The 109,861-nt window shown below is 65.7% G+C and carries 116 protein-coding genes and 1 tRNA gene (2 of these 117 only partly in view); 56 read left to right on the forward strand and 61 right to left on the reverse strand.

Annotation, left to right across the window (positions count from 1 at the left end; genetic code table 11):
* Positions 1-47, forward strand: partial view of a sensor domain-containing diguanylate cyclase gene (locus tag MA07_RS18180; protein ID WP_160195457.1) — the end only. The gene continues 1,639 nt to the left of window position 1, outside the view; 47 of the gene's 1,686 nt are visible here — the last part of the coding sequence; the start codon falls outside the window, past its left edge; the stop codon is at positions 45-47.
* A 107-nt stretch (positions 48-154) separates the two neighbouring features.
* Here the strand turns inward: MA07_RS18180 and MA07_RS18185 are convergent, their stop codons facing one another.
* The 3 genes from MA07_RS18185 to MA07_RS18195 all read right to left on the reverse strand — a co-directional run bounded on the left by MA07_RS18185 (position 155) and on the right by MA07_RS18195 (position 1,531).
* Positions 155-574, reverse strand: a complete 420-nt coding sequence (locus MA07_RS18185; protein WP_244445281.1) for a DoxX family protein — start codon at positions 572-574, stop codon at positions 155-157.
* Positions 575-609: 35 nt separating this feature from the next.
* The gene (locus MA07_RS18190) at positions 610-1,032 is read right to left on the reverse strand and encodes a YciI family protein (RefSeq protein ID WP_036354272.1); all 423 of its coding nucleotides are present in this window, start codon (positions 1,030-1,032) and stop codon (positions 610-612) included.
* Positions 1,033-1,099: 67 nt separating this feature from the next.
* Positions 1,100-1,531: a VOC family protein gene (locus tag MA07_RS18195; RefSeq protein ID WP_036354275.1), complete on the reverse strand. Its 432-nt coding sequence runs from the start codon at positions 1,529-1,531 to the stop codon at positions 1,100-1,102.
* A gap of 60 nt (positions 1,532-1,591) precedes the next feature.
* Between MA07_RS18195 and MA07_RS18200 the strand changes: the two genes are divergently transcribed.
* Positions 1,592-2,293, forward strand: coding sequence for a winged helix-turn-helix transcriptional regulator (locus MA07_RS18200; RefSeq protein ID WP_036354278.1), 702 nt, complete (start codon positions 1,592-1,594; stop codon positions 2,291-2,293).
* Between the two features lie 87 nt (positions 2,294-2,380).
* On the opposite strand, the gene MA07_RS18205 is transcribed toward MA07_RS18200, so the two are convergent.
* The gene (locus MA07_RS18205) at positions 2,381-3,121 is read right to left on the reverse strand and encodes a dienelactone hydrolase family protein (protein WP_036354281.1); all 741 of its coding nucleotides are present in this window, start codon (positions 3,119-3,121) and stop codon (positions 2,381-2,383) included.
* A 121-nt stretch (positions 3,122-3,242) separates the two neighbouring features.
* Between MA07_RS18205 and MA07_RS18210 the strand changes: the two genes are divergently transcribed.
* Positions 3,243-4,328 carry a patatin-like phospholipase family protein gene (locus MA07_RS18210; protein ID WP_036354284.1) on the forward strand — a complete coding sequence of 362 codons (1,086 nt, stop codon included), beginning with the start codon at positions 3,243-3,245 and terminating at the stop codon, positions 4,326-4,328.
* A gap of 4 nt (positions 4,329-4,332) precedes the next feature.
* On the opposite strand, the gene MA07_RS18215 is transcribed toward MA07_RS18210, so the two are convergent.
* Entirely contained in the window at positions 4,333-4,512 is a 180-nt protein-coding gene (locus MA07_RS18215; RefSeq protein ID WP_036354286.1) for a hypothetical protein, read from the reverse strand.
* A 75-nt stretch (positions 4,513-4,587) separates the two neighbouring features.
* Positions 4,588-4,860: an HNH endonuclease signature motif containing protein gene (locus MA07_RS18220; protein ID WP_036354289.1), complete on the reverse strand. Its 273-nt coding sequence runs from the start codon at positions 4,858-4,860 to the stop codon at positions 4,588-4,590.
* A gap of 90 nt (positions 4,861-4,950) precedes the next feature.
* Between MA07_RS18220 and MA07_RS27950 the strand changes: the two genes are divergently transcribed.
* Complete coding sequence (locus tag MA07_RS27950) at positions 4,951-5,496, forward strand: BON domain-containing protein (protein WP_052003294.1); 546 nt, start codon at positions 4,951-4,953, stop codon at positions 5,494-5,496.
* Between the two features lie 42 nt (positions 5,497-5,538).
* Here the strand turns inward: MA07_RS27950 and MA07_RS18230 are convergent, their stop codons facing one another.
* Both MA07_RS18230 and MA07_RS18235 read right to left on the reverse strand, forming a co-directional pair.
* Positions 5,539-6,204 (reverse strand): HAD family hydrolase, encoded by a 666-nt coding sequence (locus MA07_RS18230; protein ID WP_200879391.1) that lies wholly within the window; start codon positions 6,202-6,204, stop codon positions 5,539-5,541.
* Positions 6,205-6,231: 27 nt separating this feature from the next.
* Entirely contained in the window at positions 6,232-6,477 is a 246-nt protein-coding gene (locus MA07_RS18235; RefSeq protein WP_200879394.1) for a SemiSWEET transporter, read from the reverse strand.
* A gap of 173 nt (positions 6,478-6,650) precedes the next feature.
* Between MA07_RS18235 and MA07_RS18240 the strand changes: the two genes are divergently transcribed.
* Positions 6,651-7,337: a hypothetical protein gene (locus tag MA07_RS18240; protein ID WP_036354609.1), complete on the forward strand. Its 687-nt coding sequence runs from the start codon at positions 6,651-6,653 to the stop codon at positions 7,335-7,337.
* The gene (locus MA07_RS18245; protein WP_036354294.1) at positions 7,330-8,169 is read left to right on the forward strand and encodes a Clp1/GlmU family protein; all 840 of its coding nucleotides are present in this window, start codon (positions 7,330-7,332) and stop codon (positions 8,167-8,169) included. The genes MA07_RS18240 and MA07_RS18245 overlap by 8 nt, the downstream gene beginning before the upstream one ends.
* Here MA07_RS18245 and MA07_RS29720 read toward each other — a convergent pair.
* Entirely contained in the window at positions 8,151-8,357 is a 207-nt protein-coding gene (locus MA07_RS29720; protein WP_152568915.1) for a hypothetical protein, read from the reverse strand. The two genes, MA07_RS18245 and MA07_RS29720, sit on opposite strands and share 19 nt — an antisense overlap.
* Before the next feature lie 178 nt (positions 8,358-8,535).
* On the opposite strand from MA07_RS29720, the gene MA07_RS18250 reads away from it, so the two are divergent.
* Positions 8,536-9,354: a MipA/OmpV family protein gene (locus MA07_RS18250; RefSeq protein WP_052003295.1), complete on the forward strand. Its 819-nt coding sequence runs from the start codon at positions 8,536-8,538 to the stop codon at positions 9,352-9,354.
* A 72-nt stretch (positions 9,355-9,426) separates the two neighbouring features.
* Here MA07_RS18250 and MA07_RS18255 read toward each other — a convergent pair whose 3' ends face one another.
* The 6 genes from MA07_RS18255 to MA07_RS18280 form a co-directional block, all read right to left on the reverse strand.
* The gene (locus tag MA07_RS18255) at positions 9,427-9,816 is read right to left on the reverse strand and encodes a 6-carboxytetrahydropterin synthase (protein WP_036354301.1); all 390 of its coding nucleotides are present in this window, start codon (positions 9,814-9,816) and stop codon (positions 9,427-9,429) included.
* Positions 9,817-9,941: 125 nt separating this feature from the next.
* Entirely contained in the window at positions 9,942-11,876 is a 1,935-nt protein-coding gene (locus MA07_RS18260) for an EAL domain-containing protein (protein WP_052003296.1), read from the reverse strand.
* Positions 11,877-11,907: 31 nt separating this feature from the next.
* Positions 11,908-12,381, reverse strand: coding sequence for a molybdopterin-dependent oxidoreductase (locus MA07_RS18265; RefSeq protein ID WP_244445286.1), 474 nt, complete (start codon positions 12,379-12,381; stop codon positions 11,908-11,910).
* A 449-nt stretch (positions 12,382-12,830) separates the two neighbouring features.
* Positions 12,831-13,769 (reverse strand): ring-cleaving dioxygenase, encoded by a 939-nt coding sequence (locus MA07_RS18270; protein WP_036354307.1) that lies wholly within the window; start codon positions 13,767-13,769, stop codon positions 12,831-12,833.
* 139 nt (positions 13,770-13,908) lie between these two features.
* Complete coding sequence (locus MA07_RS18275; protein ID WP_036354310.1) at positions 13,909-15,345, reverse strand: M20 family metallopeptidase; 1,437 nt, start codon at positions 15,343-15,345, stop codon at positions 13,909-13,911.
* A 242-nt stretch (positions 15,346-15,587) separates the two neighbouring features.
* Positions 15,588-17,441, reverse strand: a complete 1,854-nt coding sequence (locus MA07_RS18280) for an ABC transporter ATP-binding protein (protein WP_036354313.1) — start codon at positions 17,439-17,441, stop codon at positions 15,588-15,590.
* Positions 17,442-17,663: 222 nt separating this feature from the next.
* Between MA07_RS18280 and MA07_RS27955 the strand changes: the two genes are divergently transcribed.
* The gene (locus tag MA07_RS27955) at positions 17,664-18,428 is read left to right on the forward strand and encodes a class I SAM-dependent methyltransferase (RefSeq protein ID WP_052003297.1); all 765 of its coding nucleotides are present in this window, start codon (positions 17,664-17,666) and stop codon (positions 18,426-18,428) included.
* A gap of 6 nt (positions 18,429-18,434) precedes the next feature.
* Here the strand turns inward: MA07_RS27955 and MA07_RS18290 are convergent, their stop codons facing one another.
* Entirely contained in the window at positions 18,435-19,979 is a 1,545-nt protein-coding gene (locus MA07_RS18290; protein WP_036354316.1) for an ATP-binding protein, read from the reverse strand.
* A 186-nt stretch (positions 19,980-20,165) separates the two neighbouring features.
* Between MA07_RS18290 and MA07_RS18295 the strand changes: the two genes are divergently transcribed.
* Positions 20,166-20,378, forward strand: coding sequence for a hypothetical protein (locus MA07_RS18295; RefSeq protein ID WP_036354319.1), 213 nt, complete (start codon positions 20,166-20,168; stop codon positions 20,376-20,378).
* On the opposite strand, the gene MA07_RS18300 is transcribed toward MA07_RS18295, so the two are convergent.
* Positions 20,379-21,881 (reverse strand): MDR family MFS transporter, encoded by a 1,503-nt coding sequence (locus MA07_RS18300; RefSeq protein ID WP_052003321.1) that lies wholly within the window; start codon positions 21,879-21,881, stop codon positions 20,379-20,381.
* A 198-nt stretch (positions 21,882-22,079) separates the two neighbouring features.
* Here MA07_RS18300 and MA07_RS18305 point away from each other — a divergent pair, with 198 nt between their 5' ends.
* The 4 genes from MA07_RS18305 to MA07_RS18320 all read left to right on the forward strand — a co-directional run bounded on the left by MA07_RS18305 (position 22,080) and on the right by MA07_RS18320 (position 25,462).
* On the forward strand, positions 22,080-23,273 hold the full coding sequence (locus MA07_RS18305) for a winged helix-turn-helix domain-containing protein (RefSeq protein ID WP_036354322.1): 1,194 nt from the start codon (positions 22,080-22,082) through the stop codon (positions 23,271-23,273).
* A 214-nt stretch (positions 23,274-23,487) separates the two neighbouring features.
* On the forward strand, positions 23,488-24,240 hold the full coding sequence (locus MA07_RS18310; RefSeq protein ID WP_036354620.1) for a phosphatase PAP2 family protein: 753 nt from the start codon (positions 23,488-23,490) through the stop codon (positions 24,238-24,240).
* On the forward strand, positions 24,237-24,788 hold the full coding sequence (locus tag MA07_RS18315) for a regulatory protein RecX (protein ID WP_036354325.1): 552 nt from the start codon (positions 24,237-24,239) through the stop codon (positions 24,786-24,788). The genes MA07_RS18310 and MA07_RS18315 overlap by 4 nt, the downstream gene beginning before the upstream one ends.
* A gap of 86 nt (positions 24,789-24,874) precedes the next feature.
* Complete coding sequence (locus MA07_RS18320; RefSeq protein ID WP_036354622.1) at positions 24,875-25,462, forward strand: DUF2239 family protein; 588 nt, start codon at positions 24,875-24,877, stop codon at positions 25,460-25,462.
* Between the two features lie 8 nt (positions 25,463-25,470).
* Here the strand turns inward: MA07_RS18320 and MA07_RS18325 are convergent, their stop codons facing one another.
* Together MA07_RS18325 and MA07_RS18330 are read right to left on the reverse strand one after the other, a co-directional pair.
* Positions 25,471-26,010, reverse strand: a complete 540-nt coding sequence (locus MA07_RS18325) for a GNAT family N-acetyltransferase (protein WP_036354328.1) — start codon at positions 26,008-26,010, stop codon at positions 25,471-25,473.
* Between the two features lie 37 nt (positions 26,011-26,047).
* Positions 26,048-26,692, reverse strand: coding sequence for a DUF1345 domain-containing protein (locus MA07_RS18330; RefSeq protein ID WP_036354332.1), 645 nt, complete (start codon positions 26,690-26,692; stop codon positions 26,048-26,050).
* 92 nt (positions 26,693-26,784) lie between these two features.
* On the opposite strand from MA07_RS18330, the gene MA07_RS18335 reads away from it, so the two are divergent.
* Positions 26,785-27,207 carry an OsmC family protein gene (locus MA07_RS18335; protein WP_036354336.1) on the forward strand — a complete coding sequence of 141 codons (423 nt, stop codon included), beginning with the start codon at positions 26,785-26,787 and terminating at the stop codon, positions 27,205-27,207.
* Between the two features lie 122 nt (positions 27,208-27,329).
* Here the strand turns inward: MA07_RS18335 and MA07_RS18340 are convergent, their stop codons facing one another.
* From MA07_RS18340 to MA07_RS18350, 3 genes are read right to left on the reverse strand one after another with little or no spacing between them, the layout of a single operon-like run.
* The gene (locus MA07_RS18340) at positions 27,330-28,313 is read right to left on the reverse strand and encodes a TRAP transporter substrate-binding protein (protein WP_036354339.1); all 984 of its coding nucleotides are present in this window, start codon (positions 28,311-28,313) and stop codon (positions 27,330-27,332) included.
* 30 nt (positions 28,314-28,343) lie between these two features.
* Positions 28,344-29,660, reverse strand: a complete 1,317-nt coding sequence (locus tag MA07_RS18345; RefSeq protein WP_036354342.1) for a TRAP transporter large permease subunit — start codon at positions 29,658-29,660, stop codon at positions 28,344-28,346.
* A 3-nt stretch (positions 29,661-29,663) separates the two neighbouring features.
* Entirely contained in the window at positions 29,664-30,209 is a 546-nt protein-coding gene (locus MA07_RS18350; RefSeq protein ID WP_036354345.1) for a TRAP transporter small permease, read from the reverse strand.
* A gap of 280 nt (positions 30,210-30,489) precedes the next feature.
* On the opposite strand from MA07_RS18350, the gene MA07_RS18355 reads away from it, so the two are divergent.
* The 3 genes from MA07_RS18355 to MA07_RS18365 all read left to right on the forward strand — a co-directional run bounded on the left by MA07_RS18355 (position 30,490) and on the right by MA07_RS18365 (position 33,659).
* Positions 30,490-31,704: a putative DNA modification/repair radical SAM protein gene (locus MA07_RS18355; RefSeq protein WP_036354348.1), complete on the forward strand. Its 1,215-nt coding sequence runs from the start codon at positions 30,490-30,492 to the stop codon at positions 31,702-31,704.
* Between the two features lie 122 nt (positions 31,705-31,826).
* Positions 31,827-33,266, forward strand: coding sequence for a UdgX family uracil-DNA binding protein (locus MA07_RS18360; protein WP_036354349.1), 1,440 nt, complete (start codon positions 31,827-31,829; stop codon positions 33,264-33,266).
* Positions 33,267-33,386: 120 nt separating this feature from the next.
* Positions 33,387-33,659: a DUF4242 domain-containing protein gene (locus tag MA07_RS18365; RefSeq protein WP_036354352.1), complete on the forward strand. Its 273-nt coding sequence runs from the start codon at positions 33,387-33,389 to the stop codon at positions 33,657-33,659.
* A 1-nt stretch (position 33,660) separates the two neighbouring features.
* Here the strand turns inward: MA07_RS18365 and MA07_RS18370 are convergent, their stop codons facing one another.
* Positions 33,661-34,935 carry a cation:proton antiporter gene (locus MA07_RS18370; protein ID WP_036354355.1) on the reverse strand — a complete coding sequence of 425 codons (1,275 nt, stop codon included), beginning with the start codon at positions 34,933-34,935 and terminating at the stop codon, positions 33,661-33,663.
* A 146-nt stretch (positions 34,936-35,081) separates the two neighbouring features.
* On the opposite strand from MA07_RS18370, the gene MA07_RS18375 reads away from it, so the two are divergent.
* On the forward strand, positions 35,082-37,202 hold the full coding sequence (locus tag MA07_RS18375) for a PBP1A family penicillin-binding protein (protein ID WP_036354358.1): 2,121 nt from the start codon (positions 35,082-35,084) through the stop codon (positions 37,200-37,202).
* A gap of 262 nt (positions 37,203-37,464) precedes the next feature.
* Positions 37,465-37,812, forward strand: coding sequence for a DUF1330 domain-containing protein (locus MA07_RS18380; protein WP_036354361.1), 348 nt, complete (start codon positions 37,465-37,467; stop codon positions 37,810-37,812).
* On the opposite strand, the gene MA07_RS18385 is transcribed toward MA07_RS18380, so the two are convergent.
* The 3 genes from MA07_RS18385 to phaZ form a co-directional block, all read right to left on the reverse strand.
* A complete protein-coding gene (locus MA07_RS18385; protein WP_036354365.1) occupies positions 37,797-38,996 on the reverse strand; it encodes a multidrug effflux MFS transporter in 1,200 nt (399 codons plus the stop codon). The genes MA07_RS18380 and MA07_RS18385 overlap by 16 nt on opposite strands.
* Before the next feature lie 298 nt (positions 38,997-39,294).
* On the reverse strand, positions 39,295-40,038 hold the full coding sequence (locus MA07_RS18390) for a SprT family zinc-dependent metalloprotease (RefSeq protein WP_036354629.1): 744 nt from the start codon (positions 40,036-40,038) through the stop codon (positions 39,295-39,297).
* A gap of 76 nt (positions 40,039-40,114) precedes the next feature.
* Positions 40,115-41,377, reverse strand: coding sequence for a polyhydroxyalkanoate depolymerase (gene phaZ, locus MA07_RS18395; RefSeq protein ID WP_036354368.1), 1,263 nt, complete (start codon positions 41,375-41,377; stop codon positions 40,115-40,117).
* Between the two features lie 250 nt (positions 41,378-41,627).
* On the opposite strand from phaZ, the gene MA07_RS18400 reads away from it, so the two are divergent.
* On the forward strand, positions 41,628-42,983 hold the full coding sequence (locus tag MA07_RS18400) for an ActS/PrrB/RegB family redox-sensitive histidine kinase (RefSeq protein WP_036354371.1): 1,356 nt from the start codon (positions 41,628-41,630) through the stop codon (positions 42,981-42,983).
* Between the two features lie 81 nt (positions 42,984-43,064).
* On the forward strand, positions 43,065-43,622 hold the full coding sequence (locus MA07_RS18405) for an ActR/PrrA/RegA family redox response regulator transcription factor (RefSeq protein WP_152568916.1): 558 nt from the start codon (positions 43,065-43,067) through the stop codon (positions 43,620-43,622).
* Positions 43,623-43,629: 7 nt separating this feature from the next.
* Here MA07_RS18405 and MA07_RS18410 read toward each other — a convergent pair whose 3' ends face one another.
* Both MA07_RS18410 and MA07_RS18415 read right to left on the reverse strand, forming a co-directional pair.
* Positions 43,630-44,127 carry an MmcB family DNA repair protein gene (locus MA07_RS18410; protein ID WP_036354375.1) on the reverse strand — a complete coding sequence of 166 codons (498 nt, stop codon included), beginning with the start codon at positions 44,125-44,127 and terminating at the stop codon, positions 43,630-43,632.
* 175 nt (positions 44,128-44,302) lie between these two features.
* Positions 44,303-45,364 carry a DMT family transporter gene (locus MA07_RS18415; protein ID WP_244445282.1) on the reverse strand — a complete coding sequence of 354 codons (1,062 nt, stop codon included), beginning with the start codon at positions 45,362-45,364 and terminating at the stop codon, positions 44,303-44,305.
* Between the two features lie 16 nt (positions 45,365-45,380).
* Here MA07_RS18415 and MA07_RS18420 point away from each other — a divergent pair, with 16 nt between their 5' ends.
* Positions 45,381-46,370, forward strand: a complete 990-nt coding sequence (locus tag MA07_RS18420) for a mechanosensitive ion channel family protein (protein ID WP_052003322.1) — start codon at positions 45,381-45,383, stop codon at positions 46,368-46,370.
* Here MA07_RS18420 and MA07_RS18425 read toward each other — a convergent pair whose 3' ends face one another.
* Positions 46,371-47,189: a potassium channel family protein gene (locus MA07_RS18425; RefSeq protein WP_036354386.1), complete on the reverse strand. Its 819-nt coding sequence runs from the start codon at positions 47,187-47,189 to the stop codon at positions 46,371-46,373. It lies immediately after the preceding gene.
* 190 nt (positions 47,190-47,379) lie between these two features.
* Positions 47,380-47,946, reverse strand: coding sequence for a hypothetical protein (locus tag MA07_RS18430; RefSeq protein WP_052003299.1), 567 nt, complete (start codon positions 47,944-47,946; stop codon positions 47,380-47,382).
* A 295-nt stretch (positions 47,947-48,241) separates the two neighbouring features.
* Between MA07_RS18430 and MA07_RS18435 the strand changes: the two genes are divergently transcribed.
* From MA07_RS18435 to MA07_RS18460, 6 genes are all read left to right on the forward strand, one after another.
* Complete coding sequence (locus MA07_RS18435) at positions 48,242-50,788, forward strand: hypothetical protein (RefSeq protein ID WP_052003300.1); 2,547 nt, start codon at positions 48,242-48,244, stop codon at positions 50,786-50,788.
* A 101-nt stretch (positions 50,789-50,889) separates the two neighbouring features.
* Positions 50,890-51,801, forward strand: a complete 912-nt coding sequence (locus tag MA07_RS18440; RefSeq protein ID WP_036354389.1) for an MBL fold metallo-hydrolase — start codon at positions 50,890-50,892, stop codon at positions 51,799-51,801.
* A gap of 198 nt (positions 51,802-51,999) precedes the next feature.
* Positions 52,000-53,397, forward strand: coding sequence for a calcium-binding protein (locus tag MA07_RS27960; RefSeq protein WP_052003301.1), 1,398 nt, complete (start codon positions 52,000-52,002; stop codon positions 53,395-53,397).
* A 133-nt stretch (positions 53,398-53,530) separates the two neighbouring features.
* A complete protein-coding gene (locus MA07_RS18450) occupies positions 53,531-54,538 on the forward strand; it encodes an NAD-dependent epimerase/dehydratase family protein (protein WP_036354392.1) in 1,008 nt (335 codons plus the stop codon).
* Positions 54,539-54,681: 143 nt separating this feature from the next.
* Positions 54,682-55,668: a glycosyl transferase gene (locus MA07_RS18455; RefSeq protein WP_052003323.1), complete on the forward strand. Its 987-nt coding sequence runs from the start codon at positions 54,682-54,684 to the stop codon at positions 55,666-55,668.
* Positions 55,668-56,609, forward strand: coding sequence for an NAD-dependent epimerase/dehydratase family protein (locus MA07_RS18460; RefSeq protein WP_036354395.1), 942 nt, complete (start codon positions 55,668-55,670; stop codon positions 56,607-56,609). The genes MA07_RS18455 and MA07_RS18460 overlap by 1 nt, the downstream gene beginning before the upstream one ends.
* Here MA07_RS18460 and MA07_RS18465 read toward each other — a convergent pair.
* Both MA07_RS18465 and MA07_RS27965 read right to left on the reverse strand, forming a co-directional pair.
* Positions 56,542-58,506, reverse strand: coding sequence for a nucleoside-diphosphate sugar epimerase/dehydratase (locus MA07_RS18465; RefSeq protein ID WP_036354398.1), 1,965 nt, complete (start codon positions 58,504-58,506; stop codon positions 56,542-56,544). The genes MA07_RS18460 and MA07_RS18465 overlap by 68 nt on opposite strands.
* On the reverse strand, positions 58,503-58,886 hold the full coding sequence (locus MA07_RS27965; protein ID WP_052003302.1) for a hypothetical protein: 384 nt from the start codon (positions 58,884-58,886) through the stop codon (positions 58,503-58,505). The genes MA07_RS18465 and MA07_RS27965 overlap by 4 nt, the downstream gene beginning before the upstream one ends.
* A 658-nt stretch (positions 58,887-59,544) precedes the next feature.
* Here MA07_RS27965 and MA07_RS18475 point away from each other — a divergent pair.
* The 4 genes from MA07_RS18475 (at position 59,545) to MA07_RS18490 (ending at position 63,245) form a co-directional block, all read left to right on the forward strand.
* Positions 59,545-60,699 (forward strand): aminotransferase, encoded by a 1,155-nt coding sequence (locus MA07_RS18475; protein ID WP_036354401.1) that lies wholly within the window; start codon positions 59,545-59,547, stop codon positions 60,697-60,699.
* A 23-nt stretch (positions 60,700-60,722) separates the two neighbouring features.
* Positions 60,723-61,265, forward strand: a complete 543-nt coding sequence (locus MA07_RS18480; protein ID WP_152568917.1) for a hypothetical protein — start codon at positions 60,723-60,725, stop codon at positions 61,263-61,265.
* Positions 61,266-61,342: 77 nt separating this feature from the next.
* Positions 61,343-62,428, forward strand: coding sequence for a polyamine ABC transporter substrate-binding protein (locus MA07_RS18485; protein ID WP_036354406.1), 1,086 nt, complete (start codon positions 61,343-61,345; stop codon positions 62,426-62,428).
* A gap of 94 nt (positions 62,429-62,522) precedes the next feature.
* Positions 62,523-63,245, forward strand: a complete 723-nt coding sequence (locus MA07_RS18490) for an SIMPL domain-containing protein (protein ID WP_036354409.1) — start codon at positions 62,523-62,525, stop codon at positions 63,243-63,245.
* A gap of 19 nt (positions 63,246-63,264) precedes the next feature.
* Here the strand turns inward: MA07_RS18490 and MA07_RS18495 are convergent, their stop codons facing one another.
* The 9 genes from MA07_RS18495 to MA07_RS29725 form a co-directional block, all read right to left on the reverse strand.
* Positions 63,265-65,256: a methyl-accepting chemotaxis protein gene (locus MA07_RS18495; RefSeq protein WP_081929032.1), complete on the reverse strand. Its 1,992-nt coding sequence runs from the start codon at positions 65,254-65,256 to the stop codon at positions 63,265-63,267.
* 94 nt (positions 65,257-65,350) lie between these two features.
* Entirely contained in the window at positions 65,351-65,809 is a 459-nt protein-coding gene (ptsN, locus tag MA07_RS18500) for a PTS IIA-like nitrogen regulatory protein PtsN (protein WP_036354415.1), read from the reverse strand.
* Between the two features lie 83 nt (positions 65,810-65,892).
* Positions 65,893-66,468 carry a ribosome-associated translation inhibitor RaiA gene (gene raiA, locus MA07_RS18505; RefSeq protein WP_081929033.1) on the reverse strand — a complete coding sequence of 192 codons (576 nt, stop codon included), beginning with the start codon at positions 66,466-66,468 and terminating at the stop codon, positions 65,893-65,895.
* Positions 66,469-66,593: 125 nt separating this feature from the next.
* Complete coding sequence (rpoN, locus tag MA07_RS18510) at positions 66,594-68,006, reverse strand: RNA polymerase factor sigma-54 (RefSeq protein ID WP_036354418.1); 1,413 nt, start codon at positions 68,004-68,006, stop codon at positions 66,594-66,596.
* A gap of 82 nt (positions 68,007-68,088) precedes the next feature.
* Entirely contained in the window at positions 68,089-68,886 is a 798-nt protein-coding gene (gene lptB, locus MA07_RS18515; RefSeq protein ID WP_244445287.1) for an LPS export ABC transporter ATP-binding protein, read from the reverse strand.
* A 102-nt stretch (positions 68,887-68,988) separates the two neighbouring features.
* Positions 68,989-69,630: an LptA/OstA family protein gene (locus MA07_RS18520; protein ID WP_052003304.1), complete on the reverse strand. Its 642-nt coding sequence runs from the start codon at positions 69,628-69,630 to the stop codon at positions 68,989-68,991.
* Entirely contained in the window at positions 69,627-70,379 is a 753-nt protein-coding gene (gene lptC / locus MA07_RS18525) for an LPS export ABC transporter periplasmic protein LptC (protein ID WP_052003305.1), read from the reverse strand. The genes MA07_RS18520 and lptC overlap by 4 nt, the downstream gene beginning before the upstream one ends.
* Positions 70,380-70,481: 102 nt before the next feature.
* A complete protein-coding gene (locus MA07_RS18530) occupies positions 70,482-71,096 on the reverse strand; it encodes a ribonuclease D (RefSeq protein ID WP_036354421.1) in 615 nt (204 codons plus the stop codon).
* A 110-nt stretch (positions 71,097-71,206) separates the two neighbouring features.
* Positions 71,207-71,629, reverse strand: a complete 423-nt coding sequence (locus tag MA07_RS29725; RefSeq protein WP_052003306.1) for a hypothetical protein — start codon at positions 71,627-71,629, stop codon at positions 71,207-71,209.
* A gap of 246 nt (positions 71,630-71,875) precedes the next feature.
* Between MA07_RS29725 and MA07_RS18540 the strand changes: the two genes are divergently transcribed.
* Complete coding sequence (locus MA07_RS18540) at positions 71,876-72,427, forward strand: sigma-70 family RNA polymerase sigma factor (protein WP_081929035.1); 552 nt, start codon at positions 71,876-71,878, stop codon at positions 72,425-72,427.
* Between the two features lie 61 nt (positions 72,428-72,488).
* Here MA07_RS18540 and MA07_RS18545 read toward each other — a convergent pair whose 3' ends face one another.
* The gene (locus MA07_RS18545; protein WP_036354424.1) at positions 72,489-72,977 is read right to left on the reverse strand and encodes an Hsp20 family protein; all 489 of its coding nucleotides are present in this window, start codon (positions 72,975-72,977) and stop codon (positions 72,489-72,491) included.
* A 221-nt stretch (positions 72,978-73,198) separates the two neighbouring features.
* Between MA07_RS18545 and MA07_RS30220 the strand changes: the two genes are divergently transcribed.
* Positions 73,199-73,360, forward strand: coding sequence for a hypothetical protein (locus MA07_RS30220; protein WP_160195458.1), 162 nt, complete (start codon positions 73,199-73,201; stop codon positions 73,358-73,360).
* Here the strand turns inward: MA07_RS30220 and MA07_RS18550 are convergent.
* The 5 genes from MA07_RS18550 to MA07_RS18570 form a co-directional block, all read right to left on the reverse strand.
* The gene (locus MA07_RS18550) at positions 73,357-74,262 is read right to left on the reverse strand and encodes a YihY/virulence factor BrkB family protein (protein ID WP_052003307.1); all 906 of its coding nucleotides are present in this window, start codon (positions 74,260-74,262) and stop codon (positions 73,357-73,359) included. The genes MA07_RS30220 and MA07_RS18550 overlap by 4 nt on opposite strands.
* A 120-nt stretch (positions 74,263-74,382) precedes the next feature.
* Positions 74,383-75,138, reverse strand: a complete 756-nt coding sequence (locus MA07_RS18555; RefSeq protein WP_036354426.1) for a DUF2470 domain-containing protein — start codon at positions 75,136-75,138, stop codon at positions 74,383-74,385.
* A 27-nt stretch (positions 75,139-75,165) separates the two neighbouring features.
* Positions 75,166-75,675 (reverse strand): heme utilization cystosolic carrier protein HutX, encoded by a 510-nt coding sequence (gene hutX / locus MA07_RS18560; protein WP_052003308.1) that lies wholly within the window; start codon positions 75,673-75,675, stop codon positions 75,166-75,168.
* A 4-nt stretch (positions 75,676-75,679) separates the two neighbouring features.
* Entirely contained in the window at positions 75,680-76,018 is a 339-nt protein-coding gene (locus tag MA07_RS18565) for an antibiotic biosynthesis monooxygenase (RefSeq protein WP_036354430.1), read from the reverse strand.
* 61 nt (positions 76,019-76,079) lie between these two features.
* On the reverse strand, positions 76,080-78,347 hold the full coding sequence (locus MA07_RS18570) for a TonB-dependent hemoglobin/transferrin/lactoferrin family receptor (RefSeq protein ID WP_052003309.1): 2,268 nt from the start codon (positions 78,345-78,347) through the stop codon (positions 76,080-76,082).
* Positions 78,348-78,590: 243 nt separating this feature from the next.
* On the opposite strand from MA07_RS18570, the gene MA07_RS29060 reads away from it, so the two are divergent.
* Genes MA07_RS29060 through MA07_RS18585 form a run of 4 tightly spaced genes read left to right on the forward strand, consistent with a single transcriptional unit; the run spans position 78,591 to position 81,502 of the window.
* Positions 78,591-78,761: a hemin uptake protein HemP gene (locus tag MA07_RS29060; RefSeq protein WP_244445283.1), complete on the forward strand. Its 171-nt coding sequence runs from the start codon at positions 78,591-78,593 to the stop codon at positions 78,759-78,761.
* 13 nt (positions 78,762-78,774) lie between these two features.
* Entirely contained in the window at positions 78,775-79,638 is an 864-nt protein-coding gene (locus tag MA07_RS18575; RefSeq protein WP_244445284.1) for an ABC transporter substrate-binding protein, read from the forward strand.
* Entirely contained in the window at positions 79,635-80,717 is a 1,083-nt protein-coding gene (locus tag MA07_RS18580) for an iron ABC transporter permease (RefSeq protein WP_036354440.1), read from the forward strand. Before MA07_RS18575 ends, MA07_RS18580 begins: the two co-directional genes overlap by 4 nt.
* On the forward strand, positions 80,714-81,502 hold the full coding sequence (locus MA07_RS18585; RefSeq protein WP_036354443.1) for a heme ABC transporter ATP-binding protein: 789 nt from the start codon (positions 80,714-80,716) through the stop codon (positions 81,500-81,502). The genes MA07_RS18580 and MA07_RS18585 overlap by 4 nt, the downstream gene beginning before the upstream one ends.
* A gap of 195 nt (positions 81,503-81,697) precedes the next feature.
* Here MA07_RS18585 and MA07_RS18590 read toward each other — a convergent pair whose 3' ends face one another.
* The 3 genes from MA07_RS18590 to MA07_RS18600 form a co-directional block, all read right to left on the reverse strand.
* Positions 81,698-82,408, reverse strand: coding sequence for a L,D-transpeptidase (locus tag MA07_RS18590; RefSeq protein WP_036354446.1), 711 nt, complete (start codon positions 82,406-82,408; stop codon positions 81,698-81,700).
* 300 nt (positions 82,409-82,708) lie between these two features.
* Positions 82,709-83,194 carry a hypothetical protein gene (locus MA07_RS18595; RefSeq protein ID WP_036354449.1) on the reverse strand — a complete coding sequence of 162 codons (486 nt, stop codon included), beginning with the start codon at positions 83,192-83,194 and terminating at the stop codon, positions 82,709-82,711.
* Between the two features lie 73 nt (positions 83,195-83,267).
* A tRNA-Leu gene (locus tag MA07_RS18600) sits at positions 83,268-83,352 on the reverse strand.
* Positions 83,353-83,532: 180 nt separating this feature from the next.
* On the opposite strand from MA07_RS18600, the gene MA07_RS18605 reads away from it, so the two are divergent.
* Positions 83,533-84,636, forward strand: coding sequence for a complex I NDUFA9 subunit family protein (locus tag MA07_RS18605; protein WP_036354453.1), 1,104 nt, complete (start codon positions 83,533-83,535; stop codon positions 84,634-84,636).
* Positions 84,637-84,649: 13 nt separating this feature from the next.
* Here MA07_RS18605 and MA07_RS18610 read toward each other — a convergent pair whose 3' ends face one another.
* Positions 84,650-85,378 carry a sulfate transporter family protein gene (locus MA07_RS18610; RefSeq protein WP_036354456.1) on the reverse strand — a complete coding sequence of 243 codons (729 nt, stop codon included), beginning with the start codon at positions 85,376-85,378 and terminating at the stop codon, positions 84,650-84,652.
* 57 nt (positions 85,379-85,435) lie between these two features.
* Between MA07_RS18610 and MA07_RS18615 the strand changes: the two genes are divergently transcribed.
* Positions 85,436-86,737, forward strand: a complete 1,302-nt coding sequence (locus MA07_RS18615; protein ID WP_036354459.1) for an NAD(P)/FAD-dependent oxidoreductase — start codon at positions 85,436-85,438, stop codon at positions 86,735-86,737.
* 5 nt (positions 86,738-86,742) lie between these two features.
* On the opposite strand, the gene MA07_RS29730 is transcribed toward MA07_RS18615, so the two are convergent.
* The 4 genes from MA07_RS29730 to MA07_RS18635 form a co-directional block, all read right to left on the reverse strand.
* Positions 86,743-87,021: a hypothetical protein gene (locus MA07_RS29730; protein WP_036354462.1), complete on the reverse strand. Its 279-nt coding sequence runs from the start codon at positions 87,019-87,021 to the stop codon at positions 86,743-86,745.
* Positions 87,022-87,042: 21 nt separating this feature from the next.
* Complete coding sequence (locus tag MA07_RS18625) at positions 87,043-87,762, reverse strand: Crp/Fnr family transcriptional regulator (protein WP_036354465.1); 720 nt, start codon at positions 87,760-87,762, stop codon at positions 87,043-87,045.
* A 184-nt stretch (positions 87,763-87,946) separates the two neighbouring features.
* Positions 87,947-88,324 carry a response regulator gene (locus MA07_RS18630; protein ID WP_036354467.1) on the reverse strand — a complete coding sequence of 126 codons (378 nt, stop codon included), beginning with the start codon at positions 88,322-88,324 and terminating at the stop codon, positions 87,947-87,949.
* A gap of 156 nt (positions 88,325-88,480) precedes the next feature.
* On the reverse strand, positions 88,481-89,473 hold the full coding sequence (locus tag MA07_RS18635) for a D-glycerate dehydrogenase (RefSeq protein ID WP_036354470.1): 993 nt from the start codon (positions 89,471-89,473) through the stop codon (positions 88,481-88,483).
* 165 nt (positions 89,474-89,638) lie between these two features.
* On the opposite strand from MA07_RS18635, the gene MA07_RS18640 reads away from it, so the two are divergent.
* Positions 89,639-90,172: an SH3 domain-containing protein gene (locus tag MA07_RS18640; RefSeq protein ID WP_036354687.1), complete on the forward strand. Its 534-nt coding sequence runs from the start codon at positions 89,639-89,641 to the stop codon at positions 90,170-90,172.
* A gap of 72 nt (positions 90,173-90,244) precedes the next feature.
* Positions 90,245-90,391, forward strand: coding sequence for a DUF3096 domain-containing protein (locus MA07_RS29065; RefSeq protein WP_081929037.1), 147 nt, complete (start codon positions 90,245-90,247; stop codon positions 90,389-90,391).
* 162 nt (positions 90,392-90,553) lie between these two features.
* Here the strand turns inward: MA07_RS29065 and MA07_RS18645 are convergent, their stop codons facing one another.
* Together MA07_RS18645 and irrA are read right to left on the reverse strand one after the other, a co-directional pair.
* On the reverse strand, positions 90,554-91,429 hold the full coding sequence (locus MA07_RS18645) for an EamA family transporter (RefSeq protein ID WP_036354473.1): 876 nt from the start codon (positions 91,427-91,429) through the stop codon (positions 90,554-90,556).
* 169 nt (positions 91,430-91,598) lie between these two features.
* Complete coding sequence (gene irrA / locus MA07_RS18650; RefSeq protein ID WP_036354476.1) at positions 91,599-92,066, reverse strand: iron response transcriptional regulator IrrA; 468 nt, start codon at positions 92,064-92,066, stop codon at positions 91,599-91,601.
* 248 nt (positions 92,067-92,314) lie between these two features.
* Between irrA and fabA the strand changes: the two genes are divergently transcribed.
* The 4 genes from fabA (at position 92,315) to MA07_RS18670 (ending at position 98,184) form a co-directional block, all read left to right on the forward strand.
* Positions 92,315-92,836: a 3-hydroxyacyl-[acyl-carrier-protein] dehydratase FabA gene (gene fabA, locus MA07_RS18655; RefSeq protein WP_036354479.1), complete on the forward strand. Its 522-nt coding sequence runs from the start codon at positions 92,315-92,317 to the stop codon at positions 92,834-92,836.
* Positions 92,837-93,122: 286 nt separating this feature from the next.
* Positions 93,123-94,346 carry a beta-ketoacyl-ACP synthase I gene (gene fabB / locus MA07_RS18660; protein WP_036354483.1) on the forward strand — a complete coding sequence of 408 codons (1,224 nt, stop codon included), beginning with the start codon at positions 93,123-93,125 and terminating at the stop codon, positions 94,344-94,346.
* A gap of 158 nt (positions 94,347-94,504) precedes the next feature.
* Positions 94,505-95,335 carry an enoyl-ACP reductase FabI gene (gene fabI, locus MA07_RS18665; protein ID WP_036354689.1) on the forward strand — a complete coding sequence of 277 codons (831 nt, stop codon included), beginning with the start codon at positions 94,505-94,507 and terminating at the stop codon, positions 95,333-95,335.
* Between the two features lie 212 nt (positions 95,336-95,547).
* Positions 95,548-98,184, forward strand: a complete 2,637-nt coding sequence (locus tag MA07_RS18670; RefSeq protein ID WP_052003310.1) for a GGDEF domain-containing phosphodiesterase — start codon at positions 95,548-95,550, stop codon at positions 98,182-98,184.
* Between the two features lie 16 nt (positions 98,185-98,200).
* Here MA07_RS18670 and MA07_RS18675 read toward each other — a convergent pair whose 3' ends face one another.
* The gene (locus tag MA07_RS18675) at positions 98,201-99,100 is read right to left on the reverse strand and encodes a methyltransferase domain-containing protein (protein ID WP_036354692.1); all 900 of its coding nucleotides are present in this window, start codon (positions 99,098-99,100) and stop codon (positions 98,201-98,203) included.
* 191 nt (positions 99,101-99,291) lie between these two features.
* Between MA07_RS18675 and MA07_RS18680 the strand changes: the two genes are divergently transcribed.
* From MA07_RS18680 to MA07_RS18695, 4 genes are all read left to right on the forward strand, one after another.
* On the forward strand, positions 99,292-99,918 hold the full coding sequence (locus MA07_RS18680) for a thioredoxin domain-containing protein (RefSeq protein WP_036354487.1): 627 nt from the start codon (positions 99,292-99,294) through the stop codon (positions 99,916-99,918).
* A gap of 185 nt (positions 99,919-100,103) precedes the next feature.
* Complete coding sequence (murJ, locus tag MA07_RS18685; protein WP_052003311.1) at positions 100,104-101,660, forward strand: murein biosynthesis integral membrane protein MurJ; 1,557 nt, start codon at positions 100,104-100,106, stop codon at positions 101,658-101,660.
* 132 nt (positions 101,661-101,792) lie between these two features.
* Complete coding sequence (gene trpS, locus MA07_RS18690; RefSeq protein ID WP_036354696.1) at positions 101,793-102,833, forward strand: tryptophan--tRNA ligase; 1,041 nt, start codon at positions 101,793-101,795, stop codon at positions 102,831-102,833.
* Positions 102,834-102,951: 118 nt separating this feature from the next.
* Positions 102,952-103,449, forward strand: coding sequence for a universal stress protein (locus MA07_RS18695; RefSeq protein WP_036354490.1), 498 nt, complete (start codon positions 102,952-102,954; stop codon positions 103,447-103,449).
* 6 nt (positions 103,450-103,455) lie between these two features.
* On the opposite strand, the gene MA07_RS18700 is transcribed toward MA07_RS18695, so the two are convergent.
* Positions 103,456-104,937 (reverse strand): NADP-dependent isocitrate dehydrogenase, encoded by a 1,482-nt coding sequence (locus tag MA07_RS18700; protein ID WP_052003312.1) that lies wholly within the window; start codon positions 104,935-104,937, stop codon positions 103,456-103,458.
* Between the two features lie 99 nt (positions 104,938-105,036).
* Here MA07_RS18700 and MA07_RS18705 point away from each other — a divergent pair, with 99 nt between their 5' ends.
* Together MA07_RS18705 and MA07_RS18710 are read left to right on the forward strand one after the other, a co-directional pair.
* Positions 105,037-105,951 (forward strand): LysR substrate-binding domain-containing protein, encoded by a 915-nt coding sequence (locus tag MA07_RS18705; RefSeq protein ID WP_152568918.1) that lies wholly within the window; start codon positions 105,037-105,039, stop codon positions 105,949-105,951.
* A 64-nt stretch (positions 105,952-106,015) separates the two neighbouring features.
* The gene (locus tag MA07_RS18710) at positions 106,016-106,576 is read left to right on the forward strand and encodes a NifU family protein (protein WP_036354495.1); all 561 of its coding nucleotides are present in this window, start codon (positions 106,016-106,018) and stop codon (positions 106,574-106,576) included.
* A 94-nt stretch (positions 106,577-106,670) separates the two neighbouring features.
* Here the strand turns inward: MA07_RS18710 and MA07_RS18715 are convergent, their stop codons facing one another.
* Positions 106,671-107,255: an NUDIX hydrolase gene (locus tag MA07_RS18715; protein WP_052003313.1), complete on the reverse strand. Its 585-nt coding sequence runs from the start codon at positions 107,253-107,255 to the stop codon at positions 106,671-106,673.
* Between the two features lie 134 nt (positions 107,256-107,389).
* Between MA07_RS18715 and tsaB the strand changes: the two genes are divergently transcribed.
* From tsaB to MA07_RS18735, 4 genes are all read left to right on the forward strand, one after another.
* Positions 107,390-108,073, forward strand: a complete 684-nt coding sequence (gene tsaB / locus MA07_RS18720) for a tRNA (adenosine(37)-N6)-threonylcarbamoyltransferase complex dimerization subunit type 1 TsaB (RefSeq protein ID WP_036354502.1) — start codon at positions 107,390-107,392, stop codon at positions 108,071-108,073.
* 10 nt (positions 108,074-108,083) lie between these two features.
* Positions 108,084-108,569 carry a GNAT family N-acetyltransferase gene (locus tag MA07_RS18725; protein ID WP_036354505.1) on the forward strand — a complete coding sequence of 162 codons (486 nt, stop codon included), beginning with the start codon at positions 108,084-108,086 and terminating at the stop codon, positions 108,567-108,569.
* A gap of 80 nt (positions 108,570-108,649) precedes the next feature.
* A complete protein-coding gene (locus MA07_RS18730; RefSeq protein ID WP_036354509.1) occupies positions 108,650-109,075 on the forward strand; it encodes a Fur family transcriptional regulator in 426 nt (141 codons plus the stop codon).
* Positions 109,072-109,842 carry a lysophospholipid acyltransferase family protein gene (locus MA07_RS18735; RefSeq protein WP_036354512.1) on the forward strand — a complete coding sequence of 257 codons (771 nt, stop codon included), beginning with the start codon at positions 109,072-109,074 and terminating at the stop codon, positions 109,840-109,842. Before MA07_RS18730 ends, MA07_RS18735 begins: the two co-directional genes overlap by 4 nt.
* A gap of 6 nt (positions 109,843-109,848) precedes the next feature.
* On the opposite strand, the gene gcvA is transcribed toward MA07_RS18735, so the two are convergent.
* On the reverse strand, positions 109,849-109,861 hold the 3' end of the coding sequence (gene gcvA / locus MA07_RS18740) for a transcriptional regulator GcvA (protein WP_036354515.1). Its footprint extends 920 nt past the window's final position; 13 of the gene's 933 nt are visible here — the last part of the coding sequence; its start codon lies off the right edge, out of view; it ends in the stop codon at positions 109,849-109,851.

The raw sequence follows: 109,861 nt of genomic DNA on the forward strand, positions 1-109,861 counted from the left end.
TAGTCATCGACGGGATGCAGATCCAGCTCGCCACCGCTGTCGCCTGACAGGATCTTGCGAAGCAAGGCCTGCACGCGAGCCACGACCAAGCGTCGTTGCAGGCGTTCTCCCGTTTGTGAAGATGGAATGATCCTTCCGCGTGATCGTTGAAACGTCAGCGCAGCAGCGCCCGGATGCGTGGATCGCGCAGCCAGAGTCCGGCCCACAGGACGATGCCCACATAGACGCCGAACAGGGTGTGGCTGAAGAGCGGAGAACCGACCCGCACTTGGGTGGCGACGGCACCACCGAGATAGGCGGTGATCAGGATCGCTCCCAGGACGGCCGTTCGCGGATAGGCATAGAGAAGGGTGGAGGCGATCAGCACGACGCCGAGAGCACGCCAGGTCACGGGATCTGCCGGCCAGCCCAGCGGGACCACCGTATCGATCACCACCTGAAGCGGCACCAGCTTGATGGCGCCGTCGAACAGGAGGAAAAGAACGACGAGACCGCTCAAGGCTCGTCCGGTCCAGACAAGGCCGCTGCTCGTGGGAGCGGTCTCTGCCGTTGCCGTGTGTGGCATCGTTGTCATTCGTTCCCCCTTACCCGGCAGCAGCCGACGAGATGTCAGCGGTCGGCCAGCTTTTCGCTTGTCCGATCGTGCAGTTCGGAGACCTCGGGCGTCATGACCTCTGCAAAATCCGCCATTTCATAGATCGGGCGGATTTCAATCTCGCTTGGGCCGGGCATGGGATTAGGGCAGCGCTTCACCCACTCGACCGCCTCGGCCATGTCCCTGACCTCCCAGAGCCAGTAGCCGGCAACCAGCTCATTGGTCTGGGCAAAGGGCCCGTCGACAACGGTGCGGTTCGGGCCGTCGAAGGCCACGCGCCTGCCCTGAGACGAAGGCTTCAACCCCTCGCCAGCCTGCATGATGCCGGCATTGACCAGCTCCTCGTTGAACTTGCCCATGGCCTCGAGGAGCTCGGTCGAGGGCATGATGCCCGCCTCGCTGTCCTTCGTCGCCTTCACCAGAACCATCACGCGCATCGTCTTCTCCCCTGTGTTCCACGCAGATCCCTTCGGCCTGCCGGTTTCTGCCTTGGCCTGTCCACCGTTAGGCCGATGCCATCTCGCCCATGGTTTCCTTGGCGGCGTCCATGTCCATCCACATCACTTCCCAGATGTGGCCATCGAGGTCCTCGAAGCTGCGGCCGTACATGAAGCCGTAATCCTGCTTCGGGCCGATATCGACCGTGCCGCCGGCTCCGTCGGCCCGCTTCATCATGTCGTCGACGGCGTCGCGGCTGTCGGCCGAGAGGCAGATCAGCACCTCGGTGGTCTTCTTGGCGTCGGCAATCGCTTTGGGCGTGAACTGACGGAACTTGTCATGGGTCAGGAGCATCACATGGATGGTCTCGGAAAAGACCATGCAGGCGGCGGTGTGGTCGGTGAACTGCTCGTTGTTGACGGCGCCCAGAGCCGCATAGAACGCCATCGACCGAGGCAGGTCGCTGACGGGCAGGTTCACGAAGATCAGCTTGGACATTGGGTCTCTCCCTCCGGCTTGTTTTGACATTGATTCCACGTTCAGTTATGAATAGCAACTATGAAGTTAGAAAAAATAACTGAAAAGCCGGAAGCCCGTTCCAAGCGCCACTACGAGGACGCCTGTGCGGCGGCTCATGCGCTCGATCTCGTGGGCGAGCGCTGGGCGCTTCTGGTGATGCGCGAGCTCATGCTGGGTCCGAAGCGCTTCAGCGACCTGCGGGAGAGCCTGCCGGGTATCAGCGCCAATGTGCTCACCCAGCGGCTCGAAGGTCTGGAGGCTGCTGGCGTGCTCGTGCGGCGCAAGCTGCCGCCCCCTGCCGCGGCGCAGGTCTACGAACTCACGGAATGGGGCTACGAGAGCGAGCCGATCTTTCAGGCTCTCGGCCGCTGGGCGGCGCGCTCGCCCTCGCATGATCCGACCCTGCCCTTCAGCACCGCATCCTTCCTGCTGTCGCTGCGAACGATGCTCGACTCCGAGCGGGCGAAGGGCCTGGAGGCGCGGGTGGGCTTCCGCCTCGGCGAGGAGACGTTCATGGCGCATCTGACGGATGGAAGGATCGAGATCGGCCGCAGCGCTCTCGACGGCGCCGACCTGATCTTCACGGGCACGCCGCCGGTCCTAGCCGGGGCGATCTATGGCGGCCAGCCGCTGGAAGCCCTTGAGCAGGCAGAAGCCCTTCAGGTCGAGGGCGACCGCGCCCTCGCCCGGCGTTTCACCGGCCTGTTTCCCCTGCCGCCGAAGGCCGCAAAGCCGGTCTAGCGCATCGTGCGGACCCAGAGGACCGCTTAAAGGGACTGAGCATCGGATAAGCCCCAAAAGTGCAAGCTCACTTTTGGGTCCGATGCTCTAGCGCAGCGTCTCGTCGAACAGCGTGAGCAGGCGCTTCCAGTGCCGCTCGGCGCCGCGCTCGTCATAGACCCTGTTGTCGGAAACCGCCCAGCCATGGGCCATGCCGACATAGTTCTCGATCACATGGTCGATCTCGGCCCGGCGCAGGGCCTCCGCCAGCCGCGCCGACTGCTCGGGCGGGAAGCTCTCGTCGACGCCGGCGCTGCCCACATAGACGCGGCCCTTGATCGTCGCCACGTTCAGGTGCGGGCTGTCGGGCGCATCGTTGGCCAAGCGCCCGCCGTGGAAGCTCGCCGCAGCGGCGATGCGCTCCGGATAGGCGGCCGCCGCGTTGATGGCGCGGCTGCCGCCCATGCAATAGCCGACAACGCCGATCCGGCCCGTGGCTCCCGCTTGGGTGAGCGTCTCCAGAAACGCCGCGCTGTCGCGCCGGGTCATGTCCTGGGTGGTGTCGCCGATCATGCTCCGCAACCTGGTGCGGGTGGGCTCTTCGCTGAAGGCCGTCTTGGCATCGAGAGGGCCGTAATCGCCGTAGCGATAGAAGAGATCGGGCAGCAGAACCACATACCCCTCATCCGCCAGGCGCTCGGCCATGGCGTCGAGCGCGGGGCGGGGCCCGAAGGCATCCATGTAGAGGATCACGCCGGGAATCTCCGACGCAGGCTGGCGGTCCGGCTGAAACAGGCCGGCCTTGGCGGTTCCGTCCTGAGTCCTGATCGCGATGTTTTGCTTGGCCATGTCCGTCTCCCATCATGCCTGTCGCGGAACCGCTGCCGCCTGCATGCGTTCCCTGCCCTCTCCTATGCCCGCATGGGAGCACCATTTCAAACCCGGCACGTTTTCTTACCAAGGCAATCACATGGCTGCGTCGTCGAAGCTGGATCGGGACCAGCCGCTCACCCTCGTGCTCGGCGGCGGCAACGCGCTGGGCTCCTATCTCGCGGGCGCCTACGAACAGCTGCAGCAACGGGAGATCGAGCCGCAATGGATCGTCGGCGGGTCCATCGGGGCGGTCACGGGAGCCATCATCGCCGGCAACGCGCCGGAGGATCGCCTGCCGCGCCTCAAGGCGTTCTGGGACGAGGCGATGATCAGCACGCCGGGCCTGCTCGGGCGCGGCACGAAGATCCGCCACACCTATAACGAGTTGCACACGATCACGGCGCTCCTGTTCGGTCGGCCCGGTCTGTTCGGGCACCGTTTTCCCGGCATGCTGTCCATGCTGCCCTGGATACCGCACGACGTGGCGCTCTACGATCACAGCCCTCTTCAGCAGACGCTGGAGCGGCTCGTGGATTTCGACCGGCTGAACCGGGCAGACATTCGCCTCACCGTCGGCTGCGTCGATCTCGAGAGCGGCGAGGATGTTCTCTTCGATAACACTCGGCATGAGCTCACGCCCGAGCACTTCCTGGCGAGCTCCGCCATCACGCCGATCTTCCCGCCGGTGGAGATCGACGGACGTCTGCTCTGCGATCCGGGCTACACCAACAACCTGCCCATCGAGGTGCCATTTGCGGAGCCCCTTAAGGAGGATTTCACCTGCATCGCCGTCGAGCTGTTCAGCCTGCACGCCGCGCGTCCGGCTTCGCTCAGCTCGGCTGCGGAACGCGCCAACGACATGATCTTCGCCAGCCCCACGCGACGGACCCTGAAGGGACTCAAGCGGGAATACGCCCTGCGTGAACAGCTGGAGCCCGATGGCCCCCAGGCCACGCTGCTGCATATGGCCTATTTCGCGGGCAGCGACGAGCGCGCAGGAAAGACCTTCGACTACTCGCCGTCCTCGATCCGAGACCGTTGGGCCGCCGGACGGCGCGACATGGAAAAGAGCCTCGCGCTCCTGGATCGCGCCCCCGCCGACAAGCACCGCCTGCGCTATCTGGCTCTGAGCCCCGAGCAGGAGGCGGCTTCCGCGGAAGCCGGCGCCGCGGCCCGCGCCTGAATGGTCAGGGTCCGCCGGCGAGCGATCCCACCACCGCCATGGTGAGCTCGTCGAGATTGACCCGGCCTTCGATGGTGATCGTCTCGGCCTCGCCCGTCCTGACGCGCAGGCCCTGCTCGCCGGCCTCGGACTGGCGCTTCAGCTCGGCGATGATGGCCTCGCGCACCTGATTCTCGATGTTCATCGCTGTCTCCGTTCGAAGAAAACATCCGGCTGTCGAACGTCGGCGCGAGCAGCCCTGTTCCACATCCGCCGGTGCTCAGGCTGTTGGCTTGCCCGCCTTGAGAATCCCGAACGCCTCGGCCTCCATGGTGCCACGCTCGTTGTTGCAGGCGGAGCAGGCCAGCACGAGGTTGTCGGGGGTGAGCGGGCCGCCGAAGGATCGCGGATGCACATGGTCGAGGGTCGCAAGATCCAGGGCGCGTTTCACCCCGGGACCGGGACGGCGCGCCGGGATTCCGCAATAGACGCAGCGCCCTCCGTCACGGGCATAGACATCCTCGAAGAGCTTGATGCGTTGCGCGGCTTTCATGGGGCTAGAGGCTCTTCGCTGCGGTGGGATCGTCGTGTGGAACCACGGGCAAGCCGGGTGGTTGCTCCTGCAATCACAGGAGCATGAGCCATGGTAGACACCCGCCGCAGGAACCGGAACCCCTTCGACGACAACGGCTACGGTGACGTGCCCCAGGGCGCCGTGGGCTTCCGCGGCGAGGGCCGGGAATATCCCGGCGGCTACGGCAGCGATGCCGACCCGTTTTCCGGCGGCGTGATCGACGACGGACGGGGCGGTCCGCCGGACGACGAAGGCTTCGACCCGGGCTACAGCCGGCCCCGCTCCGGCTACGGCGCCTTAGGCACCCGCGACCCGAACGATGCCGATGTCCGCTCCGGTCGGGATGAGAACCGGCCCGGCACAGGCCAGCATCGCGGCCGCGGCCCCAAGGGCTACCGGCGGTCCGACGAGCGCATCCATGAGGATGTGTGCGAGCGTCTGACCGAGGATCCCTTCATCGATGCATCGAACGTCGAAGTCGTCGTGAAGGACGGCGAGATCACCCTCAACGGCACCGTCACGAGCCGTGGCCTCAAGCGCCGCGCCGAGGATCTGGCGGAGCTCGCCTCCGGCGTCTCGCACGTCCAGAACAATCTTCGCGTGCAGGGCGTCTGAACCTGGGGCAGCCCTGTTTCGAACAGGGCTGCCTTTCGTGTGTCAAGACGCAAGAGGCGAGCTGTCGTAGTGGTGCAGCAGATCCTCGACGTCGCGATAGACCGCGATGCAGCCGGCATCCTTCAGGGCCTGCTCGGTGAAGCCGCCGGACAGGACCCCGATGGATTTCATCTGCGCCTTGCGGGCTGCTTCCGCATCATAGGGCGTATCGCCGATCACCACCGCCTCGTCCGGCGTCAGCGGCGCAAGCTTCGCGAGGGCGGCCTCGAAGATATCGGGGAAGGGCTTCGAGCGCTCCGCGTCGTCCGACGACGTGGCCGAGTCGATGAGGTCCGCGATGCCTGCGATCTCCTTGTACTGCTCGACCTCGTCCGCGTTGCCGGAGGACGCCAGCACCGCCTTCTGTCCTGCCGCGCGAATGCGCTCGAAGAGATCGCGCACAGCGGGAAAGGCGCGCGCCCGGTGCAGGTACTCGCGCTTGAAGAGATCGGAGCGGAAGTCCTTGATCGCGTCGCCCTGCTTCTCGATCACCTCGGGCGGCAAAAGCCCGTGCAGGATCTGGTCGCCGCCCTTGCCGATCTGCGAGCGCATGTCCCGGAAGGCGATCTCGAATCCGAAATGCTGGAGGGCCTTCACCCAGGCGTCGGCATGGAGATCCACGGTATCGATGAGGGTGCCATCGACATCGAATACAACTGCTTTGATCATGTGCTGAGGATCTCCGTACCTCGGGCGCTATCCGTGCCTGAGCTTGAAAAAGAGGATTATGCCCGCGAGCAGGAGCGTGACGCCGTTCGCCGCGATGATGGGAATTTCACCTTTCAGGAATCCATAGGTCAACCACAGGGCAAGACCGGTGACCAGCACCAGGAACATCTTGAGCGAAATGTCTTTCGTCGAGCGCGTGCGCCAGACCCTGACCACCTGCGGGATATAGGCCGAGGTGGTGCAGATCGCGGCCGCGTAGCCGGTGTAGTCCATGAGGGACATCGAGAGGCACCCTTGCGTTGAGAGGCCTCTAACGTCATGCCTCCCGCGATGTTCCTGCGCCATTCCGTCCTGGCTCGCGTGGTGGAGGAACAGCCGGGCCCGTTCCGGCGTTGGCGCGCAACCTGAAGCGAGGTGCGATCTTCCTAAAGCGAGGTGCGATCTTCATGGCCGGCAGCGCAGATCACGGATCGGGACAACTCGGGTCGCGCCCTGAGCAGATTGCAGCGCCTCCCTCCGTAGCGCCCGGTCGCCATCCCCTGGGCCTGAGCGGCCAGCGCGATGGCGCCTTCCTGGTGCCAGGCGGACTCGATCCGGCAAAGCCAGCCCCGCTGATCGTGGCGCTTCATGGCGCCGGCGGCATCGCCACGCATATCCTCGACCTCGTGGCCACGCAGGCGGAGCGGCATGGCATCATCGTGCTCGCGCCGGAGTCGCGCGGCCCCACCTGGGACGTGCTCAGGGGCGGCTACGGCCCCGACGTTGCTTTCATCGATCAAGCGTTGACGAAGGTGTTCGGGCTCCATCCCGTCGACCCTGCGCGCATCGCGGTGTCCGGGTTCTCGGATGGCGCCTCCTATGCCCTGTCGCTCGGCGTCATCAACGGCGATCTGTTCGATCATATCCTCGCCTTCTCGCCGGGCTTCTTGGTGCCGACAACGACGGCCGATACGCCGCGGATCTTCATCTCTCACGGCGTCCACGACGAGGTGCTGCCCATCGACCCCTGCAGCCGCAGGATCGTCCCAGCACTTCGCCGGGCCGGCTACGACGTGGACTACCACGAGTTCGACGGCGGCCATGTGGTTCCGCCCGATATGGTCGAGCGTGGGGTGGCGCGCTTTCTTGGCTGACACTCACCTGCACATTCCGCTCGAATGGTCTGCTGCGGCAGAGCATGTGCGCCGCCACGAGATCCACCGGATCGTCGTGCTCGGCGCCCGGGACACGGGCAAGAGCACGCTCTGCCGCTTCCTCAGGATGATCTCGGTGCAGTCCGGCCGAAGCACGGCGTTGCTCGATACGGATGTCGGCCAGAAAGCCATCGGCCCGCCAGCCTGCGTCACCATGCGGGACGCACAGGGCCTGTCCCTGGCCTTCGTCGGCACGACCAATCCCGTTCTCGGCTGGCAGAACCTCATCCGGGGCACGCGCCGCCTGATGGAACGGACCGATGCGGATCTCCTGGTCGTCAACACCAGCGGGTTGCTGGCGGGACCGGGTCTGCGCCTCAAGGCGGCGAAGATCGATGAAGTGCAGCCCGACGTGCTGATTGCCCTCGGGGAGGATCCGGCTCTCGCGGCCATCGCCGACGGGAGGGCGCCCCTGCCGGTGCTCCGCCTGCCGGCCTCACCCATGGCCCGGCGCAAGACCGATGGGGAGCGCCGCGCCGTGCGGCGGGAGGCATTCCGAAATCATTTTGCGGGGGCCGCCATCCATCGTCTTACACCCGGATTGGTCGAGGGGATGGGCGCGAATGCGCCCCTTCCGGTCGATCTCCTGGTGGGATTGGCCGACCCGGACGGCAACGACATCGGCATGGGCCTGATGAAAGATGCCCCGGACCATATGATCGCGGTGCTGTCGCCGGTTGCCGCAGGAAGCATTGCCCGGATCGTTCCGGGCCTGCTGCGCCTGGACGACAATTTCACCGAGAGATCCGCTCCTCACGGCACCTCTGGCTGAGGCGTTGGATGAAGCACCGGCTTGTCCGGCTCCGGCGGCTGCTCCGGCAGGGACGACGGAACGCTGGGCGGCATGGATGGCGCCGGCGTGTCGGGCGGCATCGGTATGGCCGGAACGGGCTCCGTCGGAGGCGGCTTGGGATAGAACTCGTCCGGCTGCGGACGGCTGCTGGCGCGGTGCAGTGACAAGACACTCTCCCTGGATCTGCCCCTGACAACCGTTCGGCTCGGACAAAAGTTCTCCTGCAGCCCTGCTCCAGGCCTGCAGGGCCGGTCAGACTTGCGAAACCATAGGACGAGGCCTTGGCTTGACCTTACGTCCGTTTGGGGCCACGACGATAGGGTGGAACCACGAGCCGGAAGAATCATGCGCACAGCCCGATCCCTCGCCCTTGTCGCCTTCCTCGCCACCGGGTCGACCCTGGCTCAGGCAGCCGACCCGGTGTTCTCGCCTGAACCCATCCAGAGCTCCTCGGGCTGGATCGTCACCGTGAAGGGCAACCTGCGGGTGGGGCCGTCCTATCCCGGCTCGGACGATTTCAGCGTCGTCGGTTATCCGTCCCTCAGCTTCCGCCGCGCCGGAACGGTCGAGCGCTTCAGCGCTCCCGACGACGGCCTGAGCTTCTCGTTCCTGGACGAATCCGTGTTCCGCGTCGGCGTGGTCGGCCGCTTCGTCGGCGGACGCTATTACCAGGACAACCGGGAGCTCGTCGGCCTGGAGAAGATCGATTGGGCGGTGGAGCCCGGCGTGTTCGTGGAATACTGGCCCCTGGAGTTCCTGCGCGCCCGCGCCGAAATCCGGCGCGGCTTTGGCGGGCATGAGGGCTTCGTGGCCGATTTCGGTCTCGATGCGGTGCAGCGCTTCGGCGCCGTCACCTTGTCGCTGGGCCCGAGACTGTCCCTCGACGACGGCGAATTCACCCGCACCTATTTCGGCGTGACGCCCGAGGAGGCGGCGCTCAACGGGCAGGTGACCGCCTACCGCCCCTCCGGCGGCATCACCTCGGTGGGCGCGACCGGTGCCGTCAGCTACGACTGGTCGCAGCAATGGTCGACCACCGCTTTCGTCACCTACAAGCATCTCGTGAGCGACGCCGCCGACAGCCCCATCGTCGAGCGCTTCGGCTCCGAGCATCAGGTCGGCCTGGGGCTCACCGTATCCTATTCCTTCGGCTACACGCCGTAACAGCCGGGAATGACCCTGAAACGAAAAAGCCGCCCCATGGGGCGGCTTTTTTCTTGTTCTCGTTTTGCAGTCTCAGGCCGCGAGGCTTCCCTGAGCCGCGGCTGCCTCGCCACGATAGATGCAGCCTTCCGAGGAGCCGGCCATGCCGCGCTTGAGCTCCACTTCCTCAAGCCCCGGGAAACGCTCCTTCACCAGCCTCCAGATATACGTGGTGACGTTCTCGAGCGAAGCGATCCCGATCTCGGGGTTCAGATCCAGATTGCCGTGATCGAGACCGGATCCATGCTCGCCCTTGATCTCTTTGATGTAGTTCTCGACGTCATAGAGATTGACCGGCCAGCCATAGACGTCGTCGACGGGTCCGCCGAAGGTGAGCTTCACAATGAAGGTGTGGCCGTGCAGCCCTGAATAGGGAGCCACCGAATGAGCTGCCTCGAACGTGAACTCGCAATACGTCTTCATTCATCTTGCTCCAGCGATGGTGGATGAGGGCGCTCCCACGGAGCAGCGTCTGCATGCAGACCGTGATGAAATCTTACCTATCATGATTCACGAAGCCCACCAATATCACCCGGCGGCCTTCAGGTTCAGGCGACCTTCACGGCGTGTTTCAGGGCATCCAGGGTATGCACCAGCTCGTGCGCAGGCTTGGGACGCCCGAAGTAATAGCCCTGCGCGTCGGTGCACCCGGCAGCCTGGATCTGGCGCAGCTGATCTTCCGTCTCGACGCCCTCGGCCACGGTGGGCATGCCCAGGCTGCTGCCGAGATTGGCAACGGATTGCACGATCGCCAGGCAATCGGCCCGCTGCGACATTTCCCGGACGAAGGACTGGTCGATCTTGATCTTGTCGAACGGGAAGCTGCGCAGATAGCTCAGCGACGAATAGCCGGTTCCAAAATCGTCCATGGCGATGCGCACGCCGAGCCGGCGCAGCTGATGCAGGGTCGAGACAGTCATCTCGTTGTCCTGGAGCAGCACCGACTCGGTGATCTCCAGTTCCAGCCTGTTTGGATCCAGTCCGGACTCCGCCAGGGCGCGGCTCACGCTCTGCACCAGCCCGCGGCTGCGGAATTGCACGGGCGAGAGATTGACGGCCACGTGAATGTTCCGGGGCCAGCCCGCAGCCTCCCGGCACGCCTGCTCGATGACCCAATCGCCCAAGGGCACGATGAGGCCCGTATTCTCGATGACGGGAATGAACTCTCCAGGCGGAACGAGCCCACGCTCCGGATGGTGCCAGCGCAGCAGCGCCTCGAAGCCCCCGATCTCGTTGGCCTCGATGTTGATCTGAGGCTGGTAGAAAAGCTCGAACTCGCCGGCTCCCATCGCCTTGCGCAGATTGACCTCCAGCGCGCGGCGAGCCTGCAGCTGGGCATCCATGTCGGGCTCGAAGAAGCGAAACGTGCCTCGACCGTCGGCCTTGGCGTGATAGAGCGCCATGTCGGCATGCTTCAGGATCTGGCTCGAGGTGACAGGGCCTTGAGCCAAGGCGATGCCGATGCTCGTGCCGATGAAGATCTCCTGGCCGTTGACGCTGAACGGCGCGCGCAGGGCCTCCACGATCCGCGAGGCGAGAGCCGCGCTCTCCTCGGGTCTGCGGATACCCGTCTGCAGAATGGCGAACTCGTCACCGCCGAAGCGGGAGATCAGGTTCCGCACCTGACCTTCATGCGAGGGGATGCAGTCTCGAAGACGCTCAGCAACGGCCTTGAGCAATTCGTCGCCCGTTTCGTGGCCGAAGGAATCGTTCACGTCCTTGAAGTGGTCGAGATCCAGGTAGGACACGGCGATGGTGCGCCCGTTCGATCTCCTGCTCGACAGTGCTTGCTCCAGCTGGTTGCGAAGCACCACGCGGTTCGGCAGCCCCGTCAGCGCATCCTGATGGGCAAGGACATGCAACTCCTCATGGGCATGCCCGAGCAGGCGGTTGTGCCGGTTGAGGAGGATGATCAGGACGACTCCGATGAGGATCAAACTCACCGCGATGCCCGAGAAGGCCCAATGCAGCCGGATCAGCTCCTGCTGATCCTTCTGGACGAGCGCAGCGCCATGGTTGTGCGAAGCCGATGCGAGCTGCGCGAGGGGACCTTCCAGAGGGTTCAGGATTTCGAGGGCTTCCTGTGCCGCCTCCGGCCGCTGACCGATCTCCTCGATGAGCGGCTGCACCGCCGCAAGTCTTTTCTGAAACTCGACGAGGGTCTCACCGTGCTCCGGGCTGGTCTGCAGAAGGTCCTTGAAGCTGCCTTCATTCAGGATCTGCGCGCGCCCAAGCAGGATGTCGTAGCGCAGCCGGACTTCGTCCTGGTCGAGTTTGCTTTTGCCGCTGGCGAACTCCGCCAGCCGCTGTTCCAGCCTCATGAACTCGGATGTGGCCTGTCCCGCCTCCCAGGCTGGGTTGTAGACGGAGATCTGCCGCAGCGCGCCTTGGCGCTGAACAACCAGCACCGAAATGTAAACGGCGGCTATCAGGAAGCCACCGATTACGAGGGCAACTACCGTTTTGAAAGTGCGCAGCGACAATGGGCGGCCTCCGGACCCTGTCCGTCCCTTGCTATCTCACGTCGATCCGGGCGACCTGCCAAGCCGATCGGGCATAATACGTCTGGCTCTTCAGATCAGGATTGCTGTCGTAGGGATAGATGATGAACAGGGGACCCTTGTCCCGTATGGGCATGTACTCGCCGTTGCGCTTGAGGGCGAGGATCACGTTGAACTTCCGAAAATCCTCGATCGGGATGTCGGTGGTGTAGTCGTTCAGGGCGACCACGACGACGCGCTCGCCGGTCGCGCCGACGTGCTTCAGCAGCTTGTCGAGGGAGACGCCTTCGAACGTGTTCTTGCCCTCGTGCCAAGGGGTTGTGGTCTCTATGGTGACCATGCCGAGCGCCTCGAGCATGGCTCGGTCGAACAGCGCCGTATTGTCCCGATTGGTGACGCTGATCTTTCCGGAAACCGTCAGGATGGGTCTTTCGGCCGGTGCTGGCAGGGAAGCGGCATAGGCAACCCCCAGGGCCGCAATGAGCATAGCGAACGGCCCGAGCAAACTCGTCCTCACCTTGGCCTTCGACATGGAAGTCCCCTACGGAAAAGTAATGGATGCTACAGAACACAAAAAACTGAGCGAAGTCTTACATAACTCCGTACGGGAGGCAAAATAAAACGCAAAACAATGTTACACTTTATAAGATACTACTTCCCATCGGCATGACCTCTTTAGCAGATCGAGCGCAGAACGCTTGAGGCGCAATGCCGCAAAGGAAGCTTCGATCAAAGAGAAAACCGCCCCGCACGGCGGTGCAGGGCGGCTTGGGACAATGCGATAAGCGGAAGAGGCTGGCTTCAAGATCATCGTGCGAAAAGTGGACCCGGTTTTTCGCTGACGCGGCGCTCCGGGTCGCGCCAAACGATGCTCTCCCTTATGGAGGAAGCATCGGACGGACCCCAAAAGTGTAAATCCGCTTTCGGGCCGATGCTCTAGAGAGGCTTGAGACCCGCTTCGATCTCAGCCCGGCGCTGCTCAAGGAACGGCGGCAGGGCGAGGCGCTCGCCGAGCTTGTCCATGGGCTCGTCGGTGGCAAAGCCCGGACCGTCGGTGGCGATCTCGAACAGGATGCCGTTCGGCTCGCGGAAATAGAGGCTCTGGAAGTAGTAGCGGTCGACCGGGCCGCTCGACGGCGCGCGCAGGGATTGCAGGCGCTCCCAGCATTCCTGATAGGTCCGCTCGTCCGGCGTTCGGAAGGCCACGTGGTGGACGCCGCCTGCGCCCGGACGGGCCGGTGCAAGACCCGGCTCCACGGCCACATGCAGTTCCGCACCGGCGCCACCCTGGCCCATCTCGAACACGTGGACCGGCGTGTCGCCGACGCGATATTCCCGGACCGCCCGCATGTCCATGGCATCGGTCAGGACGCGGGCCGTGCGTTCCAGCTTCGGCACGCTGATCCGGATCGGACCCAGGCCCCGGATCTGGTGCTCGGCCGGCACGGGGCTGCGCTCCCACGGATGAGCCTCGCCCTGCCCGCCATCGTCGACGAGGCTCAGGCGCTGGCCTTCGAAATCCTCGAAATCGAGGGAGAGCCGGCCGTCGCGCTCGACGATCTCGTCGCTGCGCACATGGAGGCTGTCGAAGCGGTCCTTCCACCAGGCGAGAGCCTTCTCGCCGTTCACGCGCAGGGCCGTCTGCGCGATGCTGTGGGTGCCGCGCCGCTCGCGGTCCACCGGCCAGTCGAAGAAGGTGATGTCCGTGCCGGGAGAGGCCTTCGCATCCGCATAGAACAGGTGGTAGGCGCTCACGTCGTCCTGGTTGACCGTCTTCTTCACGAGGCGCAGGCCGAGCGTCTGGGTGTAGAAGGCGTGGTTGCCGCGCGCATCCGCCGTGACGGCGGTCAGATGGTGGATTCCGGTCAGCTTCATGTCGCTCTCCATTCCTGAGAGCGTAGATAAGCCGGCATCGCTGCCGGGACGAGTCCTCGATAGCCAAGGTAACTTTGCTGAAATGCAAAACGCCCCAGCTTGGGGCCGGAGCGCTTGCAGGGTCGAACGCTTCTGAGCCTCAGGCGGCCTTCGCGCGCAGATCGTCCGGCGTGACGTCGTCCGGGATCGGGCAGCGATAGGTCCGGCCGCCGGTGCGCTCGCGCAGTTCCGCCTTGGCGCGGGCGACGAGGTCCGGGTTGCGCAGGACATCGGCAGCGGTGGCCGCCATGGCTTTTGCCGCGAGCACCATGCCCTTGTGAGCGGCGGGCAGATTGCCCTGCGTGACGAGCTGCCAGGTGTGGAACGGCGTTCCGATGGCGAAGCATGCGGTGTGGCACTGCACCGTGGGCACGATCCAGCTCACGTCGCCCACGTCGGTGGTGCCCATCATCACCTCCTCGCGGGTCGGCATCGAGAGCACGCCGTCATGCAGCACCTTGGTCTTCAGCGAGAGATCGTACGGCTTCACGCTCGCGAGGATCTCCTCCTCGGTGAGTGCCGATTTCTGGAGCTTGCCCGCGAAGGCGAGATCGGACTCATCGAAGGCAGGCGGGCCGAGGCGGCGCATGTTCTCGTACATGGCCTCCTGCAGCGCCTTGTTGGGCACGACGTTCGAGGTCGCGTCCGTGATCTGCACCGACACCGAGGTCTCCGTCATCAGCGCGGCGCCTTCGGCGATCTTCTTCACGCGCTCGAACAGGCGCTCCGCGTCGGGCAGGTGCGGCGAGCGCACGAGATAGAGCGATTCGGCGTAGGCCTGCACCACGTTGGGCGCATCGCCGCCGGTGTTGGTGATGGCGTAATGCACGCGGGCATCGGAGGGCATGTGCTCGCGCATGTAGTTCACGCCCACGTTCATCAGCTCCACCGCATCGAGCGCCGAGCGGCCCACATGGGGCGAGGCCGCCGCGTGCGCCGCCCGGCCCCTGAAGCGGAAATAGGCCTGGATGCAGGCGAGCGACGAGGTGGTCGAGACCTCGTTGACCACGTTCGGATGCCAGCAGAAGGCGGCATCGAGATCGTCGAACAGGCCTGCACGGGCCATGAAGGTCTTGCCGGACCCGCTCTCCTCAGCCGGGCAGCCGTAATAGCGCACGGTGCCGGCGATGCCCTCGGCCTCCAGCGCATCCCTGAGGGCAACCGCCGCCAAGGCGGATCCTGCGCCGAGCAGGTTGTGGCCGCAGCCATGACCGGGCGCGCCTCTGACCGTCGGCTTGTGCTCGGCGACGCCGGAGACCTGCGCGAGATCCGGCAGGGCATCGAACTCGCCGAGGATCCCGACGACGGGACCGCCCGAGCCCCACTCGGCCACGAAGGCGGTGGCCATGCCGCCGACATTCGGCGTGATGCGGAAGCCCTCGCGCTCCAGCATGGCGATCTGCTCGGCGACCGACTGGTGCTCTTCGAATGCGAGTTCCGGCACGGCCCAGATGCGGTCGCTCAAGGCGCAGTAATCCTCGGCTTTGGCATCGACGTGACGGGCAATGACATCAAGGCTCAGGCGGTCGTTATGCATGGTGTGATGAAATCTCGGAATGGTGGGAATGACGCGACCTTACTCAGGATCCAGACAGGGTGAAAGGGAGACGTTTCTGGCCGTGTTTCCCTCCTTCGTCATCACCGGCCTTGTGCCGGTGATCCCGATCCGATGAGACGCGGCACTTTTCCTATCGGGATGGCCGGGACAAGCCCGGCCATGACGTGGTGGATGTCATCCCCTCGCTCCGCTCGCCGGGGATGACACGTGAGCCAGCCCCCTCACACCCTCTCATCCTTGCTCTCCCGGCGCGGCGTAAGGAAGCCGCCGGACTGGCGCGACCAGAGGCCGGCATAGAGGCCGCCGTTCCCGAGAAGCTCCTCGTGGGTGCCCTCCTCGACGATGCGGGCCTCGTCCATGACGATGAGGCGGTCCATGAGCTGCAGGGTCGAGAGACGATGCGCGATGGCGATCACCGTCTTGCCCTCCATCAGCGTGGCAAGCGACTCCTGGATCGCCGCCTCGACCTCGGAATCGAGCGCCGAGGTGGCCTCATCCAGGATCAGGATCGGCGCGTCCTTCAGGATCACGCGGGCGATGGCGATGCGCTGCCTCTGGCCGCCGGACAGCTTCACGCCGCGCTCGCCCACATGGGCATCGAAGCCGCGCCGGCCGCGCCCGTCGACGAGGCGCTCGATGAAGTCGGTGGCGTGAGCCTGGCGCGCGGCCTCGCGCATGGCCTCCTCGCTGGCATCGGGCCGCCCGTAGAGGATGTTCTCGCGGATCGAGCGGTGCAGCAGCGACGTGTCCTGCGTCACTACGGAGATTTTTCCGCGCAGGCTTTCCTCCTGCACGTCGGCGATGTCCTGCCCGTCGATGAGGATGCGGCCTTCCTGCGGCACGAAGAACCGCAGGAGCAGGTTGACCAGCGTGGTCTTGCCGACGCCGGAGCGGCCCACCAGCCCGATCTTCTCGCCGGGCCTCAAGGTGAGGTCGAGCCGCTCGATCACCGTATCGCCCTCGCCGTAGGAGAAGGTGACATCCTCGAAGCGGATTTCTCCGCGCGGCACGTTCAGAGGCTTGGCCGTCGGCTTGTCCTGCATGGTGAGCGGGCGCGAGATCGTCTTCATGCCCTCCTGCACCGTGCCCAGGTTCTCGAAGATGCCCATGACCTCGAAGGCCACCCAGCCCGACATGGAGACGATCTGCGTGGAAAGCAGCAGCGCCGTGGTCATGGTGCCGGCATCGACCCGGTTGGCGCTGAAGAGCCACACGGCCACAGCCCCGGTGGCGACCAGGAAGATCGCGTTCAGAATGGTCAGCCCCGCCACGTAGAGCGTGTTGATGCGCTGCTGGCTCATGAAGGCATCGTTGAGCCTATGATAGCCCTCGCTGATGTATTCGTCCTCGTCCTTGCGGCGACCGAACAGCTTCACCGTCATGATGTTGGTGAAGCTGTCCACCACCTTGCCGGTGACGGCGGAGCGCGCCTCGCTCGACACGCGCGAGCGGGTCTGGATACGCGGCACGGAAACGCCGAGCAGCGTGGCATAGAGCACGAACCATCCGGCCATGGGGACGGCGAGGCGCCAGTCCTGCGTGCCGAGAAGACCGATGGAGGCCGCGCCGAAAATCAGGATCTGCCAGACGGCGCGGGCGACGGAGAGAACCGTTTCGCGCAAGGGACGGCCCGTCTGCAGCACCCGGTTGGCGATGCGGCCGGCAAAATCCTCCTGGAAGAACCCCAGGGGCTGGCGCACCACGTGCCAGTAGTTCTGCCAATGCACCATCGTGGTGAAGGAAACGGCGAGCGAATGGTTGACCAGCAGCCGGAACAGGATCGTGCCCACGGGCCGCACCAGCAGGATGATCGCCGCCATGGCGATCAGCAGCGGCCCGGCCTCCCGAAAAATGCCTTCCGGCGAGGTGGTCGAGAGGGCGTTCACCAGACGACCGATGAGCCAGGGGACGAGCGCCTCGACGACGGCGAGCACGAAGCCCAGGGCGAAGAGCACGATGAACAGGCCCTTCGCCTGCCGGATGAAATGCCAGTAGAAGCCCCAGAGCGTATCCGGCGGCGATTCCTCCGGCGGCTTCTTCCTGAAATCGATGCGGGTCTCGAAAAAGCGGAACATCACGGCCTGCGTACGTTTGAGCCCGAATCAAACGGGCCAGCGGCCGGAATAATGCAACATTCTTTGGCTTGAGGGTGGCAATCGCGGCAAGTTGAAGATCCGTACCGACGGGTCAGGTTCCCCTGGCTGATGGTTGCCTCACTCGCCCCTGCTCCTATGAGGAAGGCTCCCACGGCAGGCGTTGCTCATCGGATCTGAGGCGCCTTGAAGGCCAGTAAACGAATGTCGCTGAACCACTCCTTCATCATTGATCTTGCAGGTCGCTACCTCCCGCCTCCGGGCAGGTTCCTCGACTTCGGCTGCGGGACTGCCGATTTGGCTGCTCTCGCGGTCGACCATGGGTATGATGCCTATGGGGTGGATACGTTCCTGGGGGTGGGCGACAGCTCGGAGAACCTGACAATCGCCACCGGAAGGATCGGCTCCCGCGCCATTGCCATCGATCCGAACAAGCCGATGCCCTTCGCGGATGGCTTCTTCGATATCGTGGCGTCCAACCAGGTCTTCGAGCATGTGTCCGAGTTGGATGGTATCTGCCGCGAGATTGCTCGTGTGACCCGGCCGGGAGGCTTCCTGCTGGCGCTGATGCCGACCTCGGAAGTCCTGTGGGAGGATCACCTGAAGATGCCGTGGGTGCATCGGCTCCCCGTCGGGTCGGAACGGCAGCGCATGCTCTTAAAGGCGTTTCGCCGGATGGGCTTCGGCACGGCCCGACAGGCATCCGACGATGAATGGCTCAACAGGGCAGACGCGATCCTGCGTGGGGAGGTATTCCATCGCCCGGTCAGCGAGTACGTCTCCGCTTTCAGCAAGCATTTCCGGCTGCTCGCCGAGGATGAACCTGCATGGGCGCGCTACCGAATCAAGCGTCATCCGCTCCTCAAGCGCGGCTTTGCCTTTGCGGAATTGCCCGGCACCGACAGCCTTATGCGGCAAGCCGTGCGCCGGGCGGCGGGAGCCGTTCTCGTGCTGCAACGCCTGCCCTAGCGAACCCTACCCCACCGCAAACAAATCCCGCGTCTCCGGCCCTTGCGGCTCCTCGAAGGCGTTCGGGTCGCCGGGGGCGGTTTCCCAGCCGAGATCCGGGAGCGCGATGATGCGCAGGCCGCGCGGGTCGTTGCGGGTCACGACGATGTTGCGGCTTTCCATATAGGCGATGAGGCGCCGCGCACGGCCGGGCGAGCGGCTGCCGCAGGCCCGCGCAATCTCGCCGTCCGGCGGGCAGGGCGAGGACTCCATGGCCGCGCGGGCGATGAGCAGGTAGATGCCCTGGATGTCCTCCGTGAGATCGGCCGCGAAGGCGACGGCGCGGTCCCACTCGGTTCCCTCGGCGGTGGCCATGTCGACGCCGGCACGGGCGACCGCGAGGCGACGGCGGAAGGCGTTGAGGTTCAGAGGCTCGCCCGCCACGCGGCGGATGCGGCAGCGGACGAGAAAGTCCTGATACAGCACGGCCACGGACCGGAAGGCAGCCTCCGGGTCGTCGAGGATCTCGCGCAGGATCGCGTCGAGGGTGGCGTCGCGCTCGGCCTTGGACTGCTCGGTCTCCTCCGCCTGCGGCTCGGGTGCTGCGGCAGGCCGCGTGCGGGCGAGCTGGGCGAGAAGATCGTTCGTGGAGGGAGCCGGCGGCGGCGGTGGCGCACGGCGCGGCATCACCGGGCGGGCCGCCACCTCGTCCTCGCCCGCCTTGAAGATGAGGTCGCGGGCGTCTTCCTTGGGCTGCTCGGGCAGCGGCATGAGCGTGAAGGTACCCGTGCGGGTGGAGGTTTCGACCGCGCCGATGCGGATCGGCAGCGGACGGCGCGAGAGGGCGGGACCGAGGGCCACGAAATGGCCGCGCTCGAGGTCGCGGAACATCTCGGCCTGGCGGCGCTCCATGCCGAGCAAATCGGCGGCGCGGGCCATGTCGATGTCGAGGAAGGTGCGGCCCATGAGGAAGTTGGAGGCTTCCGCCGCCACGTTCTTGGCGAGCTTGGCGAGGCGCTGGGTGGCGATGATGCCGGCGAGCCCACGTTTACGGCCACGGCACATGAGGTTGGTCATGGCGCCGAGCGAGACTTTTCTCGCCTCGTCCGACACCTCGCCGGCGGCGGCCGGCGCAAAGAGCTGCGCCTCGTCGACGACCACGAGCATCGGATACCAGTAGTCGCGCTCCGCATCGAAGAGGCCGCCCAGGAAGGTGGCCGCGCAGCGCATCTGCGCCTCGGTGTCGAGGCCCTCCAGGCTCAAGACCACCGAGACCCGGTGCTGGCGCACGCGGGCGGCGATGCGCTGCAGGTCGCCCTCGGACCGGGAGGCATCCACCACCACATGGCCGAACTTGTCGGCGAGCGTGACGAAATCGCCCTCGGGGTCGATGATGGCCTGCTGGACGAGGTTGGCGCTCTGCTCGAGAAGGCGGCGCAGGAGATGCGACTTGCCGGAGCCCGAATTGCCCTGGACGAGCAGACGCGTCGCCAGGAGCTCTTCGAGATCGAGCAAGGCCGATTGTCCTCCGGGAGCGGAGGATGCCTGTCCCATGTCGATGCCAGCCTTCATCAGCCTCCCTCGTATGATCACGAAATCCGGCTTGGTCCTAACACGGCAAGGCTTAAGGAAGTGCCGGGCGAGTTGCAGCTCTCCACAGGCGAGATGCCCTATCCCCAGCCACGACGCCGCAGGATCGAGGAAACACCGGGACGCCAGGAAGCATTATTCCCAGGCAATGCCTGTTCAGGATGGACGATGCCGATCCCCACTTATCGAATCACCAATGGTGCCCTGGTCGTCAAGGCGCAGAGCACGGCTCCCGGCACGGAGACGCCGGGATCGCAGACCACGCCGCCCGGCGCAGCGGAGACGGAAGGGGCGTTCGGCATTCTCGGCATGATGATCTCGGGCCTGATCATCATCTTCGCCATCGTGCTGCTCTACATGCGGTTTCGGAACCGACGCTGATCAGTCTGCGACCGCCGCCTCCGCGGCCTTCACGGCGCCGCCGCGCAGGGGCCTCTCCTCCAGGGCGAGCAGAAAGGCGAGCGCCAGTCCGAAGCCGATCATGGCCGCCAGGAACACGTAGCTGAACACGTCGGCGAGATCGACGCCGCTCCGGGCTGCGGCCTCGCCCAGGGCCTCGAAGCTCGCCGCTCCCGTCACCCCCGAGCCGCTGAGCACGATGGCGCCGAAGATCGCCACGATGAAGGCGCCGCCCAGCGAGCGGAAGAAGTTGGCCGTGCCCGTGGCGGTTCCCATCTCGTGCGGCGCCACCGCGTTCTGGACCGTCACCATGGTGACGGGCAGGAGCGTGCCCAGCCCGATGCTGATGATGCCGAGCAGGACCTCGACCACCGTGACGGACAGAACCTCGCCGTAGAGCACCAGCACGCCCGTGGCGACTATCGCCACCAGGAGGCCGATGGTGGGCAGCCGCTTGTAGTGCTTGACCTTCGCCATGGTGCGGCCGGAGAGCGTCGCGCCGACGACGGTTCCGGCCATGAGGGGAATGAGGGCAAGGCCCGACAGGCTCGCCGAGAGGCCGCGCACGGTTTCGAAATAAACAGGCAGATAGATGGTGAGGCCGATATAGGTGCCCATGCCGAAGCAGGCCGCGAGCACCCCCATGCGCACCACGGGATTGTGCAGCACTCCGGAGGGAATCAACGGCTCGGGCGCTGTGCGCATGCGCACGGCGAAGAGGCCCCAGAGAACGAGGGAGCCGGCGAAGAGCCCGAGGATCGGCAGGGACATCCAGGGAAAGCGGATGCCGCCCCAGCTCAAGGCCAGAAGCAGCGCCACGGTGGCGGTGACCAGAAGTACCGCGCCCAACAGGTCCAGCCGGTGCGGGCGCTCGAACCGGGGCAGCTTCTTCAGGCTCTGGAACGCGATGGCGAAAGCGATCAGGCCGAGGGGCAGGTTGATCCAGAAGATCACCGACCAGTGCAGGTGCTCGGCCATGAAGCCGCCCAGCACGGGGCCGAGCAGGCTCGAGGTCATGAAGACGCTGGCGAAGTAGACCTGGTAGCGCCCACGCTCCTTCGGCGACACCAAGTCGGCGATGATGGTCTGGGCGAGCGCGATCAGCCCGCCGCCGCCGATGCCCTGCAGGCCACGGGCCAGGATGAGCATGAACATGCTGGGAGCCAGCGCGCAGGCGATCGAGCCGGCGATGAAGATCACGATGCCGATCAGCATGATGCTGCGCCGGCCATACGAATCGCTGAGCTTGCCGTAGAGCGGCGTCACCGCCGTGGAGGTCAGGAGGTAGACCGTCACGATCCAGGACAGGTGCTCCAGATCGCCGAGCTCGCGGCCGATCGTCGGCAGGGCCGTGGCGATGATGGTCTGGTCGAGCGCCGCCAGGAACATGGCGAGCAGAACGCCGATGACGATGGTGCGGATCTCGGCTTGGCTCAGAGGCTTGCTCTGGCCGCTCTGAAGCTGTGCAGGGATTGGTTGGTCCATCGTGTCCATCGTGTTCCGGCAGGCTTATCTAGGGGACGGGCCGAGGCTGTGTCGAACCTCCGCCTGCAGGGCTGGTATGCATGCCGGCTCAAGTCTGAGCTAAGTGGCGGCTCCGTCCACAGGTTCCGACTTTTTTGACGGCGGTTTCGGCGGCCAGCCTCTGGCGATGATCTGCAGTGTTCCTCTATTGTTCGCGCCATGCCGTCCCGCACTCACATCACGCTCGCCCAGGCCCGGCGGATCGCCCTGGCCGCTCAGGGTTTTCACGAAGGCCGCCCCGCCGGCGCCACCAGGCGCCATGTGAGCCGCGTGCTGCAGCGCTCGCACCTGCTCCAGATCGATTCGGTCAACGTGCTGGTGCGCGCCCACTATATGCCCCTGTTCTCGCGGCTCGGCTCCTACGATCGCGGGCTGCTCGAAAAGACCGCCTATCACCGGAAGAAGCGGGAGGCCTTCGAGTACTGGGGCCATGAGGCCTCGCTGATCCGGCTCGACCTGCAACCGCTGTTCCGCTGGCGCATGGAGCGCGCCGCGCGGGGCGAGGGCACATATGGTGGGCTGGCCCGGTTCGGGCGCGAGAAGCGCGCCTTCATCGAGGAGGTGCGCCGCGAGATCGAGGCGCGCGGGCCGATCGGTGCGGGCGAGCTCTCCATCGGGGGCAAGGGCCAGGGCTCCTGGTGGGGCTGGAGCGACGGCAAGCGGGCGCTCGAATGGCTGTTCTGGGCAGGGCAGGTCACCACCGCCGCGCGACGCGGCTTCGAGCGCCTCTACGACCTGCCCGAGCGGGTGCTGCCCTCCGAGATCCTCGACATGCCGACACCCTCGGCCGAGGAGGCGCAGCGGGAACTCCTGCGGCTGTCGATTCGGGCGCTCGGCATCGCCTCGGAGCGCTGCCTGCGCGACTATTTCCGCCTGGAGCCCAAGGATGCGAAGGCGCGCATTCCCGAGCTGGTCGAGGCAGGCGACCTCATGCCCGTCACCGTCAGGGGCTGGGATGGCCCGGTCTATCTCGATCCGCAGGCCAAAATTCCGCGCCGGGTGGAGGCGCGGGCGCTCGTGTCGCCCTTCGACCCCATCGTCTGGGAGCGCACGCGCACGGAGCGCCTGTTCGATTTCCGCTACCGCATCGAAATCTACACCCCGGCCGAGAAGCGGGAATTCGGCTATTACTGCCTGCCTTTCGTCCTGGGCGAGCGGATCGTCGCCCGCGTGGACCTGAAGGCCGACCGCGCGGCGGGCAATCTCATCGTCCACTCCATCCACCCGGAAGCCTCGATTGCGCCGGAGGAGATCGCCCCCGCCCTGGGAGACGAGCTGCGCCTCATGGCCGAGTGGCTCAATCTCGGCTCCATCACGGCCCCGAAGACCTGGCAAAAGAGGCTCGAGGTGTGATCGCAGCGAGCGATCTCGGCTTTCGCCTCCATGAACGATACACACCGCGTCATGGCCGTCCCCGGACTTGGTCCGGGGATCAGTCCCGGCCATCCCGATCATGAAAAGTGCTGTGCCTCCGATGATCGAGATCACCGGCACAGGGCCGGTGATGACGTCCGTAGAGAACCTAAGCCTCTCGCCAGACATCCCGACCTCCCTATGTCATGAGGCCATGAACACGCTTCTTGCTCCCGCCACACGCCTGTGGCTTCGCCTGCGCCTCAACGAAATCGGCCCGCTGCTGTCGCTGTCCGCCTGCGGCTTCTTCGTCTGGGCCTTCATCGAACTCGCCGACGACGTGCGGGAGGGCGATACGCATGCGCTCGACAGTGAGCTTCTGCTCGCCCTGCGCGATCCGCAGAACCCGGCCAATCCCCTCGGCCCCTCCTGGGTGGAGGAAGCCGCCAGGGACATCACGGGGCTCGGCGGTTACGCCATTCTGTCGATCATCACCCTGGCCACATGGGTCTATCTGATGATGACCCGCAGGCAGGGCGCAGCGCTTCTGGTGATCGTCGCCATCGTCGGTGGCACCCTGATCTCCACCGGCCTCAAGATGGGATTCGAGCGGCCCCGGCCGGACCTGGTGCCCCATGCCACCCGGATCTACACGGCGAGCTTCCCCAGCGGCCATGCCATGATGTCGGCCATCACCTATCTGACGCTCGGCGCCCTGCTCGCCCGCGTGGAGAAGAGCCGGCGCGCCAGCGCCTTCATCATGGGGCTTGCCATCATCATGACCGTGCTGGTCGGCGTGAGCCGCGTCTATCTCGGCGTCCACTGGCCGAGCGACGTGGTCGCCGGCTGGTCGGTGGGCGCAGCCTGGGCCGCCCTGTGCTGGTTCGTGGCCCTCCAACTGCAGCGCCGCGGCCAGGTGGAGAAGCCGGGCGAAACCTCGCGCTCAACCGACGACAAGCCGGAATGACGGACGAGACCGGCAAACCTGTCCGCAAGCCGCCGCGCAAGGTGTCGGAGGCCTATCTGCAGCGGGCCGCCATGTCGTACCTCGAGCGCTATGCCTCCTCGGCGGAAAACCTGCGCCGGGTTCTGCGGCGCAAGGTCGACAAGCGCTGCCGCCTGCGGGGCGAGGATCCGGCCGAGTTCCACGACATGATCGACGAGGTGGTGGCCAAAAGCCTCAAGATCGGCCTCATCGACGACACCCGCTATGCGGAAGCGCGCGTCGCCACCCTGCGCCGGCGTGGCGGATCGGCCCGGGCGATCCAAGCGAAGCTCTCGGCCAAGGGCGTCGACCGCACGACCATCGCGGCGGCTCTGGAGGGAGAAGAGGGCGACGAGGAGCAGGCGGCCTGCGCCTTTGCCCGCCGCCGCAAGCTGGGCCCCTTCCGTCCCGGCGAGCGGGCGCCCTACCGCGACAAGGACCTGGCCGCCATGGCCCGCGCGGGCTTCCGCTTCGATGTGGCGCGGCGGATTGTCGAGGGCGAGCGCGATGAGGAGCAGGACGGGCCCTAGTCCCGGCCCATTTCACCCGGGTATTATTGACGAAGGTATTTAACCCGGATAAAACCCTGCCTCGCTTGTTGCTGCAGGGGATGATCATGGCTGACGAAAACCAAACCTACACGGCCTTCGCGGGCATGCGCCGGATCGCGTCCGGCGATCTCGCGACGGTCGCGGCAAAGGCCAAGGCCGCCCTCGACCAGGACGAAGGCACCTCGGTCCTGATCCTCGACGACGAGACCTGCCGGGTCGTCGACATCGATTTCCGCGGAACGGCGGACGATGTGGTGAAGCGGCTGGAGCAGACCTCCGGCAAGCCGGAGCCGCGGGGACCGGGCCGGCCCAAGCTCGGGGTCGTGGCCCGCGAAGTCACGCTGCTCCCGCGGCACTGGGAATGGCTCAACGCCCAGCCGGGCGGCGCCTCCGTGGCCCTGCGCAAGCTGGTCGAGGAGGCACGGCGCAGCAACGAGGCGAAGGACCGGGTGCGGCAGGCCCAGGAAAAGCTCTATCGCTTCATGTCGACGCTCGCCGGCGACGAAGCCGGGTTCGAGGAGGCTTCGCGTGCGCTCTTCGCCGGAGACCGGAAGCTGTTCATGGCTCTGATCCGGCTCTGGCCGAAGGATGTGCGCGATCATGCCGAGAGGCTTGCCGCCACTGCCTTCGCGGATGAGCCGTCGGAGGCGTGAGGCGACTCCTACCTCACGAACAGGATCGTCGGCTGATCCTTGTAGGTTGTGCGCTGGAACTCCCGGTAGCCGCACTTCTCCGCCACGCGGATGGAAGGCCCGTTCTCGGGCGCGATGATGCAGGCGGTGCGGATAGGCCCGAAATGCGCCTCGCCCCAGGCGACGGCTGCCTGCGCTGCCTCCGTGGCGTAGCCCCGCCCATGCTGGTCAACGGCAAGCACCCAGCCGATCTCCGGCATGGCCTCAAGGGAGGGTTCGATATCGCGCTTGAAGTTGCCGAACCCGACCTCGCCCACGAACCGGCCCGTCATCCTGTCGGTCACAACCCAGTAACCGAAGCCCAGAAGCGACCAGTGGCCGGCATAGCGCAGCATCCTGGCCCAGGCCTCCTCCCGGGTGGAGGGCTTGCCGCTGATGAACCGAACGCTCTCCGGATCGGTCCAGAGGGCAAGGGAGTCGGCAAAATCTTCGAGCCGGTGCCCGCGCAGGATGAGACGGTCTGTTTCGACGGTGGGGACGAGATCGGATGAAGGAAAGGAACTGGGCATCGGGCAACCTAGCGGGAAAGCCTTTTGAGGACGTGTTCTACAACAATCCTGCCCCCACATTGACCGCAAGAGCGAGAATTGTTGTGTTGAACAGGAAGGACAGAATTGTGTGGGCGAGCGCCAGGCGGCGCATGCGTCTTGAGACGATCACCACATCGGAGGTCTGCGCCGCCGCCCCGAGATTGAACGAGAAATACAGGAAGTCCCAGTAATCGGGACGTGCCTCGTGCGGGAAGGCGAGACCCCGGCGCTCGCCGCCATCGCCGTAATATTCATGGGCGTAGTGAATGGCGTAGATGGTGTGCACGAAGAACCAGGAGCAGAGGATCGTGACGGCGGCGATCGCGAGGCGGAAAGCCTGCAGCGCACCCTGATCCTCCTGGATGCCGGTCAGCTGCACGGCGATGGCGGCAAGGCTCGCCACGGAGGCGGCAAGCGTAAGGGCCAACACCACACCGGCGCTCTCGTCTTCCTGCGCCGCGCGCTCCTGCATCTTGGCCGTCGAGGAGCGCACCGCCATGCTCCAGGCGAGAGCGAGATAGCACACGACGCCGATATCCCAGGCCACCAGGAGCCGCGAATTCGCCGGCCAGGAGGACGGCAGGACCGCGAAGACCAGAACGGCCACGAGAACCGCGCCGAGGAGCCGGGGGCGCAGGCGCGCCTGCACGGGGACGATCATCAAAAACTCGCAAACCCAAGGGGATGATGGCCTCTGGAGGCCGGTGCCTCCTGTCCTAGATCACCACCCTCACGCACAAAGGAGAGATCAGGATGAACCGCAAGGCAAGAGCCGTCTGGCAGGGTACAGGCAAGGAGGGCACCGGCCATCTCACCTCGGATTCCGGCGTTCTGTCTTCGACGCCCTATTCCTTCAAGACCCGGTTCGAGAACGAGAAGGGCACCAATCCGGAGGAGCTGATCGCCGCCGCGCATGCGGGCTGCTTCACCATGGCGCTCGCCTTCCAGCTCCAGGGCGCGGGCTTCACGCCGAACGAGCTTGCCACGGAAGCGGTGGTCTCCCTCGAACAGGAGGGCAGCGGATTTGCAATCAAGAAATCGGCCCTGACGCTGAACGCCAACGTGCCGGGCATCGACCGGGCCAAGTTCGAGGAGCTCGCCCGCGCGGCGGAGAAGAACTGCCCCGTGTCGAAAGTGCTCAACGCCGAGATCACGATGAATTTCACGCTGGCTTGAGTCCTCGCAACATTCTCCTCACGTCATGGCCGGGCTTGTCCCGGCCATCCACGTTTTCAGCGTCGTAAAGACGTGGATGCCCGGCACAAGGCCGGGCATGACGGTGGAGAAAGTGGACAGAACTACGAACCGGCCTTCTTGTAGGCATCGACGATGGCCTGCCCGTCGGTGCCGGCCTTCTTCAGCCAGTCGGCCGTGAGCTGCTCGCCGACCTTCTGAAGCCCTGTCTTCAGTTCCGCGCTCGGCGGCTGCACCTTCATGCCGTTCTTGGCCAGCTGCTCGAGATACCACTTGGTCTTTTCCTGAGCCGTTCGCCAGCCGCGCTCCTCGGCCGCCTTGGCGGCCTTGAGGATCCCCTCCTGAGTCGGCTTGTCGAGAGCATCGAACGCGGCCTTGTTGACGAAGGTCATGTTCTTCGGAATCCACGCCTGCGTGTCGTAGAAGTGGGACAGAGATTCCCACACCTTCGCGTCGTAGCCGGTCGCGCCGGAGGTCATGAAGGTGGTCACGACACCGGTGGCGAGGGCCTGCGGCAGCTCGGCGGCCTGCACGGTCACGGGCTGCGCGCCGACGATCTCGGCGATGCGCGAGGTGCCCACATTGTAGGCGCGCCACTTCACGCCCTTCAGATCCTCGACCTTGTTGATCTCCTGCTTGGCGAAAATCCCTTGCGGCGGCCACGGCACGGCGAAGAGCAGCTTCAGGCCCTGGCTTTCGAGCTTCTTCTCGATGGCCGGGCGCTGCACGTCCCACAGCTTCTTCGACTGGTCGAAGGAGGTGGCGAGGAAGGGCACCACGTCGAGGCCGTAGAGCGGATCCTCGTTCTCGTGCAGGGACATCAGCACCTCGCCGGCCTGGGCCTGGCCGGTCTGCACCGCGCGCTTGATCTCCGGCGCCTTGAACAGCGAGGCGTTGGCGTGAACCGTGATCTGCAGCTTGCCCCCGGTGGCGTCCGCCACGTCCTTCGAGAAGGCGTTCAGGTTCTCGGTGTGGAAGTTGTCCGCCGGATAGGCGGCCGGCAGGTTCCATTTGGTCTGCGCCATCGCGGGGGCTGCCATCAGCAGCGCGCCGGCGAGGCTCAACCCCAATCGTGTCCTATGCTTCATGTGATCCTTCTCCTCTGGTTATGATGGATCCTATTCCGGAAAGGCGAGCCGTGGGAGCCACAATGCGATGTCCGGAAAAGCCGTGATGATGGCGACCGCCGCCACGAGCAGGAAGAAGAACGGCAGCGCCGACCGTGCGACGGTGAAGCTGTCGCGCCCGCTCATGTTCTGCAGCACGAAGAGGTTGAAGCCGACCGGCGGCGTGATCTGCGCCATCTCCACCAGGATTATGAGGAAGACGCCGAACCAGATCAGGTCGAACCCCGCCTGCTTGATCATGGGCAGCACCACCACGGTGGTGAGCACGATCATCGAGATGCCGTCGATGAGGCAGCCCAAAAGGATGTACATGACGGTGAGCGCCGCGATCAGCACGTAGGGCGACAGCTGCAGCGACTCGACCCAGGCGGCGAGCGCCGCCGGGATACCCGTATAGGCCATGGCCGCCGTGGTGAAGGCGGCGCCCGCCAGGATCAGCATGATCGTGACCGTCAGGCGCGTGGCGCTCAACAGAGAATCCCGGAACGTCGCCCAGGAGAGCGTGCCCGACCACCAGGCGAGGATGAGCGCGCCCGTCACGCCCCAGGCGGCGCATTCGGTCGCCGTCGCCCAGCCGAAGATGAGCGCGCAGAAGATGAAGGCGATCAGCAAGAGGACCGGCAGGAGCTTGGCCGAACTCCGCAGCTTGTAGCCGAAGCTCGTGCGAGGCTCGGGCGGCGGGGATTTCCTCGGGTTGAGGGCCGACCACAGGGTGATGTAGCCGGAATAGAGCCCCATCACGAGAAGGCCCGGCAGGAAGCCCGCGAGGAAAACCTGGATCACCGACACATTCGCCGCGATGGCATAGACCACCATGGGAATGGACGGCGGGATGAGAAGCCCGAGGGTGCCGGAGCCGGCCAGACTCCCGAGGCTCATCAGGTCGTCGTAGCCGCGTTTCTTCAGCTCGGGGAGCGCGATCTTGCCGATGGTCGCGCAGGTGGCGGCGGACGAGCCCGACACGGCCGCGAACACGCCGCAGCCGACCACGTTCACGTGCAGCAGGCGCCCGGGCAGCCAGTTGAGCCAGGGCGCGAGCCCGAGGAACATCTGCTCGGACAGGCGCGTGCGGAAGAGGATCTCGCCCATCCAGATGAAGAGCGGCAGGGCCGCCAGCGACCAGGAGGCGGAACTCGACCAGACCGTGGTGGCGAGCACCGGCCCGATGGGCACGGGCGTGACCATGAAGATGGCGGCAAAGCCCACGATGAGCAGCGCGATGCCGATCCAGATGCCGAAGGCCAGAAGACCGATGAGCAGGCCCAGGAGAATGACGGCGGTGGTGACGAGGCCGAGATCTGCAAACATCGTTTAAAGCCCGCTCTCGGCTGCGCGGTTGACGATCTCCTCCGGCGTTTCCGCCCGCGGCTTCTCGTAGCGCGGGGCACGCCCCCTCAGGACGTGCACGAGTTCGTCGATGAACGCGATCGCGAGGATCGTCAGGCCGATCGAGTAGCCGAGCTGCGGAAACCAGAGCGGCACCGCGACCGCGCCCTGAGACATGTCGTTGAAGCGCCAGCTGTCATAGGTCATGTGCACCGCGTACCAGGCGAAGAACCCGATCACCGCCGTACCGACGAGAAGGCACAGGATCTCGACGCCGCGCCGCGCGCCGGTGGGCAGCCGCTCGAGCACCAGGCCGATGCGGATCAGCTCGCCGGACCTGAACGTGTGGGCGAGGCCCAGGAACGCCATCGCGGCCATGGACCAGGCGGCGTAATCGTCGCCGGCCGGGATGTTGATCCCGAATTCGCGCCCGAGCGAGAGGGTCATCATCAGGAGAAAGATCGTGATCAGGAAAATGCCTGCCAGATATCCGGCGAAGAGATAGAGACCGTCGAGCAGGGTTCTGATCATGCGAAGCGTTCTCTCCCGGTCGTTACGCGCAGGGGGAGCTTACCGTTACGGTGAGTAAGGGCAAGGGCCTGTCTGGGATTGAATGCACAAGCTTGCGCCGTTTCTGGTCTGGCGCTGGGCAGGCTGGTCAGAGTGAAGCGTCATCCCGGATCTTCGCTGCGCTCCGTCCGGGATGACGGCAAACTTCCCCCCTCGTGCGACCTCCCGCCCTCTCCCTAAACCCTCGCCAGCGCCCCATCTTCATGCTAGAACAAAACACGAACAATCCTGCGAAAGACCCATGGACGAAAAGCTTTCGAAGAAGCTGCGCATCCTGGCGGACGCGGCCAAGTATGATGCCTCCTGCTCCTCCTCCGGAGCGCCCAAGCGCAAATCGGATCCCGACGGCCTCGGCTCGACGGTGGGAACCGGGATCTGCCACGCCTACACGCCGGACGGGCGCTGCGTGTCGCTGCTCAAGATCCTGCTGACGAACTACTGCCTGTTCGACTGCGCATATTGCGTGAACCGGCGCTCGTCCAACGTGAAGCGGGCGAAGTTCTCGGTCGACGAGGTGGTGACGCTCACGGTCGAGTTCTACAAGCGCAACTACATCGAGGGCCTGTTCCTGTCGTCGGGCATCATCCGCTCGCCCGACTACACCATGGAGCAGATGATCCTGGTGGCGAAGAAGCTGCGCGGCGATCACGGCTTTCGCGGCTACATCCACCTGAAGACCATCCCCGAGGCGAGCCCCTGGCTCATCGAGGAGGCGGGCCTGTGGGCCGACCGCCTGTCGATCAACCTCGAACTGCCGACGGAGAAGAGCCTGGAGCAGCTGGCGCCGGAGAAGGACGGCGCCTCCATCGAGACCGCCATGGCGCAGATGTTCGAGCGCATCGAGGAGGCGCGGGAAGAACGCCGCCACTTCTCGCCGGCCGGCCAGACCACGCAGATGATCGTGGGCGCCGACGAGACGACGGACGCGGACGTGTTGCGCAAGTCGGCCAAGCTCTACGGACATTACGACATGAAGCGGGTCTATTACTCCGCCTTCAGCCCGATTCCGGATTCGAGCGCCATCCTACCCCTGAAATCGCCGCCGCTCATGCGCGAGAACAGGCTCTACCAGGCCGACTGGCTGCTGCGCTATTACGGCTTCGACGTGGACGAGATCGCGTCAAGCGCCGAACAAGGCATGCTCGATCTCGACATCGACCCCAAGCTCGCCTGGGCGCTCAAGAACCGCCACCGCTTCCCGGTGGACGTGAACCGGGCCGACCGGGAGATGCTGCTGCGGGTGCCGGGCCTCGGCGCCCGGGCGGTGGACAAGATCGTGGTGGCGCGCAAGCACACGACGTTGCGCCTGGAGGATGTGGCCCGCCTCACCTCAGGGCTCAAACGCGCCAAGCCGTTTCTCATCACGGCCGATCATCACCCCAAGGCTAGGCTCGACAAGCTCGACCTGCGCGAGCGGCTGATCGAGAAGCCGGAACAGTTGAGCCTGTTTGCGTAAGAGCGTGGCTGTCATCCCGGGGCTGCGCAGCAGAACCCGGGATCGCTGGACGAGAATGGCACCACATCCTGCACACGATCCCGGATCGGCTTTCGCCGTCCGGGATGACCATTGAGGCTCCCATGACCCTCCACCGCATCACTCTCAAAACCGGCGCGGACCTGCACACCTTCCGCAAGGCCGTGCGCTGGCTGATCGCCGAGGAGCTGGCGCCGCAGCATGTGGTGTTCGCCATCGACGATGAGCCCGGCCTCCTCGGCGACGAGACGGTCACAAACGCGCCGCCGGTCGCGATCCCGAAGGGCGTGTCACGGCTGATCGAGCAGGTGGTCTGCCACGGCGACCCCGAGCGCTATGCCCTGCTCTACAGCCTCGTCTGGCGCGTCCTGAACGGCGAGCGCGATCTCCTCGAAGTCGCAAGCGACCCGCTGGTGCATCGCATCGACCTGATGGCCCGCTCCGTGCGGCGCGACCTGCACAAGATGCACGCCTTCGTGCGCTTCCGCCGGATGCAAGGAGAGCTTGAGCGCTTCGCCGCCTGGTTCGAGCCCGAGCATTTCATTCTTGAGGCAGCGGCGCCCTTCTTCGTCGACCGCTTCCGCTCCATGGACTGGACGATCCTCACCCCCATCGGCTCCGCGCGCTGGGATCGGCATGAGCTCGCCTTCGGCCCTCCCGGGCGGCGCGAGGATGCTCCCGAGGAGGACAGCTTCGAGGAGGGCTGGCGCGGCTATTACGAGAGCGTGTTCAACCCGGCGCGGGTGAACCCCACGGCCATGCGGGCCGAGATGCCGAAGAAGTACTGGCGCAACATGCCCGAGACCGCCGCCATTCCCGGTCTGATCCAAACGGCCGCCCAGCGCGTTGAACGGATGATCGAACAGGAGGCGACGATGCCCACCAAACGCACGCCGGAACGCGCCATAGAGGCCATGTGGGATCAGGAACCAAAGACCCTGGAAGAACTCAACGCCATCATCGCCAAGGCAGGACCCCTGGTGCCCGGCGCCACGCAGGCCGTGTTCGGCGAGGGCCCGCACCATGCGGAGATCGTGTTCGTCGGCGAGCAGCCGGGCGACCAGGAGGACCTGCAGGGGCGGCCCTTCGTCGGCCCCGCCGGCAAGCTTCTGACCAAGGCCATGCGGGAAGCCGGGATCGAGCGCGAGCAGGCCTATCTCACCAATGCGGTGAAGCACTTCAAGTTCGAGCAGCGCGGCCATCGGCGCATCCATTCCAAGCCCACGACCGGCGAGGTGAAGCACTACCGGCCCTGGCTGATGAAGGAGCTGGAGCTGGTGCGGCCGAAGCTCGTGGTGGCTCTCGGCGCAACCGCCGTTCTGGCGCTCTCGGGCAAGGCGACGCCGATCACCCGCTCGCGCGGACGCGCGACCTTCGGCCCTTACCAGGGCTACATCACCGTGCATCCGAGCTATCTGCTGCGCCTGCCCGACGAGGCGACGAAGCGGGAAGCCTACGAGGCGTTCCTGAATGACCTGCGCCGCATCCACGATCTGGCCCAGGCCGATCTGGAAACGGGCGAGCTACCGCTGGCGGCGGAATAGGAAGGGTGCGCCCTACCCCTCTTGGGGAGTTGCCACGCCTTCCCCATGAGCAGACCCTGGCCGACGCCGGAGCCGCTTTGGTTCGGCCAAGGGAGGCGCCGGTCTGCCGGCGAAAGGGCCATGCCGCAATTCGTGATCGAGCGAAACATGCCGAATGTGGGCAATCTGTCTGCTGCGGATCTGCAGCAGGCCTCCAGAACCTCGTGCGATACCCTGCGCGAACTCGGACCCGAGATCCAATGGGTTCAAAGCTACGTCACGGACGACAAGATCTACTGCGTCTATCGGGCGCCCGATGAAGGATTGATCCGCGAGCACGCCCAGAAGGCGGGATTTCCGGCCGACAGCATCTCGCAGGTGCGCTCGGTGATCGACCCGACCACGGCGGACTGATTTAGGATTCCGGCTGGGCAACCGTTTTCCGTTGCGCCGCACGCATGGTGAGCTTCCGGCGGTGGTCGAGGTGCCGCATCGCCGGCGTGACCGTGACGCCGTGCAGCACGATGGAGACGAGGATGATGAATCCCGCCGTGCTCCAGAGCAGGTCGGCATTGTCGAACTCGGCATGGTTCAGGGCATAGGACAGATAATAGATCGAGCCGAGCCCGCGGATGCCGAAGAAGCTGATCGCCGCCTTTTCGCCCGGTGGCGGATCGGTGCCGATCAGCCCGATCCAGCCGGCGAGCGGCCGGATCACGAACAGGGCCAGCAGGCCGAAGACGACAGCCTGCCACGTGAGGGCGTTGAACAGGTCGCCGCCCGTCATGGCGCCGCCGAGCAGGACGAGAAGCACCATCATCATGAGGCGCTCGAGTTCTTCCGCGAAATCGTGGAGCTTCTGGTGATACTCGTGCTCGGGTTGCGTGGCCCGCAGGGCAAGCGCCGCCACGAAGACAGCGAGAAAGCCGTAGCCCTTCACCATCTCGGTCACCCCATAGGCGATGCAGGTGATGCCGAGCGCCACGAAGCCCGCGCCCGTGCGGGAGAGCTTGGCCCGGTTCGGCAGGTGGAAGGTCAGCCAGCCCAGCGCCCGCCCGATGACGTACCCCATGACGAGTCCGGCCCCGACCTTCCAGAGCACCCCATAGGCGAACCATTCCGTCACGCTCTTCAAGCTCACCTCGTGGGCGAACGCGATGGCGAGCATGATGAACGGGAATGCGAGACCGTCGTTGAGGCCGGCCTCGGAGGTGAGCGTGAAGCGCACCTCGTCCTCCTCCCGGTCGCCCGGCGGTCCCACCTGCACGTCGCTGGCCAGCACCGGATCGGTGGGGGCGAGCGCGCCCGCGAGAAGCACGGCGGCGGCGAGGCTCAGGCCCAGGAGGCTGGTGCCGAGCCAGGCGAGGCCGAAGATCGTGAGCGGCATGGCGATGCCGAGCAGCCGCCAGGTGAGGCGCCAGCGCTTCCAGCCGAAGGGCCGGTCGATCTTCAGGCCCGCACCCATGAGCGAGATGATGACCACGAACTCGCTCAGGCGCTCGACGATGGCGAGCTCCTCCTTGGGGTGGGGCATCACGCCCGGGACTTGGGGGAAGGCAAAGATGAGCGCACCCAAGCCGACGCAGAAGATCGGCAGGGACAGGGGCAGTTCCTTCAGGACCATGGGAAGCCAGGCGGTCAGAAGGACGACCACCCCGAAGCCTGCCAGCACGACGATGTAAGCGCTCATAAGGCTGCGAACGCGGCCCGGACTCGGCAGTTCCAGCAGAGAACCCGTTAACTCCCGTTAACCGCCCCTTAAACCGCCACATTTAAAGTGCCTCAGAGCATGAAAGGCCGCAGCACCGGCCGTATGAATGCGGGGTTATAAAAGACGTGGCGAACGGACGTGACCGGCGCGAGCCGGTGTTCGATGCGCCCGCTGGGCAAGCGGGGGAGCTGGATTTTCACCTCTCGCCCGAGGATCGGGCAGGGGGATCGATGGCGCGCAGGCGAGCTTCGGGACAGGGCGGCGGCAGGCCTTCGCGCCCCAAGAAGGTGAAGCGCCGCGGCGGCCGCTCCCTGTTCAGCAAACTGATTTATGCCGGGCTCGTGCTCTGCCTGTGGGGCGTGATCGGCGTCGGCGGCATCGTGGCCTATTACGCCTCGCAGCTTCCGCCCATCGACCAGCTTGCGGTGCCCAAGCGCCCGCCGAACATCGCCATCCTGGCGAGCGACGGCTCGTTCCTCGCCAATCGCGGCGAGACGGGCGGGCGCACGATGACCTTGAAGGAACTTCCGCCCTACCTGCCGAAGGCGTTCATCGCCATCGAGGACCGGCGCTTCTACGACCATTTCGGTATCGACCCCATCGGCATCGGCCGCGCGATCTACCGCAACTTGAGCAACAGCGGCGGCCTGCAGGGCGGCTCGACCCTGACGCAGCAGCTCGCCAAGAACCTGTTCCTGACCCAGGAGCGCACCGCCTCGCGCAAGATCCAGGAGGCGATCCTGGCGCTCTGGCTCGAGCGCCACTACTCGAAGGACCAGCTCCTCGAGCTCTATCTCAACCGGGTCTATTTCGGCGCCGGCGCCTATGGCGTCGAGGCGGCCGCCCAGCGCTATTACGGCAAGTCCGCGCGCAGCGTATCGCTCTCCGAGGCCGCCGTGCTGGCGGGCCTCGTCCAGTCGCCGTCGCGGCTGGCCCCCAACCGCTATCCGGAGCGGGCGCAGGCGCGTGCGGAACTCGTGATCGCGGCCATGAACGATCTCGGCTTCATCACGCCGGGCATGACCAAGACGGCCCTCGGCGCGCCCGCCGAGCCCGTCCGCCCGAACGGCGCGGGATCGGCCAATTACGCGGCCGATTACGTGATGGACGTGCTCGACGATTTCGTCGGCACGGTCGAGTCCGACATCGTGGTCTCGACCACGGTCGAGCCCGGGCTGCAATCCGCGGCCGAACGCGTGCTGGTGGAAGAGCTCAACGCCAAGGGCCAGAAGTTCAACGTGAGCCAGGGCGCGGTTGTCGCCATGCAGCCGGACGGGGCCGTCAAAGCCCTGGTCGGCGGCCGCAATTACGAGACGAGCCAGTTCAACCGGGCCATCGCGGCCCGCCGCCAGCCGGGCTCGTCCTTCAAGCCCTTCGTCTATCTCGCCGCCATGGAGCGGGGCTACACCCCCGACATGGTGATGGAGGACGCGCCCGTGGCCTACAAGGGCTGGGCGCCCAAGAACTACGACCGCAAATATCGCGGGCCGATCACGATCCGCGATGCGCTGGCGCTCTCCCTCAACACGGTGGCCGTGAAGCTCAACATGGAGGTGGGGCCCAAGGCCGTGGTGCAGACCGCGCAACGCCTCGGCATCTCGTCCCCGCTCCAGGCCAACGGCTCGCTGGCGCTGGGCACCTCCGAGGTGACGCCGCTGGAGCTGGTTTCCGCCTACGCGCCCTTCGCCAATGGCGGCATCGGCGTGACGCCTTACGTGATCACCCAGGTGAAGACCACCGACGGCAAGCTCATCTACAAGCGCCCGGGCTCGGGCGGCCTCGGGCGCGTAATCGATCCGGGCGTCGTGGCCCAGATGAACGACATGATGCACAACGTCTTCGTCATCGGCACCGCCCAGAAGGCGCAGATCCCAGGCTGGACCCTCGCCGGCAAGACCGGCACCACCGACGATTACAAGGATGCCTGGTTCGTGGGCTTCTCCGGCAACCTCGTGGCCGGCGTGTGGCTCGGCAACGACGACGGCGCGCTCACCAAGCGCGTCACCGGCGGCAACCTGCCCACGGAAGTCTGGCACAACTTCATGACGGTAGCCCTCAAGGACAAGCAGCCCGTGCCCCTGCCCGGCCTCGAGCGCATGCGCGCGCCGTCGGACATTCCCGTTGCCGGCGTCGGAGGCGCTCCGCGCTACGCCAATGCGGACGGCGAAGGGAGCTGGGTCGCGCCCGCGCCTCAGCGGCGCGTGAGCCGCGAGAAGAACTTCTTGGAGAAGCTGTTCGGGCTTTAAAGCTTGCCTTCACGTCTGACACTGTCATTCCGGGGCGCCGCAGGCGAACCCGGAATCCATAAACACGACGTCTCAAGAGGGGGTGAGCAGCGTCACACCCCATTCTGCACCGTTAGCGGTTATGGATTCCGGGCTCTCGCTACCGCTCGCCCCGGAATGACAGTGGCTGCGGTCAATCAAACCCTCAGAACATTACCCCGCACGTAATCGCCAGCACTCTCTCCACACGACATGCTCCCTTCATCACAAGAAGGAGCCTGTCATGCCTGCTTACGCCGTCGGTCATCTGCACGATGTGAATCTCGGTCCCGACATCGTTGAATACCTCCAGCGCATCGACGCGACGCTCGAGCCCTTCGGGGGCCGGTTCATCATTCACGGAGGACCGGTGACTCACCTCGAAGGCTCCTGGTCGGGAGACCTGATCGTGATCGCGTTCCCGGACCGGAACAGCGCCCGCGCATGGTATGAGTCGCCCGCCTATCGGCAGATCCTGCCCCTGCGCACCGGGAACGCGCGCGGCGAGGTCTTCTTCATCGAAGGTGTCGATGCCGACCACAAGGCGACGGATGTTCTCGCCGGAGTCCCGGCGGATCAACCCTTGGGCTGATGCCCTCTCGCCCGGCTCGTCACGAGGAAAAGCGCAAGGGCCAGCACGCCGGTTGTGGCGATGGTGGCGGGAAGCGGGATCGCCGAGGCATCGAGGTTGCGCCCGAGAGCGATGCCCACGATGGCCGCGAACGTCATCTGGCAGATGCCCAGCAGCGACGAGGCCGCGCCGGCCCGCTCCGGAAAGGGCATCAGGGCCGAGGCCATGGATTGCGGCATGGTGAGGCCGACGCCGATGCCGTAGATCGCCATGGGGGCGCTGATGCTGAGCGACGAGGGCATGCCTGACAGGACCAGGGCCAGCATGGCGCCGCCGCCAACGGCAAGGCACGAGACGCCGAGCTGGATCGTGCCGTCGAGACCGCGTCGCCCCACGAGATGCTGGGCGAGATATGTGCCGCTGATGAAGCCCACCACCACGAAGGTGAACGAGAAGGCGAAAGCCAGCTCATCCAGGCCGTAGATCTGCTGCAGCACGAAGGACGAGCCGGAGATGAAGGCGAAGAGCCCGCCATAGGTGAGCATGGAAAGCCCCACATAGGTGCGGTAGCCTGGGTGTCCGAGCAGCAGCTTGAAGCCGCGCAGGATCGCCCCGAAGGAAATCGGCACCTCCGATTTCCGGCGGATGCTCTCGGGCATGCGCAGGCTGATGACGGCCGCCATGACGATGCCGAACAGGATCATGACCGCGAAGGTGACGCGCCACCCCGAGACGCGCTCGATGAGGCCGCCGACGATCGGGGCTGCGGCCGGCACGACGCCCATGATCGTGCCCATGCGCGACAATTCGCGGCCGGCCCGCGGCCCCTCATAGAAGTCGCGCACGATGGCGCGTCCGAGCACGATCGGGCCGGAGGCGCCCAGCGCCTGCAGGAAGCGCGCGCCGATCAGCGTTTCGATGTTGGGCGCGAAGGCGCAGATGAGGCTCGCCAGGGTGAAGAGCCCGAGCCCGAACAGCAGCACGGGCTTCCTCCCGATCCGGTCGGAGATCGGCCCGTAGAAGAACTGCCCGGCCGCAAAGCCGAGCAGGAAGGCGGACAGCGTGAGCTGCGTCTGGGCCGTGGTCGCATCAAGCCCCGCCGCGATCGCCGGCAGCGACGGCAGGTACATGTCCGTCGAGAGCGGGCCCAGGGCGGTGAGCAGCGCCAGGACGATTGTGAGGGCGAGCGTATCGGGCTTGAGCATTTTTCTTTGGGACAGCAGCGATGATGACAGGTCGGACTAAGCCGAAATGACAGAGCTGTCACTCACTAAGGGGCCTCTCACGTCATCACCGGCCTTGTGCCGGTGATCTCGATATGAGAGGCGCTGCGCTTTTCGGCATCGGGATGGACGGGGCGAGCCCCGCCATGACGTAGTAGGTGTCATTCCCGGCCGGAAATGGCGGAGCCATCGGAGGGGAAGGGAATCCACTCACAGGCTCAGCGCCATGGATCCCCTTCCCGGTCCTGCGGACCGCCGGGGATGGAAACGCGAAGCGCTCTCACCCGATGCGATGCAACGCGCTGCCGTAGGTCTTCAGCCAGGCTTCCGCCTCGTCGGTGCGGGGGCAGAGCTGGTGCGTGATCTTCCAGAAGCGGTGGGAATGGTTGAGCTCGCGCAGGTGCGCCACCTCGTGGGCCGCGAGGTAGTCGAGCACGAACGGCGGGGCCATGATCAGGCGCCAGGAGAAATTGAGCGCCCCCGTGGCCGAGCACGACCCCCAGCGGCTCTTGGTGTCGCGCACGGTGATGCGCTTGGCCGAAACCCCGATCTGGGCCGTGTGCTTTCTCACCGCGACGGTGAAATCCTTCTTGGCCTCCGCCTCGAGGAAATCCCGCACCCGGCGGGCCACATGGGCGGCCTCGCCGGCCACCGCGATGATCGGCTCGCCGGCGCCGCCCTTGGTGGCCTGAGTCACGCCGCGGATCGACGACCAATGGACGATCCGGTGCAGGACGCCACGCACGGGCACCAGCGCCCCCGGCTCGAAGATCACCCGCTCCGGCACCTTGGCGAGGCGGGTGGCGATCCATTGGCTGTGGCTGTCGGCGAATTTCTGGGCCAGGCCCACATCGGTGCGCTCGGGGATCGACAGCACCACCTCGCCGGTCGCGTTGGAGACGCGCAGCGTGATCCGTTTGGCCGTGGGACGGCGCTTGAGGGCCACCTTGAAGGCTTGGCCCTCATGCAGAACCTTGAGATGAGGCGGGTCCGCTGGAACGCGGCGGAACAGGGCGGATTTCATGTCCGCAATCTGCCCTGTCACGCTGATTCTGTCAGCGCAGCCGTTTGCCGCTCCTAAGAACGTATCAAGAACAGGATCAGGCTCTTGACGCCTTCTTCCGGGCTGGTTCTCGATCGTGAGTCTCAATGAATTCAGCGATTCGAGGAGCGATCTGAGACCGGAACCGAGAACCGTTGAAGACGCCATAGTGACCGACCTTGGCCTGCAGATGATAGAGCTTCTTGTCGGAGGACAGGTTGGGGGTCAGTTCGAGGGCGGCCAGGGTCTGGCCGACGCCCGAAATGTCGTCCCGCTCGCCTTCGACCGCCATGATGGCGCAGCGCCGGATGTCCATGAGGTCCACCGGCTGGTCCCGGTGCATCATCTCGCCCTTGGGCAGTTCGTGGTTCACGAACACCTTCTCGACCGTCTGGAGGTAGAACTCGGCGGTCAGGTCCATGACGGCGAGGTACTCGTCATAGAACTCCCGGTGCTTCTCGGCCGAGTCGCCGTCGCCGTCCACCAGGTGGTTGAACATGTCCCAATGCGCCGTCAGGTGCCGGTCGATGTTCATGGCCATGAAGCCCGAGAGCTGCTGGAACCCGGGATAGACATCGCGCCAGAAGCCCGGATGGGACGGGGGCACCTTGGTGATGCAGTGGCGCTCGAACCATTCGATGCCGCGCTCCTCGGCCAGCCGGTTCACGGCCGTGGGGGAACGGCGGGTGTCGATGGGGCCGCCCATGAGGGTCATGGAGCGGGGAATGCAGGGGTCGTTCTCGGCCTCGAGGCGGGCCACCGCGGCGATCACCGGGACGGCCGGCTGGCACACGGCCATCAGGTGCAGGTCGGGGCCGAACGCGCGGCACATCTCTTTCACGTAGTCGATGTAGTCGTCGAGATCGAACCTGCCCTCGGCCAGGGGCACCATGCGGGCATCGGTCCAATCGGTGATCATCACCTGATGGGTGGGCAGGAAGGTCTCCACCGTGCCGCGCAGGAGCGTGGCGTAATGGCCGGACATGGGCGCCACGATCAGGAGCTTAGGCTGGCTTTTGGCTGTGGGGTGGTCCCGCTCGAAGGAGATGATTCGGCAGAAGGGGCGCTCCCAGACGATCCGCTCCGTGACCGCCGTCTCGGCCCCGTCGATCACCGTGGTGGGCAGGCCGAACACGGGTTTGCCGTAGCGGCGGGTGGTGCGTTCGAACAACTCGCAGGCGGCGGAAACGGTGCGGCCGTAAGGGGTATTGTTGAGCGGATTGCCGGGATTATCGAAAAAATGCTTCGTCAAATCGGAGGCCGCGCGGGCGGGGCTCAAAAGCCAGTGCGCGGTATCGTACCAAACATAAGAAAAGTTCATCTAAGTGTCCCCAAAGGCCGGGCGCCTGGTTCTCGCACAATGCAGTAGGCTTATCCTCAACCGTAATTTTAAGATTAAAGTTCCTGCTGCTCTTTGCAACAAGCTTGTCTTTCCACCGCGAAATCGGACTCCATACTTTGGTTTCGGGGCGTTCCCTGGGGCTTGCCGGTCCTGTTCCAAGTCCCGGGTAGGAAAATAGGCTGGGACGGTCTGCTTGGCGAACACGGGCTGGACCCTATTCTGTTCGAGGATGTCCCGAATCGAGCCGAAGAACCTCACGCACCACGCCCGGCACCTGCGCCTGGACACCCTCGTCCGCCTGCGCTGGCTTGCGGTCGCGGGGCAGTCCGCAGCGGTGATAGGGGTCCGCTTCGGCCTCGGATTCCCCCTGCCCTTCGCCTTTTGCCTGCTGGTGATCGTCGCGTCGGTGTGGGTCAACCTGCTGCTGCGCATCCAGTATCCGGCGAGCCACCGGCTCAGCGACAACGTCGCCACGGCCCTGCTCGCCTTCGACATCCTGCAGCTCGCCGGCCTGCTCTATCTGACCGGCGGGCTGGAAAACCCCTTCGCCATGCTGTTCCTGGCGCCCGTGCTCATCTCGGCCACGGCGCTCACGCCGGAGCGGACCCTGGGGCTCGGGCTGCTGGCCGTGGGCTGCGCGACCTTTCTCGTGCTCGCCCATTGGCCCCTGCCCTGGTTTCCGGGGCAGACCTTCTCGCTGCCCTTCCTCTATGTGACGGGCATCTGGACCGCGATCCTGCTCGGCACGACATTCACCGGCATCTATGCCTGGCGGGTGGCCGAGGAGGCGCGCCAGCTCGCCCAGGCGCTCGCCGCCACCGAGCTGGTGCTGGCCCGCGAGCAGCACCTGTCCCAGCTCGACGGCCTGGCGGCGGCGGCGGCCCACGAGCTCGGAACGCCGCTCGCCACCATTGCGCTGGTCACCAAGGAGCTCAGCCATGCCATGCCCAAGGACGGCCCGGTGGGCGAGGACCTGCGCCTTCTGCAGGAGCAGGTGGAGCGCTGCCGCACGATCCTGACCAAGCTCACCTCCATGGACGAGGAAGACGGGGGAGAGTTCCTGGAAACCGTCTCCCTCAGCCATCTGGTGGAGGACATCGTCGAGCCGCAGCGGGCGGTGGGCTTCGACGTGAGGGTGATCACGAAGGGCGATGGCCCCGAACCCCTGTGCCGCCGCAATCCGGGGGTGGTCTATGGCCTGTCCAACATCCTCGACAACGCCACGGACTTTGCCGAGAGCCAGGTGACGATCGAGGCCTGCTGGTCTCCTCACGAGGTTTTCATCGAGATCCGGGATGACGGCCCCGGTTATGCGCCCGATATCCTGCTCAGGGTCGGCGAGCCCTACGTCACCACCCGCAGCGCCGCCGAGCGTTCGGAGGACAGCGAGGAGGGCGGAGGACTGGGCTTGGGCTTGTTCATCGCCAAGACTTTGGTCGAGCGATCGGGGGCCGAACTGACCCTCACCAACGCCGCCCCGCCGGCTTCGGGCGCCATCGCGCGGATCGTTTGGCCGCGTCGGGCGTTTGAACGAAGTGCGGCAATTTCGCCGCAGGGAGGTTCGCTGGAGCCTCTCAAAGATTAGGGGATGAATTCCCATATGAGAAAGGAGCTGATCGAGCTCGCCTCATGAAGGAATGTCCTTAGGATGCAAGGAGATATTCTGATGGCCGATGCGCCTGCCGCATTCGAAGATCGCGCCGACAAGAGTCTCTTGATCGTCGACGACGACCGGCCGTTCTCGACCCGTCTGGCCCGTGCCATGGAAGGCCGCGGCTATCAGGTTCGGGTGGCCGAGAGCGTGGCGGACGGCATTGCGGCCGTTGAAAACGAACCGCCGGCCTTTGCCGTGATCGACATGCGCCTCGGCGACGGCAACGGCCTCGATGTGATTGAGCGCCTGAAGCACCGCCGCCCTGACGCCCGCGGTGTGGTCCTCACCGGCTACGGCAACATCGCCACCGCGGTAACGGCCGTGAAGATGGGCGCGTTCGACTATCTGGCGAAGCCCGCCGATGCGGACGAGATCCACGCGGCCCTCATGGCCCAGCCGGGCGAACGGGCCCTGCCGCCGGAAAATCCCATGTCGGCCGACCGGGTGCGCTGGGAGCACATCCAGCGGGTCTATGAGCTGTGCGGCCGCAACGTCTCGGAGACGGCACGCCGCCTCAACATGCACCGCCGGACCCTGCAGCGCATCCTCGCCAAGCGCGCGCCGCGCTAAGCCCTTCTCAAAGCCGCCCGTCCGCGATCCTGTCGGGATCGGCCAGCGCGTGCAGCAGGGATGCGGCCGCATGCGCGAAGCGCAGGGTCACGGCCTTGCGGCGCGCGCCCGCCAGCGGGTGATGCGATGCCTCGCGCAGGATCGCCGCGCCGAAGCTGTCGGCGATGATCAGGCCGCGATCCTCCGGCAGGATGTCGAACGGCACCGTCTCCGGCACCGCGAAGTAGAACCGGTCGCAGAAATCCTCGTAATCGGGCCATTTCCGGTCGGCCCGGAAATCGGCCACGCTCGACTTGATCTCGACGATGGTGAGCGCCCCGTCGGGCGCGAGCGCGATGAGGTCGGCGCGCCGGCCGTTGGCGAGGGTGAATTCCGGCAAGGTCACGTGGCCGAGCTGCGAGAACAGGCGGCGCACGCCGCGCTGAACGCCGGCCGCCACCGGCGACTGGCGCCCGTCGACGGGCAGGACGATGGGACGGGAAAAGGCTGCGGACGAATCGGACATGGGGCGTAGGGTATCATCCCCCCGCCGCCGTCCCGCAACGGCCCCGTTGTCGCGCTTGCTCGGAAAATCCCCGCCAAAACACCGGACCCGAAAGTGGACTTGCACTTTTGGGATCAATCCGATGCATTCCTCTTGAGCGAGAGCATCCTGCGGACCCGGAGGGCTGCAGGATGCTCTAACGAAAGCGCTTCCACCGCGCCCAGGCCAATCGCATGAGGTGGTTGCGCCTGAGCGCAATGATCAGGACGCCGCACAGGGCAAGTCCCGTCCCGACGGCCATCCGCGCGTCGAACCGGTCGCCCGTCACCAGAATGCCCAAGGTCACGGTGAGCAGAGGGTTCATGATCAGCAGAGGGGCGATCATGTTGGCGGGATATTTCCTGATCAGGCCGTAGTAGATCGTGTGGGCGATCAGCGACACGACGAGGGCGGAAAACAGCAGGGCTGCCACGAAGTTCCAGCCGGCCTCCATCACCTTGTCCACTTGGCCCGTCTCGAGCGTCGTCGTCAGGAGGATCATGGGCATCACCGAGGACAGCCCGATCCAGGCCTGGAACTGCAGCGGCTTCACGCCCTCGATCTGCTTCATCATCACGGCGGCCAGCGAACCCACGGCCGTGGAGGCCAGAACCAGAAGAAGGCCTGCCGAGAGCGGAAAGCCGCCGCCCGGGTCCCACATCACGAGCACGCCGCCGGCGAAGGTCAGCACGATGCCGAGCGCTCGCCTGCCGTCGATCCGCTCCCTCAGAAGGAGGAGGGAGAGAAGGGCCGTGATCGGGATGCCGAGCTGACTGACCACCGCGGCACTGGACGGGCTCGCCGTCCTGATGCCGAGGAAGAACAGGGCGAAACCGCCTCCTCCCATCAGGAACCCGACCAGAAGGATGCGCCATCGCGGTCGCGGCGCCGGCAGCAGCCAAGGCAAGGCGAGCACCGCCACGATGCCGAAGCGCACGGCCGCATAGAACAGGGGCGGGATCTCCATGTCTGAGACCACGATCTTGCTGACGATGGTATGGGCCGCCCACAGGAAGCAGACGAGAAACATCAGGAAGAGATCGCGCAGGGCCATGATGTCGCATAGCTCGGCTGTGTGGAGGCTTGCAAATGCCGGGAGCGAGGGGCTGGCATGCCGCGGGACGATGGAACCGGATCGCCGCCCGTGCGGCGCATCGACCGGCCGGTGACGCGGCCAGGAACCGATCGCGCGGCTGTCACGTTCGACCCGATTGCTCACCGCCGCGGAGGTCCGTTTGCAGCCCGATACCAGAATCAGCCTGGAGCGCATTGAAGGCTACATCGAGGGCTTTTGGTGGATCCTGCCCAACCTCGGCATCGCCCTTGTCGCCTCCGGAGTCTTCCTGGTGGCCGCCGGCATCGCGCGCCGGGCCGTGCTGCGGGTGTTCAAGCGGCGGAGCCGGCCGGACCTCGCCATCATGCTGGCCGGTGCCGCACGCTGGGCGGTCATCGGGCTTGGCTTTCTCGTGGTGGCCACCATCATCTTTCCGTCGATCAGCCCGGCGAATCTTCTCTCGACCCTCGGCATCGGTTCGATTGCCATCGGCTTCGCCTTCAAGGACATCCTGCAGAACTGGCTGGCCGGCCTGCTCATCCTCCTGCGCCAGCCATTCCGGCAAGGCGATCAGATCGTCGTCGGCAAGCACGAGGGTACGGTCGAGCACATCGAGGCGCGCGCGACACTGATCAAAACCTACGACGGGCGCCGGGTGATCATCCCGAACAGCGCCGTCTATACGGATGCGGTTACGGTCAACACCGCCTTCCCGCTGCGCCGCAGCCAGTATGACGTGGGGATCGGGTACAGCGACGACATCGACCACGCCTGCGACGTCATCCTCGCGGCGATCCGCGACGTCGAGGGCGTGGCGGAGGACCCGGGGCCGGAGGCCTTCGCCTGGGAGATCGCCAGTTCCTCCATCAACATCCGCGTCCGGTGGTGGACCCACTCCAAGCGCTCCGAAGTGGTGCGCACCCAGGGCCGTGTGGTCCGGGCGATGAAGCGGGCCCTGACCGAGGCCGAGATCGATCTGCCCTTCGCGACCAACGTCGTCCTTCTGCACGACCAGACGGACGAGGCGGACGGAGACCGCCGCCGTCAGCGGGAGGGCTGGCCGGCCGGGGACAATCCGCCCTCTCCCCGCCACCTGAACGAGGTCACGGTCGAGGGCGAGAGCGACCGCGCACCGGCAGAGAGCAGGCCATCGTCGCGGCGCCGGTCCTGATCATCGCGGCGGGGAGGCGCCGGGGGCATCGCCTCCCCGCCGCAGGTCCTGCCGCAGGGCCGCGATCTCGGCCCTGAGAGCGGCGATCTCCCGCGACCCTGCCACCTCGCCCTGGTCCGACTCGGCGTCGCGCCCGACGAAGAAGGACGCGAAGCTCGCCGTGATGTAGCCGAACACGGCAAAGCCGTAGAGGGCGAGCAGGAAGCACAGGATCCGCCCCTCCGGGGTCTTCGGCCAGAACTCGGACCCCATGGTGGCCAGCAGCATCCCGGTCCACCACAGGGCATCGGCGTAGCCTGCAAATCCCCCGTCCACCTGCGAGGCGGGCTCGAAGGCGAGCATTCCCCCGGCGCCGAGCAGCGCCACCAGAATGGTCAGGCCCGTGACATAGCCGAGGCCGCGCCGGCTCAGGCTCGCCCGCAGGGCGTTCATGCCCCTGTTGGCCGTGCCGACGATGCGCACCAGCCGGAGGCCGCGGGCCGCCCGGGCCGCCCGCAGGACGCGAAAGGCGCGAAAGAGCCGGAAGGCCGGCACGATCAGGGCGATGACGGTGAGCCAGTTCCGGCTGAGAAACGCGGTCTTTTCAGGCGCGAGCGCAAAACGGACGACGAACTCGACGATGAAGGCGATCCAGATCGCGGTGCCGAAGGTCTCCAGCGCGTCGAAGGTGCCCCAGATCAGCTCGACCACGACGAGCAGGAGCCACAGAAAGCTGAGCACCAGCATCGGGGTCCGCAGCCAGTCGTCGAGCTCCGCCAGGGCGTTCCAGCGCTCGTCCTCGCTCGGCGCCGATGCAGGACTGTGGGAATCATCTGCCATCACGGGTCTCCTGGATTCTTTCCAGGGACAACCGCGCTCCATGACGGACGGGTCCGGTGCCGAAGGCGGAAGCGTCCAGAGCATCGTGCGGAAAAGTGGATCCGGTTTTTCCGCTCGGACGATGCTCTCACTCAAGAAGAAAGCATCGGATTCGATCCCAAAAGTGCAAGTCCACTTTTGGGTCCGATGCCTAATGCAGCATGAGGTGATGCGGCGACAGGTTCTCCAGCATGTCGCGCAGATCCTCCATGTGCGGATTGATCCCGAGCGCGATCTGGAAGGCGGCGCGCGCCTCGTTGAGGTGGCCGTGGCGCAGGCAGAGATTGCCGAAGCCGGCGACGGCGCCGAAATGGCGCGGCTCCAGGCGCAGGGTCTGGGCGATGTCGAGCAGGCTGTCCGCATCGCGCTTCTCGATGGAGGCGAGCGTCGCCCGCTTGTTCCAGGCCTCCGGCCAGTCCGGATACATGGCGACCAGATGGTCGAGCAGCGGCCGGGCCTTCTTGAGCGATCCCGAGCCCAAGGCATCCACGGCCGCCGCCATGGTCTCCTCGGCGATCCGGTCCTCGTGCGAGCTCCACAGGGCCCAGATCTGGTCTTCGATCTCCTCCACGGGCCGGGGCGGCTCGTCCATGGCGAGTTCCTGGAAGAGCGCGGTCAGGCGGCGCGGCAGATCCGGCCTTGGGGTAAGCGCAGGAACCTCGAGAACGAGCTGGAAGACCGGATCGATCGGCAGGGGGGACGGCAGACGGGACGTCATGGGCGGGCTCACCGATCCTCCATGGCAGGCAACCAAGGCAGGGGACATAGAGTCGAAGCGCGGCGCGGCGAGAGGGCAAATCGGCGCTGATGACGAAACACGGGACGCCTCATTTGTGCCGGAGCGCGCTTTCCGGCCGCGACCGTTCGTGAAAAGGGGATCCGGTTTTCCTCTCAACATGATGCGCTATTTGACGAATCGCGCATCGACGGATCCCAAAAGTGGTTTCCCCTTTTGGCCCGGATGCTCTAGGTTCCGCTAACGTCACGAACCCGAACGATCATTGGAGCTGCTCTTGGGAGCCGTCATCGAGCGCGACCCGTTGCGCCTGGCCTGGAAAACCTCGCCCGCCCGCCATCTTGCGGGTTTCGGGCTCCTGCTGCTGGCGGGCTTTCTGATCCTGATCGGGTTCGATCTGGTCCGGCAGATCGTGGATCGTGCGACCGGCGGCCCCGACGCCTGGAACGCGCCGGCCAGCTTCCTGCGGATCGCCCTCACGCCGCCGGCCGACCTGTGGCCCGGATCCCTGGTCCTGTTTCCCGGCTTTGCCCTGGATCCCGAGACCTTCGCGCTGGCGGCCGTCATCGGCGTGCTGCTCATCCCCCTGGCTCTCGGGCTGATCCTGGTGGCCCTCGAATGGGTGGCGGTCGGGATCGGCGTGCAGATGCTGACGCGGACGCAGTCGGCGGCCCTCGACATCATCCTGAAAGTGCCCTCCGCGTCGCATGACGAGATCGCTATGATCTCGACGCTCGCCTCCCGGGGGCTCGCCCGCGAGAACGGCGTGCTGGGATCGAGCCTTCTGATCCCGGTGAAGCTCGGCGGCATGATCGGGCTGGCCTGCGCCTATGTGTTCGTCATGGACTGGTACCTGGGCGCGGTTCTCGCCGTCGTGCTGGCCCTTGCCATGATCGTGAGCGCCCGCCGGGCGCTCCTGCGCTTCGACGCTGCCGCCGCCCGTCACCGGGAGGGCGACGAGGCGGAAGGCGTGTTCGCGGGCCTGGAGCAGCGCCTGCCGGCCCTGCGCGCCCATGGCACCGCGCCGTTCGAGCGCGACCGCGTGCGCCGGGCTCTCATGAGCGGCCACCGCCCGGTGATGCGGGAGGAATACCGCCTGGCCGTCACGGAGGCCGCCTCCGCGGCCGCGCTCATGATCGCCCCCCTGGCGGTTCTGGCCCTCGGCGCCTGGTTCTCGCAGACCCGCCCCCTGACGGCCGGAACGGTCGCGGCCAGCGTGCTTGCGGCGGCGCTCGCCGCCTATGGCATCCGCGAGGTGGTGCAGTGGCACCGGCTGATCATGCGGGCCAGGGCGCTGCTCATCGATCTCGGCAAGGGACTGGCGCCGCTGAAGCTGCGCGCCGCCCTTAAAGGCAAGGCCAGCCTGCCGGAGAACGGCGCCCTCGTGGCCCAGGGCGTCTCCGCCTACGATCCGGCGGGCGGCGCGCGCGTTGCATCGGTCAACCTCACCCTCGCGTTCCCGTCCCATGTGGCCCTGGTGGGCGACGGCGATGCGGGCCCGAGGCTTCTTGCGGCTCTCATGAGCGGCCAGCTGCCGCCCTCCATGGGCCGCCTGACCTATGGCGGCGTGGATCTCGCCGCCGCCAGCCCCGTGGAGCGCAGCCAGCGCATCGCCTTTACGGGCCAGACGGTGCTGATCGAGGGCAGCCTGAAGGACAACCTGCTCTATGGCTGCTCCGCACCGGCGGATGAAATGAGGCATCGCCTCTCGGAGGCCATCGCCATCGCCGGGCTCGACCGGCTGACCCATGCCCGCGGCCTGTCCGGGACCATCGATCCGGTGCAGGAGCCGAAGTTCGCGGCCGCCATCGTGGAGGCGCGCCGCTTCGTCGAGGCGGCGCTCGCGACCGAGAACCTCGACCGCTTCGTCGATCCCTTCAGCGCCACGCGCTACAACCGCTATGCGACGATCGGCGAGAACCTGCTCTTCGGAAAGCCCATCGGCGATGCCTTCCACGAGGATCGCCTGTCCGGCCACCCCTTCGTGCGCGCCATCCTGGAGGCCAACGAGCTCACCAAGCCGCTCGCCCGCATGGGCCTGTCCATCGCCACCAGCATGATCGAGATCTTCTCGGAGATCCCGGACGGGTCCCCGCTCTTCGACCGCTTCTCCTTCTTCTCGGCGGCGGACCGGCCCTATTTCCAGGATCTCGTCGACCGGAAGAACGAGCAGCGGCGCAGCGACAAGACCTCGCGCGATCAGGAGCGCCTCATCGGACTGGCGCTGCGCTACAACGAGAGCCGGCACCGCTTGGGGCTGCTCGAACCGGGCCTGGAGGAGCGCATCCTCGTGGCCCGGGCCGATTTCGCCCGCATGCTGCCGGTGAGCCTGAAATCGGCCATCGAGTTCTACGACGAGGCGCGCTTCTGCGCGGCGGCGAGCATTCAGGACAACCTGCTCTTCGGCCGTATCGCGGCCGACCAGGCGGGCGCCCTCGAGGCGGTGCAGGAGGTGACCCGCCGGGTGCTGACCCAGCGCGGCCTCGACGGCGAGGTCTCGCGCATCGGGCTCGACACGCCGATCGATCCGCAAGGGGACGACCTGACTCTCACCGAACTGGCCGCCGTCGATCTCGTGCGCGGCCTCGTGCGCCGGCCGAGCATTCTGGTGGTCCAGCGGGCCCTCGACGGCCTGCCGGGACCGGCCGCCGACAAGCTGGTGATGAACCTGCGCCGGGCGCTCGTCGGCCGCGGCCTGATCCTCGTGACGCCCGCGATCTCGCCGGCCATGGATCAACCGCCCTTCGATGCGGTTATCCATTTCGAGCGGGGCGAACCTGTGATGGAGCGCCGCACCCGGCGCCTGGAGGCGTTAAGTGCGTGACATCTTTGGTCTTGACCGGTCATCCCTGTCGTGGGCAGCTTACCGCAGTCCATGTGCGCCAGCGCACATAAGTGGGGTTTTCGTTACATCATGATCCTGCCATGGTAAGGCGTGTTGCATCCTCTGACGCACTGCAGGTCCGGTTCTGGGGCACACGCGGCTCCACCTGCGCATCCGGACCTCAATTCGTCGAGTTCGGATCGCACACGCCCTGCGTCGAGGTCCGGTGCGGCGAGCGGCTCTTCATTCTCGATGCGGGCACCGGCCTCTCGGCGTTGGGCATGAACCTCGGCCCGAACGCCCCCGACAAGATCGACATCCTCCTCAGCCACCTTCACCTCGACCACATCAGCGGCCTGCCCTTCTTCAAGCCGGCGCTGCTTGCCAAGGAGCGCGTGATCCGCACCTATTGCGGGCATCTGGAGGGCGAGAGCGCCATGGAGCCTCTCGGCCGGCTCTTCGCCCCGCCGTTGTTTCCGGTGCGCCTCGGCCAGCTTCCGGCCCGGTTCGAGTATCACGGCTTCAGGGCCGGCGAGCCGATCACCTTCGACGACGGGACCCGGATCGAAACGCACCTTCTCAACCACCCCGGCGGCGCCACCGGCTACCGTCTCAGCCACGGCGGCCGCAGCGTCTGCTACATCAGCGACGTGGAGCACAGCGACCCCTGGCCCGATCCCGATCTCGCCGCCTTCGTGCGCGACACCGACCTGATGATCTTCGACGGCATGTTCTCGGATGCCGAATATTCCTACTGCCGCGGTTGGGGCCATTCCACCTGGCAGAAAGGCGTGGAGCTCTCGAAGGCCGCCGGCGTCAAGGCGCTCGCCATCTTCCACCTCTACCCCGGCCACGACGACGCCTATCTCAAAGCCGCCGAGGCCGAGATGCAGGCCGTGATGCCCACCGCCTTCATGGCCCGGGAGCGGCAATGCTTCTCGTTCGAGGCCGCGGATCAGGAAGCTGCATCCGAATGGGCCGAGCCTGTTCTGGCCCAGGCTGACGAAAGCTGATCTGATTATCTGTTGAAGTCGGCGCCGGGCATGAGCGGCTCTTCGGCCTCTGCTGCCGGTGTGCTTCGTCTGCCATGGCACAAGCCTGCTCACCCATGGGGCAGCTCACATCGATTTTGATTCTATATAACGTATAGTAATCCTCTTCGGACACTGCACCCAAACAGGCGGTGCACGAACGTTCATGAGGATGACTTTATGCCGACGACCGTTGATACATGGAATCTCGATGGCGACTACATCCGCATCGATGACGGTGCTGGTCCCGAGTATCTCGACTGGCGCAACAATGCTGAGGTTATCAGCGGTTACGGGATTGTGAACTTATCAGTCGGTGTGGTGTTGGGCGACCCGCAGCACGATCGACTTGGATTCGTCCAGGGAAACGGGATTACTGCTACCGACGGCCTGAATTCTGGAAGCAGAATCACCATTGATGGCTTTGTTGCCGTGGTCGCGCCTCGGAGCACCGGATACAGTTTTGGACTTTTATTTCCTGATCCGGAAGATCCGGGGGAGTACAGATCGGCTCCCCCTGCCATCGTTCAGAAATTTATCCGAGCTCTGACTTACCAGAATACTTCTGAAGCGCTCCCGGACGATTTTCAGAAGCTGATCGGCTTTCATATCCTGAATGATGGTGATGGAACCACAGGTCACGAACCCATTCAGGAATATGTGACCGTCACGAAGTGGCTTCGCGACCATTTTGTGCCAACGGACAGGGGCGGCAATTGGAGCACGGGCGGCAAGAACCTTCCGCCTGAGATCACAGGCATCCCCGCTGCCAAGACGATCGCGGATGGAGGTCGTCCGTTCTCGTCGGTGTCGATCACCGACCCGAACAACGACAAGCTGACCGTCACCATCAAGATCAGCGACCCCAAGAAGGGCAGCTTCCTGGCCTCGAGCCTCAGCGGCGGCACCTATGATCCGGAAACCGGCATCTACAGAGTCACCGGTACCCCGGCCCAGGTGCAGGACGCCGTTCGCAAGCTCGTCTTCACCCAGGGCTCCGGCCTGGACGGTTCACGCTCGTCCCAGGAATCCGTTTCGTTCAAGATCCTTGTTTCCGACCCCGTTTTCGTCGATGCGGCAACCATGGAGGCAAGCTTCCGTCCCAACAAGGCCGACAATATCAAGGGCAAGGCCAGCAGCGAGAAGCTTTACGGTCACGGCGGCAAGGACAAGATCGACGGCAAGGGCGGCAACGACAAGATCTGGGGCGGGTCCGGCAACGACCAGCTCACCGGCGGCACGGGCAAGGACGCCTTCGTGTTCGACAACAAGGCGAACGCCAGAACGAACAAGGACAAGATCGTCGATTTCAGCGTCAGCGACGACAGCATCTGGCTCGACAACGCCTTCTTCAGCGCGCTCGGCCCCAAGGGCACCGAGAGCAAGCCGGCGCTTTTGAAGAGCAGCTATTTCGTCACGGGCTCCAAGGCCAAGGACAAGAACGACTTCATCATCTACGACAAGGCCAAGGGCAAGCTCTTCTACGACGCCGACGGATCGGGCAAAGGTAAGCAGGTGGAGATCGCCACGCTCTCCAAAGACCTCCAGATGACCTATAAGGACTTCTTCGTCATCTGAACCGGCTCAGGCAGGGAGCGATGGGCCACATGACCGACAGCCCTCGTGCAGGCGAGGGCTGTTCCTTGTGAACAGTCTCCCCTTTGGCGAAAAATCCACTATTGTGCTCGCGAATTGTCGAAGCGGGCCCATCATGACGTCTCCCATTCTTGTGACCGGTGCGGCCGGGTTCATCGGCTATCATGTGGTCAAGCGGCTCCTGGCCGACGGGCACCAGGTTGTGGGCGTCGACAGCTTCACGCCCTACTACGACATCGGCCTCAAAGAGGCCCGCTTCGCCAATCTCACGCCCCACAACACCTTTCTCGGCGAGCGCCTGGACCTCGCCGACCAGCAGGCCACCCGCGACCTGTTCCAGCACCACCGCTTCGAGCGGGTCATTCATCTGGCGGCCCAGCCGGGCGTGCGCTTCGTCGATCCGCAGCCTTATGCCGCCTCCAATCTCATGGGCTTCATGAGCATGCTGGAAGCCTGCCGGCATGGAGACGTGCAGCATCTCGTCTATGCCTCGTCGAGCTCGGTCTACGGCTCCAACCGCAAGCTGCCGTTCTCCGAGCACGACACCACGGATCACCCGATCAGCCTCTATGCCGCCACCAAGAAGGCGAACGAGATGATGGCGCATTCCTATGCGTCGCTCTTCGGCCTGCCCTGCACGGGCCTGCGCTTCTTCACCGTCTACGGCCCCTGGGGCCGGCCCGACATGGCGGTGTACAAGTTCACCCACGCCATCGCCCAAGCGCGCGAGATCCAGGTGGCCAACGCCGGCCGGGTCTGGCGCGACTTCACCTATGTGGACGACATCGTGGAGGGCATCGTGCGGCTGGTCGAGCGCGCGCCCTCGGGCGACCCGGCCTGGAACGCGGAAAACCCCGATCCGGCCACGAGCGCGGCACCGCACCGGGTCTACAACATCGGCAACGATTCGCCCGAAGAGGTGAACCGGCTGATCGCCCTGATCGAGCAGGCGTTGGGCAGACAAGCCAACCGCGTCGACGTGCCCCTGCCGCCCGGCGACGTGCTGGAGACCCGCGCGGATGTGACGGATCTGCGCCGCGACGTGGGCTTTGCGCCCGCGACGTCCCTGGACGAGGGCATCCGGCGCTTCGTCGCGTGGTATCGCGAATATCACGGGGCTTGAGTCCAATGATCTGGGATTATCTCAAGCTTCTGGCCATATGGGCCGGCCTGTACGTGATAGGCTTCATCATCGCCGCCATCATCGAGCCGTTCTCAGCCATCGGCTTTACCCTTCTCACGGCCATTATTTTTGCAGCATTTTGCATGTCGGCGGTGCTGATCGTCATCTTGAAGCCGCTGCTCGTCCGCTATGCATTGGCTCGTCCCAATGCCCGCTCAAGCCATAGAATCCCGACGCCTCAAGGAGGCGGTATCGCCGTGGTCGGCACGGTGCTGATCCCGATGGCGCTCCTGCTGAGCCTCCCGGGTCTATCATTCGAAACGGCGCGTCCGCTCCTGAGCGTTGCGCTGGCATCTTTGACCCTGGCAGTAGTTGGGGCAGTCGACGACATTCGGCCTTTGCCTGCGGGTTTGCGTCTTCTTCTGCAGATCGCAGCCGTGACGGCTGTCGTTGTCACAAGCGAGATCCGCATTCTTCCCGAATGGATTCCGCTGGGCTTGGAACACGCTTTCCTCGTTCTCGGCGGCGTCTGGTTCGTGAATCTCGTCAACTTCATGGATGGACTTGACTGGATTACAGTCGCCGAGATGGTCCCTGTGACGGCGTTCATAGGCATCCTGAGTTGGTTCTCGGACGGAGAGCCATCGCTCAGCGGCCTTGCTGCGCTTGTTCTCTGCGGCGCCCTCCTCGGCTTCGCGCCTTTCAACAAGCCCGTTGCAAAACTCTTCCTGGGCGATGTGGGCTCGCTGCCCATCGGCCTCCTTGTCGGCTGGATGCTGCTGGAGCTTGCCGGCACCGGTGCGCTCGGGGCGGCCCTGCTGCTGCCGCTCTACTACCTGATGGACGCCACCATCACCCTGCTGCGGCGCTTACGCCGCCGTGAAAAGGTGTGGGAGGCGCACCGCAGCCATTTCTACCAGAAGGCCACCGACAACGGCTTCTCGGCGCTCGACGTCAGCGCTCATGTGTTCGGGCTCAACCTTGTCCTGGCCGGTCTCGCCGCTATGACACTGATCTGGCCCTCGGGCGCCGTGCAGGCTGCGGCTCTCGTCTCAGGGGTCGCCCTCGTCGGCCTGCTCCTCAGGCGCTTTTCCACGCCACGCCAGACAATTCCTTTGGAGGTTCCCTGATGAACGCACCCCTGATTGCCCTCACCGGCTCGACGGGTTTCATCGGACGTCACCTCCTCTCAGAGCTTCCCAGACGCGGCTACCGGGTCCGGGTGCTGCTGCGCCGCCCGTCCGAGGTGCCGGCGGGCGCCGCAAGCGCCGTGATCGGCGACATCGCCTCGCCGCACAACATGGCCGCAGCCCTGCGCGACGTGGACATGGTGATCCACTCGGCGGGCCTGGCGCACGCCATGTCGGGCCGCCCGGAGGACGACTACCGCAGCATCAACACGGACGCGACCGTGAAGCTCGCCCAATCGGCCGAGCGCGCCGGCGTGAAGCGCTTCGTCTTTCTCTCGTCGATCCGGGCCCAGAGCGGTCCCTCGGCCGAGGGCGTGCTGACGGAGGAGATGGAGCCCAACCCCACGGACGCCTATGGCCGCTCGAAGCTCGAAGCCGAGCGGGGGCTGGCCGAACTCGGCCTGGACTGGGCAGCCCTTCGGCCGGTTCTCGTCTACGGCCCCGGCGTGAAGGGCAACATGGCTGCCCTGCTCGGTCTTGCGCAATCCTCGTGGCCCTTGCCCCTGGGCGGCCTGAGGGCCCGGCGTTCGCTCCTCTGCCTCGACAACCTGGCGGCGGCGGTGGACACGGTGCTCAAGGCGGACGGGCCTCTGAGGCGCCCCTTCATCGTGGCCGATCCCGAGCCGGTGACGATCCCCGAGATGGTGACCGCCCTGCGCGAGGGTTTCGGACGCGCCCCGGGGCTGATTCCGGTTCCGTCCTTCGTTCTCAAGGGGGCGGCGGCTCTGGCGGGAAAGGGCGAGGCCTATCAGCGGCTGGCGGGCTCGCTGGTGGCGAGCCCGGAGGCCCTGAGGCGCTTAGGCTGGCAGCCGGTCAGTTCGACGCGCTACGCGCTTGCGGAACTGGCGCGACAAGCTGGGGGGCCGGCGTCCGGCGCTTGAATTCGGGGATCGCCTCTTCGAACACCCGCTCGGCCAGTGCCCGGTCGCCCTCCGCGAGGGCGCGGTCCAGGATCTTGAGCCACTGCTCAACCCGCTCGCGGTCGGCGAAGATGGGCTTGGCCGCCATGACGCCGTCGATGCCGATTTCCGTGCGCGGCTCCTCGCGGGCGAACAGGATCTCGTGCAGGCGCTCGCCGGCCCGGGCCCCGGTGACGGCGATCTCGATGTCCTCGCCCGGCTCGTAGCCGGCAAGCCGGATCATGCGCTCGGCGAGCTCATAGATGCGCACGGGCTGGCCCATCTTCAGCACATAGACCGAGGCGCGTTCGTCCCCGTTGGAGCGCTCCGTGAGCGATCGGCTTTCCTCCGCATGAGACGCGGAGGTGAGCACCAGGTCGGCCGCCTCGCGGGTGGTCATGAAGTAGCGCACCATGTCCGGATGGGTGACCGTGACGGGTCCCCCGCGGGCGATCTGCGCCTTGAACTTCGGCACCACGGACCCGACCGAGCCCAGCACGTTGCCGAAGCGCACCGCGATGGTGCGGGTGGCGCCGTTGCGGCCCATGAACTCCGCGTCCAGCGCCTGCCCGTACATCTCGGCGAGGCGCTTGGTGGCGCCCAGCATCGAGACCGGATCGATGGCCTTGTCGGTGGAGATCATCACGATGGTGTCGGCGCCCGCCTCGACCGCCGCATCGGCCACGTTCACCGAGCCGAACACGTTGGTCTTGATGCCCTCGGTCCAGTTCCTCTCGAGATAGGGCACGTGCTTGAGGGCCGCCGCGTGGAAGACCACCTCCGGCCTGAAGGCGGTCATGACCTCGCGCACCCGCTCCCGGTCGCGCACGTCGGCAATGACCCCGTCCACGTTGGTGTCGCTGGACAGGAGCGTCGGGTTTTCGAGGATGTGGTGCAGGGACGGCTCGGAGCTTTCCAGGATCAGAAGATCGCTCGCCCCGAAGGCCACCGCGCGGGTGCAGATTTCGGACCCGATGGAGCCGCCGCCGCCCGTCACCAGAACCCGCTTGCCGCGGATGAAGGTCTCCAGCCGCTTCCGGTCGATCTGCACGGTGGGGCGCAGGAGCAGGTCCTCGATCTCGAGCGGCGCGAGTTCGGCGTTGCGCATGCCCTCGCCCAGGCTCGTGACCCGCACCAGCGGCAGGCCGAGGCGGCGGGCGCGGGCGAGCAGCATGTCCGGGTTCGCCTCCGGCGTCAGGGCGCTCGGGGTCGCCACCAGCCGGCGGATGGGCACGCCCCGCTCCTGGAAGTCCTGCACCACCTGATCGAGGTCGTCGAAGGTGCCCAGCACCGGCACGCCGCGCATGGACTGGCCGAGATCGTCGCCACGGTAGGAGAGGATGCCCCTGGGCTGGATCTTCTTGACGGTGCCCGCCTCGACGGCCCGCAGGATCACCTCGACATCGGCCACGCGCCCGAGCAGCAGGGTCGGCGTGCTGGCATCCCGCTGCAGGCTGTTCCGGGACCGGGCGTATTTCAGGTAGCGGAAGGCAAGCCGCGGGCCGCCCAGCAGGAACATCTGGATCAGCCAGTAGAGGGCGATCGAGATCTTGCCGAAGAAGAAGGTGCCCAGGAACTGCGGCGACAGGAGAATGTAGTCCACCACCAGCAGGGTCAGGGCCAGGATGCTGGAGGCCCGGAAAATGTTGAACAGGTCCGGCAGGGAGGCGAAGCGCCACTTCGAGCGGTAGAGCTGGGAGAACCAGTAGACCACGCCGGCAAAGGCGATGAAGGGCGGCAGGAAAAGCGGCAGGTGAACGAGCCGCTCGTTCAGAAGCGTCCCTTCGAAGCGCACGAAGAACGTCGCGAGGACGGCCACGCCGGTCACCACGAGATCGTGCACAACAATGAGAGTTTTCTTGAGATCCTGCCGATTCATGGCCCTGCCGTCTGCTGCCCCGGGGTATCGGATGGGCTCACCCCTTTGTCAATGTAACCTTGTCCTACCAGAGATGCCTCCAGCGCAAGCCCCTCACGCGCTGGATAGAGGGTCCTGGGCCACCGCCAGAAGGCTCCCCTCCTCCGTGCGCCCCATGCCCGAATGCCCAAGCTCACAGCGAGGCGGGCTTCCGTCAGCACCGCCTCGACCGGACTGGAGGCCCCGACTTTTCCCTGATCCGGCAGGACGATACGGTCGGCGAAACGGGCTGCCAAGTTCAGGTCGTGCAGGATCGCCACCGCGGCTCCGGCACGGGCTTCGGGCACGATGAGCCGATGGCGCCGGTCAAGCGCCGCGACAGGCGCGTCGGCGAGGACCACCGGCGCCTGCGTCGCCAGAGCGCGGGTGATCCCTTTCCCACCCAGATCGGGTGTGCCCCTCCCCCCTTTGCGGGGGAGGGTGGCGAACGGAGTGAGCCGGGAGAGGGGCAGTCCGGTTGAGCGAGGCCCCTCTCCCGACCTGCTACGCAGGCCACCCTCTCCCGCAAAGGGGAGAGGGCGAGGTTTGTTCTCGCTTTGTTCTTGACAAAAGCTGCAAGCTCGGCTATAAGGTTGTGTAGACCTGCCTCTGACGAGGGGCGCGCTCGCGAGGCGTCGCAGTGTGGAGGCAGGCACGGTCCTGTGCACGTGCTGATACGCAGGTGTGTGTGACAGGAGGCCCAGGCTGCGTGCCGGTGGTCGGAATCGGTTCAAGGCCCCCGTCGAGCAGACGGACCCCGCCTTGAGCGGTCACCGGGCCGGCACCGCCTGTCCGCCTAAAGAAGCCGTGCGCGAAGAGACAGTTCGGCTCTTCCCTTTCACCATCACACATCGAGCCGGGCTGCCTGTCGCGCCACCCTCGATCACCCTTCAGGCTCGCAGCGCAAGCTGCGGGCCACAAGGCGCTGGTCTTTTTGAAATGAATGCCGGTTCGATCTCCCGCCACTCCATGTTACGAAGCAGATCAGCAACTTCAATAAACACCGATTGAGAGAGCGGCATGAACAATCTGTTCGCCAACCTGCCCACCACCGTCTTCGAAGTGATGTCGAGCCTGGCCCGGGAGACCGGCGCGATCAATCTCGGCCAGGGCTTTCCGGACGATCCCGGCCCGGAGGATGTGCGGCGGGCGGCGGCGGATGCGGTTCTCAACGGCTACAACCAGTATCCATCGATGATGGGCATCCCGGAACTGCGCTCGGCCATCGCCACACACTACAAGCACTGGCAGGGCATCGATCTCGATGCGAACACCGAAGTCATGGTCACGTCGGGAGCCACGGAGGCGCTCGCGGGCGCGATCCTCGGCATCGTGGAGCCGGGCGACGAGGTGGTGCTGTTCGAGCCCATGTACGACGCGTATCTGCCCCTCGTGCGGCTCGCCGGCGGCGTGCCGAAATTCGTCACCCTGCAGCCGCCGCATTTCCGCCTGACCGAGGAAACGCTGGCGCAGGCCTTCTCGCCCAAGACCAAGGCGGTCGTGTTCAACAACCCGCTCAATCCGACCGCCACGACGTTCTCGGACGAGGACCTGAACCTGCTGGCCGATTTCTGCCGCCGCTTCGATGCGATTGCGATCTCGGACGAGGTCTGGGAGCACGTGGTGTTCGACGGCAGGCAGCACCGGCCTATTCTGGCGCTCGACGGCCTGCGCGAGCGCTCGGTGAAGATCGGCTCGGCGGGAAAGATCTTCAGCCTCACGGGCTGGAAGGTCGGCTTCGTGTGCGCCGCGCCCCACATCATGAAGGTGCTGGCGAAATCCCACCAGTTCCTCACCTTCACCACGGCGCCGAACCTGCAGCATGCGGTCGCCTACGGGCTCGCCAAGGACGATGCCTATTTCGAGGACATGCGCAGGAATTTCGCCCGCAGCCGCGACCGCTTCACCGATGGCTTGCGGACGCTGGGCTTCGACGTGATCCCGAGCCAGGGCACCTACTTCGTCAACATCGACATCGCGCCCCTCGGCGAGAGCGACGATGTCGCCTTCTGCCGCCGCCTCGTCATGGAGCATGGAGTCGCGGCGATTCCGGTCTCGGCCTTCTACGCGGAGGGCGCGGTGAAGAACGTGGTGCGCTTCTGCTTCGCCAAGAAGGACTCGACCCTGGATGCCGGCTTGGAGCGGCTGGCCGACGCGGTCGGAAAAGCCCGCTGACCATGATCGGACGAGGATGCTCGATGCGCCGCATCACGATCCTGTCCGCCTTCCTCTGGCTCGCCCCGGCAGCAGCTCAGGCCGAGCCCCTGACGATCCAAGACCTGGCGGGCGCCTATCGCGTTCCCGTCAGGGTCGAGTTCCTCCACCCCGAGCGCCCTTTCAGAACCGAGCACGTCCTCGAGATCATCCCCTACGGGCAGGGGAGCTTCTACATCAACACACAGATCAACGGCCATCATGCCTGCACCCTCTCCGGCATCGCGGAGGTCGAAGGATCCCGGCTGGTCTATCGCAGCGTTCCGGGCGAGGACGACCCATGGCCGGCCTGTACGTTCTCCCTACGGCTTCACGCCGGCAGGATTGTTTTCGACGATGCCGAGGGAGCCTGTCGAAGGCTGTATTGCGGCGTGAGCGCAGGCTTCGACAACGTGAGTTTCGACGCGAGATCGCGGCGCCCTCTCGGCAACCTGAGCAGGATCCGCAGCTCCGCAGGCTACGGGGAGGCCGTTGCGATCTACGAGCGCCTCCTGCAGTGGCGCGCAATCCAGCCCAAACAGCCTTGACGCGCGGGGCAATAGGATTTCAATTGAGCGCTTGGCCAATAAAGGCTTTTCTTAATTTCAAGGAGTTCCCACCCCTGATGATCCGTCTTCTCGCTTCGGTTGCTCTGACCTTGAGCCTTGTAACCGCCGCCACCGCCCAGGAGCGTGTGGTCAACGTCTACAACTGGTCCGACTACGTGGACCCGAAGGCGCTGGACGAGTTCACGAAACAGACCGGCATCAAGGTGGTCTACGACACTTACGACAACAACGAGATCGTCGAGACCAAGCTGCTCGCCGGCAAGTCGGGCTACGACATCGTCGTGCCGTCGGGCCCCTTCGTGCAGCGCCTGATCGGCGCCAAGGTGTTCCAGAAGCTCGACAAGGCGAAGCTGCCGAACCTCGCCAACCAGTGGCCGGAGGTGACGCAGCGCCTGGCCGTGTTCGATCCCGGCAACCAGTTTGCCGTGAACTACATGTGGGGCACCACGGGCATCGGCATCAACGTGAAGAAGGTTAAGGAAATCCTGGGCGACGTGCCGCTCAACACCTGGGACCTCGTGCTGAAGCCGGAGATCTCCTCCAAGCTGAAGGCCTGCGGCATCTACATGCTGGATTCACCTGAGGACCTCTTCCCCGGCGTGCTCGCCTATCTCGGCCTCAATCCCGATTCCAAGCGCGTCGAGGATTTGAACAAGGCGGGCGATGCCCTGTTCCGCGTGCGCGGCAACATCCAGAAGTTCCACTCCTCCGAGTACATCAACGCGCTCGCCAACGGCGACATCTGCGTGGCGGTGGGCTACTCGGGCGACATGATCCAGGCTAAGAGCCGCGCCGAAGAGGCCAAGAACAACGTCGAGGTCGGCTACGTCATCCCCCGCGAGGGCGCGCTGATGTGGTTCGACAGCTTCGTGATCCCGGCGGACGCCAAGAACGTGGCCGAGGCGCATGAATTCATCAACTTCATGCTCCGTCCCGAGATCGCCGCCATGAACACGAACTTCGTGTCCTACGCGTCCGGCAATCTCGCGGCCAAGCAGCATATCGACAAGGCGATCCTCGACAATCCCGGCATCTATCCGGACGACGCCACCATGAAGCGGCTCTTCACCAACACGGCCTATGACGAGCGCTCCCAGCGCACCGTCACCCGCCTCTGGACCCGGGTGAAGACCGGCCGTTAATCCGCCGCTCAGATTCGGTCGCGCACAGTCGGCGCGCCCGCCAAGCTCCACCCGCTCGGGTGGAGCTTTTTCTTTTCAAGAAGGACGTTTCGTCATGCGTTCCGTAGCCGTCATCTTCCTCGCCATGAGCTTGGTCTCCCCTGCCTTCGCGCAGGCTCCCACCTCTCCACGTCAGCCCACGATCAGCGTCATGGGCACCGGCGAGGCGGAGCTGAAGCCCGATTTCGCGCGCATCCACGTGACGGTGGAAACCCAGGCCGACACGGTCGCGCAGGCGAGCGCCGCCAACAACACGGCCACGGAGCGGGTGCTCGCCCGCATCCAAGGCCTCGGCATCAAGCGCGAGGACATCCGCACGGCGAATTTCCAGGTTTTCCAGACGCCCCAGCAGGTCGGCCCCGACGGCAAGGAGATCAAGACCCCGAAGTTCTCCGCCCATCATCAGCTGCGGATCACCACCCGCGATCTCGACGGCGTCGGGCGCTTGGCCGGCGAGATCCTGGCGAGCGGCGACATGACGTTCCAGTCGGTCTCCTTCGGTCTCGACCGGCAGGAGGAAGGCGCGGACAAGGCGCGCGAGGCCGCCGTGCGCGATGCCAGGCGGCAGGCCGACGTGTATGCCGCCGCGGCCGGCGTGTCGCTCGGCCGCCTGCTGGAGATCCGGGACGGGTCCGCCCAGCCCTTCGAGCCGCAGCCCGACATGCGCATGTCGATGACGATGGCCAAGGGAGCGGAATCGGTGCCGATCGTGCCCCCGGCGACGATCCGCTACACGGCCAATGTCCAGCTCGTCTGGGAAATGGCCGGGCAGCCGTAAGGTCCCCAGCCTTTCGATCTTAAGCCGCCTTCACGCTGTTGAGGAACTGGTGGATTTCGGCACCGAGCCGCTTTGCTTGGTGCTCCAGAGCCACCGAGAGATCCGCCACAGCCCGGGCTGCATCGAGAGACTGCACGGCGACGCCTTGCGTGGTCTCGATCGCCGAGGTGCCCGCCTGCGCTTCCGTGGAGACCTGAGCCACCGACTGGGCGATCTCCGATACTGCCGCCGTCTGCTGGCTCACGGTTCCGGCCACCGTGGACACGACCCCGGCCAGATCCTCGACGGAGGCCTGCACGGTGCCGAGCGCCACCAGGGTTTCCCGCGAGGCGGCCTGGACCGCCTCGATCTGCCGGGCGATCTCCTCGGTGGCCTTGGCGGTCTGGCCGGCCAGATCCTTCACCTCGTTGGCCACGACGGCAAAGCCCTTGCCGGCCTCGCCGGCGCGGGCCGCCTCGATGGTGGCGTTGAGCGCCAGGAGGTTGGTCTGCGCCGCGATGGAGCGGATGAGGCCCGCCACCTCGCCGATCTGCGATGTCGCGGACGACAGCACCGACATGCTGCTCGAGGCTCCGCGGGCCTCGGCCACGGCGCGCTCGGAGGCCTTCGCCGAGGCGTTCGTCTGAGCGGCGACTTCGGCCAGGGACGCATCGAGCTCCTCGGCGGCGCTCGCCACCGCCGACATGTTGTGCGCCGTCCGCAGGGAGGCGCTTCCTGCGATCTGCGCCTGCTGGGTCACGTGGTTGGCCGAGCCCTCCAGCTGGCCGGAGGCCCTGGCGAGATCGCCCGTGACATCGCGGACCTCCGCCAGGATCTGCTCGACCGTGGCGTCGAACGCCATGATGGCGTTGGAGATCGCATGGGCGCGCTCGGCATCGAGTGCCGCCATGCCCTCGCGCTCGTGGGTGAGCCGCTCGCGCTCGCGGGCATTGTCGCGGAAGACCAGCACGGTGCGGGCCATGGCGCCGATCTCGTCGGTCCCCTTGGTGGAGGGAATCTCCACGGAGGCGTCGCCGTCGGCGAGCCGGCGCATCGCCTGCTGCAGGCGGGTGAGCGGCAGGGAAATCGAACGCCCGACGATGAAGTTCAGAACCAGGCCGAAGAGAAGCGTTGCGCCCATGGCCCACAGGATCAGGGTGAAGGTGCGCTGCTGCGAGGCGGTGAGCTGGTCATCGGTCTTATGAGCCTCGGTACGGACCTTGGCGAGCAATTGATCGAGCGCCGGCACGAGCAGGTCGAACTGCCCCATCAGCTTCTCGCTCTGGCCCGAGACCTCCCGCTCCAACTCGCCCCAGGCATTGAAAGCCTCCTGGAACGACACGCTGGCGCTCTCGACGGCAGCCTTCTCCTTGGCAAGATCACCGGAGAGCTGGGCCAGGGCACGGGTGAAACGTCCCTGCTCGACCTCGAAGGCTCCCAGGATGCTCTCCTCGAGCAGGATGCGGGCGCGGGCTTCCTGGTTGAACATGCCGAGCATGGCGGCCCACAGGCGCCATGTGATGGTCTCGCCGCTGCCCGTCAGGGGCCGCACCAGCTTCTCCAAGTTCGCCTCGGCCTTGAGAAGGCGCCCCTGCGCACCCTCGTCGGGTTTGGTGCCGATAGCGGTATAGAGCTTGTCGAGAGCCCTGCCCTGGCTGAGCAGGGCAGCGGCATGCTGCTTCAGGGAGGCAATCTCGGGCTCGATCAGGGTCGCGCCCGGTGCCGCGCTCATCTCGTCGAGCTGAGCAGCCAGAGACTTGTGCTGTTCCAAGAAGGCTTGGCCATGATGGCTGAGCCGGCTCGTGGTCCATTCGCCGGCCACCACCTTCAGGCCATCGGCCCGGCCGCGGAACCCGTTGGCCTTCTCGGCGAGGGCCGAATAGGTCTGCTGTGCCGAGAGCGCCTGCTCCACCTCGGAACGGCCCGTCTGGAACACCGCACCGATGACCGCAAAGCCAAGCACCATCACGCCGCTCAAAGTCGCGACGCGCATCCGCACCGACGGTTGTTTCAACCGAGCCAGAAACGCCATTGCCCCCGAATCCTTCTTGTACCGTTGCGGCAAGATTGCGGAGGACGTCTTAAAGATATCTTTACGTTAGGTCAGAAGCCGGATCCTGCCGGCGTCAGGCGGCCTTGGGCATTTCGGTCATGATGGCGTAAAGAGCCTCAGGATCCCGGGTGGCGCGCACCCGCTCGATCAGGCCGGGCTCACGCAGGACGCGGGCAACCCGCGCCAGGGCCTTCAGGTGATCCGCTCCGGCGCCTTCGGGGGCGAGGAGCAGGAACATCACGTCCACCGGCTGGCTGTCGAGGGCTTCGAAATTCACCGGCTTGTCGAGACGGGCCACGAGACCGAAGATCCGGGTCAGGCCCGGCAGCTTGCCGTGAGGAATGGCGATGCCCTCGCCGATTCCGGTAGAGCCGAGGCGCTCGCGCTGCAGGAGAGACTCGTAGATGGCCGTCTCGGAAAGGCCTGTGAGCCGGGCCGCCTGGGAAGCCAGTTCCTGAAGAGCCTGCTTCTTGCCGCTGACGCGCAAGGCGGGCAGGACGGCCTGAGGGTCTAGAAAGTCCAGCAAGGGCATCGATCACGCTGCATTCTTGATGTGAAGCCTGGAAGGCCTCTCACCGTTCCACGCAAGAACTGGGCCAAAAGAGGTAGTTCCCCTCAGGCCTGTGCGAGCGGCGGATCAACCCAACCGATTGCTCCGTCACCGCGGCGATATACGACGTTCACGCGTCCGGTGCTAGCGTGGATGAACACAAGAGCGGCTGCCCCGGTCAGATCGAGCTGCACCACAGCGTCGCTGACGGAGAGCGTGTGAAGCGGCTTCGTGGTCTCGGCTACGACGATAGGATGATAGCCCTCCTCCTCGACGTTTTCGTCGCTCGGCGCCTCGAAGACCGCATAAGGGACCTCCAGGCTGCCGGTGCGTGCACCGGTGCCGGACTTGTCCTTGAGGCGCTGCTTGTAGCGGCGCAGGCGGTTCTCGATCCGGCCTGCGGTCTGGTCGAAGCTGGCATAGGCATCGCCGGCTGCGCCTGAAGCCTCCAGGGTCATGCCGGAAGTGAGGTGTAGCACGCAGTCGGTGCGAAATCCGCCGCCGTCACGGGTGACGGTCACATGGCCGGAATAGCCGCCGTCGAAGTATTTCGCCAGCGCACCGGCCATTCGGGCCTGGACCTGAGACCTGAGAGCTTCGCCGATATCGAGATTCTTCCCCGACACTCTCAATGTCATCATATCCTCCTCAACTGGCTCTTTCACCGTGGCGCCGTCGCTTGGCCGCGATCCCTTAGGGCATGACGCTTGGAGATGATGATCCGAATGGAGTTCAATGCAAGTCTTGAAATCTCAAGGCTGACCGGTCAAGCTTCGCGACTGTGCCGGCGACGACGAACCGCCGAGGATGGGATCCGCAGAGCCTCCCGGTACTTCGCCACCGTGCGGCGGGCGACATGAATCCCCTCCCTTTTCAATCTTTGGGCAATTGCCTCATCCGAGAGCACGTCTTCGGGCGTCTCGGCACCGATCAGCTGAGCGATGCGGTGACGTACGGCCTTGGCGGCATGCTCGCCTTCGCCCGTGGCGGCGCCGAAGAAGAACTTCATGGGATAGGTGCCGCGCTCGCTGCCGATGGCCTTGTTCGCCGCCACCCGGGAGACCGTGGATTCGTGCATGTCGATGGCGTCCGCTACGCTCTTCAACGTCATGGGACGTAGCCCGGCGATCCCTTCGCGGAAGAAGTCCTCCTGCTGGCGGGCGATCTCGGTGGCAACCTTCAGGATGGTCCTGGCACGTTGCTCCAGGCTGCGGGTGAGCCAGCTCCCGGTCTGGACGCACTCGGACAGGAAGCTCTTGTCCTCGTCCTTGCGCAGTACCTTCGCCACCTCCGTGTAATAGGCTCGGTCGAACAGGATCCGGGGCAGGGTGTCGGGATTGAGCTCGACCCTCAAGCTGCCGTCGGGCGCGGGCCGCACCAGCACATCGGGCACCAGCACATCGATCCTGGCGGGCGTAAAGGCGAGACCCGGTTTGGGCTCCAGGCGGCGGATCTCGGCCAGCATATCGGCGAGATCTTGCCCGTCGACGCCGCACACTCTCCGCAGAGCGGGGAAATCCTGCCGGGCAACGAGATGCAGATGCTGGAGCAGCGCCTGCATGGCCGGATCGAGCCGGCCGCGCTCCTTCAGCTGGATCTTCAGGCATTCGGCAAGATCCCGCGCACCGACGCCGGAGGGCTCGAAAGTCTGGATCAGCCGCAGGGCCGCTTCCACCTCGGCGGCCGCTACTCCCAGATGTGCGGCGATCTCGTCCGGGTCCTCCCTGAGGTAGCCGGCCTCGTCGAGGCTGTGAATCAGGTGCTCGCCGATCGCGCGAAGGTGAGAATCAAACGTGGCGAGATCGAGCTGCGCCTGCAGGTGTTCCGTCAGGCTGGCCGTGCGGGCCAGCGTCTCCTCCAGCTCGGGCCTGATCTCGCCGTGAGCGGGACCGGGCGTTCCCGAGGCGGGTTGGCCGCGCAGGGGCGGCGGACCGGGAACGATCCTGGCGCCTGCGGCTTGCGCCTTCTGCCGAGCGCGCAGGAAGTCGGCAAGGCTCAGGCTGGGCGTGTCAGCCCGGATCTCGCCTTCCTGAAGCAGGGGATTGCGTTCGAGTTCCGCCGCCACATAGGCCGCGAGCTCCGCATGGGAGAGCTGAAGCAGCTTGATGGATTGAACGAGCTGGGGCGTCATGGTCAGGGACTGGCCCTGGCGCAGCTCCAGCCGTTGCATCGCACTCATGACCGCACCCGAAACGGCATGCTTCTTGCATGCCGTTTACTTTCTACCGGGATCGGGAGCGATCCGTCAAAAGGGATACGTCTCAGTAGAGCCGGAAATCCTCGCCCAGATACAGGCGGCGCACTTCCTCGTTCGCCACGATGGCGTCCGGCGTGCCCTCTGTGAGCACGCGGCCGGAATGGATGATGTAGGCGCGGTCGATGAGCCCCAGGGTCTCGCGGACGTTGTGGTCGGTGATGAGGACGCCGATGCCGCGGCGGGTCAGGTGCCGCACGAGGTTCTGGATGTCGCCGACCGCAATCGGGTCAATGCCCGCGAAGGGCTCGTCGAGGAGCATGAAGGTCGGCTCGCCCGCCAGCGCACGGGCGATCTCGCAGCGGCGCCGTTCGCCGCCCGAGAGCGCGATCGAGGGGGACTTGCGCAGACGCGTGATGTTGAACTCCTCGAGGAGCGCGTCGAGCTTGCGCTCGCGCTCCTTGCGGCTGGGCTCCACGATCTCGAGCACGGCGCGGATGTTGTCTTCCACGTTGAGGCCGCGGAAGATCGAGGCTTCCTGCGGAAGATAGCCGATGCCCAGCCGGGCCCGGCGATACATGGGCAGGCCTGTCACGTCATGGCCGTCGAGGCTGATGACGCCCCGATCCGCCCCGACGAGACCGGTGATCATGTAGAAGATCGTGGTCTTGCCTGCGCCGTTCGGCCCGAGGAGGCCGACGGCTTCGCCCGCCCGCACCTGCAGACCCGCGTCCTGGACGACGGTGCGGCCGCGATAGCTCTTCTGCAGGCCCTTCACGGCCAGAATGCCGGCGCCGCCGAAGACAGCCTCACCCTCGGTCCGGGAGGAGCCATGCAGGACCGGCCCGGGCGCATGGGGCTCCAGGAGGCTCACGTCCGAAGGACCGGGTTGAGATCGGTTGAAAAGCGGTTTCACAAGGCTCGTCGCTGATGATGAATGGGAGAAGAGGGAAGGGAACGACCCGTATTAGTTCGTGGCTGGCTTTTGCTGGGGCTTCGGCTTGGCATTGCCCTGGGCGGCTCCGCCGGCTCCTGTGGGGGCCGGGCCGCCGTTGCCGGGCACGAACAGCGCCCTCACGCGGCCGCCGGGGGTCGTCTCGATGTTGGCCACGCCGGTGTTGATGTCGTAGAGCACCCGCTCGCCCTTGGTGACGTTGGGCCCGTCGCTCAAGGTGGCATTGCCGGTGAGCATGATTTTGTTGGAGCCGCGGTCGAAGGTGGCGTTCTCGCCCGTGGCGACCTGGGTCCGGGACACGATGGTGACCGGTCCCTTGCAGTCGATCTTCTTGATCGCGCTGTCATCGGCCCCTTGTGCGGCAGGGGCTGCCGCCTGTCCGCCGTTCTGGTCCCGCTGCTCGTAGAACACGGTCATGATCGTGCACTTCATGGTGCTCTCGCCCTGAACCGCCACCACGTCGCCGGTGAAGACAGCGCGTCCCTCCTTGTCGAAGACGTCGAGCTTGTTGGCATCGATCTTGATCGGCTCCTTGCTGGAGCCGAAATTGCCGAAGCCCACCGCGCGCTCCTTGCCGGCCTGAGCCCAGGCGGCGTGTATCGGAACGGAAGCGAGAAGCGCGACAGTGAGGGCGGTGCGTGAGAAACTCATCATGGACGGGTACTTGTCTGTTGGGGCGCTGGGGCTGAAGCAGGCATCGTGGAGCCTGTGCCGGCAGCGTCCTTGGACGATGGGGCGGAGCGGGACGGTTCGAGAACGGTGCGCACGCGGCCTTCGAAGCTCATCACCTTGCCGTTGTCCGTCACCTTCAGCTTCTCGGCCTCGATGGAGCCGTTGCCGAACGAGACCTCGACGGGTTCGTTGGATGTGACGTTGCCGGACTTGAACTGGACGAAGGCCGACCGAAGCTTGACCTCGTGGCCCGCATCCGTGGTGACCACGATGTTGTCGCGCAGCCGCATCTGCTCCCGCTTGGTATCCAGAGTACCGCTCGCGGCCTGGAGCAGTGCGACGCTGCCGCGGTCATCCGTGACGATGCGGGCCTTGAGCCCTTTGAGCTGCACCAAGTCGGGCTTGCGTACGTCCTGCGTGGCCTCCGTGGCAGTCACCTCGTAGGGGCGGTTGTCGTTCTTGAAGCCGGTGAGCTTCGGGCTCGCCATGGTGACGTTGCTGCCGCTCACCCCGATCGAGCCGAAGCTCAGGTTCTCGATGTTCCGGAACGGATCGTAATAGGCCACGAATCCCACGGCGGCCATGCCGATCAGGGAGCCGAGGGGAATGGCGATCTTGGCGAAGCGCACCCAATGGGAATGGCGGCGGGCCTTGGTGTAGGCGCGCGTCGACCGGCCGGCCGGCCTCAAGGCCGGGCCGTCAAGCATCGTGGTGCCCTCGATTCCCGCCACTTCTGAACCCCTTCCGCCTCACAATCGGCCCCGCGCCATGACGGACGGACATGGCGATGTTATGACGGATATGGGTTTTATGCGGGAAAGTTTAAGCGCCCGTCAAGAATGGGCGAAAATATCCGTCTCGGGCCAGCCGAGGAGGTCGAGCTGCGCCCGGGTCGGCAGGAAGCTGAAGCATTGATGGGCGACGCCGAGACGGTTCTCCCGCTCCAGCATGCGGTCGAGCTTCTCCTTCAGGGCGTGCAGGTGCAGCACGTCCGAGGCCGCATAGTCGAGCTGGGCCGGCGTGAGCGTGTCGGCGCCCCAATCCGAGGATTGCTGCTGTTTCGACAATTCCACGCCGAGTTGCTCCCGCGCCAGATCCTTGAGGCCATGGCGGTCGGTATAGGTGCGCACGAGCCGCGAGGCGACCTTGGTGCAATAGACCGGGCGCGGCATGACCCCGAACGTATGGAAGAGCACGGCAAGATCGAAGCGGGCATAATGAAAAATTTTGAGCACGCTCTCGTCGGATAGGACGCGGATCAGATTTTCCGGCAGGGGGCCGTCCTTGAGGACCTGCACCACGTCCGCCGTGCCGTCCCCGGTGGAGATCTGCACTACGCAGAGCCTGTCCCGATGCGGGTTGAGGCCCAGCGTCTCGGTATCGATGGCGATGGCGGAGCCGGGTGTGTAATTCGCGGGCAGGTCGCCGCGATGAAAGCGTACGGTCATGAAGCATCCAAAATCTGACAGGACAGGCTTAACGCGTCCGGTCTCTGGCTTCAACGGATGAGAAAAGCCCCGCGGAGGCGGGGCTTTCCAGTCTTCGATGGTGCCGACCCTCAATAGCAGGTCTGGACCCGGCGAACGATGACGCGCCCATACGGGGTGAAGATCCGACGGCGCTCGAAGAAGCAGCGGGGCGGCGCGTAATAGGCCGGAGCGTAATACGGGTTGGCCGCAGCGCTCACGATGGCCCCCAGCGCCAGACCGCCGATCAGGCCGGCCGCGATGGCGCCTCCGTTGGAGCGCCGGTAATACCGATAGGGATAGCCGTAATGGCGGCGCGGACCGTAGTAGGCGGAGCGATAGCCTCCATAATAGCGTGGCCCATAATAGGCCCGGGGAGCATAGGGGCGGTAGCCCCAGCCGGCTTGGTAGTGGGGTCCCCAGTAGGGCTGGGCGTCGGCGGGAGCGGGCTGAACGATCATGGAACCGGCGAGGGCAAGGCCCGCCGTCATCAGGTTTTTGAACGACACGCGCATGGTGCCCTCCAAGAAGCAGGAGCCTCCAAGACAACAATTCGCCGAGCGTCCATGTTCCGCTTTTGTCTGCTCATATCCTTGATGCTCGGCTTTCAGCGCAGACCCTTGACCAATCCGACTGTGCTTCAAGAGGAGGCATATCTCAGGAGTGAAGCTCACGGGATGTCGTCAAGCTTCGCATAGGTTAATGCAGCAGGGCGCCAAGCAGGGCTTGCTGAAAGGCTCGCACTGGAAGGAGTTGGTAGAGTGTCCATCGAAAACTCCCTGAAGGAGCAGATGCTCGCAGCCATCCCGCATCTGCGCGCCTTTGCCATCTCCCTTTCCGGCAGCGTCGACAGGGCGGACGATCTGGTGCAGAGCGCCCTGCTCAAAGGTCTGAGCAATTTCGACAAGTTCCAGCCCGGCACCAGCATGCAGGCGTGGCTCTTCACGATCCTGCGCAACGACTTTCTGACCCAGATCCGCAGGAAAAAGCGCGAGGTCGAGGATCCTGAAGGTTCCTGGGCCGAGAAGGTTGCAGTCATGCCGGACCAAGGCTCACGGCTCGATTTCACGGACATGCTCAAGGCCCTCGGCAAGCTTCCCGTGGACCAGCGCGAGGCGCTGCTCCTGGTAAGCGCGGAAGGGCTGTCCTACGAGGACGCAGCGCGGATCTGCGGCACCAATATCGGCACCATCAAGAGCCGCATCAATCGCGCCCGCAACCGCCTGGCGGAACTGATGAAGTTCGATGCGAACGACGATCTCGGCCCCGACCGCCTCGTCAGGGCCGCTCTGTTCATGCACGCCTCGCCTTGAGCTGCGCATGGTGGGCGCTTGGCGCCGGCACTCCGCCGGCGCCATTGAAAGGCGCATCCAGTTATGCAGCCTTGCCGTGCTCGATCTGCGCACGCTGGTTATCCTGCCCCAGGCTCTTCATGCCGTTGCCGGAATTGATCTCGATGCGGCGCGGCTTCAGGGCCTCGGGCACCTCGCGCTTGAGCTCGACGGACAGCAGGCCGTTTTCAAGGTTCGCACCCACCACCTTCACGTGATCTGCGAGGTTGAAGATCTGCTTGAAGGCGCGGGTCGCGATGCCGCGGTGCAGATACTGCTTGCTCTCGTCGGAGCCCTTCTTCTGGCCTATCACGAGAAGCTGGCCTTCTTTCTGCGTGAGCTCGATCTCCTCAGGAGAGAAGCCCGCAACGGCCATGGTGATGAGGTACTGGTCCTCACCCAGCTTCTCGATGTTGTAGGGCGGCCAGTTGGCCATGGACTCGACCTGGGTCGACTGGTCGAGCATGTCGAACAGTCGGTCAAAGCCGACTGTCGAGCGGTACAGGGGTGAGAAGTCGAAAGCTGTTCTCATAACCACATCCTCCAATGAGCAACATGGATCCGAGAGCGCCGGACACCCGCCGGCGCCCGTATGGCCAAGCCTTTGAAAGGCCTTGGCAATCCTGATTTTAGGATCAATTTTTCCGGTTTTCAAGAGGGGAGAATCGGCCTGATCACTTGCCTGTGAGACGGGCTGGCCATTCGGTCTGCTTGGCCCTAGCATCAGCCTGCCTCGACCAGGGAACGACCAACATGCTTCGCATCTTCTCCCTCGCCTTGTTGACCATCTTCGCCGCTCCGGCCTTCGCGACGGAGACGCCCACGGACAACACCATCGTTGCCCAGGAGCAGCGGCCTCCGCAGCAGAGTCCGAAGCGAGATTGCGAGAGGAAGCAGGACGAGGGTGTGAGCTAGAGCTGCACCACAGAAGCAGGTTCTGCTTCCAGAATGGCTGTGGCGCGATCGTCGGCAGGCTTTGTCCGCCGCCGCAGGGCAGCGTTGAGCTCGGCCCCGAAGATGAAGATCGCCGCCGAGATCTGCAGGAAGATCAGCGCGGTCAGAATTCCCGCGAGCCCCGCATAGGTCGCTTTCAGGTGGGTCATGTTGGCCAGGAACTCGCCGTAGAGACTGGCGCCGAGAAGCCACAGGACCAAGGTCGCGGCGATGCCGGGCAGCACGTTCCATGCGCGGGGCCGGGCATCCGGCAGCCAGAGATGAGTGGCCGCGAGGCCCGCCACCAGGATGACGGAAGCCAATCCGTAGCGAACCGCGTCATAGGTAAGACCCAGAGACTTCAGGTCCGGCATCGACAGCACCGCGGCGCGCCAGAAGGACGGCCACAGCACCACGAGGACCGCAGACGCCACCAGCGCGCCCGCGCCGATCAGCACGAAACCCGCACCGATCAGCCGGGCCTGCCACCAGGGCCTGAACCGTTCGACCCCGTAGGCCCGGCACAGGGCGATGCGCAGGCTCTCCACGCCGTTCGTGGCGACCAGCAGGGTGAGCACGATGCTGATCGTCAGCACGTTCCGGCGGGGGATCAGAACCTTGTCGGCCTCCCGCGCCAGCGGACCCGCGACTCCCTCAGGCCAGAAGTCGAACAGCAGGTGAATGATATGGGTGGAGATGCGTCCGGCCCCGAGAATGGCTGCCAGCGCCGCGACGCAGATCAGGAATGGAAAGAGCGCGATCACCAGGGAGAGCACCACGTGGCTTGCCATGGCAAGGCCGTCATTGCGCGAGAAGCGCACGCCCGCATCGGCGATGGCCGCGAGGATCGAGCGGGCGTAGGGAGGAAGAACGGGGAAGCGCATCGTCGGATTGGATTCCTGGACCGGCAGATCGGACGGATGCTGTTGCGCGATCCGATCCCTTGATGCGGTGCTCAGGGGCTCGAGGCAAGGTCCATTCTGCCACAGGCCTCCGGTGCTTTTCTAGGAAACCCGGCCTCGTGCCTCATTCGCCAGCCGGACGAGCATCGGCCGCACCTCATGCGGGCCGGTGAGCGCTCTTGGGAAGGGCAGGCGCAGGGTCTCGTCGCCCAGCGCCATCTGAACGCCTTCCGGGTCGATGCCGATCAGGCGCCAGGCGCCCTCGCGGGCGCCGCAGAGCTGCGTGGCATAAAGCGCCACCGCGTCGGCATGATCCTCGTTCATGTGCTCGACCGCCTGGGCCTCGAAATCGTAGAAGTCGAAGAACCCGGACAGATCCGCCAGCAGATCCTCCCTGGACATGCGATAGGCCCGGCCGAAGCCCCCGTTGAGGCTGCCCGACACGAACTTGAGGCGCCAAAAGGCGAAATCGGGAAAGTCCACGTAGAGTTCGGCCTTGGGATGCTGCAGCAGGTAGCGGCGGCGGACCTGCTGTGTCTCAAGGCTGTCCCGTTCGAGCCTGTGCGCCTCGGCCAGGAGGGTCAGGCGAGGATGAGCCAGCGGGTCGCCCTTGCCGATGGAGGACAGGAGCAGCGAGCAGCGCGGATCGGCCTCCAGCAGCCGGGTATGGGCCGAGAGTTGGGAGGTGAGGATGACCGGCGACCCGTCGAGATCCGTTCCCACCTGCACGAGGCTGGCAAACGGCATGCCGCTCTGCGCATCGTTGGTGGCAAGTGCGCCCGAGCGCACCGTGCGCATGAGCTTCTTGGCAAGCCCGCGGGCCTCGTCGTCGACCGGAAGGACCGGATCTTTCGCCATGCTCTTCGCCTCTCCCTGTATGGCCGGTTAGGCCGACTGGCGATGTTCCGCGAGCAGCGCCTCGAACCGGGCGACCTGATCCGCCTTGAGGGAACGGTCTTTGTTGCGCCCCACGAAAATCTTGAACATCACACCGCCCTCGTGGTTGACGAACTGCACCGAGCAGGAGCGCCGGCCGAAGAAGGGACGGTCGACGAAATAGATGGACCGGCAGCGCTCCATCCTCAAGTGCCCGCCGATGGGGCTCTCGCCGTGGATGTTGAAATAGCCGCGGCCTTCCGTTCCCGGTGGAACGCTGCCCTCGCATTCGAACACGCCGTCACGGGTATGCACCACGAGGGTGATCGCCCCCCATTGCGTCACCTCCTGCCAGATCTCCCGGTAGAGATCGCCGGGCACCCGCACGGCGGCCTCCGCTGGAAGACAATCGAGAACGGCCTGCATCGCCACGCCGTGCTTTTCCGCAACCTGCTCGAGGATGCCGTCCGGCCTCATTGCAAGATCCTGGCGGATCAGTTCGCTCACGGAAGCGCTCATTCTCTTATTCCGCCGCCTTCGCCGTCAGCCCGATGGTTTGGATCACGTCGAATCCTTCGAATTCCGGGTGGCCCAGGGTCAGGGGCTTGTTGGAGCCTGTGCTGGCGCGCGTATGGGAGGCACGGAACTGCTCGGAGCGCGTCCAGGCTTCGAACTGCGCCTTCGAGGCCCAGACGGTGTGCGAGGAATAGAGCACGTGATCCTCGCGCTCGGGGCCGCGCAGCATGTGGAACTCGATGAACCCGTCGAGCTCATGCAGGTAGCTCTCCCGCGTAAGCCAGCGCTGCTCGAACTCCTGCGTGGCGTCCTTCAAAACCTTGAAGCGGTTCATGGCGATGAACATGGGTGTCTCCATTGTCAGCAAAGCGGACGCGCGGGGAACCTGCGCTCCCCGCGCCTAAAAGTTACCAGCGGATCGTCGCGTTGAGAGCGAAGGTGCGGCCCGATGCGCGCAACAGATCGAGGTTGCGGTTGGAGGCCAGCACGCCGGCCACATCCTGGGCGTTGTGGTACTCGGCATCCAGAAGGTTGTAGGCGCTCAGGTTGAGCGAGAGATTCGGCGTCGGGTCGTAGAAGACCAGGGCATCCATCGTCACATAGGAATCCGGCCGGAAGTAGGTCGCATCGCTCACCCGGTTCTTTCCCGCAGCACCGCGCGCTCTGACCTCGGCGCCCCAGCCGGCTTCATGCTGGTAGCGGATGCCCGCATGGGCTGTGAACGGATCGACGGAGTCGATCGGAAGCCCCGTCTCCTCGTCCTCGCCCTGCGCATAGGCCAGCGCTCCGAAGATCGACCAGTTCGGGGTGAGGCGCCAGTCGCCCTTGGCCTCGATGCCCCAGATCCGCACGTTCGACAGGTTCTGGTATTGAAACTGGGTGAGGCCTGCCGGAGACGTGCCGACGGTCACCGTCTCGATGAAGTCGTTATAGAGATTGTAGAAGCCCGACACCTGGAAGCTGGAGCCGTTGTCGAAGCGCCCGCGCAGACCGACTTCGAAGCCGTCGCTGGTCTCCGGCTTGAGATTGCCGTTCGGCAGGATCTCATAGAAGAAGATCGGATTCGAGAAGCCGAAATTCGCCGTGTCGTAGGGCGGCGCGCGGAAGCCGCGGGCATACTGACCGAACACACGCAGCTGATCCGTCAGGTCGTAGGTGATGCCGAACTTGGGCGAGACGGCGAATTCGTTCTGCTCCTCGACGGCGAAGTCGCGCTGGTTCGAGCGGTCGAAATCCGCATCCGGGTTCGGATCGAGATGATAGGTGTCGAAGCGGATGGCGGGAATGATGCGCAGCCTTCCATAGCGCGCGGTGTCCTGCACGTAGAGGCCGGCCTGCACCGTCTCCGTGTCAGGAAAATTCTTGTTGGGGAAGGTCTCGCCGGAGATCGTGGGCGTCTCGACGCCCGTGTCGAGATTCCGCTCGATCCTGTTGCGCGGACGCGACGTGGTGGTCGAGTCGATGGAGGCACCGTAGATGAAGCTGTGCTCCCACTCGCCCCATTGGCGGGTGCCCGAGAACTGAACTTCAGCGCCGTAGATCTCCTGGTTGAATCCGAAATCCGAGAAGCGGATGCGGTTCGGCTCGGCCGGTGGACCCGTAAACGATGTGCCGCGCTGCTGCAGCGTCTTCTCCTCGCGGTCCACCTTCGTCCAGTACACGCTGGTGCGCACCGTGTCGGCCACGGACCAGGTCACGGGCAGCGTCCAGTCGAAGCTCAGGCGCGGCCGGGTGGTGGTGTCCTCCGCATCGGAATCGAACACGCGGCTAAAGGGCATGCCACCGCCGCCGGGCATGTTCGAGCGGTCGCTGAGAAGCTCCGTGCCGACCTCCTTGCGCAGGAACTCGCCGGTGAACTTGAACTGCCCCCAATCGCCTGCATTGTAGAGCAGCTTGGCGAGCACGTTGTCGGCGGAGAAGTCCTGCGGGTTGGGCCGCAGCGTCGAGTCGTCGTCGAGGTTGGGCCGCACCTCGTGACCCTGGCGGTGGGTGTAGAGGATGAGCGACTCCCACGGCCCGAAGCGCCAGGCTCCGGTATAGGTCTGCAGGAAGCTTCTGTCCTCGCTGTCGTAGCCCGTCTTGGCCGAGAGATACCAATCCTTGCCGACGAGATTGAGGTAATCGGACGGATCCTTGGTGACATAGGAGACCACGCCGCCGATGGCGTCGCTGCCATAAAGAGCCGAGGACGGACCGCGGATGATCTCGACCTGCTTCAGGCTGTCGAAATCGACGAAGTCGCGGGTATAGGTGCCCGCACCGATATTGGTCTCGGGAAAGTCCGGGATCTTGACCCCATCCACCTGCACGCGCACGCGGTTCTCGCCGATGCCGCGGATCACGTAATTGGTGGCGCCGCCGCGCGACGGCTGATTGCCGACGGAGACGCCGGGCTCCTCGCGGGCGAGATCGCGCGGGGAGTTGATGTTCTTCCGGTCGATCTCCTGCTGCGACGTGACGCTCACCGTCGAGGGGCTGTCATAGACGGGCGTCGGTGCACGCTCGGCCGTGACCGTGATGGCGTCGAGCGTGGTGAACAGGGGCGCCTCCGGCGTCGGGGCCTGCGCTTGCGCCTGCGCGCCGGTGGCCAGCGTCGCGCCCGTGAGAGGGGCGAGAACGAGAAGGGCAAGGGGTGAGGTGGACGCGCGAAGGCCTTCGCGCAGGAAGGTAATCATCCTGACGATTCCAGTCTTTCATAGTGTTTTTCTTGAGGACTGGCTGGCTCGCGCAGAAATCGAATTCACGCTGGCTGGCTACTCGCCCATCTCCTGCCGGAGAAGGGTTTACATCCGATAGCCAAATCAAGTAACTGCGTCAATACGGGCTCTCGTCTTCGTAGTTTTACATAGTTCTAAACTGCGAATACATGAGCGGATTTCTAATATGCAGTTTAGAGCAAGTAAAATCTGGGGACCATCGTGCACAACCCGCCTTCACCATCGGACATCAAGCCTGACAGGGCACCTCCGGCGAAAGAGATCGATGTGGCAAGCCTGATCGGAGCGGGGCGCGAGGTGGTGCTCCTCCACCGGGGCGAACGCTACCGCCTGCGCGTCACCGCCAGCGGCAAGCTGATCCTCACCAAGTAGAAGGATGCTCTCGATGCTGTCACGCCGCATGCTGCTTCTTGCATCGCCGCTCCTGTTCTGCGCAGCCCCGCTGCGCGCCCAAACCCCGCGCCGGATCGTCAGCGTCGGCGGCGCGGTGACGGAGATCCTCTACCGCCTCGGCTATTCCGGCGACATCGTCGGCGTGGATTCCACGAGCCTGTACCCCGCCGACGCGCTCAGGACGAAAGCCAATGTGGGCTATGTCCGCGCCCTTGGCGCGGAAGGCGTGCTCTCGCTCAACCCGAGCCTCGTGGTCGCCTCGGAGGGATCCGGCCCACCGGATGCCCTGAAGCTGATCGAGCAGGCCGGCGTTCGCATCATCCGCGTGACCGACGAGCCGAGCCCCGCCGGCATCGTGAAGCGTGTCGAGGCGATTGCGCAGGCTCTTGGTGCCCCCAAGCAGGGCTCAGCGCTCGTGAAAGAAATCGAGGCAGGCTTTGCCGGGCTTGCCGAGGCGAGAGCCGGGGTCAAGCGCGCGACCCGCACGCTCTTGGTCCTGTCGCTCCAGAACGGACGGCCGCTCGTCGGCGGGCAAGGAACCACGGCCGATGCCATGCTCGCGCTGGCCGGAGCCACCAACGCGGCATCGTCTCTCACCGGCTGGAAGCCCCTGTCGGACGAAGGCCTGATCGCGGCGGCGCCCGAGGCCATCGTCATGATGAACCACGGGCCCGGCGGCGCGGCCTCCGATCCCTTCGCCTATCCGGCCTTTGCGGCGACGCCCGCCGCCGAGGGCCGGCGCCTCGTGGTGATGGATTCGCTCTATCTCCTCGGCTTCGGCCCGCGCACCCCCGATGCGGCGCGCGACCTGATGGCCGCGCTCCATCCCGATCAGGTCGCCCAGGCGAAGCCATGACAACAATTGCGCTTCGACAGGGTCGCGTCCGGACAGGTTTTCGCGAATCCAGGGCTTTGCTGCTGACCGCTCTTGCGGTGCTGGTGCTGCTGGTGAGCCTCGCGGCGCTCGGCCTCGGGGCCACGGGCGTTCCGCTGTCGCGGACGCTGTCCATCGTCGCGGATGCCATCATGGGCCGCACGGCAGCGATGAGTGGCGACGGGCTCATCATCCTGCAGGTGCGCCTGCCGCGTCTGCTGCTCGGTCTCCTCATCGGCGCGGCGCTCGCCTCGTCCGGCGCCCTGATGCAGGGCCTCTTCCGCAACCCGCTCGCCGATCCTGGCCTCATCGGCGTCTCGGCAGGAGCGGCCCTGGCGGCCGCCACGACGATCGTCCTCGGGGATGCGCTGCTGGCGCGGCTGATCGGGCCACTGCCGTTCACGGCCCTGCCCATCGGCGCCTTCACCGGCGGGTTGCTGACGACCCTTGCGCTCTATGTCGTCGCGACGCGCAGCGGCCGCACCTCGATCGCCACCATGCTGCTCGCCGGCGTCGCTTTCGGTGCGCTGTCCGGCGCGGTCATGGGCCTGTTCTCGTATGTGAGCGACGACCGGCAGCTGCGCGATCTTTCCTTCTGGTCCCTCGGTTCCTTGAGCGGCGCGACCTGGGCGAAGACCATGACGGTCGTACCCTTCATCCTGCCCACTCTTCTCGCCATGCCCTTTCTGGCGCGCGGCCTGAACGCCCTCGCGCTCGGCGAGGCGGAGGCCTTCCATCTCGGCGTGCCGGTGCAGCGGGTCAAAGCACTGGCGATCCTGCTCGTGGCGGTCGCCGTCGGCGCTTCGGTGGCCGCCGCCGGCATGATCGGTTTCGTCGGAATCGTCGTGCCGCATATGCTGCGCCTGATGGCGGGCGCCGACCACCGGATGCTGCTCCCCGCCTCGGCGCTGCTCGGCGCCGCCCTGCTTGTGGCCGCCGACACGGTGGCGCGCACCGTCGCGGCACCGGCGGAGCTGCCGATCGGCATCCTCACCGCGGCCATCGGCGCGCCGTTCTTCCTCTGGCTCCTGCTGCGCCGCCCGGGAGGCATGGCCCTATGAGCGCGCTCCTGGAAGCTACGGATCTCGCCTATCACAGCGGAGGCAGAGCACTGGTCGACGGCATCGATCTCTCGTTCGCCGGCGGCTCCTTCACGGTCATTGTCGGCCCCAACGGCGCCGGCAAGTCGACACTGCTGCGGCTCCTGTGCGGCGAGCTTGCGCCTGCACGTGGCAACGTGCGCTGGAACGGGGAGAAGCTGCACGCGATCCCGGCCTGGCGTCTGGCCCATCGCAGGGCCGCGATGCCCCAGGCCTCTGATCTCAACTTCCCCTTCACGGTCTTCGAGGTGGCAAGCCTCGGCACGCAAGGAATCGGCCGCGGCCTGTCCGGCAGCGACCGGCAGCGTCTGGCTTTTGAGGCCTTGGAACAGGCGGATGTCGCCCATCTGGCGCCGCGCAACTATCAGACCCTCTCGGGCGGAGAGCGGCAGCGGGTTCATTTCGCCCGGGTGCTGGCGCAGCTCGCGGCCGGCCGAACGCTGGAAGCGCAGCAGGCCCTGTTCCTCGACGAGCCCATCGCGAGTCTCGACCTGAAGCACCAGCTTGCTCTGCTTGAGTCCGCGAAAAATCTCGCACGCAGGGGGCTCGCCGTCATCGCCGTCCTGCACGACCTGCAGCTGGCCGCCGGCGTGGCCGACGACCTCGTTCTCCTGCACCAGGCCCGTCTTGTGACCCGCGGATCACCCGATACGGTCCTCACCCCCGCTACCCTCGCAGAGGTTTTCGGCGTGGCCCTGCATGGGAATGCGCTTCCGACAAGTCCCTGGATGCGCGTCCAGGCCTAGAGCATCCTGCTGCCTGGGGTGGGGCCGGCAGCATACAGGCTGCAGGCGTCGCCAACCTGGAGGGTTGGTGACCATCAAGGTCGCGTCATCGACCTTCCGGGGATTGCCGCCCGCACAAACGCCCAGGCTCGAAGAACAGGCCTGCCGTTGGCGCTGCCCGCGTGGGCAGCGCCCGCACCGGGGCTGGCGGCGGTGTTATGCCGGCAGGACGATCACCTTCGTCTTGACCGGCGTTTGGTCGTACAGGTGCATCATGTCCTGCGTGAGCAGGCCGACGCAGCCGCTGGTGATGCCGTTGCCGATCGATTCCGCGTCGAGGCTGGCATAGATCGTGTAGAGCGTGTAGGCGCCGTTCTGATAGAGATGGAGCGTGCGCGCGCCGAGCGGGTTGTCGAGGCCGCCCGGCATGCCGCGGGCCCATTTGGCCGCCTCGGGCTGGCGCTTGATCATCGCCGCGGGCGGGGTCCAGGTCGCCCACTCGCTCTTGCGCCCCACATAGGCGTCCCCGCTCCACCGGAACCCGTCGCGGCCCACATTGGCCCCGTAGCGGGTGGCGTTTCCGTCACCTTCAATGCGGTAGACGTAGTAATTGCCGGGATCGACGATGATCGTCCCGGGCGCCTCCTTGGTCTCGTAGCGGACGGTCCGGCGGAAATATTTCGGATCGACCTTGCTCACATCGATCGCCGGGATCGGGAACTTCTCGTCTGGCACCGGGCCGTAGACCTTCGACGCCTCGGCAAGGCTCATGCCGTCGGATGTCACGCAGCCGGCCAGTCCCAGCGCGCCGATTCCGGCGGCCGAGCCGGCCAGAAACGACCGGCGGCTGAGAAGCCCCGCCCTCGACCGAACCAAAGCGGCCTCGTCCGTCTCGCCGGCATCGGCATTCCTACCGTTCATGATCATGATTGGGCCGCTTCCCTTGCTTCTGTCGCCCGACGAGACAATGCTCCGGCAACCACCCGCTGAATGTATTGTTGAGCCGGAGATTGCCGTCACACGGCTCGATTGGCAAGCCCGGGCCTTCCCTACGCGGGCTTGCCATGCACCAGGGTCGGCAGCGTCCATACGGTCTTGCAGTCCGAGGTCGTCGAAGCTGATTGCCTTTCGGGAGGCATGAGGCGACGCCGGAGGAACGATGAGCGGCGCATCTGGTGCAGGAGCAACGGCGTCTTTCCGGAAGTCGCCCTTGAGAATCTGAGCGCCTCAGGCAGGTCTCCAGGGCGGCTGCACCGCTGGCTTTTGCCAGTCGCTCCTGGCTCTCCCCATCCGGGAGCAGGCCTCGGCTTGAGCAAAGGCCCTGGCTTCTTCCCCGCACAGATGCCGATGGGGGCAACCCTCATGGCACGTCGGATCGTCCGTCAGGCCCATATCGAGCCGCTTGGTGAAATCCAACGCCGGGACTTTCCAGAGAATTCCTCCGACTCCCGCGTTCCAGGAGGTGCGCTGGCTCGGGCTATCCCGGCAGGCTGCAAGCACGGCATCGTGAACCGCCTGGGCAAGCTTAGGCGCCTCCGGCTCGGTCAGAGCTTTGAGGTGCTCCTGCTTCGACTTCTCAGGGTCTTTGGTCTTGAGACTGAGCTTGATGTCCCGCTTGCCGACGACAGGTCGCGAGGCGTCCCAGGCGCCTCTGCGAAGCCAATCAATTCCGATCTTGGGATGCTTCCAGGGAAGTGACATCGAAAGGGCCATGTGTGCCACTCGCGCAGCCACTCAGCCTCGGTCTATCTGGATTTGCTTGCGGATCAATCCTTTAGAGGATTGTTGGTGCCCAGGAGAGGACTCGAACCTCCACGGTGTTACCCGCTGCTACCTGAAAGCAGTGCGTCTACCAATTCCGCCACCTGGGCCTGCCTGTTCGGCGAGGCTTCGTTTACGGTGCTTCGGACGGCGCGTCAATCACCGAAAATGCGACCGATGCGCTTTCTTCGGCCTGCACCTCTTCACAGGGCAACGGCGTTTGACTAGAGACATTCAAAATTCCACACCCAAGCTCTGGACCCACAGTCTTGTCCGGGCAGGAGAGTTTCATGATCGGTGCCCTTCGCACGCCTGAGCAGCAAATCGTCACCGTCTTCGGCGGGTCGGGCTTCCTGGGCCGCTATGTGGTGAGCCTTCTCGCCCAGCGCGGCTACCGGGTGCTCGTGCCGACCCGGCAGCCGAACATGGCGAATTTCCTTCCCTTGGGGAAGGTGGGGCAGATCCACCCGATCCATGCCAACCTGCGCAACGAGGATTCAGTGACTCATGCAGTGGCCCGGGCCGATCACGTGATCAACTTGGTGGGCATCCTGCAGGAGACGGGCCGCCAGCGCTTCGACACGCTGCAAGCCCAGGCGCCGGCGATGATCGCGCGGCTGGCCAAGAAGGCAGTCTCCATCACCCATGTGTCGGCCATCGGGGCAGATGCGAACTCGGAGTCGGCCTATGCCCGCTCCAAGGCCGAGGGCGAGGCAGCCCTGCTCCAGGTGCGGCCGGATGCGGTGATCCTGCGCCCCTCCCTGCTGTTCGGGCCGGGCGACGGCTCCTTCAGCCGTTTCGCGACGCTGGCCCGTATGCTGCCGGTGCTGCCCCTGCCCGGCGCCGACACCCGCTTCCAGCCGATTTATGCGGGCGATGTGGCGGCGGCCATCGTGGCGGCGGTGGACGGCCGGGTGCCGACCGGCCGCACATATGAGCTCGGCGGCCCCGAGATCCGCACCTTGCGCCAGATGATGGAGCTCGTCTTCGAAGTCACCGAGCGCAAGCGCACCATCGTGCCCGTGCCGGCCAGTGCCGCCAGGGCCATGGGAAGCGTCATGGGCACGCTCGACTGGCTGACCCTCGGCCTCCTGCCGAACGAGCTCGTCACCACCCGCGATCAGGCGATCCTGCTCGAGCGCGACAACGTGGTCTCGGAGGGCGCCGCAACCGAGGGCCGCACGCTTCAGGGTTTGGGCATCACGCCGACCACCATCGAGGCCATCGTGCCGAGCTATCTGGTGCGCTTCCGCAAGACCGGCCAGTTCGACCTCAAGCGCAACGCGACACAAACGATGCCGGACCTGCTCGCCCCCCGCTCGGGAGGACCTGAATCCGACTTCCACCCGGAGCGGGCGTCCGGTCCGGCCATCGGCCAGCAGGCGAGCCGCTGAGAGGCTTAGCCTTTTAATGGTTCCCAAGGGAGGCTTGCCCCTCCCGGCGGTCCGAGATCGCCGCCCGGCCGCGGGTGAGCCTCTTGTGCAGGTGAACCATCATCACGGCGCCGAAAACCGGCGTGATGAGGTTCAGCACCGGCACGAGAACGAGACCAGCCACCACGGCGCCGGCGGCCAGCACCGTCCCCCGGTGCTCCGTACGCAGGCGCGCCACGTCCTCGGCCGGCCAGAAGCGCCCCGCCGCCAGCTCGAAATACTCGCGCCCGAGCAGGTAGGCGTTGGCCACGAAGAACGCCCCGATATTGATGCCGGGGATGAAGAACAGCAGCAGGGCGACGAGGTTCACCAGCAGCGACAGGCCGGCAAAGCGGATGCCGTAAAGGAGGGCCTTGCCGAAGGGCAGCGCCCGGCCCGGCGGATCGGCCGGGTAATCCTTGTGCTCGACCACCTCGGCGACGTCGTCAAGAAAGTAGCCCGCCACGATGGCCGAGATCGCAGGCAACAGGTAGATCAGCGCCACGAAGAGCCCGAAGCCCGCGAGAAAGAACGCGAAGCTGTCGATGATCGGGTAGGTGGCGCTGAGATCGTGATTGGTGAGGAAGATGTCGAACAGCTTCGTCAGGCCGAGCCAGACGAGGACGAGCAGCGCCAGGGTCAATCCGATCGATTTCCAGAGAATGCGCCGCAGCGGGGGCGAGAAGACCTCGCGGGCTGCCGCGAAAACCGATTGGATGAGCATCTGTCCTTCGTCCCCTGAAACTTTAAGGCCACGCTTGATGCGCTGCGGAGCTTACTTATGAACGAAGCCGCCGCAAAGCGAGAGGTGGGGGAACCTGTGCCGTTGAAAACCGAAACGTCGATCACCCCTGCAGGGGATCCAGATGTGATCGTCATCGGCGCAGGCAGCGCCGGCATCGCGGCCACGCGGCATCTCATCGCCCGTGGGCTCACGGTCACGATCCTGGAGGCTCGGGACCGCATCGGCGGGCGCGCGCTCACGCGGAGCTTCAAGGGCCACCCGGTCGATCTCGGCGCTCACTGGCTCCATGCAGGTCCCATCAACCCTCTGGTGAAGCTGGGCTTCGAGCGGCGCGAGCCCCTGCGCCGGGCTCCCGTCGATGGGCATTTCTTCGTGCGCGGCCAACCGGGAAGCCGGGCCGACAGCGCGGCGCTGGACCGTGCCTTCGCCATGGCCGACAGGGCCATGAACGAAGGAGCGAAAGCCCGTGAGGACCAGCCGGCCGCAAAGGTCCTGCCCCCCATGGGGCCGCAGGGGCGGCGGGTGGCGGCCATCCATGGGCTGGTCTCAGGGAGGCCGCTCGACCAGGTCAGCCTGCACGATTTCCCGAGCATGGAATATGCCGACAACCTCTTCATCGCGGGCGGGCTCGGCGCCTATGTGAGCCGGCTGGCGCGAGGCCTGCCGATCCGTCTCGGGGCCGCGGTGCGGTCCATCGACTGGTCGGCTCAAGGCGTGCGGGTCGAGAGCACTGCCGGAACGCTGCGCGGGAAAGCCGTGATCGTGACCGCCCCCATGGCGGTGCTGCAGCAGGACACGATCCGGTTTACCCCTGCCTTGCCGAATGCCGTCCAGGAGGCGGTCCATGGCTTCACGCAGGGCGTTTACGAGCATGTGGTGCTGCACTGGCCGAATTCGCTGTTCCGCGGAGCGGATCGCCTGGCCAGCCTCACCGGCACACGCCGGGAGCCGCCGGGGCTTCTCACCTGCATCGACGGCACGCCGTTCCATTTCTTCGAGCTCGACCAGCCCAGTGCCGCAGGCTTCGACCGGCGGGATGCTCATGCGCCGTTCCGGTTTGCCCGCGCGGTGCTGGCCGAGCATTTCGGCCACCGGGCCATCCGCAATCTCTCGGCCCTGCACAGCACCGCGTGGCGCAACGATCCCTGGTCTCGCGCCTCCTGGGCGGTGGTGCCGCCGGGGTCCTACCCGATCCGCGACACCCTGAAGGCGCCGGTCGGCGAGCGGATCTGGTTTGCCGGCGAGGCGCTGTCGCGGGCCCAATGGGGCACGGCGGGGGGAGCCTGGGAGGAAGGCGAGCGAGCCGCCGAGGAGATCGTCAGGCAGCTGGCCCGCTGATCCGGTCAGCTCGGGTCGAGGCCCGCTTCCAGCCTCGTGCGGATCCATGCCAGGGCTTGGTCCAGATCCGTGAAGACCGGAGGGGTGACGCTCATTAGGGGACCGCAGGGGCCGAAGCCGGCCTCCAGAAACCAACCTTCGATCTGCTCCCGCTCGCCAAGGGTTTCCTCTGCCGTCACGCGGGAGAGAACAGCCACGAGATGCCCGGCGGCGAGAACGAGGTGTCCCTCATGGCCGCCGCCATCGGTCATCACGGATATGGGCTGCAGGGTGATTTCGGGCATCGTGCGTTCGGAGGCGTCGGACTACCGGTGCTCGTTCTGGAGGCTGAGATAGGTGGAGGTGAACTCGCCTACTTTCTTCAGCCGCTCCCAGTCGAGGATGGTCAGAGAGTCTCCTTGGAACCGGATCAGCCCCTCTTTGCGCAGTTCTTGCAGCACCCGGTTCACGTGGACGGTCGAGAGCCCCAAGGTGTCGCCGAGTTCGGCCTGCGTGATGGGGAGTTGAACCGTATCGCCCTCGGCGCGGCCGACCACCTTGAGACGCAGATAAAGCTCGCAGATCAGGTGCGCCATGTGGGCCGTTGCCGAGAGACGCCCCATGGCGGTCAGCCACTCCCGGTGAATGGCACCGTCGATGAGCGTGTTGAGCCACAGCATCCGGGTGAGATGGGGAAACTCGTCGGTGATTTTTTCCAGCGTCGCATGCGGAACGGCGGCGATGCGGCAGGTGGTCAGCGCCAGGACGCCGTGATCCATCGTTTTCAGAAGAAAACTATGCAGATCGAGGAAATCGCCCGGAACGTGGAGTGCGGAGATCTGCCGCCGCCCATTCGACACGAGCTTGTAGCGGGCGGCGAAACCATCCAGGAGCAGGGAGCTCTCGTTCGGACGATCCCCCTCGCGCACGATGTCCTCATCGGCCTCGACGACCCTGACGCGGGAAATCGCATTTTCCAGCGCTCTCTTCTCGGCGTCGGAGAGCTGGTCGCGCTGTTCGAGCTTTAAGATCAGGGGGTTGGTCATACAGGTCATTGCTGGGGTAGGAACGGCCCTGTTCTGGCCAAACTCCGTTCTTAGCCGCACTCACATATGTTTATGCTCGAGTTTGATTTTGGTTTCACAATGTCGCGGCCCACACCTTCACGTCCTCGTGGGATCGTGAGGTCGATCATGCGGATTGCTCATGAAGTCGGCGTGACTATCGAGGCTAATCCAGCAAGGCTTGGATCACCTTCGCGGGAGCCTGCTCGCCATAAGGCTTGGCGATGAAGACCGCCTCCTCCGGCAGGTGGCTGCTCTCCGGCCGCCAATGACCTGACGTGATGACCACCGAGATGTGCGGCCACTCGCGACGCACGAGGGATGCGAGTTCGAGGCCGTTCATGGAGCCCGGCATCTGCACGTCGGTGAAAACGACACGGATGTCGGTGCGACTCGCGAGGACCTCCTGGGCGGCCTGGGCATTGGCAGTCTCGATCACCTCGAACCCGGCATCCATGAGAGCGTCGGCGGTTGCGATGCGAACGAAAAGCTCGTCCTCGACGAGAAGCACCACAGGTCGCGGGGGGATCGAATGGCCGTTCATCAGAACTGATTTGCTCGCGACAGAGGTGTGGGTCGGAGTGACGTGGGTCGGCTCACGCGATTCGTCTCGATTAACATATGTTAGAGCAACGTTAGAGCAAGGGCGTTCGTCCGAAAATCAGCGGATCCGGAGATTTCCACTCGTCCTGGAGCAGAGTCAGAGCATGCTCGGCAGCACGCGGTCCGGCGGCTTGTGGCCGTCCACGAAGGCCCGGATGTTGACGATCACCTTCTCGCCCATGGCGACGCGCCCCTCGTGCGTCGCCGAGCCCATATGGGGCAGGAGCACCACCTTGCCCTGCTTGGCGAGCCGCACGAGGCGCGGATTGACGGCGGGCTCCTCCTCGAACACGTCGAGGCCCGCGCCCGCGATGGCGCCAGCCTCGATGAGCTTGGTCAGCGCCCCTTCGTCGATAATCTCGCCGCGGGCCGTGTTCACCAGGATCGCGTCCGTCTTCATGAGCTTGAGACGCCGCGCCGAGAGCAGGTGGTAGGTGGCCGGCGTATGCGGGCAATTCACGGACACGATGTCCATGCGGGCCAGCATCTGGTCGAGGGATTCCCAATAGGTCGCTTCGAGCTCCGCCTCGATTTTCGGCGGCACGTGGCGGCGGTTGTGGTAGTGGATCGACAGGCCGAAGGCCTTGGCGCGGCGGGCCAGCGCCTGGCCGATGCGGCCCATGCCGACGATGCCGAGGCGTTTGCCCGTGATGCGCCGCCCGAGCATCCAGGTGGGCGACCAGCCGGCCCAATCCCCGTCAGGGATCACACGGGCGCCCTCCGGGATACGGCGGGCCACCGCCAAGATCAGCGCCATGGTCATGTCCGCCGTGTCTTCGGTGAGCACGCCGGGGGTGTTGGTGACGGTGATACCCTTGGCGACCGCGGCCGACACGTCGATATTGTCGACGCCGTTGCCGAAATTGGCGATGAGCTTCAGGCTGGAGCCGGCCTGATCGATGATCGCGGCATCGATCTCGTCGGTGATGGTGGGAACCAGCACGTCGGCCGTCTTGACGGCCTCCGCGAGTTCTTCGGCTGAGAGCGGCCTGTCCTCGAGGTTGAGGCGCGTGTCGAACAGCTCGCGCAGACGCGTCTCGATCACGTCGGGCAGGCGGCGGGTGACCACGACCAAGGGTCTTTTCTTCATCGGTTCACAAACCCTCAGCACTGAAAAAGCCGCGAAGTCTAAAGAGTTTCACGCTCTCTTAACCCTGGTTCGGCGATCAAAGGGGACGACCCGCCCCGTGGCGGCATCCGTCAAGCTTCTCTACCAGAGCCGGGCATTCAAGACAAAGTCATGATCGGAGAAACCATGCGCAAGATCGTCCTTGCCCTTGCTGTCGCGAGCCTGAGCACCGGCGCGGCTCTTGCGCAGCAGCCTCCGGGCGGACGCCTGGGCACAGGCCTGCCCGTGCCCCGCTATGTCAGCCTCAAGACCGACCGGGTGAACCTGCGCGAAGGCCCCTCCAAGGATCACCGGACCGCCTGGGTGTTCCAGCGCGCGGGGCTGCCCGTGGAGATCATCGCCGAATACGAGACCTGGCGGCGCATCCGCGATTCGGAGGGCACCGAGGGCTGGGTTCTCCATTCGCTGCTGTCGGGACGCCGCACCGCCCTCGCCATGCCCTGGGCCAAGGGCAACCAGCCCCCGATCAGTCTGTTCGACCGCGCGGACGAAAAGAGCGGCGTGGTGGCCCATCTCCAGCCGGGGGTGATCACGAATATCAAGGGTTGCGACGGCCGGTGGTGCCGGGTGACGATAGCCATGGACGGCGCTCGCGACGTGGACGGCTACATCCAGCAGGAGAAGCTGTGGGGCGTCTATCCCAACGAGACGGTCGAGTAGGCCTTTACCGATTTCTCAAGAATTGCAGGGCTAGAAGGCAACACCGTAACTTGTCCGCGAAAGCCTTCTCCCATGAGTCTAAACCTGAGCTTCAAGCTGCTCCCGATCCTAGCCATTGTGCTGGGTATCGCCTCCCTGGTCGCGCCCCGTTTTCTTAACGTCTTCGTGGCGATCTTCCTGATCGTCTACGGCCTCGTGGGCTTCGGCTTCATTCGCTGAACAGTTAAGACCCGCTCTTCACTGTCATTCCCGCGCAGGCGGGAATCCATAACCGCTGACGGTACAGGCTAGAACGCACCGGCTTCCGAGGCGCCTTGCGCGCAAGCTGTCGTGTTTATGGATCCCGGGCTCCGCTGTGCGGCCCCGGGATGACAGTGCCGTTCAAACAGCCCCGCGCCTCATGAGGCGCGGGCCGAATACGTTGAAGGCGAGCCCCAGCACGATAATCGCGCCGCCGACGGCCTCGATCGGGTGCATGGCCTCGCCGAGGATCAGGGTCGACCCCAGGATCCCGGCAACCGGCACGAAGAGCGCGAAAGGCGTGATCGTGGCGGCCGGGTGGCGGGAGAGCAGATAAGCCCAGATCCCGAAGGCGAAGATCGTGGTCGGGTAGGCGAGATACGCCACCGCCGCGAGCGTCCCGCCGTCCATGCGGGTCAGCGCGGCGATCACCGCGGCAGGGCCGTCGAGCCAGAGCGACAGGCTGAGCAGCGGCAGCGGCGCGACCAGGCTCGACCAGACGATATAGCCCAGCATGTCGACCCGCCCGGCCCGCTTGGACACGATGTTGGCCACGCCCCAGCAGGCGGCGGCGATCACCGTCATGAGGAAGGGTCCGGCGCCCCCGCCGGTCATCCGGGGCCAGGCAATGAGCACGAGGCCGAAACCGGCAACAAGGCCGCCGACGATCTGATGCGGCCCGGGCCGCTCGTTCATCAGGACAGCGGCAAAGAGGATCGTGAAGAAGACCTGCGCCTGCATGACCACGGAGGCGAGGCTCGCCGGCATGCCGAGCGCGATGGCGGCAAAGAGCAGGCCGAACTGAGCGACGCCGAGAAAGAAGCCGTAGGCCACCACATTCGTCCAGCTGGTCTTCGGACGCGGGACGAAGAAGACTGCCGGGATGGCGGCGAAGAGGAAGCGGAGGGCCGCCAGCAGCAGGGGCGGCGTGGTGGCGACACCGAGCTTGATCACGACGAAGCTCAGGCCCCAGATGACCGTAACGAGAAGGGCGGCGAGGCTGTGACTGAGCGGCATCTGAGGCACCGGACCCAAAAGTGGAAGGTACTTCCGGGATTGATCCGATACTCAATCCCTTAAGCGGCGCATCGTCGAGCGCGAAAAACCGGGGCCACTTTTCACTGACGTGGCCCTCTGGGTCCGCACGATGCGCTAAAAACCGGAATGCCGCTTCAGAGGGTGGTGACTATGCCTTGCGGCGCAGGCGGACGATCACCTCCACGCCGGCCACTTCCATGCCCTCGGGCGGCTGGGGCAGGTCGGCGACGCTCAGGCCCGAGGTGGGCATGTCCACAAGCTCGCCCTCTTCCTCCAGGAAGAAGTGGTGGTGCTCGGTGGGGTTCGTGTCGAAATAGGACTTGGCGCCGTCCACTGCGAGCTGGCGCAGGAGGCCGGCTTCTGTGAACTGGTGCAGGGTGTTGTAGACCGTGGCGAGCGACACCGGCACGCGGGCCCGGGTCGCCTCGTCGAAGAGCATCTCGGCCGTGATGTGCCGGTCGCCCTTGCCGAACAGAAGCCACCCCAGGGACACGCGCTGGCGGGTCGGGCGCAGGCCCACGCGCCGCAGCTTGTCCCGCAATTCGGACACGGGGCAGCCCCTCCGATGCGCCGGAGCGGTGGTGGATGCGATGTAGGCGGACAAAGGATCGGTCATGTCACGGAACTGAATGGACGAATGCGCGCTTCTAACATCACGATAATAGGAAAGCGAGAGGGTTGCCGCAAGGCAAACCCAGGGGCGGCTTTTGGAACGACAGGGTTCTCAAGGATCCTAGGGAGCGAAGAATCCCGGCTCAGGTCCCTTTGATGGACGGCCAAGCCTGTGCTACCAGAGCCGCACCATGGCCCCGAGGCTTTCTTGAGGCCCCTTTTGAGACCCTAGGGAAAGGATCGGCATCCGGCATGGCCCGCCAGTCCAGCTTTAATTATGAAGAGCTCCTCGCCTGCGGGCGCGGAGAGTTGTTCGGCCCCGGCAACGCGCAATTGCCGCTCCCGCCCATGCTGATGTTCGACCGCATCACCTCCATCGGCGAGGATGGCGGCGCCTACGGCAAGGGCCATGTGGTGGCGGAGCTCGACGTGAGGCCGGACCTCTGGTTCTTCCCCTGCCACTTCAAGGGCGATCCGGTGATGCCGGGCTGCCTCGGCCTCGATGCCCTGTGGCAGATGACCGGCTTCTTCCTCGGCTGGGGCGGTTCGCCTGGCCGCGGCCGGGCGCTCGGCGTCGGCGAGGTGAAGTTCTCCGATCAGGTGCTCCCCACCGTCAAGAAGGTGGTCTACGGCGTCGATCTCAAGCGCGTGTTCCGCTCCAAGCTGGTGCTCGGCATCGCGGACGGCTGGCTCGAGGCCGATGGTCGCCGCATCTACGAGGCCAAGGACATGCGCGTCGGGCTGTTCCAGGCCGAAGCCCCGGTCGGCGGCTAGCGCATCCCGAGAAGAAGCATCGAATCGATCCCAAACGGGCAAATCCCATTTTGGGTCCGATGCTCCGGAATTCATCGCGGCGTCGGCTCCCAGGCCGGCGCCGTGCTCACATCCTGTTGACAAAGCCTGCTTTTTTCGAAAAACCGGCCTCGCTGCTCGGCGGCAGGAGCCTTGGTTTTCGCATCGTGCCGTCAACCAATCGCAGGCTCACGGTTGAGATTGAGCAGGGTCGGCCTTACGTCTCCGGGACAGGCCGGCAGTGAAGGTCCTTAGAAGAGGTTAGGCTATGAGGCGCGTCGTCGTCACCGGAATGGGCATCGTGTCGTCCATCGGCAACAACACGCAGGAGGTGCTGGCCTCTCTGCGCGAAGCGAAATCCGGCATCAGCAAGGCTGAAGATTTCGCGAAATACGGCTTCCGCTGCCAGGTGCAGGGCGCCCCGAGCCTGAACCCGGAGGAGATCGTCGACCGTCGCGCCATGCGCTTCCATGCCAAAGGCACGGCCTGGAACCATGTGGCCATGGATCAGGCGATCCGCGACGCAGGCCTGGAGGAGAACGAGATTTCCAACGAGCGCACCGGCATCATCATGGGCTCGGGCGGTCCCTCGACGCGCATCATTCTGGAAGCCGGCGACATCACCCGCGAAAAGGGCCCGAAGCGCATCGGCCCGTTCGCCGTGCCTAAGGCCATGTCGTCCACGGCTTCGGCGACGCTCGCCACCTGGTTCAAGATCAAGGGCGTGAACTATTCCATCTCGTCGGCCTGCGCGACCTCGAACCATTGCGTCGGCAACGCCTACGAGATGATCCAGTACGGCAAGCAGGACGTGATGTTCGCCGGCGGCTGCGAGGATCTGGACTGGTCCATGTCCAACCTCTTCGACGCCATGGGCGCCATGTCCACCAAGTACAACGACACCCCTGCCCGCGCCTCGCGCGCCTATGACGTCAACCGCGACGGCTTCGTCATCGCCGGCGGCGCAGGCGTGCTGGTGCTCGAAGAACTGGAGCACGCCAAGGCCCGCGGCGCCCGCATCTACGGCGAGATCGTCGGCTACGGCATGACCTCGGACGGCTACGACATGGTGGCCCCGTCTGGCGAGGGCGCGATCCGCTGCATGCGCATGGCCTTGCAAAACGTGCACAACCCGGTCGACTACATCAACCCGCACGCCACCTCGACCCCTGTGGGCGACCAGAAGGAGATCGAGGCGATCCGCACGGTCTTCGGCTCGGGCGACAAGTGCCCGCCGATCTCCGCGACGAAATCGCTCACCGGCCACTCGCTCGGTGCGACCGGCGTGCAGGAGGCGATCTATTCCCTGCTGATGATGAACAACGGCTTCATCTGCGAGAGCGCGCATATCGACGAGATCGACCCGGAATTCGCCGACATGAACATCGTTCGCAAGCGGGTCGACGATGCCCGCATCGACACGGTCCTCTCGAACTCCTTCGGCTTCGGCGGCACCAATGCCACACTCGTCTTCAGCCGCCACAACGGGTAAGACTCTGTCATAAACCTGAGACGGCTCCATGCGAATTCCCACTCATTCCAAGGGGACCTCGCATGGACGCTCTCACCGCCACCACATTTCCGGCTCGCGATGCACACTTTCATAACAATTGGCGTCGCACCCTGGAGCCGATGCAGAGGGGAACCCACGTGACCGGTCTGATGCAAGGAAAGCGCGGCCTCATCATGGGCGTCGCGAACGATCACTCCATTGCCTGGGGCATCGCCAAGGCCCTGTCGCAGCACGGGGCGGAACTCGCCTTCACCTATCAGGGCGAGGCGCTGGGCAAGCGCGTGGCCCCGCTGGCGCAGTCGCTCGGCTCCAGCCTGGTCGTCCCCTGCGACGTGGAGGATCTCGCCTCCGTGGACGCGGTGTTCGACACCCTCGACAAGGCCTGGGACGGCCTCGACTTCGTGGTTCACGCCATCGGATTCTCCGACAAGTCGCAGCTCAAGGGCCCTTATGTGGACGTCACCACCCGGGAGAACTTCTCCCGCACCATGGTGATCTCCTGCTTCTCCTTTACCGAGATCGCCCAGCGCGCCGCCAAGCGGATGCGCAAGGGCGGTTCGCTCCTCACGCTCACCTATGGCGGCTCCACCCGGGTCATGCCGAACTACAACGTGATGGGCGTGGCCAAGGCAGCGCTCGAGGCCAGTGTGCGCTACATCGCCAACGATCTCGGCCCCCAGGGCATCCGCTGCAACGCCATCTCGGCCGGTCCCGTGCGGACGCTCGCAGGTGCCGGCATCGCCGATGCGCGCCTGATGTTCACCTATCAGAAGGCCCACTCGCCCCTGCGCCAGAACATCACCATCGAGGATGTGGGCGGCTCGGCCCTCTACCTGCTCTCCGACCTCTCCGGCGGCGTGACGGGCGAGATCCACTACGTGGACTCGGGCTACAACATCATCTCCATGCCGCGCCCCGAGGTGCTCAAGGCCCAGGATGCCGCCGGCGTGACGGGCGAGGAAGGCTAAAACCCGGAACCAGGCCTAATGCCGCGCTTCAAGGCCGGTCAGCTCGCGCTGGCCGGCCTTTTCACATTTCACTTCAGTCGCCACCGATGAGGCTGAAATGGCTGCGCCGGTTTACCTTGCGACCAATTGGATTTCGAGGCGCAATGGACAGAACCTCCGATCTCGGCCAAGATTTTAGTCTTCTCGCGGCAGTCATTTTTTAAGCCCATTACATGCACCGAACCAAAACCACCCCGCCCTTTTCAGAGGCGAGATCTTATCGCGAGAAGATATCTCCGGCTCCAGACAACTCTTTCTCTGAGAAGGAGAACCTGTACCCCTACGTCATTGATCTGAGCCGTCAGATCCCCTGGGTTTCGGACTCGGACGGAAAGATTCTCTATGCCGGTCCCGGCTGGGTGGAGATCATCGGGATTCCCCTCAACGAGCTCTTGGGAAGCGGGTGGGTGCAGATCGTGCATCCGGATGATGTGGCGCAGCTGCAGCAGGCGCGCCGCGACTCCTGGGCCTCGGGGTCCTATGAATGCGAATACCGGATGAGGATCGCCGACGGGAGTTACCGGTGGGTTCGCTCCAGTGCCGGCGCCCGCCGCGACGCCACCGGCGCGGTGAGCCTCTGGTACGGCACCACCCAGGACATTCACGACCGCAAAATTGCCGAATTGACCCACCAGGGCCACACGCGGGTTCTGGAAATGATCGCCGCAGGGCAGCCGCTCGACGAGGTGCTGACCGCGCTCTGCCACCTTGCGGAGGATCAGATTGCAGGAGCCCGCTGCTCCATCCTTCTTCTTGATGCTTCGCGCCAGGTGCTCCGTCATGGAGCGGCCCCCAGCCTGCCGGCGAATTACAACGCCGCGGTCGACAACCTGCCCATCGGGCCGGATGTGGGGTCATGCGGCACCGCCGCCCATCGTCGCAGCACCGTGATCGTGTCCGACATCGCAGGCGATCCGCTCTGGGCCCGGTGGCGAGACCTGGCTCTCCAGAACGGCCTGCAGGCCTGCTGGTCGAAGCCCATCCTCTCGCAATCCGCCGACGTCCTCGGCACCTTCGGCTTCTATTATGCGGAGCCGCGCTCCCCAACGCCGCAGGAGATGGCGAGCATCGATGCCCTGCCGCATCTGGCAGCGCTCGCCATCGAGCGCCAGCGGAGCGAGGCGGCCCTGCGCGAGAGCGAGGACCACTACCGTTATTCCGTCGAGTTGAATCCTCAGATTCCCTGGACGGCGGACGCGGACGGAACGGTGCTGAGCACCTCCTCCCGCTGGAACCAGCTGATGGGGACCCATCCCGACGAGGCGACGGGAACCGGCTGGGCCAAGGCCGTGCATCCCGACGACCTGCCCCTCGTTCGGCAGCGATGGGGCGAGGCCGTCCGTACGCGTGGAGCCCTCGACGTGGAATGCCGCGGGCGCCTCGGCGATGGGAGCTACCGCTGGTTCCGGAGCCGGGCGATCCCGCGCTTTGCTCAGGACGGCACGGTGATCCGCTGGTATGGGACGGTGGAGGATATCCACGACCGCAAGGTCGCCGAGGAACAGCTGCACCGGGCCGCCTATCACGACGATCTCACCGGCCTCGCCAATCGGCGGTTTTTCCGCGAACGCCTCAAGTACGCCCTGGACGGGGCTGCGGACGAGCCGCGCGCCGTCGGCCTGCTGGTCATGGATCTCGACCACCTCAAGCAGATCAACGACCGGTTCGGTCACGATGCAGGCGATGATCTTCTGAAGGAATTCGCCCAGCGTCTGCTGCAGGTGGTGAAACCGGCCGCCGTGGTGGCCCGCCTGGGCGGCGACGAATTCGCCGTGATCCTGCCCGACATCGGCGACGAGGAGGAGGTCGCCGCAGCCGCGCAGGCGATCCTGTCGCGGATGCAGGAGCCGCTCAAGCGCAACGGCAAGGCGCTGGACTGCCGCACCAGCATCGGCGGGGCCGCCGCGTTCGGCGCCGGAACCAGCCCCGAAGACCTGCAGAAGCAGGCGGATCTCGCCCTCTATCACAGCAAGAGTTCCGGCCGCGGCGCCTTCAAGATGTTCGTCCCTGCCCTGCGTCAGGAGGCGCAGAGAACGGCCTCGGCCCTCGAGGTGGCGGCGAAAGCCGTGGCATCCGACTGGATCATGCCGTTCTATCAGCCCAAGGTGGTGCTGGCCTCCGGCGCATTGGGAGGCTTCGAGGCGCTCCTGCGCTGGCAGCACCCGCGCGGCGGCATCCAATCGCCGGAGAAAATCGCCCCGGCCTTCGCCGATACCGAACTGGGCACCGCCATCGGCGAGCGCATGCGCTCCTGCGTATTGTCCGACATGCGCCGCTGGCTCGATGCCGGTCTCACCCTCGGGCGCATCGCCATCAACGCGTCGGCCGCCGAGTTCCGCCGTGACGACTATGCCGAGCGCGTGCTTGAGGAGTTGAGGCAGGCGGGCGTGCCGGCGCAGTGCCTCGAAGTGGAGGTGACCGAGAGCGTATTCCTCGGGTCCAGCACCCAGCTGGTGGAACGGGCCCTGCAGACCTTGAGTGCCGAGGGCGTCACCATCGCGCTCGACGATTTCGGCACCGGCTATGCCTCCCTGTCCCACCTCAAGCGCTTTCCGGTGAACGCGCTCAAGATCGACCGCAGCTTCGTGCAGGGCCTGGAATCGGACGCGGGCGACGCGGCCATCGTGAAGGCCGTGCTGAGCCTCGGGCACAATCTCGGGATCGAGGTCGTGGCCGAGGGTGTCGAGACGGCCTTCCAGTCCTCTCTCCTGCAGCGCATGAGCTGCGACATGGTCCAGGGCTATCATTTCGGGCGTCCGATGCCGGCTGGCGACGTGCCGTCGTTCATCGCGTCATGGCAGGGGATGTAGCCCCGCCCCATGGGGCTTAGTCCGGCACCTCGTCATAGGCCAGGGCCCATCCCGATCCGGTGAAGCAGCACCGTCCGGGCGTGGCGCTCTCGCGCCAGACCAGGCTGCGCACGAATTCCATCCCGCCGCCCTCGAAGGCGGCCTGCAGCGCCTGCCGCTCCTCCCCGGGCTGCGCCAGTCGCCCTTCCGCACACACGAAGGACACGTGGCCGAGCCATCGCACGGCAAGGCCGGCGCTCTTGCGCGTCACGCACAGCCCCGCGCCGTAAAGCGAATGCGTCCCGCCCTGCGGGCTCGGCTTCGGCTGGGGAACGCCGAGGGGAAAGATGAGCCGTCCGTTCAGCTTGAGGCGATCGATCCAGGCCTCGGCCGGACGCCCGACGGCAAAGTTCACGTAAATTGCATCCACATCCTCGCGCGGCCATTCGGCGCCGTCGCCCTGGACGACGGTGACGTTGGGCAGGTCCGCCAGATTGGCTCGGGCGCGCTCCGCAAGAACGGGATCGAACTCGACGGCGAGCACATGCCCCTCTGCGCCCACGAGATAGGCCAGCAGCGCCGTGTAGTAGCCTGTTCCCGCACCGATATGAGCCACGCGCTCGCCCTCGCGCAGGCGCAGGGTATGCAGGCAGCGGGCATGGAGGGACGGGCTGCCGTTGTTGACGCCCTTCTCGGACGCCAGGGCAAAGAGCACATCCTGATAGAGCACGACCGGGTCGTGCGATGCCACGGCCTCGTAGCCTCGCACCGCACGCGACATCAGCCACGGCGGCGCGCCGAGGAAACGCTCGCGCGGAACCTTGGCAAAGGCTTCCTCCAGCCTGGGATTGTCTGCAATGCCGGAGAGCGCGAGAATCTGTTTGGCGTAGGCGCGTCGGATCACGGCCAGTTCGTCCTGGCTGAAAACGGAACTCATCGGGCATTCCCCATCTGGTGCAGCAATTGTCGACGCAAGCAGCGCCAAGTGCAAAGGCTAAGTGCAACTGAGTAGCCGGAGGCTGTTATCAGGCTCGATCTTTCACGAGTGTGCGAGACGGCAAACCTTGGCCTTGCCATCGCCACGATCGAGCGTCACGAGGAGCCTCCCTTCAGTCGAGTCGCCTTTTCATGATCCTCTCGCGCCGCACCCTTCTCGCCGGTCTCGCCGCTTCCGGCGCCAGCGTTCCCGTCTTCGCGCAATCCGCCCCGGAACCGCAGCTCGTCCCCATCGAGCTGGTGGAGGATACGCTCGCCCTGCCCTCCGCCGTGCGGCTGGGTCACAAGCATGGCGACGTGATCATGATCGAATATTTCGACTACAACTGCCCTTGGTGCAAACGCTCGGCTCAGGACCTGCCGGCGCTCCTGAAGGCGGAGCCGGATCTGTCCTACGTGCTGGTGAATTTCGCCGTGCTCGGCATCCCGTCGGTGACGGCCCACAAGGCGGCGCTCGCCTTTCTCCAGCTCCACGGCGCCGAGCGCTATCTCGACCTGCACCTCGCCCTGTTCCGCCTGCGGGGTATCGTGGATGGCGAGCGGGCGCTGGCGGAAGCCGAGCGCCTCGGCGGCAACCGTGCGCGCCTGGAGGAGGCGGCCAATGCGGACCGCACGGCGCAGTGGATGAAGGACACCCTCAAGATCGGCGATTCCCTCGGTTTCGTCGCCACCCCGTCCTTCCTGGTCGCGACGCAATCCTACGCGGGCGGCATGACGCTGGCCCAGAAGCGCGAGGCGATCGCGCAGGCGAGGGGCTAGGCGCTCTCTTGTCAGCCCTCCACGTCATCACCGGCCTTGTGCCGGTGATCCCGATTGGAGAGGTGCGGCGCTTTTCCGAATCGGGATGGCCGGGACAAGCCCGGCCATGACGGGAAGGTCTCATGCAGTGCCCCCGTGAGGGAAAGTTGCACGAGATGAAGCGAACCGGTTAAGCCTCAGAGCGCATGTCGCTCATCCGCTCTTCCCTTCTGGTCGGCCTCGGCTCCGTCGCCTCGCGCATCCTCGGCTTCGCGCGCGACGTGCTGTTCGCGCAGGCCCTGGGCGCAGGCCCGGTGGCGGATGCGTTTCTCGCAGCCTTCCGCCTGCCGAACCTCGTGCGCCGCATCGTCGGCGAGGGCGGGCTCAATCCGGTGCTCGTGCCGGCTTTGAGCCGTGAGAGTCCGGACGAGGCAGCCACGGTGGCGGGCGATGCGCTGAGCGTCTTCGCCGTCGCGCTGCTGGCGCTCACCGGCTTTGTTGAGATCGGTGCGGGCCTCATCGCCTTCCTCCTTGCGCCGGGGCTGCACGATGACGGCAGGACGCTGGCGCTGGTCGCGCTCTATACCCGCCTGTCCTTTCCCATCGTAATCTGCGCCACGCTCGCCTCCCTTGCGGCTGCCGTTCTCAACTGGCGCGGGCGCTTCACCGCAACGGCGCTTGCGCCGCTGGCGGTGAATGGCGGATTGATCCTGACACTTCTCGCGCTCGAGAGCGGGTTCGATCTTCCTCTCGCCAGCAAAGCCGCATGGCTTGCCGCGGCATCGAGCCTTGCCGGCCTCGTCCAGCTCGGCATCGTGGCGGCAGCGCTCCTGCAGGGCGGCTCGCGCCCCGTCCGCTTTCGCCGCCCGCGTTGGTCGCCTCTCCTGAAGAGCCTGCTGCTGGCCGGGCTTCCCGTGCTGGCGGCCAGCGGCGCGGTGCAGATCTACTTTCTCGCCGCCACCCAGATCGCATCCTTCTGGCCCTCCGGGATCTCCTGGCTCTACTACGCCGAGCGCGTGATGCAGCTGCCGCTCGGCCTGATGGCGGGCCTGAGCGCGAGCCTGCTCCTGCCGGAGCTTGCCCGGCACCATCAGGCGGGGGAGCGGCAGGCGCTGGTGACGGCGCAGAACCGGGCGCTTGAGGTGGCGCTGCTGCTCGCCCTGCCGGCCGGCGCCGCCCTGTTCATCCTCGCCCGTCCCATCAGCACGGTTCTCTTCGAGCGCGGCGCCTTCGAGGCCACGGACGCCGAGGGCACCGCCCTGGTGCTCATGGCCCTGAGCCTCGGCCTGCCCTTCGCCACCGTGGCGAAGGTCCTGAGCCAGACCCTCTTCGCCCTGGGTTCCTTGAGGACGGCCCTCATGGCCGCCGGCATGGGCCTCGTGGTGACCGTGACCGCCTCCCTCATCCTCGCCTGGCCGCTCGGCCCGGCCGGGATCGCCCTCGGGGTCAGCCTCGGCTGCCTTGGACATGCGGGCGCGGTGATCCTGGGCCTGCGCCGATTCGGCCTCTGGGCGCCCGGCCGCCGGAGCCTGAGCCGCCTGGCGCGAACGGCGGCTGCGGCCCTCGTCATGAGCGTCGGGCTCCTGGGCGCCGGAAGCGTATTCGACGAGACGGGGCCTCTCGCATTGACGGCCTTGTGCCTCGGCGGCCTAGCCCTCTATGCGCTCGCCGCCTTCGCGACCGGCGCCATGACCCGCGACGATTGGGCCTCTCTCACGAAAAAATCGTCAGAACCCTTGCGTCCCGACGCGGGCCTGTCATAACCCGCGCCGCAGAGAAGCACGTTCCAGCAGGGCGGAAGACCCGCCTTCCGTCGGGACGATGCAATGAAAATGGGTTTGGGGCAGCGCGAGGATCCTTCGGCTCGCATGCACGTCCCGCAGGAGTTCAAGGCGATGGCGCAGTTCAAGGAGCTGGTGTTCTCGGGCGTTCAGCCCACGGGAAACCTTCATCTCGGGAATTATCTCGGCGCCATCAAGCGCTTCGTGGCCATGCAGGAGACGCACGATTGCATCTACTGCGTCGTGGACATGCATGCGATCACGGTGCCGCAGAACCCGGCGGACCTCACCCGGCAGATCCGGGAGGTGACGGCCGCGTTCCTCGCCGCCGGCATCGACCCGAAGCGCCATATCGTCTTCAACCAGTCCCAGGTGCCCCAGCACGCGGAACTCGCCTGGGTGTTCAACTGCGTCGCCCGCCTCGGCTGGCTCAACCGCATGACCCAGTTCAAGGACAAGGCCGGCAAGGACCGGGAGAACGCCTCTGTCGGCCTCTACGCCTATCCGAGCCTGATGGCCGCCGACATCCTGGTCTACCGCGCTACCCATGTGCCGGTGGGCGAAGACCAGAAGCAGCACCTGGAGCTGACTCGCGACATCGCCCAGAAGTTCAACAACGACTGGGCCGAGTCGATCGCAGCCCACGGCTTCGGCGAGGCCTTCTTCCCGCTGACCGAGCCCATGATCCAGGGCCCGGCCACCCGGGTCATGTCGCTCCGCGACGGCTCGAAGAAGATGTCGAAGTCGGACCCCTCCGACTACTCGCGCATCAACCTCACGGACGACGCCGACACCATCGCCCAGAAGGTGCGTAAGGCGAAGACCGATCCCGAGCCCCTGCCCTCCGAGGTCGATGGCCTGAAGACCCGGCCGGAGGCCGAGAACCTCGTGGCGATCTATGCGGCGCTGATGGACACCACGCCGGACGAGGTGCTGCGCCAGCATGGCGGCGCGCAGTTCTCCGGCTTCAAGGCGTCGCTTGTCGACGTGGCGGTGACGAAGCTCTCGCCGGTGGCCGACGAGATGCGCCGCCTCATGGCCGATCCCGGCCACATCGATGCGGTGCTCGCCGACGGGTCCGCGCGGGCGCGGGCGCTCGCCTCCGTGACCATGGATGCGGTCAAGGACATCGTCGGCTTCCTGCGGGCGCGCTAGAGCCGACCGCAAAAGTGGGAACCGGTCTTGCGTGCAGAGATGCGCCTCTCGGGAGAAGCCCCCGCTTGCCGTTGACGCAAAGGCAGGGCAGCATCCGGGGTCATCAGGAGAGCGTTCCGTGAGCGACAAGCGTCGATCTTACGAATCGGGCCACAGGCCGAAATTCATGGTGGTGGTCGACAAGACCCCGGAATGCGCCAGGGCGGTGCACTTCGCCTCCCGCCGCGCGGCCCGCACCGGCGCCAGCATGGTGATGCTCGCGGTCGTCGACCCGCCCGACAATTTCGAGTGGATCGGCGTGGGCGAGGCCATGATCGAGGAGGCAAGCGAGGAAGCCGAGAAGCTCCTCGATACGGCCGCCCGCGAGGCCCGCAATGCCGCGGGCGTCGAGCCCGAGCAGGTGATCCGCGTCGGCACCCGGGCGGACGAGATCATGAAGCTGATCCAGGAGGACGAGGACATCTCCTTCCTGGTGCTCGGCGCCGGCAGCAGCAAGGAGGGGCCCGGCCCCCTGGTCTCGACCCTGGGCGGGCGCGCCGCCGCCTCCTTCCCGGTCCCCATCGTCATCGTGCCCGGCGGCCTGTCGGACGAGGAGATCGACGCGCTCGCCGGGTGATCCCGGCTACTGCCCCTGACCGAGGGAATAGCCCGGCACGCCGTCGAAGGTGAAGAGGTGCTCCGTCTTCACGAACTCGACCCCTGCCGAGGCCAGCCGGCCGAGGAGCTGCGCCAGGGTGGCCTTGTTCGGAGCCTTGCCCGGATGCGCCTCGAAGCGGCAGCGCCAATGGTCGGTGCAGAAGGTTTCCGGCAGGCCCTGCGGCCAGACCTTCACGCCGCGATTGGTGATCAGCTTCAGCGCGACCAAGCCATCCTCGGCAGCCTTCAGGCGCTCGGCCAGGTCGTCGGCCGCGCCGCGCCATTCCACGAACACGTCCATGCCGACGAGGTCCTTCCGCGCAGGCGCCTTGCGCTCATAGGCCGGGATCGGGATTGCGCCCCGCGTCGTGTCGTAATGCACGGGCTTGAGCCTTTTCGGGCTTTCCCCGAGCCGGGCGATCACCGCGTCGGCGAAGGCTTGCGTGCCCACCCGCTCTGTGGACGTGGCGGGCGTGTAGATGTCGGCCGTGTGGATGCCGTCCTCGATGGTGGCGAGCCAGGCATTGTGCAGGCGCTGCGCGGCCTCCGACTGCCCCACATGCTGGAGCATCATGGCACCGGCGAGGATGAGCCCCGACGGGTTCGCGATGCCCTGGCCTGCGATGTCCGGCGCGGAGCCGTGGATCGCCTCGAACATCGCTCCATGGGCGCCGATATTGGCGGAGCCTGCAAGCCCCACGGAGCCTGCAACCTCGGCGGCGATGTCGGACACGATGTCGCCGTAGAGGTTGGGGGTCACGATCACGTCGAAGCGCTCGGGCGAGTCAGCGAGCCGCGCCGCCCCGATATCGATGATCATGTGCCGCTTCTCGATCTCGGGATATTCGGCCCCGATCTCGTCGAACACCTTGTGGAAGAGCCCGTCCGTCAGCTTCATGATGTTGTCCTTCGTGAAGCAGGTGACGCTCCGGCGGCCGGAGGCGCGGGCATAGTCGAAGGCATAGCGCACGATGCGCTCGGTGCCGGGCCGGGAGATCAGCTTGAGGCATTGATAGACCTCGTCCGTCTGCCGGTGCTCGATGCCGGCATAGAGGTCCTCCTCGTTCTCCCGCACGATGACCACGTCCATGGCGGGGTGCTTCGTGGCCACGAAGGGCGCGTAGGCCTGGGTCGGACGCACATTGGCGAAGAGGCCGAGCCCCTTGCGGATCGTCACGTTGAGGCTCTTGAAGCCGCCACCCTGCGGGGTGGTGATGGGCGCCTTGAAGAACAGCCCCGTGCGCCGCAGGCTCGCCCAGGCTTCGGGCGCGATCCCGGCGGACAGGCCCTTGCCGTAGACTTTCTCGCCGATCTCGATCTCCTCGACCGCGAGTTTCGCCCCGCAAGCTTCGAGCGCGCGCAGGGCCGCATCCATGATCTCCGGCCCGATGCCGTCGCCGCGGGCGATGGTGACCGGCGTTGCAACGGGAAGGGTGAGGAAAGTCTGGGTTCTGGGATGAAAGTTCATGATGATCTCCGCGATGGTGGCGGGACCATGGAACGGGGTTCACCTCTTTTGAAATAAATAATAGAACTTGTTATCATTTGATTTCACAATGGTGAGTTCATGCTGCCGCGTCTCGACTTCGATCTCCTGAGAACCTTCGTGACGGTCGCCGAGACCGGGAACCTGACCCGGGCCGGGGAGCGGCTCCTCTTGAGCCAGCCGACTGTCAGCCTCCAGATCAAGCGCCTGGAGGAACAGCTCGGCTGCGCCCTGATGGAGCGCACGCCGCGCAGCCTGTCCCTCACCTCCGAGGGGGAGACCCTGCTGTCCTATGCGCGCCGCATCCTGTCTCTCACCGACGAGGCGGTGGCGCGCCTGGTCGAGCCCACCATGCAAGGCCTGGTGCGGCTGGGAACGCCGGAGGATTTCGCCACGACCCATCTGTCAGGGGTGCTGGCCCGGTTCGCGGAAGCCCACCCGAACGTGGCCCTGGAGGTGACCACGGACCTCACCCTCAACCTCATCGAGCGCTTCAAGGAGGGCGAGTTCGACCTCGTCCTCATCAAGCGGGAGCCCATGGGGCCGACCGACGGGGTGCGGGTCTGGCGCGAACCCCTGGTCTGGGCCTCGACCCGGCCCGATCCCTTCGAGCGGAACGGGCCGCTCCCGCTCGTGGTCTCGCCCCACCCTTGCGTCTACCGCAAGCGGGCGACCCATGCCCTCGACCGGGCCGGGCGGCCCTGGCGGATCGCCTATACGTCCACGTCCCTGGCGGGCGCTCAAGCGGCCGTCCGGGCCGGCCTGGGGCTGACGGTGCTGCCCAAGGAGATGGTGCCGGAGGACTTCTTCATCATCGACACGGCGGCCGGGGCCCCCGACCTGTCCGACACCGAGGTCGCCCTGATGACCGTGCCGAGCCTGTCCGTCCCGGCCGAGCGCCTGGCCGCCCACATGGTGCGCTCCCTCGAACGAAGGGATGGAACGGGCTCGTCACGGCCTTGGAATTCCCAGAAGACCATCCACATTTCCGAGTGAACCTGTTAGAACGATTCCAACACCCACTCGGCCGGCCTTGAACCGGCGCAGAGGACGAAAAGCGATGTTCATCCAGACCGAAGCCACTCCCAATCCCGCCACCCTGAAGTTCCTGCCCGGCCGCGTGGTCATGCCAGAGGGCACGTTCGAGGCGAAGACCCCCGAGCAGGGCGAAGTTTCGCCGCTCGCCGAGCGCCTCTTTGCCGTGCCGGGCGTGACCGGCGTCTTCTTCGGCTACGACTTCGTCACGGTAACGAAGGCGGACGGCGAGTGGCAGCACCTGAAGCCGGCGATCCTCGGCGCGATCATGGAGCATTTCATGACCGGCGCGCCGCTCTTCGCCAACGGCTACGGCGTCAGCCAGGAGGACGGCGAGGAGTTCTTCGACGACGCGGACGCCGCAACCGTCGAGACCATCAAGGAGCTGCTCGAGACCCGCATCCGCCCGGCGGTGGCGGGCGACGGCGGCGACATCACCTTCCGGGGCTTCAAGGACGGCACGGTCTATCTCGTCATGAAGGGCGCCTGCTCGGGCTGCCCGTCCTCGACCGCAACGCTCCGCCACGGCATCCAGAACCTGCTGCGCCACTTCCTCCCGGACGTGCGCGAGGTTCAGGCGGTCTGACGCCTGTTCGATCCGGAACCGGAAGCTCGGTTATCGAAGCGCGGCTGAAAAGCCGCGCTTTTTCCTTGAGGAGTTCTGTCGAACCGGGTGAGCCTCACAGGCTCCACTTGCCGATGGCGCTCAGCGCAATGGCCAGGGAGGCGACCTGCATCGCATTGGTGATCGTGCCGTCGGCAGCAAGCCGGACAGCCTCCTGAACCGGAATCCGCACCACCTTGATCTGCTCGGCCGGGTCGTTCAGCTTCCTGCCGGACAGGCGCACCCCCTGCGCCAGCACGGTATGGCAGAAGTTCGTGTGGGTCGCAGGGTTGGGCGAGTGCCTGCCGAAAGAGCGCCAGCGCTCTGCAACGTATCCCGTCTCCTCCTCGAGCTCGCGGGCCGCCGCCGCGACCGGGGATGAGTCCTCCCGGTCGACCACCCCGGCCGGCACCTCGAGGGACATGCCCCCATAGCCATGGCGATACTGCTCGACCAGGATGATGTGATCCTCGTCGTCGAGGGCCACCACATGAACCCAGTCGGGATATTCGAGCACGTAATAGGGCGCCACCTCCACGCCGTCCGCGGTCAAACAATCATCGGCGCGAAGCCCGATCCAGCGGTCGCGAATCACGTCGCGCGAGGTTTTCACGGTCCAGGGCCTGGGCTCGGTGGAAGATGGGTCTGATCCGGTTGTCATGGGCCGATCATGGCATTGGCCCTCCAGCCTGCTCAAGCCGAAACCCTCCGGTCGCAGGACAGGCGCATGAAACCGGGTTTCCTCCGGTCCGCTTCATGCTCTAAAGAAGCGCACAGACCTGACGGAGACAGACGTTGCGCGTCCTTGCCATCGATACCGCCCTCGGCGCCTGCTCGGCCTGCATCGTCCAGGCCGGAGAGACCGTGCCGCTGGCAGCAGAGTCCATTCCCATGGAGCGCGGCCACGCGGAGGCCCTGATGCCGCTCCTTGACCGGCTCTCGGCCCAGGTGGACGGCGGTTTCGAGAGCCTCGACCGGGTGGCCGTGACGGTCGGCCCCGGCAGCTATACGGGCCTCAGGGTCGGCATCAGCGCGGCCCGCGGCATCGGCCTGGCGGCCGGCATTCCGGTCGTGGGGGTCGCCACCCTGTCGGCCTTCCTGGCGCCGCTCATGGTCGGCGACAGGCGCGGACTGTTCACCGCCGCCATCGATGCCAAGCACGGCCACCTCTACATCCAGGCCATCGCGCCGGGCGGACGCACCATCATCCCGCCGGGGCTGATGACCTATCGCGACGCCATCCGGCTCCTCGGCTCGGGGCCGATCGTCGTGGCCGGATCGGCCGCCGCCATGCTGGCGGCCGAGGCCCGGATCCAGGGGGTCGAGGCGCAGGTCAGCGACGTGTCGGCCTTCCCCGACATCGCCTGGGTGGCGCGCCTCGGGGCGCTGGCCGACCCGGCCCAGGCCCTGCCGAAGCCGCTCTACCTGCGCGAACCCGACGCCAAGCCGCAGGACGGGGCCCGAATCGCCCGGCAATAGAATTCCCGCCATGAGCATTCTCGACCGCTTCCTCCATCCGCCTGCGCCGCATGTGGAGCCCGTCGGCACCGATGCGGCTGCGCGGCTCGCGGCGATCCACGCCTCGGCCTTCCCGCGGCCGTGGAGCACCCTCGATTTCGAGCGCCTGCTCGGGGAGCGCGGAATCATGGCGGACGGGCTTTTCCTGGGCCGCACCACCAAGCCGTCCGGCTTCGTCCTGTCGCGGATCGTGCTCGACGAGGCGGAGATCATCACGGTGGCCATTGCCCCTGAGGCGCGGGGGAAGGGCTTTGCTCGCGCGCTTCTCACTCCCCATCTCGACGCCCTGTCCCGCCGGGGCGTCGCCCGCGTGCACCTGGAGGTCGAGGAGGGCAATGGACCGGCCATCGCTCTCTACCGCCGCGCCGGGTTCCGAGAGACCGGACGGCGGGAGGGATATTATCACAAGGCCGACGGCACGAAGGCTTCGGCGCTGACCATGGCGCTCGACCTATAGCCCCCTCCGCTCACCTACCGTATAACCCTCCGCAAGGAGACCTTTCAGCCTTGGCCACACGCAACAGCACATCCGCCAGAATGCGCCGGTCGGACGCCATCGAGCGCGCCTGCCGCGAGAAGGGCCTGCGCATGACGGGCCAGCGCAAGATCATCGCGCAGGTGCTCGATTCGGCCGAGGACCATCCCGACGTGGTGGAGCTGCATCGCCGCGCCGTGCAGGTTGACGACCGCATTTCACTCTCCACCGTCTACCGGACCGTGAAGCTGTTCGAGACGGAGGGCATTCTCGAACGGCTCGATTTCCGCGACGGGCGCTCGCGCTACGAGCAGGCGGCCCGCGAGCACCACGACCACCTGATCAATCTCGAGACGGGAGACGTGATCGAGTTCCGCTCCGAGGAGATCGAGGCGCTGCAGAACGAGATCGCCCGACGCCTCGGCTACAAGGTGGTGTATCACCGGCTAGAACTCTACGCGGTGCCGCTGGACAAGGACGACGCGTGACCACACTCGCTGTCGCCTTCCGGCTGCTCCTGCTCGGCCTGTGCAGCCTCGCGCTCGTGCCGCTGCAGATGCTGGCCCTGCGCCTCGGCTGGTCGGCCACCCTGCACGTGCTGCCGGTGTGGTTTCACCGGGCGCTTCTCAAAATCTTCAACGTGCGCGTGATCGAGCGCGGCACGCCGCCGGGCCGGGCAGCCACCATCGTGGTGTCGAACCACGTCTCCTGGCTCGACATTCCGGTGATCGGATCCCTGCACCCGCTCTCGTTCATCGCGAAATCCGAGATCGAGGGCTGGCCCGTGGTGGGTTTCATGGCGACGCTCCAGCGCTCCGTGTTCATCGACCGCCAGCGCCGCAAGGCCACCGCCGAGGTCAACGACGCGCTGGCCCACCGGCTGGTGAAAGGCGAGGTGGTCGTGCTGTTTGCCGAGGGCACCACGAGTGATGGCAACCGGCTCCTGCCCTTCCGCTCCTCGCTGGTGGGCGCGGCCCAGACGGCGCTCATGCACGACAGCGTCGAGCGCGTGCTCCTGCAGCCGCTCGCCATCACTTATACCCACCGCCACGGCCTGCCCGTGACCCGGCGCGACCGCCCCTTCATCGCCTGGTACGGCGACATGGATCTCGCGTCCCATCTCAAGATGTTCATCCGGGGCATTCCCCTCGACGTGGTGGTGACCTGGGGCGAGCCGATGCCCTTCAACGGCAACCGCAAGCAGGCCACCGCCTTCGCCGAGGCCGAGGTGCGGCGGGCGTTGAGGGCGGCATAATCGCTGTCATCCCTGCGCC

The sequence above is a fragment of the Microvirga sp. BSC39 genome (genome assembly GCF_000739015.1).
Classification (GTDB): Bacteria; Pseudomonadota; Alphaproteobacteria; order Rhizobiales; family Beijerinckiaceae; genus Microvirga.

Excerpts from the sequence above, each read along its gene's own strand:
- MA07_RS18270 (WP_036354307.1), bottom strand. The coding sequence starts at position 13,769 with ATGAAGCTGACCGGAATCCACCATCTGACCGCCGTCACGGCGGATGCG.
- fabA (WP_036354479.1), top strand. The coding sequence starts at position 92,315 with ATGGCCCGCCAGTCCAGCTTTAATTATGAAGAGCTCCTCGCCTGCGGG.
- MA07_RS18475 (WP_036354401.1), top strand. The coding sequence starts at position 59,545 with ATGAACAATCTGTTCGCCAACCTGCCCACCACCGTCTTCGAAGTGATG.
- MA07_RS18230 (WP_200879391.1), bottom strand. The coding sequence starts at position 6,204 with ATGATCAAAGCAGTTGTATTCGATGTCGATGGCACCCTCATCGATACC.
- MA07_RS18410 (WP_036354375.1), bottom strand. The coding sequence starts at position 44,127 with ATGTCCGATTCGTCCGCAGCCTTTTCCCGTCCCATCGTCCTGCCCGTC.
- hutX (WP_052003308.1), bottom strand. The coding sequence starts at position 75,675 with ATGAGCGCTTCCGTGAGCGAACTGATCCGCCAGGATCTTGCAATGAGG.
- raiA (WP_081929033.1), bottom strand. The coding sequence starts at position 66,468 with ATGATGACATTGAGAGTGTCGGGGAAGAATCTCGATATCGGCGAAGCT.
- MA07_RS29725 (WP_052003306.1), bottom strand. The coding sequence starts at position 71,629 with ATGCGCGTGTCGTTCAAAAACCTGATGACGGCGGGCCTTGCCCTCGCC.
- irrA (WP_036354476.1), bottom strand. The coding sequence starts at position 92,066 with ATGACCGATCCTTTGTCCGCCTACATCGCATCCACCACCGCTCCGGCG.
- MA07_RS18730 (WP_036354509.1), top strand. The coding sequence starts at position 108,650 with ATGCGCCGGTCGGACGCCATCGAGCGCGCCTGCCGCGAGAAGGGCCTG.
- MA07_RS18405 (WP_152568916.1), top strand. The coding sequence starts at position 43,065 with ATGGCCGATGCGCCTGCCGCATTCGAAGATCGCGCCGACAAGAGTCTC.
- MA07_RS29730 (WP_036354462.1), bottom strand. The coding sequence starts at position 87,021 with ATGCCCGAAATCACCCTGCAGCCCATATCCGTGATGACCGATGGCGGC.
- MA07_RS18195 (WP_036354275.1), bottom strand. The coding sequence starts at position 1,531 with ATGTCCAAGCTGATCTTCGTGAACCTGCCCGTCAGCGACCTGCCTCGG.
- MA07_RS18370 (WP_036354355.1), bottom strand. The coding sequence starts at position 34,935 with ATGAGCGCTTACATCGTCGTGCTGGCAGGCTTCGGGGTGGTCGTCCTT.
- MA07_RS18425 (WP_036354386.1), bottom strand. The coding sequence starts at position 47,189 with ATGGCAGATGATTCCCACAGTCCTGCATCGGCGCCGAGCGAGGACGAG.
- MA07_RS18240 (WP_036354609.1), top strand. The coding sequence starts at position 6,651 with ATGGCCGGCAGCGCAGATCACGGATCGGGACAACTCGGGTCGCGCCCT.
- MA07_RS18350 (WP_036354345.1), bottom strand. The coding sequence starts at position 30,209 with ATGATCAGAACCCTGCTCGACGGTCTCTATCTCTTCGCCGGATATCTG.
- MA07_RS18295 (WP_036354319.1), top strand. The coding sequence starts at position 20,166 with ATGCCGATCCCCACTTATCGAATCACCAATGGTGCCCTGGTCGTCAAG.
- MA07_RS18390 (WP_036354629.1), bottom strand. The coding sequence starts at position 40,038 with ATGAAATCCGCCCTGTTCCGCCGCGTTCCAGCGGACCCGCCTCATCTC.
- MA07_RS18580 (WP_036354440.1), top strand. The coding sequence starts at position 79,635 with ATGACAACAATTGCGCTTCGACAGGGTCGCGTCCGGACAGGTTTTCGC.
- MA07_RS18675 (WP_036354692.1), bottom strand. The coding sequence starts at position 99,100 with ATGAGTTCCGTTTTCAGCCAGGACGAACTGGCCGTGATCCGACGCGCC.
- MA07_RS18440 (WP_036354389.1), top strand. The coding sequence starts at position 50,890 with ATGGTAAGGCGTGTTGCATCCTCTGACGCACTGCAGGTCCGGTTCTGG.
- MA07_RS18610 (WP_036354456.1), bottom strand. The coding sequence starts at position 85,378 with ATGCTCATCCAATCGGTTTTCGCGGCAGCCCGCGAGGTCTTCTCGCCC.
- MA07_RS18495 (WP_081929032.1), bottom strand. The coding sequence starts at position 65,256 with ATGGCGTTTCTGGCTCGGTTGAAACAACCGTCGGTGCGGATGCGCGTC.
- MA07_RS18725 (WP_036354505.1), top strand. The coding sequence starts at position 108,084 with ATGAGCATTCTCGACCGCTTCCTCCATCCGCCTGCGCCGCATGTGGAG.
- MA07_RS18520 (WP_052003304.1), bottom strand. The coding sequence starts at position 69,630 with ATGATGAGTTTCTCACGCACCGCCCTCACTGTCGCGCTTCTCGCTTCC.
- MA07_RS18455 (WP_052003323.1), top strand. The coding sequence starts at position 54,682 with ATGTCGGCGGTGCTGATCGTCATCTTGAAGCCGCTGCTCGTCCGCTAT.
- MA07_RS18255 (WP_036354301.1), bottom strand. The coding sequence starts at position 9,816 with ATGAAGACGTATTGCGAGTTCACGTTCGAGGCAGCTCATTCGGTGGCT.
- MA07_RS18360 (WP_036354349.1), top strand. The coding sequence starts at position 31,827 with ATGACCCTCCACCGCATCACTCTCAAAACCGGCGCGGACCTGCACACC.
- MA07_RS18185 (WP_244445281.1), bottom strand. The coding sequence starts at position 574 with ATGACAACGATGCCACACACGGCAACGGCAGAGACCGCTCCCACGAGC.
- MA07_RS18595 (WP_036354449.1), bottom strand. The coding sequence starts at position 83,194 with ATGGCCCTTTCGATGTCACTTCCCTGGAAGCATCCCAAGATCGGAATT.
- MA07_RS18635 (WP_036354470.1), bottom strand. The coding sequence starts at position 89,473 with ATGAAGAAAAGACCCTTGGTCGTGGTCACCCGCCGCCTGCCCGACGTG.
- MA07_RS18465 (WP_036354398.1), bottom strand. The coding sequence starts at position 58,506 with ATGAATCGGCAGGATCTCAAGAAAACTCTCATTGTTGTGCACGATCTC.
- MA07_RS27960 (WP_052003301.1), top strand. The coding sequence starts at position 52,000 with ATGCCGACGACCGTTGATACATGGAATCTCGATGGCGACTACATCCGC.
- MA07_RS18430 (WP_052003299.1), bottom strand. The coding sequence starts at position 47,946 with ATGACGTCCCGTCTGCCGTCCCCCCTGCCGATCGATCCGGTCTTCCAG.
- MA07_RS18530 (WP_036354421.1), bottom strand. The coding sequence starts at position 71,096 with ATGACCGTACGCTTTCATCGCGGCGACCTGCCCGCGAATTACACACCC.
- MA07_RS18335 (WP_036354336.1), top strand. The coding sequence starts at position 26,785 with ATGAACCGCAAGGCAAGAGCCGTCTGGCAGGGTACAGGCAAGGAGGGC.
- MA07_RS18380 (WP_036354361.1), top strand. The coding sequence starts at position 37,465 with ATGCCTGCTTACGCCGTCGGTCATCTGCACGATGTGAATCTCGGTCCC.
- MA07_RS18705 (WP_152568918.1), top strand. The coding sequence starts at position 105,037 with ATGCTGCCGCGTCTCGACTTCGATCTCCTGAGAACCTTCGTGACGGTC.
- MA07_RS18265 (WP_244445286.1), bottom strand. The coding sequence starts at position 12,381 with ATGCTCATTGCGGCCCTGGGGGTTGCCTATGCCGCTTCCCTGCCAGCA.
- MA07_RS18575 (WP_244445284.1), top strand. The coding sequence starts at position 78,775 with ATGCTGTCACGCCGCATGCTGCTTCTTGCATCGCCGCTCCTGTTCTGC.
- MA07_RS18700 (WP_052003312.1), bottom strand. The coding sequence starts at position 104,937 with ATGAACTTTCATCCCAGAACCCAGACTTTCCTCACCCTTCCCGTTGCA.
- MA07_RS18280 (WP_036354313.1), bottom strand. The coding sequence starts at position 17,441 with ATGTTCCGCTTTTTCGAGACCCGCATCGATTTCAGGAAGAAGCCGCCG.
- MA07_RS18630 (WP_036354467.1), bottom strand. The coding sequence starts at position 88,324 with ATGAACGGCCATTCGATCCCCCCGCGACCTGTGGTGCTTCTCGTCGAG.
- MA07_RS18570 (WP_052003309.1), bottom strand. The coding sequence starts at position 78,347 with ATGATTACCTTCCTGCGCGAAGGCCTTCGCGCGTCCACCTCACCCCTT.
- MA07_RS18205 (WP_036354281.1), bottom strand. The coding sequence starts at position 3,121 with ATGGCCAAGCAAAACATCGCGATCAGGACTCAGGACGGAACCGCCAAG.
- MA07_RS29065 (WP_081929037.1), top strand. The coding sequence starts at position 90,245 with ATGAGTCTAAACCTGAGCTTCAAGCTGCTCCCGATCCTAGCCATTGTG.
- MA07_RS18305 (WP_036354322.1), top strand. The coding sequence starts at position 22,080 with ATGCCGTCCCGCACTCACATCACGCTCGCCCAGGCCCGGCGGATCGCC.
- MA07_RS18345 (WP_036354342.1), bottom strand. The coding sequence starts at position 29,660 with ATGTTTGCAGATCTCGGCCTCGTCACCACCGCCGTCATTCTCCTGGGC.
- MA07_RS18640 (WP_036354687.1), top strand. The coding sequence starts at position 89,639 with ATGCGCAAGATCGTCCTTGCCCTTGCTGTCGCGAGCCTGAGCACCGGC.
- MA07_RS18670 (WP_052003310.1), top strand. The coding sequence starts at position 95,548 with ATGCACCGAACCAAAACCACCCCGCCCTTTTCAGAGGCGAGATCTTAT.
- MA07_RS18235 (WP_200879394.1), bottom strand. The coding sequence starts at position 6,477 with ATGGACTACACCGGCTACGCGGCCGCGATCTGCACCACCTCGGCCTAT.
- MA07_RS18680 (WP_036354487.1), top strand. The coding sequence starts at position 99,292 with ATGATCCTCTCGCGCCGCACCCTTCTCGCCGGTCTCGCCGCTTCCGGC.
- MA07_RS18550 (WP_052003307.1), bottom strand. The coding sequence starts at position 74,262 with ATGCGCTTCCCCGTTCTTCCTCCCTACGCCCGCTCGATCCTCGCGGCC.
- MA07_RS27955 (WP_052003297.1), top strand. The coding sequence starts at position 17,664 with ATGTCGCTGAACCACTCCTTCATCATTGATCTTGCAGGTCGCTACCTC.
- fabB (WP_036354483.1), top strand. The coding sequence starts at position 93,123 with ATGAGGCGCGTCGTCGTCACCGGAATGGGCATCGTGTCGTCCATCGGC.
- MA07_RS18325 (WP_036354328.1), bottom strand. The coding sequence starts at position 26,010 with ATGCCCAGTTCCTTTCCTTCATCCGATCTCGTCCCCACCGTCGAAACA.
- MA07_RS18330 (WP_036354332.1), bottom strand. The coding sequence starts at position 26,692 with ATGATCGTCCCCGTGCAGGCGCGCCTGCGCCCCCGGCTCCTCGGCGCG.
- MA07_RS18400 (WP_036354371.1), top strand. The coding sequence starts at position 41,628 with ATGTCCCGAATCGAGCCGAAGAACCTCACGCACCACGCCCGGCACCTG.
- MA07_RS18315 (WP_036354325.1), top strand. The coding sequence starts at position 24,237 with ATGACGGACGAGACCGGCAAACCTGTCCGCAAGCCGCCGCGCAAGGTG.
- MA07_RS30220 (WP_160195458.1), top strand. The coding sequence starts at position 73,199 with ATGCTTCGCATCTTCTCCCTCGCCTTGTTGACCATCTTCGCCGCTCCG.
- MA07_RS18210 (WP_036354284.1), top strand. The coding sequence starts at position 3,243 with ATGGCTGCGTCGTCGAAGCTGGATCGGGACCAGCCGCTCACCCTCGTG.
- MA07_RS18710 (WP_036354495.1), top strand. The coding sequence starts at position 106,016 with ATGTTCATCCAGACCGAAGCCACTCCCAATCCCGCCACCCTGAAGTTC.
- trpS (WP_036354696.1), top strand. The coding sequence starts at position 101,793 with ATGGCGCAGTTCAAGGAGCTGGTGTTCTCGGGCGTTCAGCCCACGGGA.
- MA07_RS18460 (WP_036354395.1), top strand. The coding sequence starts at position 55,668 with ATGAACGCACCCCTGATTGCCCTCACCGGCTCGACGGGTTTCATCGGA.
- MA07_RS18385 (WP_036354365.1), bottom strand. The coding sequence starts at position 38,996 with ATGCTCAAGCCCGATACGCTCGCCCTCACAATCGTCCTGGCGCTGCTC.
- MA07_RS18290 (WP_036354316.1), bottom strand. The coding sequence starts at position 19,979 with ATGAAGGCTGGCATCGACATGGGACAGGCATCCTCCGCTCCCGGAGGA.
- MA07_RS18215 (WP_036354286.1), bottom strand. The coding sequence starts at position 4,512 with ATGAACATCGAGAATCAGGTGCGCGAGGCCATCATCGCCGAGCTGAAG.
- MA07_RS18275 (WP_036354310.1), bottom strand. The coding sequence starts at position 15,345 with ATGCATAACGACCGCCTGAGCCTTGATGTCATTGCCCGTCACGTCGAT.
- MA07_RS18545 (WP_036354424.1), bottom strand. The coding sequence starts at position 72,977 with ATGAGAACAGCTTTCGACTTCTCACCCCTGTACCGCTCGACAGTCGGC.
- MA07_RS18355 (WP_036354348.1), top strand. The coding sequence starts at position 30,490 with ATGGACGAAAAGCTTTCGAAGAAGCTGCGCATCCTGGCGGACGCGGCC.
- MA07_RS18220 (WP_036354289.1), bottom strand. The coding sequence starts at position 4,860 with ATGAAAGCCGCGCAACGCATCAAGCTCTTCGAGGATGTCTATGCCCGT.
- MA07_RS18340 (WP_036354339.1), bottom strand. The coding sequence starts at position 28,313 with ATGAAGCATAGGACACGATTGGGGTTGAGCCTCGCCGGCGCGCTGCTG.
- MA07_RS18565 (WP_036354430.1), bottom strand. The coding sequence starts at position 76,018 with ATGTTCATCGCCATGAACCGCTTCAAGGTTTTGAAGGACGCCACGCAG.
- MA07_RS18480 (WP_152568917.1), top strand. The coding sequence starts at position 60,723 with ATGCGCCGCATCACGATCCTGTCCGCCTTCCTCTGGCTCGCCCCGGCA.
- MA07_RS18200 (WP_036354278.1), top strand. The coding sequence starts at position 1,592 with ATGAAGTTAGAAAAAATAACTGAAAAGCCGGAAGCCCGTTCCAAGCGC.
- MA07_RS18300 (WP_052003321.1), bottom strand. The coding sequence starts at position 21,881 with ATGGACCAACCAATCCCTGCACAGCTTCAGAGCGGCCAGAGCAAGCCT.
- MA07_RS18615 (WP_036354459.1), top strand. The coding sequence starts at position 85,436 with ATGAACGAAGCCGCCGCAAAGCGAGAGGTGGGGGAACCTGTGCCGTTG.
- ptsN (WP_036354415.1), bottom strand. The coding sequence starts at position 65,809 with ATGCCCTTGCTGGACTTTCTAGACCCTCAGGCCGTCCTGCCCGCCTTG.
- MA07_RS18450 (WP_036354392.1), top strand. The coding sequence starts at position 53,531 with ATGACGTCTCCCATTCTTGTGACCGGTGCGGCCGGGTTCATCGGCTAT.
- phaZ (WP_036354368.1), bottom strand. The coding sequence starts at position 41,377 with ATGAACTTTTCTTATGTTTGGTACGATACCGCGCACTGGCTTTTGAGC.
- MA07_RS18320 (WP_036354622.1), top strand. The coding sequence starts at position 24,875 with ATGGCTGACGAAAACCAAACCTACACGGCCTTCGCGGGCATGCGCCGG.
- MA07_RS18485 (WP_036354406.1), top strand. The coding sequence starts at position 61,343 with ATGATCCGTCTTCTCGCTTCGGTTGCTCTGACCTTGAGCCTTGTAACC.
- MA07_RS18605 (WP_036354453.1), top strand. The coding sequence starts at position 83,533 with ATGATCGGTGCCCTTCGCACGCCTGAGCAGCAAATCGTCACCGTCTTC.
- MA07_RS18555 (WP_036354426.1), bottom strand. The coding sequence starts at position 75,138 with ATGGCGAAAGATCCGGTCCTTCCGGTCGACGACGAGGCCCGCGGGCTT.
- MA07_RS18645 (WP_036354473.1), bottom strand. The coding sequence starts at position 91,429 with ATGCCGCTCAGTCACAGCCTCGCCGCCCTTCTCGTTACGGTCATCTGG.
- MA07_RS18625 (WP_036354465.1), bottom strand. The coding sequence starts at position 87,762 with ATGACCAACCCCCTGATCTTAAAGCTCGAACAGCGCGACCAGCTCTCC.
- MA07_RS18190 (WP_036354272.1), bottom strand. The coding sequence starts at position 1,032 with ATGCGCGTGATGGTTCTGGTGAAGGCGACGAAGGACAGCGAGGCGGGC.
- MA07_RS18310 (WP_036354620.1), top strand. The coding sequence starts at position 23,488 with ATGAACACGCTTCTTGCTCCCGCCACACGCCTGTGGCTTCGCCTGCGC.
- MA07_RS27950 (WP_052003294.1), top strand. The coding sequence starts at position 4,951 with ATGGTAGACACCCGCCGCAGGAACCGGAACCCCTTCGACGACAACGGC.
- MA07_RS18585 (WP_036354443.1), top strand. The coding sequence starts at position 80,714 with ATGAGCGCGCTCCTGGAAGCTACGGATCTCGCCTATCACAGCGGAGGC.
- MA07_RS18365 (WP_036354352.1), top strand. The coding sequence starts at position 33,387 with ATGCCGCAATTCGTGATCGAGCGAAACATGCCGAATGTGGGCAATCTG.
- murJ (WP_052003311.1), top strand. The coding sequence starts at position 100,104 with ATGTCGCTCATCCGCTCTTCCCTTCTGGTCGGCCTCGGCTCCGTCGCC.
- rpoN (WP_036354418.1), bottom strand. The coding sequence starts at position 68,006 with ATGAGTGCGATGCAACGGCTGGAGCTGCGCCAGGGCCAGTCCCTGACC.
- MA07_RS18715 (WP_052003313.1), bottom strand. The coding sequence starts at position 107,255 with ATGACAACCGGATCAGACCCATCTTCCACCGAGCCCAGGCCCTGGACC.
- MA07_RS18590 (WP_036354446.1), bottom strand. The coding sequence starts at position 82,408 with ATGATCATGAACGGTAGGAATGCCGATGCCGGCGAGACGGACGAGGCC.
- MA07_RS18250 (WP_052003295.1), top strand. The coding sequence starts at position 8,536 with ATGCGCACAGCCCGATCCCTCGCCCTTGTCGCCTTCCTCGCCACCGGG.
- MA07_RS18490 (WP_036354409.1), top strand. The coding sequence starts at position 62,523 with ATGCGTTCCGTAGCCGTCATCTTCCTCGCCATGAGCTTGGTCTCCCCT.